This is a genomic window from Mycobacterium sp. E2989, assembly GCF_001667595.1.
GTDB lineage: Bacteria > Actinomycetota > Actinomycetes > Mycobacteriales > Mycobacteriaceae > Mycobacterium.
The window spans coordinates 1-83,496 of record NZ_LZJX01000099.1; the positions used below are offsets into that span (position 1 = coordinate 1).

At 69.7% G+C, this 83,496-nt stretch carries 71 protein-coding genes; 37 read left to right on the plus strand and 34 right to left on the minus strand.

Features of this window, described 5'->3' with window-relative positions; all coding sequences use genetic code 11:
* The first annotated feature begins 4 nt into the window (after positions 1 to 4).
* The 3 genes from A5680_RS16840 to A5680_RS16850 all read left to right on the plus strand — a co-directional run bounded on the left by A5680_RS16840 (position 5) and on the right by A5680_RS16850 (position 3,743).
* Positions 5 to 913, plus strand: coding sequence for an alpha/beta fold hydrolase (locus A5680_RS16840; protein WP_055398785.1), 909 nt, complete (start codon positions 5 to 7; stop codon positions 911 to 913).
* Positions 914 to 942: 29 nt separating this feature from the next.
* A complete protein-coding gene (locus A5680_RS16845) occupies positions 943 to 2,358 on the plus strand; it encodes an acyl-CoA synthetase (protein ID WP_067821301.1) in 1,416 nt (471 codons plus the stop codon).
* Between the two features lie 89 nt (positions 2,359 to 2,447).
* On the plus strand, positions 2,448 to 3,743 hold the full coding sequence (locus tag A5680_RS16850; protein ID WP_067821305.1) for an MFS transporter: 1,296 nt from the start codon (positions 2,448 to 2,450) through the stop codon (positions 3,741 to 3,743).
* A gap of 6 nt (positions 3,744 to 3,749) precedes the next feature.
* Here A5680_RS16850 and dapD read toward each other — a convergent pair whose 3' ends face one another.
* The gene (gene dapD / locus A5680_RS16855) at positions 3,750 to 4,703 is read right to left on the minus strand and encodes a 2,3,4,5-tetrahydropyridine-2,6-dicarboxylate N-succinyltransferase (protein WP_156675149.1); all 954 of its coding nucleotides are present in this window, start codon (positions 4,701 to 4,703) and stop codon (positions 3,750 to 3,752) included.
* Between the two features lie 36 nt (positions 4,704 to 4,739).
* Between dapD and dapE the strand changes: the two genes are divergently transcribed.
* Entirely contained in the window at positions 4,740 to 5,804 is a 1,065-nt protein-coding gene (gene dapE / locus A5680_RS16860) for a succinyl-diaminopimelate desuccinylase (RefSeq protein ID WP_067821311.1), read from the plus strand.
* Here dapE and A5680_RS16865 read toward each other — a convergent pair whose 3' ends face one another.
* Positions 5,805 to 7,919, minus strand: a complete 2,115-nt coding sequence (locus tag A5680_RS16865) for an AAA family ATPase (protein ID WP_067821315.1) — start codon at positions 7,917 to 7,919, stop codon at positions 5,805 to 5,807.
* A gap of 60 nt (positions 7,920 to 7,979) precedes the next feature.
* Here A5680_RS16865 and A5680_RS16870 point away from each other — a divergent pair, with 60 nt between their 5' ends.
* The 7 genes from A5680_RS16870 (at position 7,980) to A5680_RS16900 (ending at position 13,651) form a co-directional block, all read left to right on the plus strand.
* Entirely contained in the window at positions 7,980 to 8,522 is a 543-nt protein-coding gene (locus tag A5680_RS16870; protein WP_055398773.1) for a TIGR00730 family Rossman fold protein, read from the plus strand.
* 57 nt (positions 8,523 to 8,579) lie between these two features.
* Positions 8,580 to 10,364 carry a long-chain-acyl-CoA synthetase FadD6 gene (fadD6, locus tag A5680_RS16875; protein WP_067821318.1) on the plus strand — a complete coding sequence of 595 codons (1,785 nt, stop codon included), beginning with the start codon at positions 8,580 to 8,582 and terminating at the stop codon, positions 10,362 to 10,364.
* A gap of 97 nt (positions 10,365 to 10,461) precedes the next feature.
* The gene (gene folP / locus A5680_RS16880) at positions 10,462 to 11,337 is read left to right on the plus strand and encodes a dihydropteroate synthase (RefSeq protein ID WP_067821423.1); all 876 of its coding nucleotides are present in this window, start codon (positions 10,462 to 10,464) and stop codon (positions 11,335 to 11,337) included.
* Complete coding sequence (locus tag A5680_RS16885; protein ID WP_067821321.1) at positions 11,334 to 12,311, plus strand: glucosyl-3-phosphoglycerate synthase; 978 nt, start codon at positions 11,334 to 11,336, stop codon at positions 12,309 to 12,311. The genes folP and A5680_RS16885 overlap by 4 nt, the downstream gene beginning before the upstream one ends.
* Positions 12,312 to 12,361: 50 nt before the next feature.
* Positions 12,362 to 12,703 (plus strand): DivIVA domain-containing protein, encoded by a 342-nt coding sequence (locus tag A5680_RS16890; RefSeq protein ID WP_055398767.1) that lies wholly within the window; start codon positions 12,362 to 12,364, stop codon positions 12,701 to 12,703.
* Between the two features lie 2 nt (positions 12,704 to 12,705).
* Positions 12,706 to 13,284 (plus strand): DNA-3-methyladenine glycosylase I, encoded by a 579-nt coding sequence (locus tag A5680_RS16895; protein ID WP_067821324.1) that lies wholly within the window; start codon positions 12,706 to 12,708, stop codon positions 13,282 to 13,284.
* A 193-nt stretch (positions 13,285 to 13,477) separates the two neighbouring features.
* Complete coding sequence (locus A5680_RS16900; RefSeq protein WP_003878471.1) at positions 13,478 to 13,651, plus strand: DUF3117 domain-containing protein; 174 nt, start codon at positions 13,478 to 13,480, stop codon at positions 13,649 to 13,651.
* Between the two features lie 29 nt (positions 13,652 to 13,680).
* On the opposite strand, the gene glgA is transcribed toward A5680_RS16900, so the two are convergent.
* On the minus strand, positions 13,681 to 14,844 hold the full coding sequence (gene glgA, locus A5680_RS16905; protein ID WP_067821327.1) for a glycogen synthase: 1,164 nt from the start codon (positions 14,842 to 14,844) through the stop codon (positions 13,681 to 13,683).
* A gap of 269 nt (positions 14,845 to 15,113) precedes the next feature.
* Here glgA and glgC point away from each other — a divergent pair, with 269 nt between their 5' ends.
* A complete protein-coding gene (gene glgC, locus A5680_RS16910; RefSeq protein ID WP_055398759.1) occupies positions 15,114 to 16,328 on the plus strand; it encodes a glucose-1-phosphate adenylyltransferase in 1,215 nt (404 codons plus the stop codon).
* Positions 16,329 to 16,341: 13 nt separating this feature from the next.
* Here the strand turns inward: glgC and A5680_RS16915 are convergent, their stop codons facing one another.
* From A5680_RS16915 to A5680_RS16935, 5 genes are all read right to left on the minus strand, one after another.
* The gene (locus tag A5680_RS16915) at positions 16,342 to 17,016 is read right to left on the minus strand and encodes an isoprenylcysteine carboxylmethyltransferase family protein (RefSeq protein WP_055398756.1); all 675 of its coding nucleotides are present in this window, start codon (positions 17,014 to 17,016) and stop codon (positions 16,342 to 16,344) included.
* Positions 17,017 to 17,023: 7 nt separating this feature from the next.
* Positions 17,024 to 18,667 (minus strand): ABC transporter permease, encoded by a 1,644-nt coding sequence (locus tag A5680_RS16920; protein WP_156675147.1) that lies wholly within the window; start codon positions 18,665 to 18,667, stop codon positions 17,024 to 17,026.
* Positions 18,664 to 19,578 carry an ABC transporter ATP-binding protein gene (locus A5680_RS16925; protein ID WP_055398754.1) on the minus strand — a complete coding sequence of 305 codons (915 nt, stop codon included), beginning with the start codon at positions 19,576 to 19,578 and terminating at the stop codon, positions 18,664 to 18,666. The genes A5680_RS16920 and A5680_RS16925 overlap by 4 nt, the downstream gene beginning before the upstream one ends.
* Positions 19,568 to 20,206, minus strand: coding sequence for a TetR/AcrR family transcriptional regulator (locus A5680_RS16930; RefSeq protein WP_055398753.1), 639 nt, complete (start codon positions 20,204 to 20,206; stop codon positions 19,568 to 19,570). The genes A5680_RS16925 and A5680_RS16930 overlap by 11 nt, the downstream gene beginning before the upstream one ends.
* A gap of 105 nt (positions 20,207 to 20,311) precedes the next feature.
* The gene (locus A5680_RS16935) at positions 20,312 to 20,980 is read right to left on the minus strand and encodes an O-methyltransferase (RefSeq protein ID WP_067821426.1); all 669 of its coding nucleotides are present in this window, start codon (positions 20,978 to 20,980) and stop codon (positions 20,312 to 20,314) included.
* A 203-nt stretch (positions 20,981 to 21,183) separates the two neighbouring features.
* Here A5680_RS16935 and sigE point away from each other — a divergent pair, with 203 nt between their 5' ends.
* The 4 genes from sigE (at position 21,184) to tatB (ending at position 24,572) form a co-directional block, all read left to right on the plus strand.
* Positions 21,184 to 21,942 carry an RNA polymerase sigma factor SigE gene (gene sigE, locus A5680_RS16940; RefSeq protein ID WP_067821333.1) on the plus strand — a complete coding sequence of 253 codons (759 nt, stop codon included), beginning with the start codon at positions 21,184 to 21,186 and terminating at the stop codon, positions 21,940 to 21,942.
* 131 nt (positions 21,943 to 22,073) lie between these two features.
* The gene (gene rseA / locus A5680_RS16945) at positions 22,074 to 22,469 is read left to right on the plus strand and encodes an anti-sigma E factor RseA (protein ID WP_055398747.1); all 396 of its coding nucleotides are present in this window, start codon (positions 22,074 to 22,076) and stop codon (positions 22,467 to 22,469) included.
* 186 nt (positions 22,470 to 22,655) lie between these two features.
* Entirely contained in the window at positions 22,656 to 24,182 is a 1,527-nt protein-coding gene (locus tag A5680_RS16950) for a S1C family serine protease (protein WP_067821336.1), read from the plus strand.
* A complete protein-coding gene (gene tatB / locus A5680_RS16955) occupies positions 24,183 to 24,572 on the plus strand; it encodes a Sec-independent protein translocase protein TatB (RefSeq protein WP_055398743.1) in 390 nt (129 codons plus the stop codon).
* 19 nt (positions 24,573 to 24,591) lie between these two features.
* Here tatB and A5680_RS16960 read toward each other — a convergent pair whose 3' ends face one another.
* The 5 genes from A5680_RS16960 to A5680_RS16980 all read right to left on the minus strand — a co-directional run bounded on the left by A5680_RS16960 (position 24,592) and on the right by A5680_RS16980 (position 29,717).
* A complete protein-coding gene (locus A5680_RS16960; protein ID WP_156349380.1) occupies positions 24,592 to 25,737 on the minus strand; it encodes an Mrp/NBP35 family ATP-binding protein in 1,146 nt (381 codons plus the stop codon).
* A 44-nt stretch (positions 25,738 to 25,781) separates the two neighbouring features.
* Entirely contained in the window at positions 25,782 to 27,101 is a 1,320-nt protein-coding gene (locus A5680_RS16965; RefSeq protein ID WP_067821339.1) for a lytic transglycosylase domain-containing protein, read from the minus strand.
* 105 nt (positions 27,102 to 27,206) lie between these two features.
* Positions 27,207 to 27,752 (minus strand): DUF1003 domain-containing protein, encoded by a 546-nt coding sequence (locus tag A5680_RS16970; RefSeq protein WP_067821341.1) that lies wholly within the window; start codon positions 27,750 to 27,752, stop codon positions 27,207 to 27,209.
* The gene (locus A5680_RS16975) at positions 27,749 to 29,056 is read right to left on the minus strand and encodes a magnesium transporter MgtE N-terminal domain-containing protein (protein WP_067821344.1); all 1,308 of its coding nucleotides are present in this window, start codon (positions 29,054 to 29,056) and stop codon (positions 27,749 to 27,751) included. Before A5680_RS16975 ends, A5680_RS16970 begins: the two co-directional genes overlap by 4 nt.
* Positions 29,057 to 29,105: 49 nt before the next feature.
* A complete protein-coding gene (locus tag A5680_RS16980) occupies positions 29,106 to 29,717 on the minus strand; it encodes a DUF4190 domain-containing protein (RefSeq protein ID WP_067821347.1) in 612 nt (203 codons plus the stop codon).
* Between the two features lie 161 nt (positions 29,718 to 29,878).
* Here A5680_RS16980 and A5680_RS16985 point away from each other — a divergent pair, with 161 nt between their 5' ends.
* From A5680_RS16985 to A5680_RS17010, 6 genes are read left to right on the plus strand one after another with little or no spacing between them, the layout of a single operon-like run.
* Positions 29,879 to 30,400 carry a general stress protein gene (locus A5680_RS16985; RefSeq protein ID WP_067821350.1) on the plus strand — a complete coding sequence of 174 codons (522 nt, stop codon included), beginning with the start codon at positions 29,879 to 29,881 and terminating at the stop codon, positions 30,398 to 30,400.
* 49 nt (positions 30,401 to 30,449) lie between these two features.
* On the plus strand, positions 30,450 to 31,832 hold the full coding sequence (locus A5680_RS16990) for an extracellular solute-binding protein (RefSeq protein ID WP_156675150.1): 1,383 nt from the start codon (positions 30,450 to 30,452) through the stop codon (positions 31,830 to 31,832).
* Positions 31,833 to 31,843: 11 nt separating this feature from the next.
* Positions 31,844 to 32,761 carry a carbohydrate ABC transporter permease gene (locus tag A5680_RS16995; protein ID WP_067821429.1) on the plus strand — a complete coding sequence of 306 codons (918 nt, stop codon included), beginning with the start codon at positions 31,844 to 31,846 and terminating at the stop codon, positions 32,759 to 32,761.
* Positions 32,751 to 33,590, plus strand: a complete 840-nt coding sequence (locus tag A5680_RS17000) for a carbohydrate ABC transporter permease (protein ID WP_067821356.1) — start codon at positions 32,751 to 32,753, stop codon at positions 33,588 to 33,590. The genes A5680_RS16995 and A5680_RS17000 overlap by 11 nt, the downstream gene beginning before the upstream one ends.
* Positions 33,591 to 33,595: 5 nt before the next feature.
* Complete coding sequence (locus tag A5680_RS17005) at positions 33,596 to 34,768, plus strand: ABC transporter ATP-binding protein (RefSeq protein WP_067821359.1); 1,173 nt, start codon at positions 33,596 to 33,598, stop codon at positions 34,766 to 34,768.
* The gene (locus tag A5680_RS17010; protein ID WP_055398722.1) at positions 34,765 to 35,358 is read left to right on the plus strand and encodes a suppressor of fused domain protein; all 594 of its coding nucleotides are present in this window, start codon (positions 34,765 to 34,767) and stop codon (positions 35,356 to 35,358) included. The genes A5680_RS17005 and A5680_RS17010 overlap by 4 nt, the downstream gene beginning before the upstream one ends.
* Before the next feature lie 78 nt (positions 35,359 to 35,436).
* Here the strand turns inward: A5680_RS17010 and corA are convergent, their stop codons facing one another.
* Complete coding sequence (gene corA, locus A5680_RS17015; protein ID WP_067821431.1) at positions 35,437 to 36,540, minus strand: magnesium/cobalt transporter CorA; 1,104 nt, start codon at positions 36,538 to 36,540, stop codon at positions 35,437 to 35,439.
* 167 nt (positions 36,541 to 36,707) lie between these two features.
* On the opposite strand from corA, the gene A5680_RS17020 reads away from it, so the two are divergent.
* From A5680_RS17020 to A5680_RS17030, 3 genes are read left to right on the plus strand one after another with little or no spacing between them, the layout of a single operon-like run.
* The gene (locus A5680_RS17020; protein WP_067821362.1) at positions 36,708 to 37,697 is read left to right on the plus strand and encodes a malate dehydrogenase; all 990 of its coding nucleotides are present in this window, start codon (positions 36,708 to 36,710) and stop codon (positions 37,695 to 37,697) included.
* A gap of 41 nt (positions 37,698 to 37,738) precedes the next feature.
* Complete coding sequence (locus A5680_RS17025; protein ID WP_067821364.1) at positions 37,739 to 38,938, plus strand: NADP-dependent malic enzyme; 1,200 nt, start codon at positions 37,739 to 37,741, stop codon at positions 38,936 to 38,938.
* Positions 38,935 to 39,804, plus strand: coding sequence for a glycine betaine ABC transporter substrate-binding protein (locus tag A5680_RS17030; RefSeq protein ID WP_055398716.1), 870 nt, complete (start codon positions 38,935 to 38,937; stop codon positions 39,802 to 39,804). The genes A5680_RS17025 and A5680_RS17030 overlap by 4 nt, the downstream gene beginning before the upstream one ends.
* Position 39,805: 1 nt before the next feature.
* Here the strand turns inward: A5680_RS17030 and A5680_RS17035 are convergent, their stop codons facing one another.
* The 4 genes from A5680_RS17035 to A5680_RS17050 all read right to left on the minus strand — a co-directional run bounded on the left by A5680_RS17035 (position 39,806) and on the right by A5680_RS17050 (position 46,311).
* Positions 39,806 to 40,657 (minus strand): SDR family oxidoreductase, encoded by an 852-nt coding sequence (locus A5680_RS17035; protein WP_055398714.1) that lies wholly within the window; start codon positions 40,655 to 40,657, stop codon positions 39,806 to 39,808.
* Positions 40,658 to 40,724: 67 nt separating this feature from the next.
* Positions 40,725 to 41,552, minus strand: coding sequence for an SDR family oxidoreductase (locus A5680_RS17040; RefSeq protein ID WP_055398712.1), 828 nt, complete (start codon positions 41,550 to 41,552; stop codon positions 40,725 to 40,727).
* Positions 41,553 to 41,635: 83 nt separating this feature from the next.
* The gene (locus tag A5680_RS17045) at positions 41,636 to 45,340 is read right to left on the minus strand and encodes a multifunctional oxoglutarate decarboxylase/oxoglutarate dehydrogenase thiamine pyrophosphate-binding subunit/dihydrolipoyllysine-residue succinyltransferase subunit (RefSeq protein WP_067821367.1); all 3,705 of its coding nucleotides are present in this window, start codon (positions 45,338 to 45,340) and stop codon (positions 41,636 to 41,638) included.
* Between the two features lie 191 nt (positions 45,341 to 45,531).
* Positions 45,532 to 46,311 (minus strand): hypothetical protein, encoded by a 780-nt coding sequence (locus A5680_RS17050; RefSeq protein WP_067821370.1) that lies wholly within the window; start codon positions 46,309 to 46,311, stop codon positions 45,532 to 45,534.
* Positions 46,312 to 46,515: 204 nt separating this feature from the next.
* Here A5680_RS17050 and A5680_RS17055 point away from each other — a divergent pair, with 204 nt between their 5' ends.
* Positions 46,516 to 48,435: an MFS transporter gene (locus A5680_RS17055; RefSeq protein WP_067821373.1), complete on the plus strand. Its 1,920-nt coding sequence runs from the start codon at positions 46,516 to 46,518 to the stop codon at positions 48,433 to 48,435.
* Between the two features lie 10 nt (positions 48,436 to 48,445).
* Here A5680_RS17055 and A5680_RS17060 read toward each other — a convergent pair whose 3' ends face one another.
* The gene (locus A5680_RS17060; RefSeq protein ID WP_067821376.1) at positions 48,446 to 51,853 is read right to left on the minus strand and encodes a TM0106 family RecB-like putative nuclease; all 3,408 of its coding nucleotides are present in this window, start codon (positions 51,851 to 51,853) and stop codon (positions 48,446 to 48,448) included.
* 44 nt (positions 51,854 to 51,897) lie between these two features.
* Positions 51,898 to 52,494, minus strand: coding sequence for an LppP/LprE family lipoprotein (locus tag A5680_RS17065; RefSeq protein ID WP_055403709.1), 597 nt, complete (start codon positions 52,492 to 52,494; stop codon positions 51,898 to 51,900).
* A gap of 211 nt (positions 52,495 to 52,705) precedes the next feature.
* Here A5680_RS17065 and A5680_RS17070 point away from each other — a divergent pair, with 211 nt between their 5' ends.
* Both A5680_RS17070 and A5680_RS17075 read left to right on the plus strand, forming a co-directional pair.
* A complete protein-coding gene (locus A5680_RS17070; RefSeq protein WP_067821379.1) occupies positions 52,706 to 54,406 on the plus strand; it encodes a DEAD/DEAH box helicase in 1,701 nt (566 codons plus the stop codon).
* The gene (locus A5680_RS17075; RefSeq protein ID WP_067821382.1) at positions 54,403 to 55,542 is read left to right on the plus strand and encodes an acyltransferase; all 1,140 of its coding nucleotides are present in this window, start codon (positions 54,403 to 54,405) and stop codon (positions 55,540 to 55,542) included. The genes A5680_RS17070 and A5680_RS17075 overlap by 4 nt, the downstream gene beginning before the upstream one ends.
* A gap of 13 nt (positions 55,543 to 55,555) precedes the next feature.
* Here the strand turns inward: A5680_RS17075 and A5680_RS17080 are convergent, their stop codons facing one another.
* From A5680_RS17080 to A5680_RS17090, 3 genes are all read right to left on the minus strand, one after another.
* Positions 55,556 to 56,137 carry a TetR/AcrR family transcriptional regulator gene (locus A5680_RS17080; protein WP_156675151.1) on the minus strand — a complete coding sequence of 194 codons (582 nt, stop codon included), beginning with the start codon at positions 56,135 to 56,137 and terminating at the stop codon, positions 55,556 to 55,558.
* Positions 56,134 to 57,375: a cytochrome P450 gene (locus tag A5680_RS17085; RefSeq protein WP_197499802.1), complete on the minus strand. Its 1,242-nt coding sequence runs from the start codon at positions 57,373 to 57,375 to the stop codon at positions 56,134 to 56,136. Before A5680_RS17085 ends, A5680_RS17080 begins: the two co-directional genes overlap by 4 nt.
* Positions 57,376 to 57,460: 85 nt before the next feature.
* The gene (locus A5680_RS17090) at positions 57,461 to 58,828 is read right to left on the minus strand and encodes an FAD-binding oxidoreductase (protein ID WP_067821390.1); all 1,368 of its coding nucleotides are present in this window, start codon (positions 58,826 to 58,828) and stop codon (positions 57,461 to 57,463) included.
* A 58-nt stretch (positions 58,829 to 58,886) separates the two neighbouring features.
* Between A5680_RS17090 and A5680_RS26065 the strand changes: the two genes are divergently transcribed.
* Entirely contained in the window at positions 58,887 to 59,483 is a 597-nt protein-coding gene (locus A5680_RS26065; RefSeq protein ID WP_067821393.1) for an SHOCT domain-containing protein, read from the plus strand.
* 4 nt (positions 59,484 to 59,487) lie between these two features.
* Here A5680_RS26065 and A5680_RS17100 read toward each other — a convergent pair whose 3' ends face one another.
* Complete coding sequence (locus A5680_RS17100; protein ID WP_055403716.1) at positions 59,488 to 60,729, minus strand: MFS transporter; 1,242 nt, start codon at positions 60,727 to 60,729, stop codon at positions 59,488 to 59,490.
* Between the two features lie 62 nt (positions 60,730 to 60,791).
* On the opposite strand from A5680_RS17100, the gene A5680_RS17105 reads away from it, so the two are divergent.
* From A5680_RS17105 to A5680_RS17115, 3 genes are all read left to right on the plus strand, one after another.
* Positions 60,792 to 61,619, plus strand: a complete 828-nt coding sequence (locus tag A5680_RS17105; protein WP_055403724.1) for a uracil-DNA glycosylase — start codon at positions 60,792 to 60,794, stop codon at positions 61,617 to 61,619.
* Positions 61,616 to 62,734, plus strand: coding sequence for an FAD-binding protein (locus tag A5680_RS17110; protein WP_067821397.1), 1,119 nt, complete (start codon positions 61,616 to 61,618; stop codon positions 62,732 to 62,734). Before A5680_RS17105 ends, A5680_RS17110 begins: the two co-directional genes overlap by 4 nt.
* 118 nt (positions 62,735 to 62,852) lie before the next feature.
* Positions 62,853 to 63,884, plus strand: coding sequence for an LLM class flavin-dependent oxidoreductase (locus tag A5680_RS17115; protein WP_055403718.1), 1,032 nt, complete (start codon positions 62,853 to 62,855; stop codon positions 63,882 to 63,884).
* Here the strand turns inward: A5680_RS17115 and A5680_RS17120 are convergent.
* The 3 genes from A5680_RS17120 to A5680_RS17130 all read right to left on the minus strand — a co-directional run bounded on the left by A5680_RS17120 (position 63,881) and on the right by A5680_RS17130 (position 68,774).
* On the minus strand, positions 63,881 to 67,804 hold the full coding sequence (locus A5680_RS17120) for a bifunctional diguanylate cyclase/phosphodiesterase (RefSeq protein WP_082970401.1): 3,924 nt from the start codon (positions 67,802 to 67,804) through the stop codon (positions 63,881 to 63,883). The genes A5680_RS17115 and A5680_RS17120 overlap by 4 nt on opposite strands.
* A gap of 84 nt (positions 67,805 to 67,888) precedes the next feature.
* Entirely contained in the window at positions 67,889 to 68,335 is a 447-nt protein-coding gene (locus A5680_RS17125; RefSeq protein ID WP_067821400.1) for a nitroreductase family deazaflavin-dependent oxidoreductase, read from the minus strand.
* Between the two features lie 10 nt (positions 68,336 to 68,345).
* Positions 68,346 to 68,774 (minus strand): HIT family protein, encoded by a 429-nt coding sequence (locus tag A5680_RS17130; protein ID WP_067821438.1) that lies wholly within the window; start codon positions 68,772 to 68,774, stop codon positions 68,346 to 68,348.
* 47 nt (positions 68,775 to 68,821) lie between these two features.
* On the opposite strand from A5680_RS17130, the gene A5680_RS17135 reads away from it, so the two are divergent.
* Positions 68,822 to 70,213, plus strand: a complete 1,392-nt coding sequence (locus tag A5680_RS17135) for an amidase (protein WP_082970402.1) — start codon at positions 68,822 to 68,824, stop codon at positions 70,211 to 70,213.
* Here A5680_RS17135 and A5680_RS17140 read toward each other — a convergent pair.
* Positions 70,208 to 70,699 carry a DNA-deoxyinosine glycosylase gene (locus A5680_RS17140; RefSeq protein ID WP_067821406.1) on the minus strand — a complete coding sequence of 164 codons (492 nt, stop codon included), beginning with the start codon at positions 70,697 to 70,699 and terminating at the stop codon, positions 70,208 to 70,210. The two genes, A5680_RS17135 and A5680_RS17140, sit on opposite strands and share 6 nt — an antisense overlap.
* A 100-nt stretch (positions 70,700 to 70,799) precedes the next feature.
* On the opposite strand from A5680_RS17140, the gene A5680_RS17145 reads away from it, so the two are divergent.
* On the plus strand, positions 70,800 to 71,933 hold the full coding sequence (locus A5680_RS17145; protein WP_082459885.1) for an adenylate cyclase regulatory domain-containing protein: 1,134 nt from the start codon (positions 70,800 to 70,802) through the stop codon (positions 71,931 to 71,933).
* Positions 71,934 to 72,235: 302 nt separating this feature from the next.
* Positions 72,236 to 72,820, plus strand: a complete 585-nt coding sequence (locus tag A5680_RS17150) for a hypothetical protein (RefSeq protein ID WP_067821409.1) — start codon at positions 72,236 to 72,238, stop codon at positions 72,818 to 72,820.
* 34 nt (positions 72,821 to 72,854) lie between these two features.
* On the opposite strand, the gene A5680_RS17155 is transcribed toward A5680_RS17150, so the two are convergent.
* The 5 genes from A5680_RS17155 to A5680_RS17175 form a co-directional block, all read right to left on the minus strand.
* Positions 72,855 to 74,711, minus strand: coding sequence for a serine/threonine-protein kinase PknH/PknJ (locus tag A5680_RS17155; protein ID WP_067821412.1), 1,857 nt, complete (start codon positions 74,709 to 74,711; stop codon positions 72,855 to 72,857).
* Positions 74,712 to 74,720: 9 nt separating this feature from the next.
* Positions 74,721 to 76,511 carry a serine/threonine-protein kinase gene (locus A5680_RS17160; protein WP_067821415.1) on the minus strand — a complete coding sequence of 597 codons (1,791 nt, stop codon included), beginning with the start codon at positions 76,509 to 76,511 and terminating at the stop codon, positions 74,721 to 74,723.
* A 158-nt stretch (positions 76,512 to 76,669) separates the two neighbouring features.
* Entirely contained in the window at positions 76,670 to 77,812 is a 1,143-nt protein-coding gene (locus A5680_RS17165; RefSeq protein WP_067821418.1) for a BTAD domain-containing putative transcriptional regulator, read from the minus strand.
* An 89-nt stretch (positions 77,813 to 77,901) separates the two neighbouring features.
* Entirely contained in the window at positions 77,902 to 79,797 is a 1,896-nt protein-coding gene (locus A5680_RS17170) for an ABC transporter ATP-binding protein (RefSeq protein ID WP_067821421.1), read from the minus strand.
* Positions 79,794 to 81,551 (minus strand): ABC transporter ATP-binding protein, encoded by a 1,758-nt coding sequence (locus A5680_RS17175; RefSeq protein WP_067821440.1) that lies wholly within the window; start codon positions 81,549 to 81,551, stop codon positions 79,794 to 79,796. The genes A5680_RS17170 and A5680_RS17175 overlap by 4 nt, the downstream gene beginning before the upstream one ends.
* 183 nt (positions 81,552 to 81,734) lie before the next feature.
* On the opposite strand from A5680_RS17175, the gene A5680_RS17180 reads away from it, so the two are divergent.
* Both A5680_RS17180 and A5680_RS17185 read left to right on the plus strand, forming a co-directional pair.
* Positions 81,735 to 82,292 carry a DUF3558 domain-containing protein gene (locus A5680_RS17180; protein ID WP_055405497.1) on the plus strand — a complete coding sequence of 186 codons (558 nt, stop codon included), beginning with the start codon at positions 81,735 to 81,737 and terminating at the stop codon, positions 82,290 to 82,292.
* The gene (locus A5680_RS17185) at positions 82,289 to 82,831 is read left to right on the plus strand and encodes a DUF3558 domain-containing protein (protein ID WP_055405498.1); all 543 of its coding nucleotides are present in this window, start codon (positions 82,289 to 82,291) and stop codon (positions 82,829 to 82,831) included. Before A5680_RS17180 ends, A5680_RS17185 begins: the two co-directional genes overlap by 4 nt.
* Positions 82,832 to 82,835: 4 nt before the next feature.
* On the opposite strand, the gene A5680_RS17190 is transcribed toward A5680_RS17185, so the two are convergent.
* Positions 82,836 to 83,309 carry a histidine phosphatase family protein gene (locus tag A5680_RS17190; RefSeq protein ID WP_067821443.1) on the minus strand — a complete coding sequence of 158 codons (474 nt, stop codon included), beginning with the start codon at positions 83,307 to 83,309 and terminating at the stop codon, positions 82,836 to 82,838.
* Between the last annotated feature and the right edge of the window lie 187 nt (positions 83,310 to 83,496).

Consider the following 83,496-nt stretch of genomic DNA (forward strand, 5'->3'; position numbering starts at 1 on the left):
TGGCATGGTCATCGAGATCGCCCGCCCGAAGCTCGAAGGAAACATCGCCGTCGGCGAGGACCGCCAGATCGGCTTCGCCGAATTCGGCGACCCGCAGGGCCGCGCGATGTTCTGGCTGCACGGCACCCCCGGCGCCCGCCGCCAGATCCCGGTCGAGGCCCGCGTCTACGCCGAGAACCACCACATCCGCCTGATCGGCCTGGACCGCCCGGGTATCGGCTCGTCGACGCCGCACCGGTACCACAACATCCGCGCGTTCGGCGACGACCTGCGCACCATCGCGGACACCCTCGGCATCGACAAGATGGCCGTCATCGGCCTGTCCGGCGGCGGGCCGTACGCGCTCGCGTCCGCAGCGGTGCTGTCCGATCGGGTCGTCGCCCTCGGCGTGCTCGGCGGCGTCGCGCCCTTCCTCGGCGACGAGGGCATCACCAGCGGGCTGATGAACCTCGGCAAGCGGGTCGCACCCCTGCTGCGGCTGGGCGGCGACCCGCTGCGGATCGGCGCAAGCCTGGTGGTCCGGATGATCCGTCCGGTCGCCAATCCGGCGCTGTATCTGTATGCCGCGATATCGCCCGAGGGCGACCGTCGCCTGCTGACCCGGCCGGAGTTCGGCGCCATGTTCCTCGACGACCTGCTCAACGGCAGCCGCAAGCAACTCGCGGCCCCGTTCAACGACATCATCCTGTTCACCCAGGACTGGGGATTCCGCCTCGACGAGGTCAAGGTGCCCGTGCGCTGGTGGCACGGCGACAGCGACCACATCGTGCCGTTCGCGCACGGCGAGCACGTGGTCTCCCTGCTGCCCGACTGCGAGCTGATCGTGCTCCCCGGCGAAAGCCACCTGGGCGGGCTCGGGCGCGGCGAGGAGATCCTGTCCACCCTGACCAAGATCTGGGACGAGCAGGGCTGACCCTCCCCGCGGCCGGGTAGCCTGCTCACGTGCTGCTGGCGTCCCTGAATCCCGCGGCGGTCACCGCCACCGACATCGCTGACGCGGTACGCATCGACGGCGCGGTGTTGAGCCGCAGCGACCTGGTGGGCGACGCCACGTCGGTGGCCGAGCGGGTGGCCGGCGCGGACCGGGTCGCGATCCTGGCCACCCCCACCGCCGCGACCGTGCTCGCGGTCACCGGCTGCCTGATCGCCGGCGTGCCGTTCGTCCCGGTGCCCGCGGACGTCGGCGTCGCCGAACGCCGGCACATGCTCACCGATTCGGCGGTGCAGGCCTGGCTCGGTCCGGTGCCGGACGAGCCGGAGGGATTGCCGCACATCCCGGTGCGCTTGCACGCCCGGTCGTGGCACCGCTACCCGGAGCCGTCGCCCGACGCCACCGCGATGATCATCTACACCTCGGGCACCACCGGGCTGCCCAAGGGGGTGGTGCTGAGCCGGCGCGCGATCGCCGCCGACCTGGACGCCCTGGCGCAGGCCTGGCAGTGGACGGCCGACGACGTGCTGGTGCACGGCCTGCCGCTGTTCCACGTGCACGGGCTGGTGCTGGGCCTGCTCGGGTCGCTGCGGGTGGGAAATCGCTTCGTGCACACCGGAAAACCGACGCCGGCGGGCTACGCTGCGGCGTGTTCGGAGGCCGGGGGCACCCTCTATTTCGGCGTGCCGACCGTGTGGTCGCGGCTGGTCGCCGACGAGGCCGCCGCCCGCGCGCTGCGCCCGGCCCGGCTGCTGGTTTCGGGGAGCGCACCGCTACCCGTGCCGGTGTTCGAGCGGCTGGAGCGGCTCACCGGGCACCAGCCCGTCGAACGGTACGGCGCCTCCGAATCGCTGATCACCCTGTCCACCCGCGCGGACGGCGAGCGGCGCGCCGGCTGGGTGGGCCTGCCGCTCACCGGCGTGCAAACCCGCCTGCTCGACGACACCGGCTCCCCGGTGCCGCACGACGGGGAAACCGTTGGGCGCCTTGAGGTTCGGGGGCCGACGATGTTCGACGGGTACCTGAACCGGCCCGAGGCCACCGCCGAGGCGTTCGACGCCGACGGGTGGTACCGCACCGGTGACGTCGCGGTCGTCGACGCCGGCGGGATGCACCGCATCGTGGGCCGCGAGTCGGTCGACCTGATCAAGTCCGGCGGCTACCGCATCGGCGCCGGCGAGATCGAAACGGCGCTGCTCGGGCATCCCGGGGTGACCGAGGCCGCCGTGGTCGGGATGCCCGACGAAGACCTGGGCCAGCGCATCGTCGCGTTCGTCGTCGGCTCGGCCGACCCCGACGAGCTGACCAACTACGTCGCGCAGGAGCTGTCGGTGCACAAGCGGCCGCGCGAGGTGCGCCTCGTCGACGCGCTGCCCCGCAACGCGATGGGCAAGGTGCTCAAGAAGCAGCTGCTGTCCGACGGCTGACCCATACGCAGGAAGTTGCCAGCTTGCGCGCCGGGCAAGACCGGGCGGCTTCACCTACCGTCGTAACCGTGAATCGGCCCAGGACCCCCATGCGGCGAATAGCGGCCGCGTGCCTCGTCGGGTCGGCCATCGAGTTCTACGACTTCCTGATCTACGGGACCGCGGCGGCCCTGGTGTTTCCCACGGTGTTCTTCCCGCGCCTGGGCGCGACCCTGGCCACCGTCGCCGCCATGGCGACGTTCGCGACGGCGTTCCTGTCCCGCCCGCTGGGCGCGGCCGTCTTCGGATACTTCGGCGACCGCCTCGGACGCAAGAAAACGCTGGTCGCGACGCTGCTGATCATGGGCGTATCGACCGTGAGCGTGGGTTTGGTCCCCGGCACCGCGACGATCGGGATCGCGGCGCCGTTGATCCTGATCGTCCTGCGGTTGATGCAGGGGTTTGCCGTCGGCGGTGAATGGGCCGGGTCGGTCCTGCTGAGCGCCGAGTACGCGCCCACCGGCAAACGCGGCTGGTACGGCATGTTCACCCTGCTCGGCGGTGGCACCGCGGGCATCCTGGCCAGCCTGACCTTTCTCGCCGTCAACCTGACCATGGGCGAGAACAGCCCCGCGTTCATGGACTGGGGGTGGCGGGTGCCCTTCCTGATCAGCAGCGGGCTGATCGGCATCGCCCTCTATGTGCGGCTCAACATCGACGAAACGCCGCTGTTCGTCGAGGAGAAGGCTCGCGACCTGGTGCCCAAGGCGCCCCTGGCCGAGCTGTTGCGGTTCCAGCGGCGCGAGATCGTGCTGGTCGCGGGCGCCTTCCTGGGCGGGATGGGATTCGTCTACCTGGGCAACACCTTCCTGGTCATGTACGCCCACAACCATCTGGGCTATTCGCGCAGCTTCATCTGGGGTGTCGGCGCCCTGGGCGGGCTCACCAGCATGGGGTTCGTGGCGTTCTCGGCGTGGCTCTCGGATCGGGTGGGGCGGCGCCGGGTGATGCTGTGCGGCCTCGCGGCGTGCCTGCCCTGGGCGTTCGCGGTCATCCCGCTGCTGGACACCGGCAAGCCGGTGCTCTACGCGGTCGCCGTCATCGGCATGTTCGGCGCCGCGGCGGTGGCCAACGGGCCCACGGCGGCGTTCGTGCCCGAGCTGTTCGCCACCCGCTACCGCTACAGCGGCGCCGCGGTGGCGATGAACCTGGCCGGCATCCTCGGCGCGGCCGTGCCGCCGCTGATCGCGGGAACGTTGCTGGCGACCTACGGCGGGTGGGCGGTCGGGCTCATGATGGCCGGCCTCGTCGCGGCGAGCTTCGTGTCGGTGTATCTGCTGCCCGAAACCAGGGGAACCGCGCTGGGCGCCGCCCCGGCCGCCGACAGGGTCTCCGCCGAGGTCTAGCCGGCCTCAGTTGGCGTGCAGGTCCTCGTTGAGGGCGATGCCCTGACCGCCGCGGGCCACCACTTCGACGGCCCCGCTGACCGAATTGCGGCGGAACAACAGGTTGTTGCCGCCGGACAGCTCCAGGGCCTTGAGCACCTGGCCGTCGGGCGTGGCGACCTTGGTGCCCGCGGTCACGTACAGGCCGGCCTCGACGACACAGTCGTCGCCCAGCGAGATGCCAAGCCCCGCGTTGGCGCCGAGCAGGCAGCGCTTGCCGATCGAGATGACCTCGGTGCCGCCGCCGGACAGCGTGCCCATGATGGACGCGCCGCCGCCGACGTCCGATCCATCGCCCACCACGACGCCGGCCGAGATGCGGCCCTCCACCATCGACGCGCCCAGCGTGCCGGCGTTGTAGTTGACGAAGCCCTCGTGCATCACCGTCGTACCGGGCGCCAGGTGGGCGCCGAGGCGCACCCGGTCGGCGTCGGCGATGCGCACCCCGGTGGGCACGACGTAGTCGACCATCCGCGGGAACTTGTCGATGCCGTAGACGGTCACCGGGCCGTGCCGGCGCAGCCGGGCCCGCACGGCCTCGAATCCTTCGATCGCGCACGGGCCGTGGTTGGTCCACACCACGTTGGTCAGTACCCCGAACAGGCCGTCGGCGTTCAGCCCGTGCGGCGCCACCAACCGATGCGACAGCAGATGCAGCCGCAGGTAGGCGTCGTAGGCGTCGGCGGCCACGTCGTCGAGCGAGCCGATCACCGTGCGCACGGCGATGGTTTCGGTGTGGCGGTCGTCGTCCCGGCCGACGAGCCCGACCAGCTCCGGCGGGACGTCGGACAGCGCGAGCCGCGAGGTACCGCCGGTGCCCGACTCGGTCAGTTCCGGTGCGGGGAACCACGTGTCGAGGATCGATCCGTCGGCGGCCAGCGTCGCCAGCCCGATGCCTACAGCTGAAGTCACGGCGGTCAGGTTACTTGCCGCGCGGCAGCGGATAACCTTGGACCCGTGCTGGACTTGCGCGGGGACCCGATCGAGCTGACCGCGGCGTTGGTCGACATTCCCAGCGAATCGCGGCACGAGGCGCGCCTGGCCGACGAGGTCGAGGCCGCGCTACGCGCCCAGACGTCGGGGTTCGAGATCGTCCGCAACGGCAACGCCGTGCTGGCGCGCACTCGCAACCATCGGCCGTCGCGGGTGCTGCTGGCCGGGCATTTGGATACCGTCCCGGTCGCCGGCAACCTGCCCAGCCGCCGCGAGGACGGCGACCTGTACGGATGCGGCGCCGCGGACATGAAATCGGGTGACGCGGTCTTCCTCCATCTGGCCGCCACGGTGGCCGACCCGGTCCACGACCTGACGTTGGTGTTCTACGACTGTGAGGAAATCGACGCGGCCGCAAACGGTTTGGGCCGCATCGAGCGCGAGCTGCCGGACTGGTTGACCGCCGACGTGGCCGTGCTGGGCGAACCCACCGGCGGCTACATCGAGGCGGGCTGCCAGGGCACGCTGCGGGTGGTGATCTCGGCCGCCGGAACGCGCGCGCATTCGGCGCGATCATGGTTGGGCGACAACGCCATTCACAAGCTGGGCGCCGTGCTGGACCGGCTGGCCGCCTACCGTGCCCGCACCGTGGACATCGACGGCTGCGAGTATCGCGAGGGCCTGTCCGCGGTGCGCATCGACGGCGGCGTGGCGGGCAACGTGATTCCCGACGCGGCCGCGGTCACGGTCAACTTCCGGTTCGCCCCCGACCGGTCGGTGGCCGCGGCGCTCGAGCACGTGCACGAGGTGTTCGACGGCCTGGACGTGCACATCGAGCAGACCGACGCCGCCGCGGGTGCGCTGCCCGGGCTGTCCCAGCCCGCCGCCAAGGCCCTGGTCGAGGCCGCCGGCGGGCAGGTCCGGGCGAAGTACGGGTGGACCGACGTCGCGCGGTTCGCCCAGCTGGGCATCCCGGCGGTCAACTTCGGACCGGGTGACCCGAACCTGGCGCACAAGCGCGACGAGAGCGTGCCGGTCGCCAACATCACCGCCGCGGTGGCCATGCTGCGCGGCTACCTCGGCGGCTAGTCAGCCCCGGCAGCGCTGGGCCTGCGCGGCCGCGTCGGCGGCGGCAGCGCGCATCCCCACCGCGGCCAGGTCCTCGGACACCGCCAGCAGCGCCGCCCCGTCGCCGGCGGCCAGCGCCTGCCCGTGCGCCAGAGCGAGTTTGCCTGCGACGCAATCGATCTCGTCGCAGAGCCGGCCCAGCGGGTCGGCCGCGCGGATGTCGCCGAGCCGCACGGCGTCGTGCCAGGCGCGCAACGCGACGGCCCGCTGGCCGCCGCGTTCGGCCATCCGGGCGGCGTCGCGGGCGGCGGCCACGGCGCCGTGCGAGTCGCGCATCGAGGCCAGGCGCCACGCCCGCGCGACGCCGAGCTCCGGCGCGAACAGCGCTGATTTGGTTCCGTGCCGGGATTCCGCTTTGGCCAACGCCTTTCCCACGGCCGCCACATCGCCGCGCTGGGCCAGGGCGGTGGCCAGCAGCGTCAACGACAGCGGCCCCCACGAATAGCCGGTGCGTTGCAGCGTGCCGGCCGCCGGGCCGAGTAACGCTGCGGCCCGGTCGAATTCGCCGTCGGCGAGCAGCACATGCGCCAGCAACACCTCACCGATCGCCCGGCCCGGCTGCTGCAATTCGGCGAAATCGGTGAACTGCTGGGCTAGTTCGCGGGCCGCGTCCAGCCTGCCCGCCATCAACAACGCGGTGGTCTGCCCCAGCCCGATCGTGAAGCGCAGCAACCCTGGATGCTCGGCGGCCAGGGCGCGCTGGGCCAGCGGCTCGACATCATCGAAACGGCCTTGCCGGGCCGCGCACAGCGCCGCCGCGCTGGCCGCCCAGGCCACGGCCTGGTCGTCGGCCTCCGGGGCGGCCAGCACCTCGCCGGCGACCTTGACGGCGTGCGCGACGTTGCCGGCGTTCATCGCGAACGTGGCGCTCAGCGCGTCGAGCGTGGTGCGCGGGCCCGCGTCGGTGATGCGGCCGCGGATGGTCCGCAGGAACGCGGTCGCCCGCTCGGGCTCGCCGAGCATCCAGAACTGGTTGGCCGCGCGCAGCAGCGCCCAGTCCATCAGGGCGGCTTCGGTCAACGCGCCGGGATCCAGGCCGGCCAGCACCGCGTCCGCTTCGCGGCCGCGGCCCTGCCACCCCAGGGCGTGCGCCAACGCGAGCCGCGCCGCCAACCCGCCGGACCGCTCCAGCGCCGCGCGCGCCAGCCGTTCCCCGAGCGCGAGGTCGCCCAGCCGCAGCGCCTGCTGCGCGGCGGCGACCACCTCGGCCGTCGGCTGGGGGGCGTCGCTGTCCAGCGCCAGGCCGGCCAGCCGGAGCCGGTCGCTGAGGTGGTCCGAGGGATGCCGCGACAGCAGCCGCACCAACTCGGTGCGCCGCCGCCGCGCGCCGTCGCCGCCGAGGGCCGCGCGCGCCCGCTCGGCGAACTGCGGGTGGGCCGTGTACACCACCGGGTCGTCCGAGGCCCCGCCGCGCTCCCGCGTTTCCACCGCCCCGCAATCGGCCGCCTGCGCAACGGCTTCCGCGGAGGTGAGGGCGGTCAGGTCGGCGAGCGCCAGCGGCTCGGCGACGGCCAGGTACTCGAGCACCGACCGGGCCGCTTCGGGTATCTCGGCGAGGAACGCGTCGATCGAGGCCGGCGTGCCGGCGTCGCCGGGCGGCTCGATGTCGATGCGGGGGAGCAGGCCGTCGGTCCACAGCGCCGCGACGGCCTCGGGGGACGAATCGGCGCGGCCGGTGACGATCATCCTGGCCGCGCCGGCCCGCGCCAGCTGGTACACCAGCGTGGCCGACAGGATGTCCAGGTCGTGGGCGTCGTCGACGACGAGCAATAGGTCGGGCCCGTCCAGCGACGCCCGCGCGGCCCGCAACAGCGCGGCCGGCTTGCCCAGCTCGGCGATCTGCACCAGGTGGCTGAAGGCGCCGAAGGGAACCGCGCGCTCGGTCGGGGTGCCGGTGACCCAGCGCACGCGCGTGCCGGGGTGGCGGTCGCCGAAATCCTCGGCGGCCGTGCGGGCCAGCGTCGACTTGCCGCAGCCGTCCGGGCCGAGCACGACGCTCCCGCGGCCGGTCGCCAGCGCCGCCTCCAGCCGCTGAAGGGCCGACGCGTGCTGGGGGACGTTCCATCGAATCGGCATCGCCGGATTTTATGGCGCGCGGTGTGCCGCCCGCAGCAAGCTTGGTCTACCTTTCGTTGTATGCGCGACTGGGCGGTGTGCGTGTACTGCGCGTCCGGACCGGAACATCCCGAATTGCTCGCCGTCGCTGCCGAACTCGGCGAGGCGATCGCCGAGCGCGGCTGGACCCTGGTGTGGGGCGGCGGCCGCGTGTCGGCGATGGGCGCGGTCGCCACCGCGGCGCGCGCCCGCGGCGGCCGGACCGTGGGCGTCATCCCCCAGATCCTGATGCGCCGCGAGATCGCCGACACCGAGGCCGACGAGCTGATCGTCACCGAGACCATGCACGAGCGCAAACAGGTCATGGAGGACCGCTCCGACGCGTTCGTCGTGCTGCCCGGTGGCGTGGGCACCCTCGACGAATTGCTGGACTCGTGGACCACCGGCTACCTCGGCCTGCACCGCAAACCCATCGTCCTGCTGGATCCGATCGGGCATTACGAGGGCCTGTGGGCCTGGCTGTGCGGGCTGCTCGACAGCGGCTACGTCGGGCAGCCGGCGATGGACCGGTTGTTGCTGGTCGACAAGGTGAGCGCCGCCCTGGAGGCCTGCGCGCCCGAATGAGTGCGCGGCCCCTACTAGGCTGACCGCCGGATTGTTTACGCAGAATCGAGGGATGACGTGGCCGATCACGACGGGGGAGCGCGCACCGCGGTCAAACTGACCGATATCGCAGCTCGGGCGCCGCGCCTGCTGGCCGATTTCCCGGCGATCGTGCGGGGGGCGAGGACCGGGCTGCTGGCCCAGCCGGGCTCGAAGAAGTCGATCGGCACGGTGTTCCAGGAACGGGCCGCCCGCTACGGCGACCGGGTCTTCCTGCGGTTCGGCGACCAGCAACTGACCTACCGCGACGCCAACGCCGCCGCCAACAGGTACGCCGCGGTGTTGGCCGCGCACGGCGTCGGCCACGGCGACGTCGTCGCGATCATGCTGCGCAACTCGCCCAACGCGGTGCTGGCGATGCTGGCGGCGGTCAAGTGCGGCGCGGTCGCCGGCATGCTCAACTACCACCAGCGCGGCGAGGTGCTGGCGCACAGCCTGGGCCTGCTGAAGGCCAAGGTCCTGATCGCCGAGACCGACCTCGTCAGCGCGGTGGCCGAGTGCGGCGGCTCGGGCGACACGGAAACGATGACCGTCGAAGACCTGGAACGCCTCGCCGCCAGCGCCCCGGCCACCAACCCCGCCTCGGCGTCGGCCGTGCAGGCCAGGGACACCGCGTTCTACATCTTCACCTCGGGCACAACGGGTTTCCCGAAGGCCAGCGTGATGACCCACCTGCGGTGGCTGAAGGCGCTCGCGGCGTTCGGCGGCATCGGGCTGCGGCTGAAGAGCTCCGACACCCTGTACAGCTGCCTGCCGCTGTACCACAACAACGCGTTGACGGTCGCGCTCTCGTCGGTGATCAACTCCGGGGCGACGCTGGCGCTGGGCAAGTCGTTCTCGGCGTCGAAGTTCTGGGACGAGGTGATCGCTGCGGAAGCCACCGCGTTCATCTACATCGGCGAGATCTGCCGGTACCTGCTCAACCAGCCGCGCAAGCCCACCGACCGTGCGCATCGGGTGCGGGTGATCGCGGGCAACGGGCTGCGCCCGGAGATCTGGGACGAGTTCACCAACCGGTTCGACATCGCGCGGGTCTGCGAGTTCTACGCCTCCAGCGAGGGCAACACCGCGTTCATCAACATCTTCAACGTGCCCAGGACCACCGGGGTCTTCCCGATGCCGCTGGCCTACGTGGAGTACGACCCCGACACCGGAGCCCCGCTGCGCGACGACAACGGGCGGGTCCGGCGGGTGCCGCCGGGGGAGCCCGGCCTGCTGCTCAGCAAGGTCAACCGGCTGCAGCCGTTCGACGGCTACACCGACAAGGAGTCGAGCGAGAAGAAGCTGGTGCGCAACGCCTTCCGCGAGGGCGACGTGTGGTTCAACTCCGGCGACGTGATGAGCCCGCAGGGCATGGGTCACGCCGCGTTCGTCGACCGCCTCGGCGACACCTTCCGGTGGAAGGGGGAGAACGTCGCCACCACGCAGGTCGAGGCCGCGCTGGCCTCCGACGAATCCGTGGAGGAGTGCACGGTGTTCGGGGTCGAGATTCCCCGCACCGGCGGTCGCGCCGGGATGGCCGCGGTCAAGCTGCGCGAGGGCGCGGAGTTCGACGGCAAGTCCCTGGCCGCCGCGGTGTACGGCCAGCTGCCCGCCTACGCGTTGCCGCTGTTCGTGCGGGTGGTCAAGTCCCTCGAGCACACCACGACGTTCAAGAGCCGCAAGGTCGAGCTGCGCGAGCAGGCCTACGGTTCCGACGTTGAGGACCCGTTGTACGTGCTGGCCGGCCGTGACGAGGGCTACGTGCCCTACTACGACGAGTACCCCGACGAAGTGGCCGACGGTAAGCGCCCCAAGGGCTGAGTGTGCGGCTGGCCGCACATTCGGCGTCGAGCGTGCGGCTGGCCGCACAGTCGATCCCCGGGCCGCGCCCGGCGCGGTGACCGGGCACCATGGACGTGTGCAGTCGACGTTCTGCGGCCGCCCGGTCGCCGGTGATCGCCCGCTGATCATGGCGATCGTCAATCGCACCCCGGATTCGTTCTACGACAAGGGGGCGACCTTCAGCGACGAGGCCGCTCGCGACGCCGCGCACCGCGCCATCGCCGAGGGCGCCGACGTCGTCGACGTCGGCGGCGTCAAAGCCGGGCCGGGCCAGGACGTCGATGCGGACACCGAGATCGCCCGGTTGATCCCGTTCATCGAGTGGTTGCGCGGCGCCTATCCGGACCAGCTGATCAGCGTCGACACCTGGCGCTCCGAGGTGGCCAAGGTGGCCTGCGCGGCCGGGGCGGACCTGATCAACGACACCTGGGGCGGCATCGACCCGGCCCTGGCCGAGGTGGCCGCGGAGTTCGGCGCCGGCCTGGTGTGCGCGCACACCGGCGGCGCGCTGCCCCGCACGCGTCCGTTCCGGGTGAGCTACGGGACCACCACGCGCGGCGTCGTCGACGACGTCATCCGTCAGGTCACCGCCGCGGCCGAGCGCGCGGTAGCCCGCGGGGTGGCCCGCGACCGGGTGTTGATCGACCCGGCCCACGACTTCGGCAAGAACACCTTTCACGGGCTGCTGCTGTTGCGCCATGTGAGCGATCTTGTTAATACCGGATGGCCCGTGCTCATGGCTTTGAGTAACAAGGACTTCGTCGGGGAGACTCTGGGTGTGGAATTGACCGAGCGGCTGGAGGGAACGTTGGCGGCCACCGCGCTGGCGGCGGCCGCCGGCGCGCGGATGTTTCGGGTGCACGAGGTCGCCGCGACCCGGCGGGTGCTGGAAATGGTGGCCGCCATCCAGGGTGTGCGGGCGCCGGCGCGCACGGTGAGGGGGCTGGCATGACGGCGTCCGACCTGTTCAGCGACGCCGCCGTGCTGGCCGCCGGGCCCGGTGACGCGTGGCTGGCCGATCGCAGCTGGAATCGTCCGAGCTGGACCCTCGCCGAACTCGAGGCCGCCAAGGCGGGACGGACCATCTCGGTCGTGCTACCCGCGCTCAACGAAGAGGACACCATCGAATCGGTGGTCGACAGCATCTCGCCGCTGGTGGACGGCCTGGTCGACGAGCTGATCGTGCTGGACTCCGGCTCCACCGACGACACCGAGATCCGCGCGGTCGCCGCCGGCGCCCGCGTCGTCAGCCGGGAGCAGGCCCTACCCGAGGTGCCGGTCCGGCCCGGCAAGGGGGAGGCGCTGTGGCGCTCGCTCGCGGCCACCAGCGGCGACATCGTCGTCTTCGTCGACTCCGACCTGATCAGCCCGCACCCGATGTTCGTGCCGTGGCTGGTCGCCCCGCTGCTCACCGGCGACGGCATCCACCTGGTCAAGAGCTTCTACCGGCGGCCGCTGCAGGTCGGCGACGTCGGGGGTGCCGCGGGCACCACCGGCGGCGGACGCGTCACCGAGCTGGTGGCCCGGCCGTTGCTCGCCGCGCTGCGGCCCGAGCTTGGCTGCATCCTGCAGCCGCTCGGCGGGGAGTACGCCGCCACCCGCGAATTGCTCACGTCGGTGCCGTTCGCGCCCGGCTACGGCGTGGAGATCGGCCTGCTGCTGGACACCTTCGATCGGTTGGGCCTGGAGGCGATCGCCCAGGTCAACCTCGGGGTTCGCGCCCACCGCAACCGTCCGCTCGCCGAGCTGGGGGCAATGAGCCGCCAGGTCATCGCGACCATGCTGTCGCGTTGCGGGGTCCCCGACTCGGGGGTCGGGTTGACGCAGTTCTTCGCCGACGACCGGGAGGGTTTCGGCTACACCCAGCACACGTCGCCGGTGTCGCTGGCTGACCGCCCGCCCATGACGGTCCTGCGGCCGCGCTGAGGCCACGCTGGTTCGTCGCGGTGTCGGTGGCATAGGGCAGTATCGACGGCGTGGCGTTGGTGTTGCTGTATCTGGTCGTGCTGGTGCTGGTGGCGATCGTGCTTTTCGGTGCCGCGAGTCTGCTGTTCGGTCGCGGTGAGCAGCTGCCGCCCCTGCCGCGCGGGACCACCGCGACGGTGCTGCCCGCCTACGGGGTGACCGGCGCGGACGTCGACGCCGTCAAGTTCACCCAGGTGCTGCGCGGATACAAGACCAGCGAGGTGGACTGGGTCCTGGACCGGCTCGCCCGCGAGCTCGAGGCGCTGCGCGGCCAGCTGGCCGCGGTGCACGCCCCCGCGGCGGCGGAGGACGAACCCGGGGAACCCGAGGGCGGCGAGGAGCGTCAGGACTAGATGTGAGCGATGACGGGCTGGTTCGGTGCGGCTGGGCGGCCATTCGGCCCGGACCCGACTTCGAGATGTACCGCGACTACCACGATCAGGAGTGGGGCCGCCCGGTGCACGACGGGGTGGCGCTGTTCGAGCGGATGAGCCTGGAGGCCTTCCAGAGCGGGTTGTCGTGGCTGATCATCCTGCGCAAGCGGGAGAACTTCCGGCGCGCCTTCGCCGGGTTCGATTTCGAACGGGTCGCCGGCTATACCGACGCCGACGTGCAGCGGCTGATGGCGGATACCGGAATCGTGCGCAACCGGGCCAAGATCGACGCGACGATCGCGAACGCGCGCGCCGCCGCCGAGCTGGGCACCCCGGCGGACCTGTCCAAGCTGCTGTGGTCGTTTGCGCCGGAGCCGCGCCCCCGTCCGGCCGACGGCTCCGAAATCCCCTCGGCCACTGCGGAATCGAAGGCCATGGCCCTCGAGCTCAAGCGGCGCGGCTTCCGCTTCGTCGGCCCGACCACCGCCTATGCGTTGATGCAGGCCACCGGGATGGTCGACGACCATATTCGGGGCTGCTGGGTGCCTTCTCCCCGGTGACGGCGCGGGCCGCGAGCGGCCCGCAAACCCCCGAGAACCGGGTCTTTGTACAACTCGTGACCTGGATAGGGAACAATGGAGGCGTGATTTGGCAGTTCGATGTCGGGTATGGCTGGAAAATCGCTGGCGGGGCATGCTCGGCGCCGACCGGGTCCGCAAGGGCGGGCCGGCTCGAACCTGGAGGGAGCACTCGATGGCGGCGATGAAGCCCCGGACCGGCGACGGTCCTCTGGAAGCAACCAAGGAGGGGCGCGGCATCGTGATGCGGGTACCACTTGAGGGAGGCGGTCGACTGGTCGTTGAGCTGACGCCCGACGAAGCCGCCGCACTCGGTGACGAACTCAAGGGTGTCACGAGCTCCAGCTGACGCGCGCCCGCGCACGGCTGCCCGCGGCCCTAGGCGCACACCTTTCGGTAGATGTCCAAGGTCTGCTCCGCCACCCGGGCCCAGGAGAATTCCTCGACGCAGCGCTGACGTCCCGCCTCGCCGTAACGCTTCGCCTTCTCGGGGTCGGCGACGAGCTCGTTGACCGCCTCGGCCAGATGGACCTGGAACCCGGTCGGGTCGCCGGGGTCGTAATGCACCAGCGAACCGGTCACCCCGTCGGCCACCACCTCGGGAATTCCGCCGACGTCGGACGCCACCACCGCCGTCGCGCAGGCCATCGCCTCCAGGTTCACGATGCCGAGCGGCTCGTACACCGAGGGGCACACGAAAACTGTTGCCGCCGATAGTATTTCGCGTAGTTCGCCGATGGGCAGCATGTCCCTGATCCAAAACACGCCCTGCCGGTTGTGGGCCAGCCGCGCCACCGCGGACCGGATCTCGTCGGCTATCTCGGGGGTGTCGGGGGCGCCCGCGCAGAGCACGACCTGCACCTGCGGATCGAAGTGGTGCGCCGCCGCCACCAAGTGGGCGACGCCCTTCTGCCGGGTGATCCGGCCGACGAACGCGACGGTCGGCCGCTGCGGGTCAACCCCGAGTTCGGCCAGCACCGAACCCGTTTGCATCGGCCCCGCCGGATGCCAAACGCCGGTGTCGACGCCGTTGCGGATGACGTGCACGACGCTGGGATCAAGGGCGGGGTAGACCCGCAGGATGTCCTCGCGCATGGCGGAGCTAACCGCGATGACGGCATCGGCGGCCTGGACCGCGGTGTGCTCCACCCACGTCGACACCCGGTAGCCCCCGCCGAGCTGCTCGGCCTTCCACGGCCGCAGCGGCTCGAGCGAATGCGCCGTCAGCACGTGCGGGAGGTCGTAAAGCAGCGCGGCCAGGTGACCGGCCATGCCGGTGTACCAGGTGTGCGAATGCACCACGGTGGCCGCCGATACGGCGTTGGCCATCAGCAGGTCCGAGGACAACGTCGACAGCGCCGGGTTGGCGCCCTGCAGGCGCGGATCGGGCTGGTGCACGAAGGCGTCCGGCCGCGGCGCGCCCATGCAGTGCACGTCGACCGCGCACAGGCGGCGCAGTTGGGCGACCAGTTCCGTGACATGTACCCCGGCTCCCCCGTAGACCTCCGGTGGGTACTCCCGAGTCATCATCGCCACCCGCATACCCGCACGGTAGTTCGGCGGCGACGAGGCCCGCGAGTCGGGCCGAGAAGACGCCGAATATCGAGCCGCGCGGCGGCGACGAGGCCCGCGAGTCGGGCCGAGAAGACGCCGAATATATCGAGCCGCGCGGCGGCGACGAGGCCCGCGAGGGGGCCCGGTTCTGGGTGACCGGCCGGCGGGACCAAATACCTTGACGGACAGCCGCACAGAACACCGCCAATAGCGCGGTCCCCCTGGCAGCGTCTCCCGAGGGCCGATAGGTTTGACCCATGAGGGAAGCGCCGCACGTGCTGGGCATTGTCCTGGCCGGGGGTGAGGGCAAGCGGCTGTATCCGCTGACCGCGGATCGGGCCAAGCCCGCGGTTCCCTTCGGCGGCGCCTATCGATTGATCGACTTCGTGCTGTCCAACCTCGTGAACGCGCGCTATTTGCGCATCTGCGTTCTCACTCAGTACAAGTCGCATTCACTGGACCGTCACATTTCGCAGAACTGGCGGTTGTCCGGGCTGGCCGGTGAGTACATCACCCCGGTGCCCGCGCAGCAGCGGCTGGGCCCCCGGTGGTACACCGGCTCCGCCGACGCGATCTACCAGTCGCTCAACCTGATCTACGACGAAGATCCCGACTACATAGTCGTTTTCGGCGCCGACCACGTGTATCGGATGGACCCCGAGCAGATGGTCCAATTCCACATCGAAAGTGGGGCGGGCGCGACGGTCGCCGGCATCCGGGTGCCCCGCGGCGAGGCCACCGCATTCGGGTGCATCGACTCCGACGACTCCGGCCGCATCCGCGATTTCGTGGAGAAGCCCCTGGACCCGCCGGGAACACCCGACGACCCCGACTCGACGTACGTGTCGATGGGCAACTACATCTTCACCACCAAGGTGCTCATCGACGCGATCCGCGCGGACGCCGACGACGACCACTCCGATCACGACATGGGCGGTGACATCATCCCGCGCCTGGTGGGCGACGGGCTGGCCGCGGTGTACGACTTCAGGGACAACGAGGTGCCCGGGGCAACCGACCGCGACCGCGGCTACTGGCGGGACGTGGGGACGCTCGACGCCTTCTACGACGCGCACATGGACCTGGTGTCGGTCCACCCGGTCTTCAACCTCTACAACAAGCGCTGGCCGATTCGGGGCGAGTCCGAGAACCTGGCGCCGGCCAAGTTCGTCAACGGCGGCTCGGCGCAGGAGTCGGTCGTCGGGGCCGGCAGCATCATTTCCGCGGCGTCGGTGCGCAATTCGGTGCTGTCGTCCAACGTCGTGGTCGACGACGGCGCGATCGTGGAGGGCAGCGTGATCATGCCGGGCGCCCGGGTCGGCCGGGGCGCGGTGGTGCGCCACGCCATCCTGGACAAGAACGTCGTCGTCGGGCCCGGCGAGATGGTCGGCGTGGACCTGGAGAAGGACCGCGAACGCTTCGCCATCAGCGCCGGCGGTGTGGTCGCGGTGGGCAAGGGCGTCTGGATCTAGCCGCGCCGGGCGGCTACCACACGTTCGGCAGCAGCCGGTAGGGCACGTGCTCCGCGTACTCGCGGTAGCCGGGCAGTTCGGTGTAGAGCAGCTTCTCCTCGTCCAGGATGCGCAGCACGAGCAGCGCGACGCCCGGGATGATCAACAGCAGCGCCCAGTACGAGCCCAGCGCCAGCGGCATGCCCACCATCATGATCACGTTCCCGGCGTACATCGGGTGGCGGATGGACTTGTAGAGACCTTCGGAGGCCACCTTCTGGCCTTCCTCCACGGTGACGGTGGCGGCGGCATAGCTGTTCTCGATGATCACCCGCATCGAGAGCCCCAGCCCGGCCGCTATCAGGACCACACCGACCAGGCACAGCCATACCGGGACCGTCGACCAGCCCATCCGATGGTCGAATGCGCTGAACGCCATGATCACGAAGAGGATCCCGAACGCGCCGGCGCTGATGATCTTCTGGGCGGTTCGGCTTTCCGCCTGTGGTCCCGCGTGCATGCGGCGCTGCAGCGCGTCCGGGTGTTTCCGCGCCAAATAGATTGTCGGGATGATCGATACCACGGTGAAGATGGAGATGAACACCCATCCCTGCCAATAGCGGATGGTGCCGGCCGGCACGAATAGGACCAGGGCGTAGGCGGCGATCCCGAGGATCGAAGACACCGCTAATCGAACACCGATCTTCATGCCGCTCCTAACCGCGCAGATCGCGTCGTCGAAAAGCCACGGCTCCCAGGGCGATCAGTGTGGCATCGATGGCGAGCAACCACAACAGCGGCGCGGCCGTGAAATCTTTGCTGACGCGCGGGATGTGAGCGAACGGCTCGAAGTCGAGCACCCACTGCGGGAACCCGGCCAGGGAACCGATCAGGTACAGGGCGACGAAGCCGACGAGAACGCCCCAGGCCACGGGCGTGAATCGCGGTGCGACACCGAACAAGAGGACGGTCACCGCGCACATCAGCCAGACGGCGGGCAGTTGAACGGCCGCGCTTGCCACCACAACGGCCACCTTGCCGCCGACGTCCCCCGCGGCGGCGCCGTAGACGAGGCCGCCCGCCAACCCGCTGACCAGCATCGCCATCGTGGAGCCCAGCAACGCGGCCAGCACGTGGCTGGCGAGCCACCGATCGCGCGACACCGCGCCGGCCAGCGTCGTCTCGGCGCGTTGGGCCGACTCCTCCTGATGTAGCCGCAAGGTCAGCGAAACCGAGAACGCGGCCGCGGCCATGCCCAGCATCGTGAACGCGACGGCGATGAAGGCTTCCGCCAAGGCGTTGGTGCCGCCCATTCGGACGACGATGCCGCGGGCGGCGTTGCTGTCGCCGAGCTGCGCGCCGATGCCTTGCACCACGCTGCCCATCAGGAGGCCGTACAGGCACAGGCCCACGGTCCACAGCAACAGCGCCCCGCGGTCCAGCCGCCACGCCAGCCCGAACACGTTGCCGAGCGCGGGCGCGGCGGCGCCGGGGCCGGGGCGCTCGGCGAACAGGCCCGCGCCCACGTCCCGGCCGGCGAGGAGCCGATACGCCACCGCGGTGAGCGCGACGGTGGTTACCAGGTGCAGCATCAGCACCGGCCAGTGGTCACCCGCGTAGGGGCGGACTTGCAGCGACCAGCCCAGCGGCGAAAGCCAGGACAGCGCACCCGAACCCGCGTCGCCGAGGGCGCGCAGCGTGAAGGCGGCCGCCAGGATCGCAAACGCCGTGCCGCGCGCGACCCGCGCGCTCGGCGACAGCTGCGCGGCCACTGCGGCGACGGCGGTGAACACCAGCCCGGAGCAGGCCAGCGCCGCGCCGAAAGCGAGCGACCCGCCGGGCGCGACATCGGTGGTGAGCAGCCCCGCCGCGCCGATCGCTCCGGTGGCGATGCTGGCACCGAATGACAACAGCAGGGCGGCGCTAAGGCTGGCGTAGCGACCGACCGCGGTCGAGTCCACGAGTTCGGTGCGGCCGGCCTCCTCGTCCGCGCGGGTGTGCCGGATGACGGTCAGGATGACGGCCACCGCGATCAGCATGTGGAACATTCCGGCCTTCCAAATGCCAACGGCCCCAAGGCTGTCGTTGTAGACCTGCCCGTAGAGTGCGCGCTGTGCGGGGCTTGCCATGATGGAAGCCGCGAACCCGGCGCGGGCGGCCTGGGTGGGGTAGACCTTTTCGATGCTGCCGACGTACACCGTTGCCAACGGCACCGACAGCAGCAGCACCCACAGGGGCAGCGCGATGCGGTCGCGCCGCAAGTAGAGCCGCAGCATGCCCAGGGTTCCCGCGAAGTTCGGCCGACGTGGCGGTGCGGGGTGGGCCGGCCGGTGCGACCGATCCAGGGTTGCAGTGCTCATGATGCGGCCACCTTGTCCGCGGTGTCGTAGTGGCGCAGGAAGAGTTCCTCGAGGGTCGGCGGCTGGCTGACCAGGCTGCGCACGCCCGCGTCGCCCAGCGCCCGGATCAGTTCTCCGAGGCTCTCGCCGTCGACCTGGGCGCGCACGGTGTTGCCCTCGACGCTGACGTCCTCGACGCCCTTGATGCGCGTGAGGTCGCCGGGGTCGCCGGTCATTTCGGCCTTGATCGAGGTGCGGCTCAGATGGCGCATCGAGTCCAGTGACCCGCTCTCGACGGTCTTGCCGGCCCGGATGATGGTCACCCGTTCGCACAGCGCCTCGGTCTCGGCCAGGATGTGGCTGGACAGCAAGACCGTTGCCCCGTCGTCACGCGCCTCGGCGACGCACTGCTGAAAGACGTTCTCCATCAACGGGTCCAGGCCGCTGCTCGGCTCGTCCAAGAGCAACAGGCGGGCCCGCGAGGAGAAGGCGGAGATCAGCGAGACCTTCTGCCGGTTGCCCTTCGAGTAGGTCCGCGCCTTCTTGTGTGGGTCGAGGTCGAAACGCTCGATCAGCTCGGCGCGACGCTTGTGGTCGATGCCGCCGCGCATGCGGGCCAGCATGTCGATGGTCTCGCCGCCGGTCAGCGTCGGCCACAGCGTGACATCGCCTGGCACGTAGGCGATCTGGCGGTGCAGCGCGACCGCGTCGGTCCAGGGATCGCCGCCCAGCAGCCGCACGCTGCCGCCGTCCGCCTTGACCAAGCCCAGCAGGATGCGCATCGTCGTCGACTTCCCGGCGCCGTTGGGGCCGAGGAAGCCGTGCACTTCACCTTCGCGCACCGAGAGCTCGAGGCCATCCAGCGCGCGCACCGACCCGAAATTCTTTATCAGGCCGTGAATTTCGATGGGCGCTGCATTGTCAATCGTCATGTGATCCTCCTTGATCTTCGGCGGCCAGGAACGCGTCGTACATGGTCCGGTCGACCATCAATCCCTCGGTGTAGATCTCCAGGGCCGGCAGCACCATGTCTCGGGCATAGTCGCGTAGGACTGCCCGCAGATCCGTTGGGGTTTCGTGCATTTGCAGGTAGAGCAAGAACCCCCCGCCGCCGGTGATGCCCAGGTATTTGGCCCTCGCCTCGGGGTCGCGGCTGGGCTTGATCGTGCCGGCGCGCACGCCCTCTTCCATGTAGGCGGAGGTGTTGTCGATCATCCTGCGCCACATCATGTTCGCCAGCTCGCCGCCGGTCTGCATGCTGCGGACCACGTAGGCCATCAGCGGCGCGTACTCCTCGATCTCGGCCAACTGCGCGAACCAGGTGGCCGGGTCGTTGGAGCGAATCGCCTCGGACTTCTGGTTGTAGATCTGATCGGCGATGTAGTCCTCGCAGGCCTTGCGCAGGCCTTCCTTGGAGCCGAAGTGGTGAATCACCAGCGCCGCGCTGACGCCGGCGGCCTCCGCGATCTTGCGCAGCCCGACCCCGAAGCCGTGCTGGCCGAACTGCTCGATGGCCGCGTCGCGAATCCGGGCGGCGGCGGTCAGGTCGGCTGAACGCATGTTCAGTACGCTAAACGTCTGTTCAGTCGCGAGTCAAGCAGGTGCCGCGTCAAGAATCCGTATAGATCGTCGGGCGGTCGTCTACGCGTCGCCGCGGCGGCGCGGTCAGTCGCGGACCGCGGCCAAAATCCCGTCGCCCAGCGGCACCAGGGCCGGGGTGAGCCGCTCGTCCTCGGCGATCAGCCGCGCCGCTTCCCGCACCGCGGCCACCTCGGCGTCGCGGGCGGCGGGATCGCCGGCCCGCCCGCCGAGGGCGGCCCGGTGCACGACGATGACGCCGCCCGATCGCAACAGCCGCACGCCCTCCACGACGTATTCCGGCTGGTCGACCGGGTCGGCGTCGACGAATACGAGGTCGTAGGACTCGTCGGCGAGCCGGGTCAGCACCTCCTGGGCCCGGCCGCTGATCAACCGCGTGCGCGACGGTCCGATGCCGGCCTCGGAGAAGGCCTGCTTGGCCAGCCGCAGATACTCGGGCTCGATGTCGATGGTCGTCAGGACGCCGTCGTCGCTCATGCCCGACAACAGCCAGAGCCCGCTGACCCCCGCGCCGGTCCCCACCTCCGCGACGGCCTTGCCGCCGCTGAGCTTGGTCAGCAGGCTCAACAGGGCCCCCACCGCCGGCGTCACCGCCCCGGCGCCGATGTCCACGGCGCGCTCGCGGGCGGCCGCCAGCAGGGCGTCTTCCGAGATCGACCCCTCGGCGTGCGCGATGAGGGATTCGGCTCGACTGGGCGCCGCCTGGTCGGGGGTTTCTGCGTCCGTGCCGTCCATGCCCGCAGCGTATTCCACTCCGGTGTGCGGCCCCGACATGGCGCGCCTAACGAGGCCCGGCACGACACACCCGGCGAAGCCGATGCGTTTAACTTCACCCCGCGCCGGATATGTCCTGCACAGCGCTGGTAACGATACGGTTTCTCAGCCTGAGCTCAGACTGTTCATATATCGCACATACGCCGATACGCGACGGTGTCCCTATGGATCGCGGAGCGCGTTGGGACGGGAATACGGACTGGCGGCTACGTGTTGCCGCCGGTGACGACTTGTCGCTTTTCGGCAGGACGGATTCGGAGGATCTGATCATCACCACGCTTTTGGGCCCGGCCAGCATGTCTCACCCGCAGGACTGCCCTGCAGACGAGTGGGTGGAGCCGTCCGAGGGTTTGCAAGGCACCGCGGTTTTCGACGCGACCGGGGACAAGGCCACGATGCCCTCGTGGGACGAGCTGGTGCGTCAGCACGCCGACCGGGTCTACCGGCTGGCCTACCGCCTCTCCGGCAATCAGCACGACGCGGAGGACCTCACCCAGGAGACCTTCATCCGGGTTTTCCGGTCGGTGCAGAACTATCAGCCGGGAACGTTCGAAGGCTGGCTGCACCGCATCACCACCAACCTCTTCCTCGACATGGTGCGCCGGCGCGCGCGCATCCGGATGGAGGCGTTGCCGGAGGACTACGAGCGGGTGCCCGCCGACGAGCCCAACCCCGAAGAGATCTACCACGATTCGCGGCTGGGCCCGGATTTGCAGGCGGCCCTGGATTCGCTGCCGCCGGAGTTCCGCGCCGCGGTCGTGCTGTGTGACATCGAGGGCCTGTCCTACGAGGAGATCGGCGCGACCCTGGGCGTGAAGCTCGGCACCGTGCGCAGCCGCATCCACCGCGGCCGCCAGGCCTTGCGCGACTACCTGGCCGCGCACCCCCAACCGGGCGCCGCGGCCCACGCCGAGTCGGCGTAGCCGACCGCCCGAATCGGCACACCCGGGTTCGCCGCTTGGGGATAAGCCAGCGGATTTGCGGTATTGACACGCGATATTGCGCACCGCCTCGCGCTACATTCGAGGGGTAGGCGCAACGAAAGGACCCGGTGATGCCCGATCGAGGACATCTCTTCCGGCGCGCGTTCTCCTGGCTCCCCGCACAGTTCGCCTCTCAGAGCGATGCGCCCGTCGGCGCGCCGCGCCAGTTCGGTTCCACCGAGCACCTTTCCGTGGAGGCCATCGCGGCGTTCGTCGACGGTGAGCTGCGCATGAACGCGCACCTGCGGGCGGCGCATCACTTGTCGCTGTGCCCGCAGTGCGCGGCGGAGGTCGACGACCAAAGCCGGGCCCGCGCCGCGCTGCGCGACTCACATCCCATCCGCATCCCCAGCACGCTGCTCGGCATGCTCGCCGAGATTCCCTACGATTCGCCCGACGACGCCACCACCCGGGCATCCGACCGATTCGCTGACCGCGACGCCCGTGAGCAGCGCAAGCGCCCCTAGCTCGGCGACTTCCCGCGCAACTGCCGATGGTTGACCCCGCCGAATTTGCGCACCCCGCCCCCGCGCTCATGGGCGACCCGCCACGAACCGTGGATACTAGGGTGAACACGACCACGCCGGTGTCGTGGATATCGCCCGGTGCAGGGCCTGTCTCGAGCGCTCAAGAAGAGGATCCAAAGGGATAACGTGACCTCCGATCAAGGCTTCGACCAGAAGCAGGACAGCGGCAAGAACAGCGGCAACCGCTTAGCCCCGCGCCCCGTCTCCCGTCCGCCGGTGGACCCCGCATCGCGTCAACTCTTCAGCCGCCCCGCCGGACTGCGCGGGTCCTTCCTGGCCGACCGCGTCCGCCCGCAGAAGTACCGGGACCAGGGCGAGTTCTCCCCGCACGACGAGCCGGCCGATCCGGTCCTCCAGGAGGCGTTCAGCCGGCCGGTCGGCAGCCCCGACTCGCTGCAGCGCCACCCCGTTGACGCCGGCGCGCTGGCCGCCGAGAAGGACGGTGCCGGCCCCGACGAGCTCGATGATCCGTGGCGGGACCCGTCGGCCGGGGCCGCGTTGGGCACCCCGGCGGTCGCCCCGTCGGGGCCGCGGGGACCGCAGGGCTACGGCGGCAAGCTGGGCGTGCGCGACGTGCTGTTCGGCGGCAAGGTGTCCTACCTCGCGCTGCTGGTGCTGTTGCTGATCGCGCTGGTGATCGGCGTGATCGGCGGGGTGATCGGGCGCAAGACGGCCGAGGTCGCCGAGGCGTTCACCACCTCGAAGGTGACGCTGTCGACCAACGGCAACGGGGAGGGCCCGGCCGGCCGGTTCGCCAAGGTGGCGGCCGCAACCGCGAACGCGGTGGTGACCATCGAGTCCAAGAGCGACCAGGAGGGCATGCAGGGCTCCGGCGTGGTGATCGACGGCCGCGGCTACATCATCACGAACAACCACGTGATCTCCGAGGCGGCGAACAACCCCAGCCAGTTCAAGACGACCGTGGTGTTCAACGACGGCAAGGAAGTGCCCGCCAACCTGGTCGGGCGCGACCCCAAGACCGACCTGGCGGTGCTCAAGGTCGACAACGTCGACAACCTGAGCGTGGCCCGGTTCGGCGACTCGGACAAGGTGCGCGTCGGCGACGAGGTGCTGGCGGCGGGCGCGCCGCTCGGGCTGCGCAGCACCGTGACCCACGGCATCATCAGCGCGCTGCACCGGCCCGTCCCGTTGTCGGGGGAGGGCTCGGACACCGACACCGTCATCGACGCCCTGCAGACCGACGCGTCGATCAACCACGGCAACTCCGGTGGCCCGCTGATCGACATGGACTCGCAGGTGATCGGGATCAACACCGCGGGTAAGTCGTTGTCCGACAGCGCAAGTGGGCTGGGCTTCGCGATCCCGATCAACGAGGCCAAGCAGGTGGCCCAGACGCTGATCAAGGACGGCAAGATCGTGCACCCGACGCTGGGCATCAGCACCCGCTCGGTGAGCAACGCGATCGCCTCCGGTGCGCAGGTCGCCAACGTGAAGGCCGGCAGCCCCGCGCAAAAGGGCGGGATCCTGGAGAACGACGTCATCGTCAAGGTCGGTAACCGCACCGTCGCCGACGCCGACGAGTTCGTCGTCGCCGTCCGGCAGCTGACCATCGGCCAGGACTCCCCGATCGAGGTGGTCCGCGACGGCCGGCACGTCACGCTGACCGTCAAGCCCGACCCCGACGGCAGCTAGATGTTCGGCAGCCTGAGCTGGGAGCACATCCTGGTCCTCGTCGTGGTGGGGCTGGTGGTCCTCGGCCCCGAGCGGCTCCCCGGCGCCATCCGCTGGACGTCGACCGCGCTGCGCCAGGCGCGCGACTACCTCAGCGGGGTGACCACCCAGCTGCGCGAAGACCTCGGGCCCGAGTTCGACGAGCTCCGCGCGCCGCTGAGCGAGCTGCAGCGGCTGCGCGGGATGACGCCGCGCGCCGCGCTGACCAAGCACCTGCTGGACGGCGACGATTCGTTCTTGACGGGGAACTTCGACCGGCCGGTCAACGGCACCGCGGCCGCGCCGGCGGAGCCGTCGCCACCGCCCGTGCAGGCTCCCGGGCCGGCGCCGTTCGACGCCGACGCGACCTAGCGGGTCGCCGCCATCGGACCTAGCGCCGCGTCGGATCCAGGCCCAGCGACACGCCCGCCAGGCCGCGCCGTCGCGATGACAGGTTGTCGGCCACGCTGCGCAGCTCCTTGCCCGCCGGGGAATCCGGGGCGCTGAGCACGATGGGGGTGCCGGAATCGCCGGCGGCCACCAGCGCGGGGTCCAACGGGATCTGGCCGAGCAGAGGCACCTCGGCGCCGACGGCGCGGGACAGGCGCTCGGCCACCTGCCGGCCGCCGCCCTCGCCGAACACCTGCATCGTCGAGCCGTCCGGCAGCGTGAGGCCCGCCATGTTCTCCACGACGCCGGCGATGCGCTGCCGGGTTTGCATCGCGATGCTGCCCGCCCGCTCGGCGACCTCGGCCGCGGCCAGCTGCGGCGTCGTCACCACCATGATCTCGGCGCTGGGGATCAGCTGGGCCACCGAGATGGCGATGTCCCCGGTGCCCGGCGGCAGGTCCAGCAGGAGGACGTCCAGATCGCCCCAGTAGACGTCGGCCAGGAACTGTTGCAGCGCCCGGTGCAGCATCGGCCCGCGCCACACCACCGGGGTGTTGCCCTCGGTGAACTGGGCGATCGAGATGACCTTCACCTCGTGGGCGATGGGGGGCAGGATCATCGACTCGACCTGGGTGGGCCGGTCCGTGGTGCCCATCATCCGGGGGATGGAATGGCCGTGGATGTCGGCGTCGAGCACGCCCACCGAGAGGCCGCGGGCCGCCATGGCCGCGGCCAGGTTGACCGTGACGGTGGACTTGCCCACACCGCCCTTTCCGGACGCGACCGCGTACACCCGCGTCAGCGAATTCGGTTGGGCGAAGGGGATGACGGGCTCGCGGGCATCGCCGCGCAACTGCTTGCGCAGTTCGGTGCGCTGCTCGTCGTTCATCACGTCCAGGGTGACCTTGACGGCGCCGGTGCCCGGCACGTCGGCGACCGCGTTGGTGACCCGCTCGGTGATCTCCGTCTTCTTCGGGCACGCGGCGGTGGTCAGGTAGATCCCGACGTGCACGCCGCCGTCGGGCTGGGTGTCAATGCTCTTGACCATCCCCAGTTCGGTGATCGGGCGCCGGAGTTCGGGGTCGATCACCTTCCCCAGGGCGGTGCGGATTGCTGCGCTCAAGTCGGCAGCGTCATGACCAGACATCACCGCCGAGTGTAGGCGTGCGCGATGGGGCCGTCTGGCGGCGGTCAGCCGCCCGCGACGGGTCCCGGCGGCTTCGGCGCCGCCGCGTTCGGCGGGCCGGCGGGTTTGGGTGCCGCAGCCGCGGGGGCCGGGGCCGCCTGGGGCGCGGGAGCCTGCGCGTCCGGCGGTGGCGGCGGGGCCATCGGCGGGGCCATTGGCGGGGGTGGTGCCATCGGCGGCGGTGCCATGGGCGGCGGCGCCCACGGCTGGGCCGGCTGCGGCGGATTCTGGGGACCGACACAGATCACCGTGCAGCCGGGCATACGCGTCGGGGCCTGCTGCGGCGTGGGGCTCATCCACGGGAACATCGACTGCTGACCGGGGCTCTGCGGCCCGGAGAGGTCGATCAGCGGCATGCGCGCCAGGGGGTCGTCCAACGGCAACCCGTTGACGTTCATCGGCAGGTTGGGGCCGAGTCCCTCGGCATGCTCGAGGTGCGCGTCGGCGAGCGGCGGCGGCGGGCCCGTCATCGGAGGCAGGTCGACCGGAACCACGCCGGTGGCGTACGCCGACGCCCAGCCCAGCACGTTCTGCGCGTACGCCATCGAGTTGTTGTAGCGCAGGATCGCGGCCATCACTTGCGACGGGTCGCGGAGGTTGAGGCCGCCGCTGCACAGGTAGCGCGCCGCGGCCAGGGTGGAGTCGAACAGGTTCTGTGGATCGGCGACGCCGTCGCCCTTGCCGTCGGAGGCGTACCGCGCCCAGGTGCCGGGCAAGAACTGCATCGGCCCCATCGCGCGGGCGTAGGTGGGCCGGTTGCCGGTGCTGCTCTGCAGGATGATCTCGTTGCCCGGCAGCGTGCCGTCCAACGCGGGGCCGTAGATCGGGACGACCGCCGTGCCGCGCGCGTCGACCGCCCCGCCGCCGGCATGACCCGACTCGATGCGGCCTATCCCGGCCAGCAGGTTCCAGCTGACGCCGCAGCCGGGGGCGGCCACGGCCATCTTCTGTTCGGCGCTGCGGTAGGCCGCCAGCGCGATGCTCGGAATGCCAAGCGCCCCAGGCGCATTCACGATCATCGGTTTCGGCGGAGCCGACAGGGCGGGCTCGGCGACGTGGAAGGCGGTCGGTGAACGGTCGGCGGACACGACCGCCGGGCCCGAGAGGTCGGGAACGGTGGGGGAAACCGCGGCCACCGGGGCCACTTTCGCGTGCACCTGCGGAAGCTTTTCGGGGAGCGAGGGTGCCGCCCCGCTCACCGCCCCGGCGAAGACCAACGGGGCGATCGTGGCGACGCCGAATGCGCGCGTGCGCGTCACCTGAAGTGCTCCTTGCCGCTCCGCTGCGGCGGCCGGGCGTGCACCCCGGCGTCCCCCAATGCGCACTCGACCGTCCTAGGTATGTGAGCTGGTCAACTGCTCTTCAGCCGTGAACTAGATCACCATACATAACTCTTGTGACCAGAGTGGCGCAATGGTCTGAACTGGTTCTCAGCCCGATTTCTTAGTGACGCGGTCCACGCCGGCGCCGCCCTGTACCCCCTCGGCGCCCCCGGATTCGGGGTCCAATCGGGCCAGCAGCGCGCGCAGATCCTCCAGCTCATGACGCAGATATTCGCGGGTCACGACCTCGCCGACGGCGAGCCGCACGGCCGCGAGCTCGCGGGCCAGAAACTCGGTGTCGGCCTTGGTCTGCGCCGCGCGATGACGATCCTGTTCGAGCGCGACCCGGTCCCGGTTCTCCTGACGATTCTGGGCGAGCAAAATCAGCGGCGCCGCGTAGGCGGCCTGCGTGGAGAAGGCGAGGTTGAGCAGGATGAAGGGATAGGGGTCGAAGCGGGCCGCGGCGGCGAAGAGGTTCACGGCGATCCAAACGATCACCACGATTGTCTGCACCAGCAGGTAGCGGCCGGTGCCGAAGAACCGCGCGATGGACTCGGTGATCTGGCCGACGGCCTCGGGGTCCAGGCGCGGCGAGTATCTGCGCGACGTCCGCGGGGTGGAAAGCAGCCGGCGGGGTGCCGGGGACTTGCTCACGCGGATCCTCCCAGTTCGTCGAGCCGGCCTGCGGCGTCGAGCGCCTGCATGTCCACCCGCCAGTCGTGCGGCAGCAGGTGATCGAGCAGGTCGTCCACCGTCACCGCGCCCAGCAGGTGGTTCTGATCATCGAGCACCGGTCCGCACACCAGGTTGTAGGCCGCCAGGTAGCGGGTCACCGCCGCCAGCGGGGTCTCCGGCGTCAGGGTGAGCAGGTCGGTGTCCACGATGCCGCCGACCAGTTCCGCCGGTGCCTCGCGGAGCAGCCGTTGCAGTTGCACACAACCCAGGTACCGGCCGGTGGGCGTGGCCGTGGGCGGGCGCACCACGAACACCATGGACGACAGGGCGGGGGTGAGGTCCGGGTCGCGGACGCGGGCCAGCGCCTCGGCGACCGACGTGTCGGGCGTCAGCACCACCGGATCCGAGGTCATCAGCCCGCCCGCCGTGTCCGGCGAGTGCGCCAGCAGTCGCCGGACCGGGGCCGAATCGTCCGGGTCCATCCGGGTCAGCAGCATCTCGGCGTCCGTCGGGTTCAGCACGCCGAGCAGGTCGGCGGCGTCGTCGGGATCCATCTCCTCGAGGACGTCGGCCGAGCGTTCCGTGCCCAGCTCGGAGAGCACGTCGGCCTGGTCCAGTTCGGGCAGTTCCTGCAGCACATCCGCCAGCCGGTCGTCGTCGAGCGCCTTGAGCACTTCGTAGCGGCGCTTGGGCGGCAGGCCGCGGATGGCGTCGGCCACGTCGACCGCCTTCCAGCCCTCGAACTGATCCAGCAGCTGCGCCACGCCCTGACCCGGCAGCGCCAGCGCCGACGGGCTCAGGCCTTGCACGTGGTACCAATCCACGACGTGCACAGGGCCGCGTCGCCCCAGCCGCCGCTGGCTGCGGACCGCGACCCGGCTCACCATCCAGTCGCGGGTGCGGGTTTGTTCGATCCCGAGGTCGGTGACGACGACGTCCAGGCCGGCCAGTTCCGGCAACGCGGGATCGTTGACCTTGACCTGCGTGTCGAGCACCTGGCCGATCGCCAGCACCTCACCCGGGCGCTGTTCGAAGCGGCGCAGGGAGACGCTTCCGGTGTTGAGGGTGACGGCCTCCGGCTCGATCGCGGCGACCCGAAGCATCGGGATGAAGATGCTGCGCCGCGTCGCCAGGTCGACGACCAATCCCAGGACGCGCGGTTGTTGACGCACGATGCTGATGCTGATCACGACATCGCGGACCCGGCCGAAGGATTCGCCGAGCGGACCCAGCACCAACATCCGCGAGAGCCGGGCGATGTAGACCCTGTTGACCGATGCCATGGGGAGAGCCTAGGCAGCCGCGCTCGGTACGGCAGATGCTGGGATGCGGCTAACGCGAGTGCATCGCGAACAGGAAGACGATCGTGGTGACCACCAGGGTCGCGACGCCGATCACGATGCCGGCCACCGCCAGGCCGTAGCCGTCCTGCTGGGTCCGCCGAATCTGGTTGATCGCGACCGCGCCCAGCACGATCGCCACAATCGAGCCGACGCAGCAGCAGAACACGCCGGTGAACGACGTGACGAGCGAGGCGATCGCGAGCTTGTTCGTGCCCGGTTTGACGCCGCTCGGGGTGCCATAGCCGCCCAGGTAGTCCGGGGCGGGGTAGTAGCCGCCCGGATACGGCGGCGGACCGTAGCCGCCCGGCGGCCCCCCGAATTGTGACGGGCCCGGCTGGTAGGGCGGCGCGCCGTAGCCCGGCGGCTGGTCATAGCCGGGCGGTGGCCCGTATCCGGCTGGGGGCGGCGGGTATTGGCCCGCGTAGCCGGGTTGGTACTCGATGGGGTAGCCCGGCGGCGGATACGCCGGGGGCGGGTAGTCCGGCGCCGGCGGTTCCCACGCGGCCCCCGGCTGGTCCGGGCCCCCGCTGCCGCCGGCGGACGACGGTTTGGCCTGGTCGTCGTGGGCGGGGTCGCCGAAGCTGTCGCCGGGCGCTGTCATGGTGTTCAACCTAGCCGATGCCCGGTTGGCCGATCGGCGGCGAACCGCCGCGCGTCGCACGGCCCTCGTCGGGGCGGTGACGGCTTTGTTTGTGCAGGTCGCTGGCTAGGCTAGGAGGTCCGAGATGTGGCATCGGCCGGGGCGGAGGAGAATGAGCAGCAATGACTAGTCCTTTCCAGCCCGGTCAAGTCCCCGGCTCCACGCCCACGGGCGCGACGGGCCGCCGCGCGCCCGGACTGCCGACGCCGCCCAAGGGTTGGCCGGTCGGGTCCTATCCCACCTACGCCGAGGCGCAGCGCGCCGTCGACTACCTCTCCGAGCAGGAGTTCCCGGTCCAGCAGGTGACCATCGTCGGCGTCGACCTGATGCAGGTGGAGCGGGTCACCGGCAGGCTGACCTGGGCCAAGGTGCTCGGTGGCGGCGTGCTGAGTGGGGCCTGGCTGGGTCTGTTCATCGGATTGGTACTCGGTTTCTTCAGCCCGAATCCCTGGGCCGCGCTGGCCACCGGCCTGGTGGCCGGGGTCTTCTTCGGGTTGATCACCTCCGCCGTCCCCTACGCGATGGCCCGCGGCACAAGGGATTTCAGCTCGACCATGCAGCTGGTGGCCGGCCGCTATGACGTGCTCTGCGATCCGCAGAACGCGGAGAGGGCACGGGACCTGTTGGCGCGCTTGGCGATTTGAGGCCGCGCGCGAGAGGTGTGACCCAGTGGTGAATCGTCGTGCGCGCCGGATGGGCGTCATCGGGCTGGCGGCGGTCACCATCACGGCGGCGGCGACGGCCTGCGGGTCCGCCGGCAACGGGGTGGTAATCAGTTTCTTCACGCCGTCCACCGATTCGACCGCATTCACCGCCGTCGCCCAGGAGTGCAGCAAGCAACTGGGGGGCCGGTTCGCCATCCAGCACGTGAGCCTGCCGCGGGGACCCGGCGAGCAGCGGGTGCAGCTGGCGCGGCGCCTGAGCGCACACGACCGCGGGCTGGACGTGATGGCGCTGGACGTGGTGTGGACCGCGGAGTTCGCCGAGGCCGGATGGGCGCTGCCACTCTCGGATGACCCCGCCGGCCTTGCCGACGCCGACGCCGCCGCTGACACCCTCCCGGGCCCGTTGGCGACGGCCCGCTGGAAGCACAAGCTGTATGGCGCTCCCGTCGCCACCAACACGCAATTGCTCTGGTATCGAACGGATTTGGTGAGTCAACCGCCGCAGGACTGGGACGCGATGGTGACCGAGGCCGGCCGGTTGCACGCCGAGGGCCGGCCGGCCTGGATCGCCGTGCAGGCGAACGAGGGCGAGGGCCTGGTGGTGTGGTTCAACACGCTGCTGGTCAGCGGTGGCGGTGCGGTGCTTTCCGAGGACGGCCGCCGGGTCACCTTGACCGACACACCCGCGCACCGGGCCGCGACAGTCAACGCGCTGCGCATCCTCAAGTCGGTCGCCACCGCCCCGGGGGCCGACCCGTCGATCACCCGGACCGACGAGGGCACGGCGCGCCTGGCGGTCGAACAGGGCAAGGCCGCACTGGAAGTCAACTGGCCGTACGTGCTGGCCTCCATGCTGGAGAACGCGGTGAAGGGCGGCGTCCCCTTCCTGCCGCTGAACCGGGATCCGGCCCTGGCCGGCAGCATCAACGACGTCGGCACGTTCGTGCCCAGCGACGAGCAATACCGCATCGCCTACGACGCCAGCCGAAAGGTGTTCGGTTTCGCGCCGTATCCCGGTGTGGCGCCGGACCGGCCGGCCAAGGTGACGATCGGCGGACTGAACCTGGCCGTCGCCAGCACCACCCGCCACCGCGCGGAGGCGTTCGAAGCGGTGCGCTGCCTGCGCAGCGTGCAGAGCCAGAAGTACGTGTCGATGGAGGGTGGCCTGCCCGCCGTGCGGACATCGTTGTACTCCGACCCGCAATTCCAGGCCAAGTACCCCATGCACGCGGTCATCCGCCGGCAACTCACCGACGCCGCCGTGCGGCCGGCGACGCCGGTCTACCAGGCGTTGTCGCTGCGGCTGTCGGCGGCGCTGAGCCCCATCACCGATATCGACCCGGAGCGGACGGCCGACGAGCTCGCCACGCAGGCGCAGAAGGCCATCGACGGCAAGGGGCTGTTGCCGTGACCGCCACGGCCGTGCAGCCGCATGAGGCCGCCGTCGCCCCCGGCACCCGCAGCCGAAACCGGTTGTCGGGGCGGCGGCTTGCCTTCCTGCTCGTCGCGCCGGCGGCGACTCTCATGCTGGCGGTGACGGCCTACCCCATCGGCTACGCGGTGTGGCTGAGCCTCCAGCGCAACAATCTCGCCACCCCCGACGACACCGCGTTCGTCGGATTGACCAACTACCAAACGGTTTTGACCGACCGCTATTGGTGGACCGCGCTGGCCGTCACGCTGGGCATCGCGGCCGTCTCGGTGTCCGCCGAATTCGTGCTCGGCCTGGCGCTGGCGTTGGTGATGCACCGCACGCTGGTGGGCAAGGGCCTGGTGCGCACCGCGGTGCTGGTGCCGTACGGCATCGTCACGGTGGTCGCGTCGTACAGCTGGTATTACGCGTGGACGCCCGGAACCGGTTATCTGGCCAACCTTTTGCCGCACGGCAGCGCGCCGCTGACCCAGCAGATTCCGTCGCTGGGCATCGTGGTGCTCGCGGAGGTGTGGAAGACCACGCCGTTCATGTCGCTGCTGTTGCTGGCCGGCCTGGCGTTGGTGCCAGAGGACTTGCTCAAGGCCGCCCAGGTCGACGGGGCCGGGGCGTGGCGTCGGCTGGCGCGCATCACCCTGCCGATCATCAAGCCCGCAGTCGTGGTCGCGCTGCTGTTCCGCACGCTGGACGCGTTCCGCATCTTCGACAACATCTACGTGCTGACCGCCGGCGCCAACAACACCGACTCGGTGTCAATCCTGGGCTACAACAACCTGTTCAAGGGCTTCAACGTCGGGCTGGGGTCGGCGATCAGCGTGCTGATCTTCCTCTGCGTCGGGATCATCGCACTGGTCTACATCAAGGTGTTCGGCGCGGCGGCGCCCGGCGGTGACCTCGATGGCCGTTAACGGGGGAGGCGCCAGGCGCGCCGCGGTCTGGGCCGTCGTCGACACGGTGGTCGTCGTGTACGCACTCCTTCCGGTGGTGTGGATCCTCAGCCTCTCGCTCAAGCCGACGTCAACGGTCAAGGACGGCAAGCTCATTCCGTCGTCGGTGTCCTTCGAGAACTACCGCGGCATCTTCCGGGGTGACCTGTTCAGTTCGGCGCTGATCAACTCGATCGGGATCGGGCTGATCACGACCGCCATCGCGGTGGCGCTCGGTGCGATGGCGGCGTACGCGATTGCCCGGCTGAGCTTTCCGGGCAAGCGGGTGTTGATCGGCGCCACCCTGCTGGTTACCATGTTCCCCGCGATCTCGCTGGTCACCCCGTTGTTCAACATCGAACGCTTCGTCGGCCTGTTCGACACCTGGCCGGGCCTGATCTTGCCCTACATCACGTTCGCGCTGCCGCTTGCCATCTACACGCTGTCGGCGTTCTTCCGGGAGATTCCGTGGGACCTGGAGAAGGCGGCCAAGATGGACGGCGCCACACCGGCCCAGGCCTTCCGCAAGGTGATCGTCCCGCTGGCGGCGCCCGGGGTGGTGACCGCGGCGATCCTGGTGTTCATCTTCGCCTGGAACGACCTGCTGCTGGCGCTGTCGCTGACGGCCACCAAGGCGGCGATCACTGCGCCCGTGGCGATCGCGAACTTCGGTGGCAGTTCGCAATTCGAGGATCCCACCGGGTCGATCGCGGCCGGCGCCATCGTGATCACGGTCCCGATCATCGGTTTTGTTCTAATCTTCCAACGACGAATCATCGCCGGGTTGACCTCTGGCGCGGTGAAGGGATAGCTGCGATGGCCGAGATTGTGCTGGACCACGTCAGCAAGAGCTACCCGGACGGCGCCGTGGCAGTGAAGGATCTCAGCATCACCATCGCCGACGGCGAGTTCCTCATCCTGGTCGGGCCGTCGGGCTGCGGCAAGACCACGACGCTGAACATGATTGCCGGCCTTGAGGACATCTCGTCGGGGGAGCTGCGTATCGGCGGCGAGCGGGTCAACGAGAAGGCGCCCAAGGACCGCGACATCGCGATGGTCTTCCAGTCGTACGCGCTTTACCCGCACATGACCGTGCGGCAGAACATCGCGTTCCCGCTGACTCTGGCGAAGATGAAAAAGGCGGAGATCGCACGCAAGGTGGAGGAAACCGCCAAAACCCTTGACCTGACCGAACTCCTGGACCGCAAGCCGTCCCAATTGTCCGGTGGGCAGCGACAGCGGGTGGCGATGGGCCGGGCGATCGTGCGCCACCCCAAGGCCTTCCTGATGGACGAGCCGCTGTCCAACCTGGACGCCAAGCTGCGCGTCCAGATGCGTGGCGAGATCGCCCGGCTGCAAAAGCGCCTCGGCACCACGACGGTCTACGTCACCCACGACCAGACCGAGGCCATGACGCTGGGCGACCGGGTGGTGGTCATGCACGGTGGCGTCGCGCAGCAGATCGGCGCGCCGGACGAGCTTTACGAGCACCCGGCCAACCTGTTCGTCGCGGGCTTCATCGGCTCGCCGGCCATGAATTTCTTCCCGGCCACGTTGACGCCCGTCGGGCTGACGCTGCCCTTCGGGGAGGTGATGCTGGCCCCGGAAGTTCAGGCGGCCGTCGCGAGGCACCCGGCCCCGGAGGACGTCATCGTCGGGGTGCGGCCCGAACATCTCCAGGACGCCGCACTGATCGACGGCTACCAGCGCATCAGGGCGCTCGTGTTCGAGGTGAAGGTCGACTTGGTCGAGTCGCTGGGCGCCGACAAGTACGTCTACTTCTCCACCTCCGGTTGGGCCGCGCGATCCGCTCAGCTCGACGAGCTGGCCGCCGAGGCCGACGCGCACCAAAACCAGTTCGTAGCAAGGGTTTCCGCGGAATCCAAAGCGGCGATGGGGCAGTCGATCGAGTTGGCATTCGACACCACGAAGCTGGCCGTCTTCGACGCGCGCTCCGGCGTGAACCTGACCAACGCCGGGGAGCCGTGAGCCCCGTCCTGGATCGGGTGCGCGCCCACCTGCACCGCCACTTCGCCGACGCGGAGCCCGATTCGGCGAGCGTGACGTTCCTGGGCACCGAACCGATCGAGGTGTTGCGCTTCCGCGGCAGCGACGGGGTGGTGCGTTACGTGTCGCTGGGCTGTTCGCGCTATCCGATGACCGACCCGACGCAGATCGTCGATGACCAGACGCGCGGCCCGCGCGCCGAAGTCGTCCTCAGCCTGCGCGATCCGGGACCGGTCACCGGCGTCGCCCGCAGCCTCGCGGTCCTGGCCGCGACCCCGGCGGTCGAGGGCCTGGTGTTGACCGCCGACGCGTTGGTCGATCTCGGCTCACCGCTGTGGGCGGGGTCCGCGGGGCCGGTGCCGTTCACCGCGGTGTTGTTGGGGCCCAGCGACATCGACGACCTGCCGCTGGAACCGCCCCGCGATCCGGTGCAATTCCTCTCGGCGACCCCGATCACCGCGACGGAAGCGGCCTGGGTGCGGTTGAAGGGCGCCGAGGCCATGCGCCAGGCGTGGCAGAACGACGGGGTGGACGTGTTGAACCCGAATCGCCCCGCCGCACAACCGCGTTGAGCTCTTCCGCGAGCAGACGCAGACTCGCATGAAACATCACGAAAGCGTGCGATTTCGCGTCTGCTCGCGAGAGAAAGCCTAGAGCCAGTTGTTGCGCCGGAATTGGAAGTACAGGGCCAGGCAGGCCAGCGTCATCGCGGCCATGATCCCCGGGTAACCCCAGGTCCAGTTCAACTCGGGCATGAAATGGAAGTTCATCCCGTAGATGGCGGCGACCATGGTGGGCACCGCCAAAATACCGGCCCAGGCGGCCATCTTGCGCATGTCGTTGTTCTGCTGCATCCCGACGCGGGCCAGCGCCGCCTGGATCAGCGAGTTGAGCATGTCGTCGTAGCTGGTGATCTGGTCCGCGGCCTGGGATTGGTGGTCGGAGACGTCGCGCAGGTAGCGCCGCACCTCCTTGGAGATGAGGTCCTTGTTCTCCACCTGAATCCGATGGAACGCCACGGACAGCGGGCTGACGCACCGGCGCAGCTCGACGACCTCACGCTTGAGCAGATAGATCGGCTCGACGTCGATCTTGCTGCCCGGCGCGAACGCCACCTCCTCGATGCTGTCGATGTCGGACTCGATCAGGCTGCTCACCTCGAGGTAGTGGTCCACCACGTCGTCGGCGATCGCGTGCATCACCGCGAACGGGCCCAGCCGCAGCTGCTCGGGATCGGCGTCCATCCGCTTGCGCACCTCGGACAGGCCGCCGTGCTCGCCGTGGCGCACGGTGATCACGAAGTCCTTCCCGACGAAGACCATGATCTCGCCGGTCTCCACGATCTGGCGGGCCTTGACCACCGATTCGTGCGGGACATAGGTGACCGTCTTGAGGACAAAGAACACCGTCTCGTCGTAGCGCTCCAGCTTGGGGCGCTGGTGTGCGCACACGGCGTCTTCCACCGCCAGCGGGTGCATCCCGAAAAGGTCCGCGACTTCCTGCATCTCAGCTTGGTCGGGTTCGCGCAACCCGACCCACACGAACGCGTCCTGGCCGAGCGCCTCCATCTCGCGCACCTTGTCGCGGGCCTCGGCGTAGCTGAACTTGCCGGGCAGCCGGTGGCCGTCGGCGTAGACGGCGCAGTCGACCAACGTCTCGTGCGTCGCCTGGGGCTGGGGGTCCGGCTGCGGCGGGTGCGGCTCGTGCGCGAGGGGCCGAAGCGCTTCAGGCAATGCGTCAAAGCCCTGGAACACATCCACCTCCGATCGCAGCGCAGGTCTGGACGAGCGGTGCTCCATGCTACGCGTCCCGTCTTCCCGAAGCGTGACGATCCGGCCGGAGGTTGGCGGCCGAGAAGGGTGCGCTAGTTTCGTGCCGAGACCCGAATCTGCATGACTATCTCCACAAGGAGTATTTCGACGTGAGCGCAAGTCCTCTCAAGGTCGCCGTCACCGGCGCCGCCGGCCAGATCGGCTACAGCCTGTTGTTCCGCCTGGCGAGCGGTTCGCTGCTCGGGCCCGATCGCCCGATCGAGCTGCGCCTGCTCGAGATCGAGCCGGCGCTCAAGGCGCTCGAGGGCGTCGTGATGGAGCTCGACGACTGCGCGTTCCCGCTGCTGGCCGGGGTCGAGATCGGCGCGGACGCCAACAAGATCTTCGACGGCGTCAACCTCGCCCTGCTGGTCGGCGCCCGGCCGCGCGGCCCGGGCATGGAGCGCAGCGACCTGCTGGAGGCCAACGGCGCGATCTTCACCGCGCAAGGCAAGGCGCTGAACTCCGTCGCCGCCGACGACGTCCGCATCGGCGTGACCGGCAACCCGGCCAACACCAACGCGCTGATCGCGCTGAGCAACGCACCGGACATCCCCAAGGAGCGGTTCTCGGCGCTGACCCGCCTGGACCACAACCGCGCCATCTCGCAGCTGGCCCGCAAGACCGGCGCGCAGGTCACCGACATCAAGAAGATGACGATCTGGGGCAACCACTCCGCCACCCAGTACCCCGACATCTTCCACGCCGAGGTCGGCGGGAAGAACGCGGCCGAGGTCGTGAACGACCAGGACTGGATCGAGAACGACTTCATCCCGACCGTGGCCAAGCGCGGCGCGGCGATCATCGACGCGCGCGGCGCCTCCTCGGCCGCCTCGGCGGCATCGGCCACCGTGGACGCCGCCCGCTCCTGGTTGCTGGGCAGCCCGCAGGGTGACTGGGTGTCGATGGCGGTCTACTCCGACGGCTCCTATGGCGTGCCGGAGGGAATCGTGTCGTCGTTCCCGGTGACCACCAAGGACGGCGACTGGTCGATCGTGCAGGGGCTGGACATCGACGACTTCTCCCGCGGCCGCATCGACAAGACCACCGCGGAGCTGGTCGACGAGCGCAAAGCGGTGACCGAGCTGGGTCTCATCTGACCCATTAGGTCTACTAACCGGTAGTCAGTACCCTGAAGCGCGTGTCCGAGTTGATTGAATCGATACAGACGCGCGCCGAAGCCGGCGCGATCACCGAGACGGAGATCTTCGAGGCACACGTAGGCGGCAAGCTTTCGGTAGGCCCGACGGCCCCCCTGGACACCCAGCGCGCGCTGTCGATCGCCTACACGCCCGGCGTGGCGCAGGTCAGTCGCGCGATCGCCGCCGACCCCAGCCACGCCGCCCGGTACACGTGGGCGAACCGGTTGGTCGCCGTCGTCAGTGACGGCAGCGCCGTGCTGGGCCTCGGCGACATCGGGCCGGCCGCGTCGCTGCCGGTGATGGAGGGCAAGTGCGCCCTGTTTCAGGCGTACGGCGGCCTGAACGCGATCCCGATCGTGCTGGACACCAAGGACCCCGACGAGATCGTCGAAACCCTGGTGCGGTTGCGCCCGACCTTCGGCGCCGTCAACCTCGAGGACATCTCCGCGCCGCGTTGTTTCGACATCGAGCGTCGAGTGATCGAGGCGCTGGACTGCCCGGTGATGCACGACGACCAGCACGGCACGGCGATCGTCGCGTTGGCCGCGCTGATGGGCGCCACCAAGCTGCTCGGCCGCGACATGACGTCGCTGCGGGTGGCGGTCTCGGGCGCCGGTGCCGCGGGCGTCGCGTGCACGAATCTCCTTCTGGCCATGGGGGTTTCGGACATCACCGTGGTCGACTCGCGCGGCATCCTGCACCCCGGGCGCGCCGACATGAACAGCGTGAAGAGCGTGCTGGCGCAGCGCACGAACCCCGACGGCCTCACCGGCAGCATGGCGGAAGCGCTGCGCGGCGCCGACCTGTTCCTCGGGGTGTCGGGCGGCGTGGTGCCCGAGGAGATGATCGCCACCATGGCGCCCGACGCGATCGTGTTCGCGTTGTCCAACCCCGACCCGGAAATCCACCCGCAGGTCGCCGCCAAGTACGCCGCGGTGGTGGCCACCGGGCGCAGCGACTTCTGCAACCAGATCAACAACGTGCTGGCCTTCCCCGGCGTCTTCCGCGGGGCGCTGGACGCGGGGGCGCGCCGGATCACCGAGAAGATGATGGTGGCCGCGGCCGAGGCGATCTTCTCGGTGGTCAGCGACGACCTGGCCCCCGACCGGATCGTCCCCAGCCCGCTGGACCTGCGCGTCGGGCACGCGGTCGCCACGGCGGTGGCCCTGGCCGCCGACCCCGCAGACATCGCGGGGTGAGAACCGGCTGGCTGGCGGCGCCGCTCCTCGCCACCGTGCTCGCGGTGGCCGGCTGCGGGGCCGACGGCGGTGATCATGGCCCCCGCCCGGAATTGGTGGTCGGTTCGGCGACGGACCCCGAGTCCACGCTGCTGGCCGGCGTCTACGTCGCCGCGCTGCGGTCCTATGGTTTCGCGGCGCGCGCCGAGAGCGCTGACGATCCGATGGCGCGGCTGGACTCGGGTGCGTTCACGGTCGTGCCGGCCCTGACCGGCCGCACGCTGCAGAGCCTGCAGCCCGGCGCGACGGCCATGTCCGACGCCGAGGTCTACCGCGCGATGGTGGCCGCGCTGCCCGAGGGCGTCGCCGCGGGCGACTACACGACGGCCGCCGAGGACAAGCCCGTGCTGTTGGTGACCGGCGCCACCGCCAAGGCGTGGGGCGGCAGCGACGTCAGCGCGGACTTGAGCACGCTGCCGAAGCACTGCGGCGGCCTGAGTCTCGGCACCGTCAGCGGGCGCCGCGCCCCGTCGGCCGTGGGCAGCTGCCGGCTGCCCGACGCGCGCGAATTCCCGGACGACACAACGATGTTCGCCGCGGTGCGGGTCGGCCAGCTGACCGCGGGGTGGACGACAACCGCCGACCCGGGCCTGCCCACCGACCTGGTCACGCTCGTCGACGGCAAGCCCGCGTTGATACGCGCCGAGAACGTGGTGCCGCTGTATCGCCGCAACGCCCTGGCCGATCGGCAACTGCTGGCCATCAACGAAGTGGCCGGCGTGCTGGACACCGCGGCCCTGGTCGACATGCGCCGCCAAGTGGCCGGTGGGGCCGATCCGCAGGCGGTGGCCGGCGGCTGGCTGGCCGAACACCCGCTGGGGCGTTGAATCAGCGCTTGGGCAGCAGCCGCGCGACGGCGTGCTTCACCCGGCCCATGACCGGCCCGCTCACCAGCCGCTCGGGCCTCGAACCCGTCAACCGCGTCACCAGGTCCATGGCCTTGACGTCCGGCCCGACCAACACCCGGGCCTTGTTCTTGAGCACCCCGGCCAGGATGAGCTGAGCCGCTCGCGTCGGTGTGGTCTTGGCCTGCTGTTCCTCGAACATCGCCGCGAAGGTGTCTTGGTCGAGCCCCTCGGCGAAGATGGCGTTGCGGGCGAACCCCGTCCGCACGCCGCCGGGGTGCACCGTCGTCACCCGCACCGGGTGGCCGGCCGCCACCATTTCCAGTCGCAGCGCCTCGGTGAAGCCGCGGACGGCGAATTTTGCCGAGACATAGGCGGCCTGCCCGGGCGCCGCGAACAGCCCGAGCGCGCTCGAGATGTTGATGACGTGGCCGTCGCCGGATGCGATCAGGTGGGGCAGAAACGCTTTGGTGCCGTTGACGACGCCCCAGTAGTCGACGTCCATCACCCGTTCGATGTCCTTGAATCGGGTGTCTTCGATGGACCCGACGAACGTGATTCCGGCGTTGTTGTAGACCTGATTGACCTGGCCGAAGTGCTCTTTGACCGCGTCCGCATACGCGAGGAACTCCTCGCGTTCGGTCACGTCGAGCCGGTCGGCTTTGACCGGCACGCCGAGGGCATGCAATTGCTCCTCGGTCTCTGCCAATCCTTCGATGTCGACGTCGCTGATTGCCAGCTTCGCCCCGGCTCGGCCCAGCTCCAGCGCCAAGGCCTGACCTATCCCCGATCCCCCGCCCGTGACGACGGCAACTTTGCCGGCGAACCCTTCCATATGGACTCCTAGTGGCGGCGTGCTGGGTCAGGCTATCCGGTGACCACCGGCCGCGCCACGGCGGGTCTCACTGCTTGGGCATCAACCGGCCCATGACGGGGCCGAACAGCTGCTGATAGTAGGGGCCGGCCACCCGCACCATCACGTCCAGGAGCTTGGCGTCCGTGCCGACCAGCACCCGGGCCTTCTTCTTGCGGACCGCGTCCAAAATGACCTCGGCGGCGCGTTTCGGGCTGGTCCTGGCGAGCCGCTTGTCGAACAGCTTGGCCAGTTGTTCGGGGTCGAGTCCCTCGGCGGCGGTGGCGTTGCGGGCGATCGCGGTCTTGATGCCGCCGGGGTGCACGGTGGTCACCGCCACCGGGTGGCCGGCCGCCACCATCTCCTGTCGCAGCGCCTCGGTGAATCCCCGGACCGCGAACTTGGCCGCGTTGTACGCCGCCTGGCCGGGCACCGAGAAGAGCCCGAACACGCTGGAGACGTTGATGACGTGACCGTCGCCGGAGGCGATCAGGTGCGGCAGGAACGCCTTGGTGCCGTTGACGACGCCCCAGAAGTCGACGTCCATCACTCGCTCGATGTCCTTGAACTGGCTGATTTCGACATCGCCGGTGTAGGCGATGCCGGCGTTGTTGTAGACCTGGTTCACCTTGCCGAAGTGTTCCTTGACCTCGTCGGCGTAGGCCAAGAACGCCTCGCGCTCCGTCACGTCGAGCCGGTCCGCCTTGACCTCGGCCCCCATCGCCTTCAACTGCGCCTCGGTCTCCGCAAGGCCCTCGACGTCGACGTCGCTGATCGCGACCTTGGCGCCCGAGCGGGCCAGCTCCACGGCCAGCGCCTGCCCGATACCCGAACCCGCACCCGTCACCACGGCGACCTTGCCGGCGAACCCTTGCATGCGCACCCTTCCTTATGTTTGGTTGCGTCGAGGCTAGCCGGTACCGACGGTCCGGGGTACGGGCGGGTGGTTCGCGTACGCGATCAGCGGAACGCGGTGTCGAGGATCTCCTGCTGCTCGACGGCATGCACCTTCGACGACCCCGACGACGGGGCCGACATGGCCCGCCGCGAGATGCGCTTGAGCCCGGTCAGCTTGTCGGGCAGCAGCTCCGGCAGCTCCAGGCCGAACCGCGGCCACGCGCCCTGGTTGGCCGGCTCCTCCTGCACCCAGAAGAACTCCGTGGCGCCGGGGTAGCGGTCCAGCGTCTCGTTGAGCCGGCGCTTGGGCAGCGGGGCGAGCTGCTCGATGCGCACGATCGCGATGTCGTCGCGGTTGTCCTTGGCCTTGCGCGCCACCAGCTCGTAGTAGATCTTGCCGCTGGTCAGCAGGATGCGGGTGACCTTGCTGCGGTCGCCGACGCCGTCCTCGTACGTGGGCTCCTCGAGAACCGAGCGGAACTTGATCTCGGTGAAGTCCCTGATGTCGCTGACGGCGGCCTTGTTGCGCAGCATCGACTTCGGCGTGAACACGATCAGCGGCCGCTGAACACCGTCGAGGGCGTGCCGGCGCAGCAGGTGGAAATAGTTCGACGGCGTCGACGGCATCGCGATCGTCATCGAACCCTCCGCCCACAGCTGCAGGAAGCGTTCGATGCGGCCGGAGGTGTGGTCGGGGCCCTGCCCTTCGTGGCCGTGCGGCAGCAACAGCACCACGTTGGACAGCTGGCCCCACTTGGCCTCACCGGAGCTGATGAACTCGTCGATGATCGACTGCGCGCCGTTGACGAAGTCGCCGAACTGCGCCTCCCACAGCACCAGGGCGTCCGGATTGCCCACGGTGTAGCCGTATTCGAAGCCGACGGCCGCGTACTCCGACAGCGGTGAGTCGTAGACCAGGAACTTGCCGCCGGTGGGGGTCCCGTCGGCGTTCGTCGCCAGCAGCTGCAGCGGCGTGAACTCCTCGCCGGTGTGGCGGTCGATGATCACCGAATGCCGCTGGGAGAACGTGCCGCGGCGGGTGTCCTGGCCCGACAACCGAACCAGCTTGCCTTCGGCCACCAGCGAACCCAGCGCCAGCAGTTCGCCGAAGGCCCAGTCGATCTTGCCCTCGTAGGCCATCTCGCGGCGCTTTTCCAGCACCGGCTGCACCCGCGGGTGCGCGCTGAAGCCCTCCGGCAGGGCCAGGAACGCGTCACCGATGCGGGACAGCAGCGCCTTGTCCACCGCGGTGGCCAGGCCCGCCGGAAGCATCTGGTCGGCCTCCACGGATTCGCTGGGCTGTACGCCGTGCTTCTCCAGGTCGCGCACCTCGTTGAAGACCCGCTCCAGCTGGCCCTGGTAGTCGCGCAGCGCGTCCTCGGCCTCCTTCAGCGAGATGTCGCCGCGGCCGATCAGGGCTTCGGTGTAGCTCTTGCGGGCGCCGCGCTTGGTGTCGACGACGTCGTACATGTAGGGGTTGGTCATCGACGGGTCGTCGCCCTCGTTGTGCCCGCGCCGGCGGTAGCACAGCATGTCGATGACGACGTCCTTCTTGAACCGCTGCCGGAAGTCCACGGCCAAGCGCGCCACCCAGTCGCACGCCTCCGGGTCGTCGCCGTTGACGTGGAAGATCGGTGCGCCAATCATTTTCGCGACGTCCGTGCAGTACTCGCTGGACCGCGAGAACTCCGGCGCGGTGGTGAAGCCGATCTGGTTGTTCACGATGATGTGGATGGTGCCGCCGACGCGGTAGCCGGGCAGGTTCGCCAGGTTCAGCGTCTCGGCGACGACCCCCTGGCCGGCGAAGGCGGCGTCGCCGTGCAGCATCATCGGCATCACCGAGAAGCTCTTTCCGTCGGTGTCGTCCGCCCCCCTGTCGAGCAGGTCCTGCTTGGCCCGGACCAGCCCCTCCAGCACCGGGTCGACGGCTTCCAGGTGCGACGGATTGGCGGTCAGCGACACCGCAATGTCGTTGTCGCCGAACATCTGTAGGTACACACCGGTGGCGCCCAGGTGGTACTTGACGTCACCGGAGCCGTGGGCCTGCGATGGGTTGAGGTTGCCCTCGAACTCGGAAAAGATCTGCGAGTACGGTTTGCCGACGATGTTGGCCAGCACGTTGAGCCGGCCGCGGTGCGGCATCCCGATGACCACCTCGTCCAGGCCGTGCTCGGCGCACTGGTCGATCGCGGCATCCATCAGCGGGATGGTGCTTTCCGCGCCCTCCAGCGAGAACCGCTTCTGCCCAACGTATTTGGTTTGCAGGAACGTCTCGAAGGCCTCCGCGGCGTTGAGCTTGCTCAGGATGTATTTCTGTTGCGCCACGGTCGGTTTGACGTGCTTGGTCTCGACGCGCTCCTCCAGCCATGCCGTCTGCTCTGGGTCGAGGATGTGGGTGTATTCCACGCCGATGTGGCGGCAGTAGGCGTCGCGCAGCAGGCCCAGCACGTCGCGCAGCTTCTTGTATTCGCAACCGGCGAAGCCGTTGACCTTGAACACCCGGTCGAGGTCCCACAGCGTCAGGTCGTGGTTGAGGATTTCCAGGTCGGGGTGGCTGCGGAACCGGCTGCCGTCCAACCGCAGCGGGTCGATGTCGGCCATCAGGTGGCCGCGGTTGCGGTAGGCCGCGATCAGCTCCATCACCCGGGCGTTCTTGTCGACGATCGAGTCCGGGTTGTCGGTGCTCCAGCGCACCGGCAGGTAGGGGTTGCCCAGTTCGCGGAAGATCTCGTCCCAGAAGTCGTCCGAGAGCAGCATCTCGTGGATGGTGCGCAGGAAGTCGCCGGACTCCGCGCCCTGGATGATGCGGTGGTCGTAGGTCGAGGTCAGCGTGATCAGCTTGCCGATGCCCAGCTCGGCGATGCGCTCCTCGCTGGCGCCCTGGAATTCGGCGGGGTATTCCATGGCGCCGACGCCGATGATGGCGCCCTGGCCGCTCATCAGCCGCGGCACCGAGTGCACGGTTCCGATGGTGCCGGGGTTGGTCAGCGAAATCGTCACGCCCGCAAAGTCTTCGGCGGTCAGCTTGCCGTCGCGGGCACGCCGCACGATGTCCTCGTAGGCGGAGACGAATTCCGCGAAGCGCATGGTCTCGCACTTCTTGATGCCGGCCACCACCAGCGAGCGTTTGCCGTCCTTGCCCTGCAGGTCGATCGCCAGCCCGAGGTTGGTGTGTGCCGGCGTGACCGCGGTGGGCTTGCCGTCGATCTCGGCGTAGTGCCGGTTCATGTTGGGGAACTGCTTGATGGCCTGCACCAGCGCGTAGCCCAGCAGGTGGGTGAAGGAAATCTTGCCGCCGCGGGTGCGCTTGAGCTGATTGTTGATGACGATCCGGTTGTCGATCAGCAGCTTGGCCGGAACGGCGCGGACGCTGGTGGCGGTCGGCACGTCCAGCGAGGCGGACATGTTCTTGACGACGGCGGCCGCGGCGCCGCGCAGCGTCTGCAGCTCGTCGCCTTCGGCGGGCGGGGGAGTCGGGGCTTTCGGTCTGGCCGGCGCCGCGGCGGAGGCGCCGTTGCCGTCGCCGCCCGCCGGCGGGGCGGGCGCAGCGGTCTGGGTGGCCGGCTGGGCGGGCTTTGCGGGCGGCGGGCTCGCGGCGGCCTGGCCGTCCCCGGCGCTGGGCGCGGGTTCGCCCGTCGACTCGGGGTTGTAGTCAACCAGGAACTCATGCCAGCTCGGATCGACCGACGAGGGGTCATCGCGGAACTTGCGGTACATCTCCTCGACCAGCCATTCGTTTTGCCCGAATGGTGAACTAATGTTGCTCACGACCGCCGTTCGCCTCAATTCCTCTGTCCTGCAAGCGCTTTCGCAGCTGCTGCGTGGCGCCTGTGCGTTTTCCGACCCGGATTGTGGAGCATGTCACACCGCTGGCGATGCTCAACGTTTCCGCCCTATAAAGGCTAACCTTTCGCCGGCGATTCGCCAGGGAGACGGGGGTAGCACCCGATCGCCGTTCGCTAGCCGGCTTCGTGGAACGGCGGCACCAGGTGCAGCGCCCGCGGCCAGCGCACCGGTGGGGCGCCGAAGGCCCGGTTGGCGTTGCGGACGATCTTCCTGCCCGCGAAGTAGTTGCCGACACCGCCGACCACGATGCCGATGCCCACCGGCAGCAGTTTGCCGAACATCAGGGCGCCGCGGCGCAGCGTGTACCGCTTGACCCACGACTTGAGCAGCCGCGAGTTCAGCCGCGACATCGACGACAGCGGGACCGCGGCCACGCTCTCGGAGATCCAGCCGCCGTTGGTGCGGGCCGGGCCGAACAGCTGGGTGACCGCCTCCTTGCTGTTGTCGCCGACCAGCACCGCCAGCACCAGGGCGCGGCGCCGTTCGCGGTGGTCGGCGGGGATGTCGTGGACCACCGCGACGGCCAACACGAAGAACGCCGTGGCTTCCAGGAACGTCACCGTCTCCGCCGCGGCCGCCGACAGCGCGCTCAACGTGCCGATGCCGGGGATGGTCGCCGCGGCGCCCACCGCCATGCCGCTGGCCGTCACCATGCCCACGTAGCGCTTCTGCAGCTTGGCGAGGATGTCGGCCGGGCCGCTGTTCGGGTGCGCGTTGCGCAGCCGGGTGACATAGGCCTCGGCCGCCGGGCCCTGGATCCGCGAGCTTCGCTCGATGACCTGGGCCAATGCCCGCGAGGACATCTTGGGCCGGCCGTTGGTGGGCGCAGGCGCCTGATCCGCGTGCGACATGCTAAAAATCCGGTTCGAAGACCGCTTCCGTCGGGCCCGCATCTTGCCTCTCCTGCAAATGGCGTCCTACCAGGCTAACGTGCCCGCCGCGCAACGCCGACCGAACATCAAACCTTCCCCGGTGCGCCCCGGATGGAATCCGTGGCTGCCCCGAAGTGCCCCAGCGGCAATAATGCAGGCTGGATGTCTGTGGCGGCCCGGGCCGGTCGAAGCGGGCATCGTCGGGAGCTGAAACGAGGTGGGTAGATGACCACGGCGACGCCTTCGTCGCCCGGGGGGACCGGGCGCGCGGCGCCCAACCCAGCCCACCTCACCAAGCGCTGGAACTTCCTCACCCAGAATTCGCCGCACTCCCAGCGGCCCTGGAACGCGCTTTGGGCGATGATGATCGGCTTCTTCATGATCATGGTCGACTCGACCATCGTCGCCGTCGCAAACCCGACGATCATGACCAAGTTGCACATCGGCTACGACACGGTGATCTGGGTGACCAGCGCCTACCTGCTGGGTTATGCGGTCGTGCTGCTGGTGGCCGGGCGGCTCGGCGACCGATTCGGCACCAAGAACATGTACCTGATCGGCCTGGTGGTGTTCACCGTCGCCTCGGTGTGGTGCGGGCTGTCGGGCAGCGCCGCCATGCTGATCGCCGCCCGGGTCGTGCAGGGCGTGGGCGCGGGGGTGCTCACGCCGCAGACCCTGTCGACGATCACCCGGATCTTCCCGCCGGAGCGGCGCGGCGTGGCGGTGAGCCTGTGGGGCGCCACCGCCGGCGTCGCCAGCCTGGTCGGCCCGCTGGCCGGCGGCGTGCTGGTCGACGGGCTGGGCTGGCAGTGGATCTTCTTCGTCAACGTCCCCATCGGCGTGCTGGGGCTCGCGCTGGCCTACTGGCTGGTCCCGGTGCTGCCCACCCAGTCGCACCGGTTCGACCTGGCGGGGGTGGCGCTGTCGGGTGCGGGGATGTTCCTCATCGTGTTCGGGCTGCAGCAGGGCCAGGCCGCGCATTGGCAACCCTGGATCTGGGCGATGATCGTCGCCGGCATCGGGTTCATGACGGTGTTCGTGTTCTGGCAGTCGATGAACACCGACGAGCCGCTGATTCCCCTGGCGATCTTTCGTGACCGCGACTTCGGGCTGTGCAACGTCGGGGTGGCGATCATCTCCTTCGCCGCGACGGCGATGATGCTGCCGCTGACGTTCTACGCGCAGGCCGTGTGCGGGCTGTCGCCGACCCGCTCGGCCTTGCTGATCGCGCCGATGGCGATCGCCAACGGCGTGTTCGCGCCGTTCGTCGGCAGGATGGTCGACAAATATCATCCGCGGCCGGTCCTGGGCTTCGGCTTCTCGGTGCTGGCGATCGCCCTGACCTGGCTGGCCTTCGAGATGTCGCCGGCCACGCCGATCTGGCGGCTGGTGCTGCCGTTCTTCGCGACGGGCGTCGGCATGGCGTTCGTGTGGTCGCCGCTGACCGCCACCGCCACCCGGAATCTGCCGCCGCGCCTGGCCGGCGCGGGATCGGCCGTCTACAACTCCGTTCGCCAGCTCGGCGCGGTGCTCGGCAGCGCGGGCATGGCCGCGTTCATGACGTCGCGCATCGGTGCCGAGATGCCGGCGCAGCCGGTATCCGGGGGCGAGGAGACGCCCAGCCTGCAGCTGCCCGAGTTCCTGCGCGACCCGTTCGCGTCCGCCATGTCGCAATCGGTGCTGCTGCCGGCCTTCATCGCGCTCCTCGGCATCATCGCCGCGCTATTCCTGCTCGGCTTCGCGCGATCGGCCGTGGCCGGTGACCCGCACGGGGCCACCGACGTGGTGGACGACGACTACGACGACGACGAGTACGTCGAATTCATCCTCCTGCGCGAGCCCGAGGCGACCCCCGCGGCTGGGCGCCGAAGCGGCGCCCCGCCGCCGGCCGATCCGCGCCAGCGCCCGGCCCCCGCACGGCGGGGTCCGCGGGCGGTCCCGCTTCGGCCGAGCGAACCAATCGGGTTCGCGCACAACGGCTCTCACGCAGACGGGCGGCAGCGCTTGCGTCCCGTCACCGAGCTCTCGGCGCGCGCCTACCGGCCCGCACCGCCACCGCAACGGCCGAACGGCCTGCCGCGAGGCCCCCGTCGCGATGCCGACGACGAGCCGACCGGTTACGGTCGGCACTCGGCGGGCGGCTAGCGGCCGGTCGTCACGCCGGCTCCGTCAGCGCCAGGAATGCGCCCAGGTCGACCAGGCCCGCCGGCGTGCTGGGCAGGTACTCGGTCAGCGACGCCGACCGCACGATGACCGCCGCGTACTGGGCCCGGCTGATGGCCACGTTGAGCCGATTCCTGTTGAGCAGGAACGAGATTCCCCGCGGCACCACGTCCGCGGAGGAGGCGGTCATCGAGACGAACACCACCGGTGCCTGCCCGCCCTGGAACTTGTCCACGGTGCCGACCCGGACCCCGCCGAGGCCCGCAGCGGCCAACCGTTGGCGCAGGAGTGCCACCTGCGCGTTGTAGGGCGCCAGCACCAACACGTCGGAGGCACTCAGCGGTCGCGTGCCGTGTTCGTCGGTCCAGGGCGCGCCGAGCAGCCGCCCGACCTCGGCGGCGATCGCGTCGGCCTCCTGCGGGCTCTCCGTCGAATTGCCGTGGTGCGCAACGGTCAGCGTGCGCACGCCGGGCGGGTATCCGGCGAGGCGCCGGGCCGCGGTGCAGTCGTGGGATTGCAGCCTGCCTTCATACGACAGCGCGGAGACCGCGGCGCAGACCGCGGGATGCATGCGGTACGAACAGTGCAGGAAGTAGCCGCGCTCGTCCGGCAGGGTACGCCGACGCTCGACCAGCCAGTCGAGCGCGGAGGTGTCGACCGGGTCGGGGTGGGTGCCCTGGCTCACCTGCGGCAGCTGCTGGGGGTCGCCGAGCAGCAGCAGATTGGCCGCCGACGGCGCCACGGCGACGGTGTTGGCCAGACAGAATTGGCCGGCCTCGTCGATCACCAGCAGGTCCAGGGCGCCCGGCGGCACTCGGTTGGCGTTGGCGAAATCCCATGCCGTGCCGCCTACTACGCAGCCCGGGGTGCCGGCGATGAACGTGCCGTAGGCGTTGCCGTCGATTTCCTGCCAGCGTGGGGCGCTGTGGTCGTTGCGCTTCTTGGCGACCCGCGCCGGGTCCAGCCCGGCGTCGATCACGCAGTCCAGCAGGTTCTCCACCGTGGCGTGCGATTGCGCGACCACGCCGACGCGCCAGCCGTGATCGGTGGTCAGCCGCCCGATCACGCGCGCGGCGGTGTGCGTCTTCCCGGTCCCCGGCGGCCCGTGCACCGCCAGGTACGACGAGTCCAGGTCCAGCACCGCGGCCGTGATGTCGGTGACGGTGTCGGAGCCTCGCGGCAGGGCGGAGCCGCTTCGCGTGCGGGGCGCGCGGCGCAGCAGGATGTCGAGCACGGCGCTGTGGGGTAGCCGAGGCAGGCCGGCCGCCACGGCGGCGGCGGTCGCCTCGATCGACTCCCGCAGCGCGGTCGTCGGAATCGGCGGGCCCGGGGTGAGCGCGAACGGCAGCTGGTGAAACGTCTTGCCGTCGTTGCCCACCCGTTCGACGATGGTCACCTCGGTGGGCAGCGCCGGATCGTCGGCCTCGATCACGGTGGCGCGTCCGGCCGCCCGGCGGTCGGGATTGTCGGCCATGCCGGGCGGGGCCGGCGGGTCGTAGAGCGCGAAGACGTCGGCCGTCAGCTCGCCGCGTGCCAGCTCGCCGCGCAGCCGCACCCGCCGCTGCGGCTTGCGCGCGCGGGGCGGTGTGTTCCAGTCGACGCTGACCGACGCGTGCTCGGCGAGGAAGACGTCGGTGTCGTCCGCCCATTCCTCGATGGGGAAGTTCAGTCGGTCAAAGTGCGCCCACCAGAACGGCTTATCCTCGCGCCGGTGGTATCCGCGCGCCGCGGCCAGGAGCGCGACCGCCGTCTGTTCGGGCGTGCGCTCACCCACCGCGGCATCGCCGGTGAACGCCGACAGGGTCACCGCCAGCCGGTCGCGGTCCTCGACGCTGTTGCCGTCCCGCACGGGCTGGGCGCCGATCGGCACGACGCCGGATTCGTAGGCGCGCAACATCAACCAGTTGCGCAGTTCCTGCGTCGAGCGGCAGTCGTAGTGGTTGTAGTCCTCGATCTCCTTGAGCACGGAGGCGGCCTCGTCGCAGCGGCCGTCCGCCCGCAGTTCGCAATAGCGGGCGTAGGAGGTGATCGAACCGGTGGCCGTGGTGACGTCGCCCGCCCGCAACTGCGCGCCCATGTAGAGCGGTTCGAGCGCCTTCAGGCTGAACGACTCCGCGCCCACTCGAATGCTCTTGCGCACCAAGGGGTAGAGGTCGACCAGCGTCCCGCTGCGCAGCAGCTCGTCGACCTGATCCTCACCGACGCCGTAGCGGCCGGCGAGCCGCAACAACGCCGTCTTCTCGTACGGCGCGTAGTGGTAGATGTGCATGTTCGGCCGGCGCTTGCGCCGCTTGGCCACCATCGCCAGGAAATCGGTCAGGGCCTTGCGTTCGTCCGCCCGGTCGTGCGCCCACAACGGGCGAAAGGCGCCGGCCGGCCCCGCTTCCAAAACGCCGAACAGGTATTCCAACCCCCATTCCCGCCCGTCGACGGTCCACAGCGGGTCGCCCTCGAAGTCGAAGAACAAGTCGCCCGGATCCGGCTCGGGGAGCAGCGTCAGCGGCTGCGGATCGACGATCTCGTAGTGCGGTGTTCCGGTTTCGCGTTGGCGGACTTGAAGTTTCGCTTGGGCGGTCAATTTGCCGAGCGCGCTCGGCGCCAGGTCTCCCACGGTGCCGGTGTGCCGGGCCAGCTCGGCCACCGTGACGATTCCGGCGTCGATCAGCTTGTCGCGCTGGGCCACTCGCATGCCGGCCACCAGCAACAGGTCATCGTGGGCCTGCAACTGCTCGGTGCACAGGGGGCAACGGAAACATGCGCCCACGCGCTCGTCGTCCCAGCGCACCGCGGCGCCGCCGGCGTGGTGCTCATCGAGGAGCCGCTGCAGCCGCGCGCGCTGGGAGCGGTAGACGGGAATTAGATCGTGCACGCGGTAGCGCGCGGCCGTGCCGTCGCCCAGGTGCAGTTCGGCCTCGGGCGCCACCGGGACACCCGAGGCGGCCAGCGCGTCGGCGTAGGCGGCCAGCTGCAACAACGCGGTGACGTTGGCCGAGCGGGCCAGCTTGGTGTCGACGACCCGGTAGCGCCCGTCGTCGCGCACCAGAAAGTCGGCGAAGCCGACGAAGCGCCCGTCGAACATGGCGGCCTGGTAGACGGCGGGCGCGCCGGCGGCGATGGCCTTCCGGGTCGCCTCGGCCGCCGCCGCGAGGCCGGCGGGCGTGTAGGCCGGGCGGCCGATGATCGCGAGCCCGTCGCCGTACTGGGCACGCAGCCGGTCCAATTCGCGTCGCTCGTGCTCGTTTCCGAGCATCGCGGTGCGGGCGAGAAGGTCGTCCTCGGCGGTGGCGGCGGACCCCCGGCCGAGCTTCGCGTCGAAATCCCGCAGCAGGGCGTACTCGCACCGCGCGGCGGCGGCGAGATCCGACGCGCTGTAGACGATGCAGTCGCCGGTGACGAACACAGCAGCAACTGTAGGGGAGGGGACCGACGCAAAGGCGGCTCCGGCTAGCGTCCCGGGGCGTTGCCGATCAGCTCGACGAAATTGCCGTTCCAGTGGAACCGGACGTCGGTGGTCAACCCGTTGATGCCGCTCGGGTAGGTCAGCGCCACCGTGTCGCCGGTGGTCTGCGCCGGGTCGACGCCGTTGAACCCGTAGGTGTCGGGCACCCCTTGCGGGATGAACTGCCCGAGATGGAACAGCACCGCGCGGGTCGTCGGGTTCACGGCGTTGGTGTTGGCCTTGATGATCACCGCGGACAGCTGGGCGCACTGGTTGTAGTTGCCGGCCAGTGGTTCCGGGTTCCAGGGTTGCTGGCTGCGCGGGTCGCGCGGCAACTCGGAGACCGCCTTGGCGATGACGGGCGACGCGAGGTTGACCGCGCACGGGTCGGCCGGCGCGGCGACGCTGCCGGGCGGTGCGGCGGCGGACGGCTGGGCCGGGGCGGTGATGGACGGGGTCTCGCTGGTCGTCGTGGCCTGCGGCGTCTTCGCGACGGTGGAGTCTCCCGAACCACAGGCGGTCAACGTCATGGCGATCAACGCGACGGCGGCCGAGCCGGTCAGTGGCTCGGTACGGCAAGGTAGCGACCACACATCGGGCACCGTACCGTCATCGCGCGCCCGGGTGTGCCAGGCATGGCCGGGCCTCGCGCAACTGTGCCGATGATCACCCGAGCCTGACCACTAGACCTCGATGGTGGTGACCCGCAGCGCTCGGCTCCGCCGAGCTCGCGGTCACCACTAGACCTCGATGGTGGTGACCCGCAGCGCTCGGCTCCGCCGAGCTCGCGGTCACCACTAGACTCCATGGACGATGAACCACCCGGACAGCTCGCCTGAGGCTGCCTCTACGACCTTTGCCGACCTGCAGATCCACCCCGCCGTCCTGCGGGCGATCGGCGACGTCGGCTACGAGTCGCCCACCGGCATCCAGGCCGCGACGATTCCGGCGCTGATGGCGGGCTCCGACGTCGTCGGGCTGGCGCAGACCGGCACCGGCAAGACGGCGGCGTTCGCCATCCCGATCCTGTCCAAGATCGACGTCACCAGCACCGCGACCCAGGCGCTGGTGTTGGCGCCCACCCGGGAGCTGGCGCTGCAGGTGGCCGAGGCGTTCAGCCGCTACGGGGCGCACCTGCCGAAGATCAACGTGCTGCCGATCTACGGCGGCTCGTCGTACAGCGTGCAACTGGCCGGGCTACGGCGCGGCGCCCAAGTCGTGGTCGGCACGCCCGGCCGGGTGATCGACCACCTCGAGCGCGGGACGCTGGACCTGTCCCGGGTGGACTACCTGGTGCTCGACGAGGCCGACGAGATGCTCACCATGGGTTTCGCCGAAGACGTCGAACGCATCCTGGCCGACACCCCGGAGTACAAACAGGTCGCCCTCTTCTCGGCGACCATGCCGCCGGCGATCCGCAAGCTCACCACCAAATACCTGCACGACCCGTTCGAGGTCACCACCAAGGCCAAAACCACCACGGCCGAGAACATTTCGCAGCGCTACATCCAGGTCGCCGGGCCGCGCAAGATGGACGCGCTGACCCGGGTGCTCGAAGTGGAACCGTTCGAGGCGATGATCGTCTTCGTGCGCACCAAGCAGGCCACCGAGGAGGTCGCCGAAAGGCTGCGCGCCCGAGGGTTTTCCGCGGCCGCCATCAACGGCGACATCCCGCAGGGCCAACGGGAGCGGACCATCGCCGCGCTGCGCGACGGCGGCATCGACATCCTGGTCGCCACCGACGTGGCCGCGCGCGGGCTGGACGTCGAGCGGATATCGCACGTGCTCAACTACGACATCCCGCACGACACCGAGTCCTACGTGCATCGCATCGGCCGCACGGGCCGGGCGGGGCGGTCGGGAGCCGCGCTGTTGTTCGTCTCTCCGCGAGAACGCCACCTGCTCAAGGCGATCGAGAAGGCGACGCGGCAGACGCTCACCGAGGCCGAGCTACCCACCGTCGAGGACGTCAACGCCCAACGAATGGCCAAGTTCGCCGATTCCATCACCGCGGCGCTGGGCCGCCCGGGCATCGACCTGTTCCGCAAGCTGGTCGAGGATTACGAACGCGAGCACGACGTGCCGCTGGCCGACATCGCCGCCGCGCTGGCGTTGCAGTCCCGCGACGGCGAAGAGTTCCTGATGGCGCCCGAGCCGCCGCGCGAGCGACGCGAGCGGCACACCGAACGCCGGGAGCGTACCGAAAGGCCAAGGCAGGACCGGTCTTTCGCCACCTACCGCATCGCGGTGGGCAAGCGCCACAAGATCGGCCCTGGCGCGATCGTGGGCGCCATCGCGAACGAGGGCGGCCTGCATCGCAGCGATTTCGGCCACATCGCGATCGGGCCCGACTTCTCGCTGGTGGAATTGCCGGCCAAGCTGGGAAAGTCGACGCTGAAAAAGCTCGAGCACACCCGCATCTCGGGGGTGCTGATCAACCTCCAGCCGGACCGGTCTTCGACCAAGCCCCGCGGCCGGGACGGTGGGAAGCCGCGCAGGAAACACACCGGATGACCCTGTCCGAAGAGCAGGACGCCCAGGGCGGACTCGAGCAGACCGCACACGTCGACCGCGTCGCGGCGCTGACCGGCATCCGCGCCGTCGCGGCCCTCCTCGTCGTCGGCACCCACGCGGCCTACACCACCGGCAAGTACACGCACGGGTATTGGGGGCTGGTGGGTTCCCGGATGGAGATCGGGGTGCCGATCTTCTTCGTGCTGTCCGGCTTCCTGCTGTTCCGTCCGTGGGTGAAGTCCGCGGCCACGGGCGCGCCGGGGCCGTCGGTGAATCGCTATGCGTGGCACCGGGTTCGGCGGATCATGCCGGCCTACGTCATCACGGTGCTGTTCGCCTACGTGCTGTATCACTTCCGCGAAGCGGGACCCAACCCGGGGCACACGTGGCTGGGCCTGGCGCGCAACCTGACGCTGACGCAGATCTACTGCAACGGCTACCTGGGCAAGTATCTGCATCAGGGCCTGACCCAGATGTGGAGCCTCGCGGTGGAAGCGTCCTTCTACGTGATCCTTCCGGTGTTGGCCTACGTGCTGTTGGTGTGGGTCTGCCGGCGGCAATGGCAGCCGAGACTGCTGCTCGGCGCGCTGGCCGCGATGACGCTGATCAGCCCGGCCTGGCTGGTGCTCGTACACACCGACCACTGGTTTCCCGACGGCGCACGGCTGTGGCTGCCCACCTACCTGGCCTGGTTCCTCGCCGGGATGCTGCTGGCGGTGCTGCAGGCGATGAACGTGCGCGGGTACGCCTTCGTGGCCATACCGCTGGCCATCGTCTGCTACTTCATCGTGTCGACTCCGATCGCCGGCGCGCCCACCACATCGCCGGCCACGCTGAGCGAGGCCTTGTTCAAAACCTGCTTCTACGCGGTGATCGCCGCGCTCGCGGTGGCGCCGCTGGCGTTGGGCGATCAGGGCTGGTACTACCGGCTGCTGGCCACCCGGCCGATGGTGTGGCTGGGGGAGATCTCCTACGAGATCTTCCTGATCCACCTGATCACCATGGAATTCGCGATGGTCTACATCGTGCGCGCGCACGTCTACACCGGCCCGATGCTGAACCTGTTCCTCGCGACGCTGGTGCTGACCATCCCGCTGGCCTGGCTGCTGCACCGCTTCACCCGCGTGCGGACCTGAGCCGACGCGGCGCCTACCGACGGGCGGAAACCGGCGTCACGATCGGGACGACGAACTCCTCGATCATCGCCCGCTCGTCGGCCTCGTCACGGCCCGGGAACTGCAGCAGCGAGGTGATCACGCGCACCACCCAGCGCGCCCGGCGCTCCACGGCGGCCGGGTCTTCGGGCCCGAGCGAGCCGACGAACGCGGCCGCCAGGGCGGTGATCACCTCGGACTGCCCGGCCACCTCGGCGCCGATCGGCGGCCGGGTGACGGCGAACCACGCCGCCAGCGCGCGGCTGTCGCGCACCATCCGCAGCGTGGCGGTGATGCTGGCGACCAGCCGCTCGCGCGGATCGTCGACGCCGTCGATCTGCTCCTTGATCGCGCGGCTGAGCCGACGCGTTTCCCGGTGCACGTAGGCGGTCCGCAGCGCCTCGCGGTTCTCGAAGTACCGGTACAGCGTCGCGCGGGAACACCCTGCCGCCCTGGCGATTTCGTTCATGCCGATCGAGGCCTGGTCGCGCTCGGTGTAGAGCCGCTCGGCCGCGTCGAGTATCCGGTCGGCGGCCGCTTCGCTGCGGTGCGCGCCCAGCCAGTCGGTGGGCATCAGGACCGCACCCGGATCGGCACCGACAGCGGGCGCCGCACATAGCTTCCGCCCGACCAGACGATCGCGGACTCGTCGACCTCGTAATCCGGGCAGCGGGTGAGCAGTTCGGTCAGCGCGACCCGGGATTGCATCCGCGCCGCCGCGGCGCCCAGGCAATGGTGCGCGCCGTGGCTGAAGGTCAGGATGTTGCGGGGGCGGCGGGTGACGTCGAGTTCGCCGGCGTCCGGTCCATATTGGCGCTCGTCCCGGTTGGCCGACCCATACAGCAGCAGCACCTTGCGGCCGGCGGGGATGGTGGTGTCGCCGATCGTCACGTCGCGGGTGGTCGTGCGGGCCAGCCCCTGCACCGGCGAGGTCAGCCGCAGCAGTTCCTCCACCGCGTCGGGGATCAGTCGCAGGTCGTCGGCAAGCAGCCGCCGCTGATCGGGGCGCTGGTGCAGCAAAGGCATTGAGCCGCCGAGCATTCCGGTGGTGGTGTCGTTACCGCCGGTCACCATGGTGAACGTGAACGCCAGCACAGACAGCGTGCCGGCGATGTCTCCGTCGGCGCCCACCCCGGCGGCGACCAGGTGCGAAATGGTGTCGTCCTCGGGCTCGGACCGACGGCGCTCGATCAGGCCGGTGAAGTAGGCCATCATCGACCCGACCGCGTCACCGACCGTTTCCAGCGCCCCGGCCAGGCCGCTGTCGCTGGTGTTCGCCGCGACGATCACGTCCGTCCACCAGTCGAATTGCGCCCGGTCGGCTTCGGGGACGCCGAGGTAGTGCGCCACCACCATCGAGGGCAGCGGCTTGAACAGCTCGGCGACGATGTCGCCCCCGCCGTTCGCGCGCAACCCCTCGATGCGCTCGACGACGAAGTCTCGGACCTTGGGCTCGACCGCCTCCACCTGTCGTGGCGTGAAGCCGCGTGAGACGAGTTTGCGAAATTCGGTGTGTACCGGGGGATCCTGCATCACAAACGGTGGGTTGTCTTGCAGGCCAATCATTTCCAGGTCGCCGTAGTTGACCGTCAGCCCCTGCGCGGAGGAGAAGGTCTCATGGTCGCGCGCCGCGGCCCACACGTCGGCGTGCCGGGACAGCACGTAGTAGTCGTGGCCGGGCCGGTTGGCCGGCACGACATGGTGCACCGGATCGTGGTCGCGCAGCGCGCGGTACATCGGCCAGGGGTTCGGCCACGTGTCGGCGGTGGCCAGCTCGAACGCGACGGGCGCGTGGTGAGACATAACCGCAGCCATGTCTCATTCGTACGACAACTTGCGCTGGATGTCAAACGGCCGGTCGCCAAGAGCCCGGCCCGCGGGCCTTCCAGCGCACCGGGAACTAGATGCCAGACCCCGGGTTGAGGATGCCCTGCGGGTCGAGGGCCTGCTTGATGCGCCGGTTGAGATCCATCACCTCGAGCCCGAGGTAGCCGGCCAGCCACGGCCGCTTGAGCCGGCCGACGCCGTGCTCGCCGGTGATCGTCCCGCCGAGCCCGACGGCGAGGTCCATGATCTCGCCGAAGGCGAGGTGGGCCCGCTCGGTCATCGCGGCATCCGCGGGGTCGTACACGATCAACGGGTGCGTGTTGCCGTCGCCGGCGTGCGCGATCACCGAGATCGTCAGGTCCCGCTCGGCGGCGATGCGAGCGATGCCGGTGACCAGCGCGCCCAGCGCCGGCAGCGGCACCCCGACATCCTCGAGGAGCAGCGACCCCTTCGCCTCCACCGCGGGGATGCAGAACCGGCGGGCGGCGACGAACGCCTCGCCCTCGTCGGGATCGTCGGTCGAAAACACCTCCGTCGCACCGCTTTCCGCGAACACCGCGGCCATGATGGCGGCATCCTCGCTGCCGGCCCGGCCGCGCTCGTCCGACCCGGCGACCAGCATGGCGGCCGCCCCGCGGTCCAGGTCCATGCGCAGGGTGTCCTCGACGGCGTTGATCGCCACCGAATCCATGAACTCCAGCATCGAGGGGCGCAGCCGCGCGGTGACCCCGAGCACCGCCTCGACCGCCGCCTCGACCGTGGCGAAGCCGGCCACCACGATGCTCGACGCGTTCTGCTTGGGCACCAGCCGCAGCGTGACCTCGGTGACAACGCCCAGCGTGCCCTCGCTGCCGACGAACAGCTTCGTGAGGCTAAGGCCTGCAACGTCTTTCAAGCGCGGGCCGCCCAGGCGCACCGCCGTGCCGTCGGCCAGCACCACCTGCATGCCCAGTACGTAGTCGGTGGTGACGCCGTACTTGACGCAACACAGGCCGCCGGCGTTGGTGGCGATGTTGCCGCCGATGCTGCAGATCTCGAACGACGACGGATCGGGCGGATACCACAGGCCGTGCTCGGCGACCGCCTGCTTCACCTCCGCGTTGAACAGCCCGGGCTGGCACACCGCGGTGCGGGTCACCGGGTCGACGGTGATGTCGCGCATCTTCTCCGTCGACAGCACGATGCCGTTGTCCAGCGCGGTGGCCCCGCCGGACAGGCCGCTGCCGGCGCCCCGGGTCACCACCGGGACCCCGTGCGCGGACGCCCAGCGCAACACGGTCTGCACGTCCTCGGTGCGCCGCGGCCGCACCACCGCCAGCGGTTTGCCGGCCGACGGATCGAAGGCGCGGTCCTGGCGGTAGCCCTCGGTCACGGCCGGGTCGGTGACGACCATCCCGTCGGGCAGGCCGGCGATCAGCTCGGCCAGGACGTCAGCACTCACGACCCGATCCTACGGGCCCGTCCGCGCTGTACAGTTGACCGATCCTGGAAGGGGCACGGTGTTCGGACGCAAAGATCTCAGCAAAGTCGGCACCCGTGCGTTCGCGGACGTCCTGGCCGCCGAGCAGTCGGCGATCTCGGTCACCGTGGGCAACCCGAACCTGGTCAACAACACCGAGGTTCGCTGGAAGCTGCTGCTGCGGGTCACGCCCGAGGGCGAAGCGCCGTTCGAGGCCAGCGTCACCGCGCTGCTACCTCAGCTGAGCCCGCCGCGGCCGGGTCTGAGGCTGGCGGTGTTGTTCGACCCGAAGGACCACAGCCGCGTGCAGCTCGACCACCGGCCGGTCGCCACGGCCGACGCGGCCATCGACGCCGTGACGGCGGCCCGCCCCGACCTGGCGGGCGCCCAGGTCATGGGCATGCCGATGACCGACGTCATCCGCCGAGCCATCGCCGACCCCACCGCCTTCCGCGACGAGATGATGCGCCGCGGCGCCGAGATGCAACAGCAGGCGCTCGGCGCGATGCAGGCGGCGCAGGCCCACCAGAGTGCGGACCCGGTCGATCGGCTCGAGAGGCTGGCCGCGCTGAAGGACCGCGGACTGCTCACCGACGAGGAATTCGAGCAGCAGAAGCGCAAGATCCTCGGCGAGTGACGGATCACCGCGGGGAATCCGCGGCGACTTCCGGCGCGCGGTCCAGCTCCCGCAGCGACGGCAGGCCGCAGGCGATGAGGCCGACCAGCAGGATCGGCACCGCCAACGCCAGGAACGTGGCCCGCAGCCCGGCGGCGTCGGCCAGCGGACCCGCCACCAGCAACCCCAGCGGCCCGGCGGCGTACATCAGGCCGGTCATCACGCCCACCACCCGGCCGCGCAGATGCTGCGGGGCCCGGGTCTGCATGACGTAGTTGTAGATGGGCTGGATCGGCCCGTAGACCAGGCCAGTGACCCCGCAGAGCACCAGGATGACCGGCAACGGCGGCAGGAACGCGATGCCGACCGTCGCCGCGCCGAAGGTCAGCGTCGCGGTCAGCACCGCCGTGCGTCGCCGGGTGTGTTTCGACAGTGCCGCGTAGCCGAGCGCGCCCGCCACGCCGCCGACCCCGAGCGCCATCAGCGCCCACCCCAGCTGCGCCGGTTGGTGGTGGTCGGAAAAGTACTTGGGAAACAGCACGCTTTCCATCGGCAGGTACAGCGCGGTCACGACCAGGTCGATCAGGCCCAGTGTGCGCAGCACTCGCAGGTTCCAGACGAATCGCAGGCCCTCGGCGATGCCGGACACCAACCCCTCGGGTCGGGTCGCGTGGTGTGGCCTGCCGGCGCCCTCGAGCCGCAGCACCGCGACCGCCAGGAAGGACAGCCCGAACAGCCCGGCGGTCACCCACATCGTGTTGATGCCGCCCACCGTGGCGATCATCAGACCGCCGATGCCCGGGCCGACGATGTACGCGAGGTTGAGAATCGCCTCGTAGATGCTGTTGGTGCGGTCCAGTGACCAGCCGGCGCGGGCGGCGGCCTCCGGCAGCATCGACTGGCGCGCCGTCGTGCCGGCCGGGTCGAAAGCGGCGGCGAGAAACGCCAGCACGGCCAGCTCGACCAGGTTGATCGCGGCCGACCCGAAAAACCAGGCGGTCAGCGGCACGGCGGCCACCGCCGCGCAGGACAGCGCATCGGAGACCAGCGAGACCCGGCGGCGCCCGAAGTAGTCCACCGCGGTCCCGGCGACCAGCGTGGCGACCACCAGCGGGAGCGTCATGCAGGCGGCCACGATCGACGCGTCCTTGGCGCTGTCGTGGTGCTGCAGCGCCAGCCACGGGAACGCGACGATCGAGATGCCGGTACCCGCAGTCGCCGTCAACGTGGCGAACAGGATGAGGAACGTCGGGCCGCCGCTTTTCATGGGATATCGCGGCTGAATCTAGCGCCAAGGCGGTATTGGCGGCGACCGATTTTTTCCGGCTACTGCAGGATGTTCATGTGCTCGCCCACCCTCGTACCGGTCAGGCCTTCGATTCCCCGGTGGTTCCCGGCAGCGGATGGCCGGGGGATCCGGCCACCCCGCGGACCCCGGTGGCGGCCGACGCGGCACAGGTCGCCGCGCTGGCGCCGCACGTGGCGTCGATCGCCGAACTCGACGCCCTGATCAGCGTGTGCCGGGCCTGCCCGCGGCTGGTCGACTGGCGCGAGGACGTGGCCGTGCTGAAACGCCGCGCCTTCGCCGACCAGCCGTATTGGGGCCGGCCGGTGCCCGGCTGGGGGTCCGAGCGGCCCCGGCTGCTGATCGTGGGGCTGGCGCCCGCCGCGCACGGCGCCAACCGCACCGGGCGCATGTTCACCGGCGACCGGTCCGGCGACCAGCTCTACGCGGCGCTGTACCGGGCCGGGCTGGTGAACCAACCGACCAGCGTGGACGCTGCGGATGGGTTGCGGGCCAACGGGGTTCGCATCGCGGCGCCGGTGCGGTGCGCGCCCCCGGCCAACGCCCCGACGCCGGCGGAGCGGGACACCTGCTGGCCCTGGCTGGAGGCCGAATGGCGGCTGGTGGCCGAGCACGTGCGGACGATCGTCGCGTTGGGCGGCTTCGCCTGGCAAATCGCGCTGCGGCTGCCGGGCGCGACCGCGATGCGCAAGCCGCGGTTCGGCCACGGGGTGGTGGCGCAATTCGCGCCCGGTGTGCGGCTCCTCGGCTGCTACCACCCCAGCCAGCAAAACATGTTTACCGGTAGGTTGACACCAGCAATGCTCGACGACGTGTTCCGCGACGCAAAGAGGCTGGCAGGTATCAAGTGACCGACGTTCTGATTTCCGGCGCCAGTGTGGCCGGTGCGACGGCGGCTTATTGGCTTGGACGGCATGGCTATTCGGTCACCGTGGTGGAGCGCCACGCCGGGCCGCGGCCGGGCGGTCAGGCGATCGACGTGCGCGGGCCCGCGCTGGGGGTGCTGGAACGCATGGGCCTGCTGGCCGCCGCCCAGAAGCGCAAGACGCAAATTCGGGGCGCTTCCGTCGTCGACCGCGACGGCAACGAACTGTCCCGCGACACGGAGTCCACCCCTACCGGAGGGCTCATCGACAACCCCGATATCGAGCTGCTGCGGGATGATCTGGTCGAATTGCTTTACGGCGCAAGCCAATGGACGGCCGAATACATCTTCGACGACACCATCACGGGTTTGGACGACGACGGCGAGGCCGTCAACGTCACCTTCGAACGCGCCCCCGCGCGCAGCTTCGGCTTGGTCATCGGCGCCGACGGATTGCACTCCAACGTGCGCCGGTTGGTGTTCGGCCCCGAGGAGCAGTTCATCGAGCGGCTGGGCACTCACGCGGCGATCTTCACGGTGCCCAATTTCCTCGACCTGGACCACTGGCAAACCTGGCACTACGGAGACGCCACCATGGCCGGGATCTACAGCGCCCGCAACAACACCGAGGCGCGGGCCATGCTCGGCTTCATGGACGCCGACCTGCGGATCGACTACCGCGACACCGCGGCGCAGTTCGCCGAGCTGGAACGGCGGATGGCCGACGACGGGTGGGTGCGTCCCCAGCTGCTGGAATACATGCGCAGCGCCCTCGATTTCTACTTCGACGAGATGTCGCAGATCAAAATGGATCGCTGGTCCAAGGGCAGGGTCGCGCTGGTCGGCGACGCCGGATACTGCTGCTCGCCGTTGTCGGGCCAGGGCACCAGCGTCGCCCTGCTGGGCGCCTACATTCTCGCCGGCGAGCTGGCGGCCGCGGGTGACGACTACGAACTCGGGTTCGCCAACTACCACAAGGAGTTCAACGACTACGTCAAGCGCAACCAGTGGCTGGTGGTCGACAACATCCCGGGCGGGGCGCCGATACCGCAGGAGGTCTTCGACCGCATCGTCAGCTCGATAACCCTCAAGGACTACTGACCGCCCTTCGGCCGAGCAGACGCAAAATCACCCGCCACGCCGCGCGGGCGTGCGATTTTGTGTCTGCTCGCGCCACCGAGCCGGGAACGTTCGCGAGCCGAAGGGCGTTGACGCCAACGTGCGACTTTCCGTCCTTGATCTGGTCCCGGTGCGCACGGACCAGACGACCGCCGACGCGCTCGCGGCGACCGTGCAGCTGGCGCAGGCCGCGGATCGGCTGGGTTTCACGCGGTACTGGGTCGCCGAGCACCACAACATGCCGTCCGTCGGCGCCACCAGCCCGCCGGTGCTGATCGCCTACCTGGCCGCGCAGACCACGCAGCTGCGGCTCGGGTCCGGCGGTGTGATGCTGCCCAATCACGCGCCGCTGGCGGTGGCCGAGCAGTTCGCGCTGCTGGAAGCCGCCGCCCCCGGCCGCATCGACCTGGGCATCGGCCGGGCGCCCGGCTCCGACCCCGTCACGTCATACGCCTTGCGGGGGAGTCGCGGCGACGAAGACATCGAGCGCTTCCCCGATTACCTCGACGACGTCGCGGCGCTGATGAGCGCGCGCGGCGTGGTGGTGCCGCTGCGCTCGGGGGACTATCGGCTCAAGGCCACCCCAGCGGCGGCCGGCGAGCCGCGGCTGTGGCTGCTGGGCTCGTCGATGTACTCGGCGCACCTGGCCGCCGCCAAGGGGCTGCCGTATGTGTTCGCACATCACTTCTCCGGCAACGGAACCGAGGAAGCCCTCGAGGTCTACCGGTCCCGTTTCAAGCCGAGCGCCGTCGCGGCCGAGCCGGTGACATTCCTTACCGTCAACGCCGCCGTGGCCGAAACCCGGGACGAGGCAACGGCTTTGATGTTGCCGAACCTGCAGATCATGGCGAAGCTGCGCACCGGCCAGCCCCTCGGGCCGGTGCCGCTGGTCGAGGAGGCGCAAGGCGCGGAGCTGACGCCGCAGCAACAGCACATCGTGGAAAGCGGGCTGCGACGCGCGGTCCTGGGCACGCCGGCCGAGGCCGCCGAACAGCTGCGGGCCCTTGCGCAGAGGTTCGACGTCGACGAGGTGATGGTCAACCCGGTCGCCTCGGCTCGCCGCGGCACCGACCCGGCCACCGGGCCGGCGCGGGTGGCGACCCTGGAACTGCTGGCCAAGGAACTGTTCTAGTCCGTCACGGCGGACCGGTCGGGATCGACATCCTCGGCGGCCGCCATCCGGCCGGTGATCCAGCGCCGCAGCTCGTCCGGCGGCAGCGGCGGACTGTGCACGAAGCCCTGGGTGATGATGCGGCCGTAACGTCGCAGCGCGCGCAGCGTGGCCTCGTCCTCGACCCCCTCGGCGACCAGATCGGCGCCCAGGTTCTGCGCCAGGTCCACGGTGGACTCGACGATGGCGACCGATCGGGGGTCCTGCGCCAGCCGCGCCACGAATCGCCGGTCCAGCTTGAGCTCGTCGACCGACACGTCCTGCAGGCGGGCCAGCGACGACCATCCGGTGCCGTAGTCGTCCACCGAAATGCGAACCCCGAGAACCTGCAGGGCGGCGACGGTGTTGCGGGAGCGATCCGAGTCGACCAGGGCGCTCTCGGTGATCTCGATGATCAGTGCGTCGGCCGGCAAACCGTGAGTGCGCAGCAGCCGTTCGATGGTGACCGCGAGGTCGAGGTCGAGCAGGTTGGTCGTCGACAGGTTGACCGCGACCGCCAGCGGGATCCCCCCGTCGCGCCAGGAGCGAATCTGCTCGAGCGTGAGGTTGATGGTGCGGTTGGCGACCGTGCGCATCAGGCCGGCGCGTTCGGCGGTCGGCAGGAATTCCTCGGGCAACAGCAGGCCGCGGGTCGGGTGTTGCCAGCGCAGCAGCGCCTCGACGCTGTGAACGCTCCCGTCGGCCGCGTTGACCTTGGGCTGGTAATGCACCGTCAGTTGGTCGCCGTCGATCAGCGCGGCGCGCAGCTCGCGAACCAGGTTGGGATCGTGGTCGCGATCCATCTCGAAGGAGGACTCGTACACCGCGATCTTGCTGATCGCGGACTTGGCGTGCGGGATCGCCGCCTCGGCGCGATTCAACAGCTCCTGCGGATGGTCGCAATGGTCGGGGTACAGCGCGATCGCGATGCAGGCTTCGATCTGCACACTGATCGCGTCCAGCTCGAACGGGATGCTCATGCCTTCGAGCAGCCGGCCCGCCTGGCCGCGCGCGGCGGCCAGGTCCGACCCCTCGCCCAGCAGGATCGCGAATTCTTCGTCGCTCACCCGCGCGAGCAGATCGTCGCGACGGGCGTTGTGCGTGAGTCGGTTTGCGATGTGCCACAGCAGCTCGTCACCGAAGTGGCGGCCGACGGAGTCGTTGATCTCCCGGAGCCGGTGCAGGTTCAGCAACAGCAGCGCGCGGCGCGACGACGCCTTGCCCGGCGACGCCGACGCCGACAGCGCGGTCAGGGCGGTCGCCAGCGAGCGACGATTGGGCAGGGCGGTCAACTGGTCCGTCATGGCCTGCTTGTGGCTTTCGGCCAGCAGGCTGACGTCCCGGAAAGTCACCGAGAACCGCGCGGCGACCGCGACGAGGCTCAGCGCGGCCAGGGTCGAGGCGAGCCGCGAATTGTGCCCCAGGACCGCGACGCCTAGCGCGACGACGGTGCACGTCACCGGCACCGCGTAGGAGGCGAGGCCACGCCGTGGCGTCGGCGCCGCCGACGACCAGCGCGCCCAGCTGGCGATCGCCACCAGCAGCGACGACGCCGGCCAGAGCGCGTCCAGCGTGGTGCCCACCCGGTACGAGCCCGCCGAAGTCTCGAAGAGGTAGGCGGTGTCCGCGATCGCGAAACCCACCAGCCCGGCGACGAGGAAGGCCCAGCGAAATTCGTTGCGCCAGCCCAAAAGTGGCAGCATGCCGACGGCCAGGGCCAGCAGCACCAGATCACCCCACGGATAGACCAGACCCACCAGCACGGTCGCCGGCACCCGGGCCGCGTCGGCGTGCATGGGTCCGGCCCGCAGCGCCGCCCCCACGGCCGCCACGGCCAACGCGCAGACCAGGGAATCGAGGCGGATGGGCATCGGCACCCGTCGCAGGTGCGATCGCATCAGCAGCAAGATGCCGGCGAAGACGAACGGATAGAACGCCAGGTACTCCGGGTCCGCGACCGATGGGGATTTGCCGTTGGGCACCCACACCGCGTAGACGACGTCACCGAGCGCCGAAACTGCCATGCCGGCCGCGATCAGCGACCACGCGAGCCGGTCGGCCCTGAGTCGGTACGCGCGGACGGCGATCAGCGCGGCCGCCAGCAGGTTCAACGCCGAATACAGGGATTTGGCGAAGAAGACGCTGTGGCTGGCGTTCGGGAAGAGGAGGCTGGTCACGGTGAACGAGACGACACCAATTGCCAAGACGGCCAAGGCAATCCGGATCGGCGTCGGTGGCCACCGAATGCCGTCGATACCGTCGGGCGGTTGCGCCGGTCTTGGCGTCGCCACCTCGACGACCCGCCTGAGCGCCGGCTCGGTCCCGGCCTCCGCGAGCCCGGCCGCCCCCTCAGCCGGTTCGGTGTTCTGGGCCGTCGCGAACGAGTACGCGAGCGGAAGGTCGGGCACGAAGCTGCGAACGCATTGCCCGCCTTCGCGTTTCGCCGTGTACATGGCCAGGTCCGCGTGGCGCAGCAGTTGTTCGACGTTGCAGTCCGTCCCGGCGGCGGCCACCGTGAAGCCGACGCTGGGTCGCACCGGGATCGGGACGCCGTCGATCACGATCGGGCTGTCGAACGCCTTGAGCACTCGTTCCGCCGCGGCCTGCGACTCCTCGACGGAACCCTCCAACAGCGCGGCGAATTCGTCGCCGCCGAGGCGAGCGGTGACGCACTCGCCGTCCAGGACGGCGGTGAGCCGCCCGGCGACCTGAACCAGCAATTCGTCGCCGGCCGGATGGCCGAGGGCGTCGTTGACCGATTTGAAGTCGTCAAGGTCCAGGCTCAACACCCCGATGGGCGCGGGCTCCCGACTCCGGCGGGCGACGGCCTCTTCCAGCCGCTGCAGGAAATAGGCGCGATTGGCCAGACCCGTCAGGCTGTCGCGAAACGCCTCCCGCGCGACCTCGGCCAACAGGCTCTGGTTCTCCCTCAACACCACCAGCTGCCGCGCGAGCACCGCCGCCACCAGCACCCCGAGCGCGAACAGCAACGGCCCGTGCGCCATGTAGCCCACCGCGCGGCCCAAGCCGACCCCGGAGGCCAGCAGCAGGGGCAGGTAGGGCAACCACAGGCGGGTTCGCGACCGGATCTCCTCGGCGCGCGACGTCGGCAGCGGCGACTCATTGACGCTGGCCAGCGCGGCCATCGCGATCATTCCCAACCCGACGACCCGGCCCAGGTCGACCAGGTCGCTGACCTGATAGCTACCGATGCCCGTCTTGAAGACCATGGCGATGTCGGAGACGCTGATCGTCGCGACGCCGCCGGCCAGCAGGTTCCGGCTCGGGATGTCGCCGGAAACGCCCCGCGCCAGCAGCAGGATCGCCATGGTCAGCAGGACGACGTCGTTGAACACCTCGGCGACCGTCGTCACCCGCGACCCGGTGTCCTCGCTGAGCTGCTTGTCGAGCACGAACACCCACGAGACCACGAACAGTGACGTCGCCACGATCAGCCCGTCCAGCACCAGTCGCCGCGGGCTGTTGCGGGACACGCGCGACAACAGCACCAGAGCCGCGATGGCGCCGAACGGCCACAGCAGCAGCACGATCTCGGCGGCGGCGGGGTCCGTGGCGTGCGCGACCCTCGGCCGCACGTCGTAGACCGCCCAGATGACCTCCCCGACCGCCCAGCCCAGCAGGGCCGTCACCATCGCCAGCCAGCCGTACCGCTGCCGCCCGGTCGCGGCGCGCGCCGCGTAACCGGAGCACGCCGCCCCGAACAGCAAACAAATCGCGAGGGCGATTTCGTCGACCGGCCGGGTCGCGTACGCCCCCTCCCAGCCGGCGACGGAGGAGGCGACAACCAGCGCGGCCGCGAAACTGTACGTAGCGGCGTGCAGCCATCCGAGGCGCGCGGAAACCCCGAGCCGCCGCCAGGGATTTCCCGCCCAGGGTTTCATGCCCGCTCCAGCCGATCCCGCCGTGCGGTGAGCTAACTGTTCACCGCGTGCTAGTGGAGAATAAACCTCCACGCTGGCGTCGGGTCAGCGCCGCGTCAGGACCACGACCGGAATCGGCCGCGAGGTCTTGCTCTGGTAGGCCTTGTACCGGTCGCCGTTGTTCTTGTTGACGATCTGCCACAGCCGCGCGTAGTCGGGGTCGTCCGGCAGCACCGGCCGGGCCGTCACGGCGAAACGCTTGGGGCCGACGTTGATCTCGACGTCCGGATTCTTGCGCAGGTTGTGATACCAGCCGGGTGCGCGCGGGTCGCCCCCCTTGGACGCGACGATCAGGTAGTCGTCGCCGTCGCGGGCGTAGGTGAGCGCCGCCGTTCGGGCCTGGCCCGTCTTGGCGCCGACGGTGTGCAGCAGCAGGCTCGGTATCAACAGCATGCGGTGACCGATCCAACCGTTCGTCTTGCGATAAACGTTGTCGTGCAAACGCAGAATCTGGGGCAGTAACCCTTGCTCGACCCAGGACGGAAGCGCCATTCGCCCAGTATTACTGGCTGGCGTCGATGCGGGCCAGTGCCTCCCGCAGGATGCGCCCGGTGGCTTCGCGGTCGGGGTCGCGCCGCAGCAGCATCCCCTTGGCGACCGAGAGCTTGTCGCCGTTGCGGCGGGGCAGGACGTGCAGGTGGATGTGGAACACCGTCTGGAAGGCGGCGCTGCCGTCGTTGATGGCGATGTTGGTCGCGTCGGCCAGTTCGGTCGCGCGGGCGGCGCGGGCGATCCGTTGGCCGATGGTGACCATGCCGGCCAGCGTCTCCGGCGGCGTATCGGTCAGATCCACGCTGTGCCGTTTGGGGATCACCAGCGTGTGTCCGCGGGTGAAGGGGCGGATGTCGAGGATCGCCAGGAAGTCGTCGTCCTCGAAGATCCGGATGGCCGGGGCCTCCCCGGCGACGACCGCACAGAACACGCAGGACATGTCGCCCACGGTACTGGCTGGCCCGAAGCGGGGGATACGCTGCCGCAGTGGACGCTCGCGACGTTGCCTTCGCAGGCGCGGCCGCCCAGGCGCGGATGCTGGCCGACGGTGAACTGACGGCGCCCGAGCTGCTCGAGATCTACCTGGACCGGATCGCGCGGCTGGACAGCCAGCTGCGCTGCTACCGCGTCGTTCTCCCCGACAGCGCGCGCTACGAGGCGGCCGCCGCGCAGGACCGGCTGGACGCGGGCGAGCGGCTGCCGCTGCTCGGGGTTCCGATCGCGATCAAGGACGATGTGGACGTCGCCGGCGAGGTGACGACGTACGGCAGCGGCGGGCACGGGCCGGCGGCGGCCTCCGACGCGGAGGTGGTGCACCGGCTCCGCGCCGCGGGTGCCGTCATCATCGGCAAAACCAACGTGCCCGAGCTGATGATGTTCCCCTACACCGAGTCGCTGACCTTCGGTGCCACCCGCAACCCGTGGAACCTCAAGCGCACGCCGGGCGGCAGCAGCGGCGGAAGCGCCGCCGCGGTGGCCGCCGGGCTGGCTCCGCTGGCGCTGGGCTCCGATGGCGGCGGCTCCATTCGCATTCCGGCGATCTGGTGCGGCCTGTTCGGCGTCAAACCGCAACGCGACCGGGTCTCGTTGGAGCCGCACGACGACGCCTGGCACGGCCTGAGCGTCAACGGTCCGCTGGCCCGGTCGGTGCTGGACGCCGCGCTGTTCCTCGATGCGACGTCGACGGTGCCGGGACCCGAGGGGGAGTTCGTCGCCGCGGCGACGCGCGAGCCCGGAAAACTGCGAATTGCCTTGAGCACCAAGTCGCCAACGCCGCTGCCGGTCCGGGTAGGCAAGCCGCAGCTGACGGCGGTCGAACAGGCCGGCGCGTTGCTGCGCGATCTGGGCCACGAGGTGATCGCCGCCGACCCCGACTATCCGCCGTCGGCGATCATGACCAATTACCTGCCCCGGTATCTGCGCGGCATCAGCGACGACGCCGATTCGCTGGCCCACCCCGAGCGTCTCGAAGCGCGTACCCGCAACGTGGCGCGCGCCGGTTCCTTCTTCTCCGACCGGCGGATGACCGCCCTCCGCGACGCGGAGCCCGCGGTGAACGCCCGGATTCAGTCGATCTTCGACGACGTCGACGTCGTCCTCACGCCGGGCAATGCGACGGGCCCCTCCCGCATCGGTGCCTACCAGCGCCACGGTGCGGTGTGGACCCTGCTGGCGGTGGCGCAACGCGTTCCCTACCAGCAGGTCTGGAACCTGACGGGGCAGCCGTCGGCGGCGGTGCCGTGGGACTTCGACGGGGACGGCTTGCCGATCGCCGTGCAGCTGGTGGGCCGGCCGTACGACGAAGCCACGCTGTTGTCGCTGGCCGCGCAGATCGAATCCGCCCGGCCGTGGGCCCACCGGCGACCGCCGGTGTCATAGGGTGATCGTTTTCCACGCCGCCAGCTTGGTTGCCGGCGCCACCGCGTGCGCCGGGCTGGTCGACGGCAACCTCCGATAGTCGACCCGCTCGTTGGGCTCGGCCAGCCGCCGGTACAGCTCGGCGGCCTTGGCGCCGTTGAAGTACACCCGCGCGATAGCGGGGTACCGCGCGAACAGTCCGCGGAAGTCGTTGACCGCCAAGCTTTTCGGCTCGATCGCCGAGTCCGCGCTGCCGCGTCGGCGGCAGGCGCGCAGCACATCCCACAGGGCGACCCCGGCCGACTGGAGCGCGGCCAGCCGAGTCTCGTAGGCCGCCGCCGCGTCGAACCCGAACAGCGCACCGGTGATCGCCCAGAACGCATTTCGCGGATTGGCGTAGTACTGACCCACCGCCAGGGATTGGGCGCTGGGAAACGAGCCCAGGATCAGCACCGTGGCGTGTTCGTCGACGACCGGCGGGAATCCTCGCAACAGCGGCGTGCTCACGAGTCGATATTCTGCCGCCGACCCGCTTCGCCCGGCTGCGCCGCGCTCGCGATCGACTCGGCATTCTGTCGAACCGCGGTGCCCGTTGTACGTTGGCCGGGTGGAGGACGGGGCCGAGGCCAACATCGACGATCTGCTCGACGGGCTCGAGGGCAGCGCCCGCGCCGAGCGGGCGGAATTGGTGCGGTGGCTGCTCGAGCAGGGCATCAGCCGCGAAGAGATCCGGGCAACCAATCCACCCCTGCTGCTGGCCACCCGCCACCTCATCGGCGGCGACGGAACCTACGTCTCCACCCGTGAGATCAGCGAGACGTACGGCGTCGACCTGGCGCTGTTGCAGCAGGTGCAGCGCGCCATCGGCCTGGTGCGGGTCGACGACCCCGACGCGGTGGTGCACATGCGCGCCGACGGCGAGGCCGCCGCCTTCGCCCAGCGGTTCGTCGACTTGGGCCTCGACCCCGAGCAATTGGTGCTGGTGGTCCGGGTGCTCGCCGAGGGCCTGTCCCGCGCCGCCGAGGTCATGCGGTACGCCGCCCTGTCGACGATCATGCGGCCGGGCGCCACGGAGCTCGAAATCGCCCAAGCGTCAAAGGCTTTGGTCAGTCAGATCGCGCCGATGCTCGGCCCGATGATCCAGCACATGCTGTTCATGCAGCTGCGCCACATGATGGAGACCGAGGCGGTCAACGCCGCGGAGCGCGCCGCCGGCCAGCCGCTGCCGGGGGCCCGCCAGATCACCGTGGCTTTCGCGGACCTCGTCGGCTTCACCCGGATCGGCGAGGCGGTGTCGGCCGAGGAGCTGGGGCACCTGGCCAACCGGCTGGCCGTCCTCGCGCGAGACATCACCGTGCCGCCCGTGCGGTTCGTCAAGACCATCGGTGACGCGGCGATGTTCGTCTGCCCCGACCCGCTGCCCATGCTCGACGTGGTGGTGAAGCTCGTCGAGGCCGTCGACAGCGACAACGATTTCCCGCGGCTGCGAGCGGGCGTGGCTTCCGGCATGGCGGTGAGCCGGGCGGGCGACTGGTTCGGCAGCCCGGTCAACGTCGCGAGCCGGGTCACCAATGTGGCGCGCCCGGGCACCGTCCTCGCGGCGGATTCGGTCTGGGAGACGATCGGCGACACCGGCGAGTTTCACGGGTCGTTCGCCGGCGCGCGCCGCCTCAAGGGCATCAAGAACGAGGTGAAGCTGTTCAGGGTTCGCCGGGGCGACGGGTCCAACGGCGGCGATTGAGCCGGGGACCCCGTACACATGGGCAGGCCCGGACGACTCTGGGGGCGTGTGACTCCGTCATGCGCGGGTCCTACGCGGCCGGTTTTCTACCCTGACTTCCGGCGCTTGGAATTGGTCGTTTCCGGGCCTGCTTCGCTACCAAAAATACAACTTCCCACAGCCCATATCAACGGGTTCTCCGCACCTGAAAGCGCCTTTTTGCGCGCCGTCGAGCCGGCGCGCGGACGCCACGACGCACGGGGCGGCGTTCGCCCGGGGTGAACGCCATTCCATTGCATCTGTAAGGGTGTAATCATGTAATCATGAAATCGCATCACACCCACGGGCGGCGCTACGGCCGCCCCGGCGGCTGGCAGCAAGCCCAGCAACCCGACGCCAGTGGCGCCGCCGAATGGTTCGCCGGGCGGCTGCCCGAAAGCTGGTTCGACGGCGACCCGACGGTCATCGTCGACCGCGAAGAGATCACCGTCATCGGACGGCTGCCCGACCCCCAGGGCTCGGATAAAGAGGAAACCGAGGCCCGCTCGGAAGGGCGCGCGTCGCGGTTCCGCGAGGAGACCCGTTCGGAGCGCATGCGCATCGCCGACGAGGCGCAGGACCGCTACGGCCGCAAGGTGTCCTGGGGCGTCGAAGTCGGTTCCAAGGCCGGCGCGGAGCGAATCCTGTTCACCCACATCGCGGTTCCGGTGATGACCCGATTGAAGCAGCCGGAGCGGCAGGTGCTCGACACGCTGGTCGACGCGGGCGTCGCCCGCTCCCGCGCCGACGCGCTCGCATGGTCGGTCAAGCTGGTCGGCGAGCACGCCGAGGAATGGCTGGCCAAGTTGCGCAGCGCCATGTCGGCGGTCGACGATTTGCGCGCGGAGGGACCCGACCTGCAGTCGTAACCCGAAGCGCCAGCGGGGCTTTGAATTCGCCGCGCTAGCCGTTGTCGATCTTGGCGACGATCTTGTCGACGATCTGGGTGCCCTGATCGCTGATGTGATACCCGCAGGCGTTGATGTCGACGATGACGTTGTTCGCCGTGCCCATCGCGCGCTGGCACTCCCAGCCGTCGGCGCCCTCTTGGGTGTCCAGCACGGCGATCTTCGGCGGCGCGCCCTGCAGCTGCGCGAACGTCCACCGATAGGTCTTGCCCTTGTTGGTCACCGTCACCGTCTTGCCCGCGCAGCCCTTCCACTTCTCCGCCGAATTCTGCAGGAAGGCCTTGGCTTTGTCGGCGGACGGGAACAGGACGACGGCCTGGTTGACCCAATGGTCGTAGTTGTCGCCGGGCTCGGACGACACCAGCCCGCTCACCGCCGAGTAACCGGTGCCCGCATACACCGGGCTCTGGGTGGTGTAGAGCGCTCCCTGGCAGTCGGGCTGTGACACCGTCAGTGCCGAAGTGTCCATCGCCTGAATGGGTTTGCCGGGCTCCATGGTCGAGGAGCTCATGACGGAGTTGATGTCGGAAGCGCCGAGCAACAGCGCGCTGAGGCGCTCGGCGGGTATCGGGTCGGGTGGCGGCACCGGCTTGGGCCGCACGAGAAGCCAGATGCCCACGGCGCCGGCGACCAAGACGAGCACCCCCGCGAGAGCGGCGACGATGGGCCAGGGGCTGCGGCGTTTGGGTGGGGGTTGGTTCCAGGCGGGTGCGCCGGTGAACGGTTGCGGGGTCTGCGGCGGCGGTGTGCCCCAATTGGCGTTGGGGGCTTGGTAATAGGGCGGCGGGGTGTGGCTGGCCGCCGGAATCGGACCGCTCTCGGGCCGCCACTGCGGCGCCCCCTGACCGGGCACCGGGGTCGAGCCCGGTGGCGCCGGCGGTGGGGTGTTTGCCGTCGGTACCGGGGGACGCGCCATGGCCGTGTCGGCCGGCGTGGCTGGGGGACCCATCGTGACGGTGCCGGGCAGGGTGGCTTCCTGGCTGCGGCGCAGGATGGTGTCGGCGTGGTCTTGGTCGGGGTTGCTCAGCGCCTCGTGGGCGGCCAGGGCCAGGTCCCCGGCGCTGGCGTAACGCTCCTCGGGTTTTTTGGCCATCCCGCGGGTGATCACCGCATCGAAAGCCTTGGGAATGCCCGGCCGAAGGGCCGTCGGTTGGGGTATCGGATCCATCATGTGCGCTGACACCAGGACACTGGCGCTATCGGCCCGATACGGCGGTGTGCCGGTGAGGCATTCGTACAGCACGCAGGCCAGGGCGTAGATGTCGGCGCGGTAGGTGACCTCGCCGTTGGAAAACCGTTCGGGCGCCATGTATTTCCACGTCCCCACCGCGGTGCCCAACTGGGTCAACTTCTCATCGGTGGTGGCACTGGCGATGCCGAAGTCGACCAGATAGGCGAAATCATCGCGAGTGACCAGAATGTTTTGCGGCTTGACGTCGCGGTGCATCACCCCGGCGGCGTGGGCGGCGTCGAGCGCCGAGGCGATCTGGGTGATGATGGCCACCGCACGCGGCGGGGCCAGCGGCCCAAAGCGTTTGAGCACGCTGTCCAAGTCGGTGCCCTCGACCAGGCGCATCTCGACAAACATCTGCCCGTCGATTTCGCCGTAATCGTGGATGGGCACCACGTGCGGCTCCTGCAAACGACCGGCGGTGCGGGCTTCGCGTTTCATCCGCTCCCGAAACACCGGGTCCTTGCTGAAGGTCTCCGAGAGCAGCTTGACCGCCACGGTCCACTCCTTGACGGTGTGCTCGGCCTCGTAGACCTCGCCCATCCCACCCCGGCCCAGCAGCCGCTTTAGGTGATACGGCCCAAACTGCGTGCCCACCCGCGAGACCTGCTCATCACTCATCGCCGATCCTCAGCCACCGTAATTGGTCCACCAGGTATGCAGGTCCTCCATGTTGGGCGGATCCCCGTACACGTCGCAAAGCAGGAGTTTGGCCTCGTTCGTCCATATCACGTTCGGGTGGTTCTTGTAAGTGCCGCAGGCGATCATGCCGGCGGTCACCGTCGGGGTGCTGTCGTGATGCCAGCCGTCCGGCGATGCGCCGGCTCCCGGGCAGTTCATCAGCTGTACGGCCGCGACGTCGTCGTCGAACGCCTTCTTCAGCACATCCGCGCTGGCGAACAGCCCGTAGACCGCGCGGGACGGGCCGCCCTGGTTGGTGTTCTGGTCGCAGTCGACCATGGCCAGCGCGTTCACCCAGATGCTGTTCGACTTCGGGGTCGCGGCCGTGCACGCGCCACTGGGATACCCGGCGGGCAGCGCGTTGAGCAGTTTGCTTTGCGCATTGCCGCCCCGGGTGGTGGTCGTCGTGGTCGCGGTCCTGGTGGTCGTGGTCGTCGTGGTGGTCGACGTGCGGTTCGCCTGGGGATTGCTGTCGTCGCCTCCCATGACCAGCGAGATGCCCACGGCGGCGACGACGAGGACCACCACCAGCGCGGCGACGCCGGCGATGATGGGCCAGGGGTTGCGGCGTTTGGGTGGGGGTTGGTTCCAGGCGGGTGCGCCGGTGAACGGTTGCGGGGTCTGCGGTGGCGGTGTGCCCCAATTGGCGTTGGGGGCTTGGTAATAGGGCGGCGGGGTGTGGCTGGCCGCCGGAATCGGACCGCTCTCGGGCCGCCACTGCGGCGCCCCCTGACCGGGCACCGGGGTCGAGCCCGGTGGCGCCGGCGGTGGGGTGTTTGCCGTCGGTACCGGGGGACGCGCCATGGCCGTGTCGGCCGGCGTGGCTGGGGGACCCATCGTGACGGTGCCGGGCAGGGTGGCTTCCTGGCTGCGGCGCAGGATGGTGTCGGCGTGGTCTTGGTCGGGGTTGCTCAGCGCCTCGTGGGCGGCCAGGGCCAGGTCCCCGGCGCTGGCGTAACGCTCCTCGGGTTTTTTGGCCATCCCGCGGGTGATCACCGCATCGAAAGCCTTGGGAATGCCCGGCCGAAGGGCCGTCGGTTGGGGTATCGGATCCATCATGTGCGCTGACACCAGGACACTGGCGCTATCGGCCCGATACGGCGGTGTGCCGGTGAGGCATTCGTACAGCACGCAGGCCAGGGCGTAGATGTCGGCGCGGTAGGTGACCTCGCCGTTGGAAAACCGTTCGGGCGCCATGTATTTCCAGGTCCCCACCGCGGTGCCCAACTGGGTCAGCTTCTCATCGGTGGTGGCACTGGCGATGCCGAAGTCGACCAGATAGGCGAAATCATCGCGAGTGACCAGAATGTTTTGCGGCTTGACGTCGCGGTGCATCACCCCGGCGGCGTGGGCGGCGTCGAGCGCCGAGGCGATCTGGGTGATGATGGCCACCGCACGCGGCGGGGCCAGCGGCCCAAAGCGTTTGAGCACGCTGTCCAAGTCGGTGCCCTCGACCAGGCGCATCTCGACAAACATCTGCCCGTCGATTTCGCCGTAATCGTGGATGGGCACCACGTGCGGCTCCTGCAAACGACCGGCGGTGCGGGCTTCGCGTTTCATCCGCTCCCGAAACACCGGGTCCTTGCTGAAGGTCTCCGAGAGCAGCTTGACCGCCACGGTCCACTCCTTGACGGTGTGCTCGGCCTCGTAGACCTCGCCCATCCCACCCCGGCCCAGCAGCCGCTTTAGGTGATACGGCCCAAACTGCGTGCCCACCCGCGAGACCTGCTCATCACTCATCGCCGATCCTTCACACCCGTCCACCACGCCACCGACACCCAACAATCGCCGGGCACACCGGTCAGCCGCAACCCCCTGACCTAGCAACCCTGACCGTAAGCCCCCGCCCACCGGAACGCACCACGAATCGCGCGATTAGCCCCGCGCCGACGGGTGGCTTACGCGTCGCTGTCGGCGGCGATCTGGAAAGTGAATTCGTAGTCGCAGATGCGGACGTGGTCGCCGTCGCGCAGGGTGGCGGCGGAGCGGATCCGCTCGTGCTGCACATGGACGCCGTTGGACGACCGCAGGTCGTTGATGATGAAGCTGGTGCCCGTGTCGACGATGACGGCATGGTGGCGGCTGACTTTGGGGCTGTCGAGGATGATGTCGTTGTCGCCCAGCCGCCCGATCCGGGTCGCCGCCGCCCGCAGCGGATAGCTGCGCCCCGACGCCTCGTGCAGGTAAGCGATGGCCTGCTGCCCGGACACCATGGTGTGCTGCTCGAGCACCGTCACCGTGTCGACGGCGGCGGTCTTGGCGGTGCGCTTCACGTCCAGCGGCTCTTGGCGCAGGATCTGCTCGTTGAGCGAGCGCAGCGTGGGCCCGGGGTCGATGCCCAGGTCGTCGGCGAGCGTCGCCTTGACGCGGCGGTAGGCGGCCAGCGCGTCGGACTGGCGATCGGTGAGGTAGTAGGCCGTGATCAACTGCGCCCAAAGCGGTTCGCGGTAGGGGTGTTCGGTGGTCAGCGCCTCGAGTTCGGTGATCACGGCGGACGCACGCCCGCAGGCGATTTCGGCCTCCGCCCTGGCGCCATGGACCAGAATCTTCTCCTCGACAAGGGAAGTGGCGAAGGTGTCGACGAATCCGAACTCGCGCAGGTCTTCGAGTACGGGCCCGCGCCATTCCGCCAAGGCGGCCGTCAGGTGCCGGCTGGCGTCTTCGAATTTGCCGGACGCGGCGGCGTGCACGCCCGCGGTCTTTTCGGCGATGAACCGTCCGAGGTCGTAAGCGTTTTCGTCGATGTTGAGCCGGTATCCCGGCGGCGCCGCGGCCAACACCATGCGCGGCTCGATGCCCGCGCCGCCGAGCAGCTTGCGGAGATTGGACACGTAGGAGTGAATGCTGGCCCGCGCCCCCGACGGCGGCTGGTCATCCCACAGGGCCGTGATGAGCCGGTCGACGGCGACCGGGCTGTTGCGGTTCATCAGCAGCAGGGCCAGTACCGCCCGCTGTTTCGGGGTGCCCAAGGCCACCAGGGTGCCGTCAACGCTCATCTCCAGCGGTCCGAGCAGACCGAGTTCGAGACGTTTGTCCACCATCGCGTGTTGGTCCTTCCGTCACTACCTAGCCATTGTGATGGCAATCCCGGCCGATTCGGCGCCAACCCGCGAATACGCGGCCCCGCGGCTTACGCGCGGGTCATGGCGTAGTAGGCGCCCCGGCGCGCCAGCAGCTCGGCGTGACTGCCCTGCTCGACGATCCGGCCGTCGTCGATCACCACGATGCGGTCCGCGTCGCGGATCGTCGAAAGCCGATGCGCGATAATGAAACTCGTGCGATCCCGGCGCAGCTCTGACATGGCGTGGGCGATGAGTGCCTCGGTGCGGGTGTCCACCGAGCTGGTCGCCTCGTCCAGGATCAACAGTTGCGGCCGGGCAAGGAACGCGCGCGCGATCGTGATGAGCTGCTTCTCCCCGGCGCTGATGTTGCCGCCGCCGCCACTGACCCGTGTCTGGTACCCGGCCGGCAGGGTGTGCACGAACCGGTCGACGTATGCCGCCGTGGCGGCTTGCACCACCTCATCGGCAGTGGCCTCCGGTCGCCCGTAGGCGATGTTTTCCTCGATCGTCCCGTCGAAGAGCCAGGTGTCCTGCAGGACCATGCCGATTCGCGACCGCAGCGACTGGCGGCTCATGGTGCTGATGTCGACGCCGTCCACCAAAATCCGCCCGGAGTCGACGTCATAGAACCGCATGAGCAGGTTCACCAACGTGGTCTTGCCGGCCCCGGTCGGCCCGACGATCGCCACCGTGCTCCCAGGCTCCGCGATCATCGACACGTCATGGATCACCGGGACATTCGGGTGGTAGCCGAAGCTCACGTGCTGGAACTCGACCCGTGCGGCACCGGCGTCGGGCGCCGCCGCGGCGGGCACTGGATCCGGTGTTTCCTCGGGCTCGTCGAGCAGGTCGAACACCCGCTCGGCGCTGGCCACCCCCGACTGCAGGGTGTTGTACATGCCGGCCACCTGGCTCAGCGGGGCGTTGAACTGCCGGACGTACTGGATGAAGGCCTGGATGCCGCCGAGGCTGATGCGGCCCGTGGCCACCTGCAGGCCGCCCACCACGGCGACGGCCACGTAGCCGAGGTTGCCGATGAACGCGGTCGCCGGTGCCACCAGGCCCGAGAAGAACTGGGCGCCGAAACTGGCCCGGTACACGTCGTCGTTGCAATCACGGAACTGCTCGCGCGCCGCGGCCTGGTGACCGAAGGTCTTGACCACCGTGAAACCGCTGTAGGTCTCCTCGATGTGAGCGTTGAGGCGACCGATGCTCGTCCATTGCGCCACGAACAGGCGCTGCGCGCGCCGCGCGATCGTGCGCGTCGCCACCAGCGACAGCGGCACCGTGGCGACGGTGATCAGCACCAACAGCGGCGAGATGGACGCCATCATCGCCAGCACCGCGACCACGGTGAGCATCGACGTCACCAGCTGGCTGATGGTCATCGAAAGCGAAGACTGCACGTTGTCGATGTCGTTGGTCACCCGGCTCAGCAGCTCGCCGCGCTGGCGTCCGTCGAAGTAGGACAGCGGAAGCCGGTGGATCTTGTCCTCGACATCGGACCGCAGCGCCACCATGGTGCGCTGCACGGTGACGTTGAGCAGGCGCGCTTGCGCCCAAATCAGCAGCGCGGAAACGAGATACAAGCACAACGCCAGCGCCAGCGTGCGCGCCACCGCGCCGAAGTCGACACCCCGGCCGGGCACCACACCCATCCCGGACAGCAGGTCGGCGAAGGTGTTGTCACCGCGGGTGCGGGCCGCGGCGACGGCTTGCGCCTTGGTGATGCCCGCGGGGAGCTGCCGGCCGATCACGCCGTTGAACAGCAGATCGGTGGCATGGCCAAGGATTCGCGGGACGACGACCCCGATCACCGTCCCGGTGATGCCCAGGCCGATCACCGCAATGCTCAGCCGGCGTTGGGGCGCAAGCCGTTTGGTCAGCCGGGTGGCCGTGCCCCAGAAGTCGCGCGACCGCCCGGCGGGGGCCGGGGTCAACCCCCGGGTGGCGACCGCGGTCATGGCCCGCCCCCGACCTGACCGGACCGCAACGCGCTCACCGACTGTGAGTCGGCGAACTCCGCGTAGGTGGCGCAGTCGGTGAGCAGCGATTCGTGCGTGCCGGTGCCCACCAGCCTCCCGCCGTCGAGGACGACTATCTGGTCGGCCTGCGCGGCGGTCGAAACCCGTTGCGTGACAACGATGACGGTGGCGGCGCCGGCCATCCGCTTGAGCGATGCGCGCACTCGCGCGTCGGTGTGCACGTCGAGCGCGCCGAACGAGTCGTCGAAGAGATAGATGGTGGGACGGCGGATGACCGCCCGCGCGATCGCCAGCCGTTGCCGCTGACCGCCGGAGAAGTTGATGCCGCCCTGGGCCACCCGCATCCGCAGCCCGTCATCGTGGGCGCGCACGAATCCCTCGGCGTCGGCCACTCGCAGCGCTTCCCACATCTCGACGTCGCTCGCGTCGGACTTGCCGTACCGCAGGTTGTCGGCCACGTTCCCGGAGAACAGGTAGCCGCGCTGCGGAACCAGCCCGATCGCGGACCAGAGCCGCTCGGTCTGGTAGTCGCGGACGTCGACGTCGTCGACGAGGACGGCGCCGCCGGTCACGTCGTAGAGCCGGCAGATGAGCGACACCAGCGTCGACTTGCCCGACCCGGTGCTGCCGACGATGGCCGTGGTGGTTCCGGGCCGCGCCGTGAACGAAATGTCTTGCAGCACTGGGCGGTCGGCGCCCGGGTAGCTGAACGTCACGCCGGCCAAGCGCACCATGCCGGTGATGCCGCCGAGCGGGAAGGCCGGCGCGTGCGGGTCGTTGACCGCGGCCTCGGTGGCGAGCACCTCGGTGATGCGTTCGGCGCACACGGACGCTCGCGGCAGCACCACCAGCGTCATGGTCGCCATCAACACCGCCATCAGGATCTGGGTGAAGTAGGCCAGGAAGGCGGTCAGCGAGCCGACCTGCATCTGGCCGCGATCGATGCGCAACCCGCCGAACCAGATCAGCGCGACGCTGGACACGTTGACGGTCAGCGTGGTCACCGGCAGCATCACCGCCTGCCAATTGCCGGCCGTCAGCGCGGTGTTCGACAACGCGGCGTTGGCGCGGGCGAACCGGTCGCGCTCGTAGCCTTCGCGCGCGAAGGCCCGGACCACCCGGACGCCGGACAGCTGGTCGCGCATCACCCGGTTGATGCCGTCGATCAGGAACTGCATCCGGCGGAACAGGGGCAGCATGTGCGACATCACCCAGTAGTTGGCCACGGCCATGACGGGGACGCTGACCAGCAGCAGCCACGTCAGCGCGGCCTCTTGGTGGATGGCCATCAGGATTCCGCCGATGCACATGATCGGCGCGGTGACCAACACGGTGCTCGATATCTGAACCAGGTATTGGATCTGGCGGACGTCGTTGGTGCTGCGCGTCAGCAATGTGGGCGCACCGAAGCGGGCGGTCTCGTGCTCGGAGAAGGTGGTGATGTGGTTGAACATGGCCGCGCGCAGGTCCCGGCCGAACCCCATCCCGGTCCGCGAGCCGAAGTAGACCGCCCCGATCGCGCACAGCGCCTGCAGCCCGGTGACCGAGAGCATGACCATGCCGAGCCGCACGATGGTCGCCGTGTCACCCTTGGCGACGCCCTCGTCGATGATCGCGGCGTTGACGGTGGGCAGGTACAGCGACGCCAGCGTGCTGATCAGCTGGAGCACCATCAGCACCGCGACCGGCCGCCGGTACGGCCGGATGTACTGGCGCAGCAGTGCCAGGAGCATTTCGTAAGCGTCGCACACGGGACGCCCGCCGGTGGCCAGCCACCGCCGGACGGCCCAATCCGCGCACCGCATCCGCCGGCGCGGCTGAAACGCCTGCTCAGGCGCGTCGGTGGTTGACCCGCTGAGCTGCCGCTACAGTGCATCGTGTGGACCGGCAGCAGGCTGAGCAGAAGCAGGGTAGCGGTGCGGCGTAACTCGAGGGCGCTGGCCGTTGCGGCGTCGGCCCTGGCGATTTTGGTCCCGGCGGTTGCCGCGTGCTCCGATTCCGGCGGCAACAAACCGGGGGCGACGTCCTCGTCCTCGCCCGGTAACTCCGAGGGTCATCACGGGCCGATGTTCCCGCAGTGCGGCGGCATCAGCGATCAGACGGTGGCGGAGCTGACCAAGGTAACCGGCCTGATCAACACCGCCAGGAACTCCGTCGGATGCCAGTGGCTGGCGGGCGGCGGCATCCTCGGCCCGCACTTCTCCTTCTCCTGGTATCGCGGAAGCCCGATCGGGCGCGAGCGCAAGACCGAGGAGCTGTCGCGCGCCAGCGTCGACGACATCAACATCAACGGCCACAGCGGGTTCATCGCCATCGGCAACGAGCCCAACCTCGGTGACTCGCTGTGCGAGGTGGGCATCCAGTTCCAGGATGACTTCTTCGAATGGTCGATCAGCTTCAGCCAGAAGCCGTTTCCGCCGCCCTGCGACATCGCCAAGGAACTGGCGCGCCAGTCGATTGCGAACTCGAAATGACCAGAAGAAGCGTCCGCGCCGCCGTAGCCGTCTTGATCACCTCGCTGGTGGTGATGACGGGGTGTTCGAGGTCGGTCGGCGGCACCGCCGTCAAGGCGGGGGGCCCGACCCGCAACAACAACTCCCAGCAGCAGTACCCGAACCTGCTCAAGGAGTGTGAGGTGCTCACCAGCGACATCCTGGCCAAGACGGTGGGCGCCGACCCGCTCGACATTCAGAGCACGTTCGTGGGCGCCATCTGCCGATGGCAGGCGGCCAACCCGGCGGGGCTGATCGACATCACCCGGTTCTGGTTCGAGCAGGGCAGCCTCAGCAACGAACGCAAGGTCGCCGACTTCTTGAAGTACAAAGTCGAGACGCGGAACATCGCCGGAATCGATTCGATCGTGATGCGCCCGGACGACCCGAACGGCGCGTGCGGGGTCGCCAGCGACGCCGCCGGGGTGGTCGGCTGGTGGGTCAATCCCCAGGCGCCCGGCATCGACGCGTGCGGTCAGGCCCTCAAGCTGATGGAGCTGACGCTGGCCACCAACTCGTAGCGGGCTAGCGCGGCACCTCGAACCCGATCAGTGCGGCGCGCCCGAGTTCGAGACCCTTCCAGCCGGACGGCACGGTCAGCACGGCGATCGCCGACGTCGGATACTTGACCGAAATCCGTTCGGCCGCAGCGGCATCGGTGCCCTCGCCGGCCAGTCCGAGGGCCAGGTCGGACATCGTCGGCTCGTGACCCACGACCAGCAGCGTCTGCACGTCGTCGCCGACCGCGTTGATCTCCTCGATCATGGTGCCGGCCGTGGCCCCGTACAGCCGCTCGCTATAGCGCACCGGCGCGTCGACGTGCGTGTTGGCCAACGTCTCTCGTGCGCGTGTCGCGGTCGAGCACAGCACGGCATCGACGGCAGGGACGTTGGCGCGCAGCCAATCACCGGCGAGCCCGGCTTCTCGGATCCCGCGCGGCGCCAACGGCCGCTCGTGATCGGCTACGCCGGGCGGGTAATCGGATTTCGCGTGACGCATCAACAGCAGCGTGCGGTCATCTCCCACGGCAGACACGCTAATCCTTACGCCGCGTCGTCGTCATCATCGTCATCCCGGAGGAGTTGGGTGGCAGCCTGCCGCACGCGATCGCCGAGGCGACGCTGATCAGCCGGGCCGCGGCGTCGAGGCGGGTGAAAGAGGCCGTCGAGTTGGGGCGCGGCCGGTG

Excerpts from the sequence above, each read along its gene's own strand:
- A5680_RS17055 (WP_067821373.1), top strand. The coding sequence starts at position 46,516 with ATGACCACGGCGACGCCTTCGTCGCCCGGGGGGACCGGGCGCGCGGCG.
- A5680_RS17170 (WP_067821421.1), bottom strand. The coding sequence starts at position 79,797 with ATGACCGCGGTCGCCACCCGGGGGTTGACCCCGGCCCCCGCCGGGCGG.
- glgC (WP_055398759.1), top strand. The coding sequence starts at position 15,114 with ATGAGGGAAGCGCCGCACGTGCTGGGCATTGTCCTGGCCGGGGGTGAG.
- A5680_RS16900 (WP_003878471.1), top strand. The coding sequence starts at position 13,478 with ATGGCGGCGATGAAGCCCCGGACCGGCGACGGTCCTCTGGAAGCAACC.
- A5680_RS17120 (WP_082970401.1), bottom strand. The coding sequence starts at position 67,804 with ATGAAACCCTGGGCGGGAAATCCCTGGCGGCGGCTCGGGGTTTCCGCG.
- A5680_RS17005 (WP_067821359.1), top strand. The coding sequence starts at position 33,596 with ATGGCCGAGATTGTGCTGGACCACGTCAGCAAGAGCTACCCGGACGGC.
- A5680_RS17070 (WP_067821379.1), top strand. The coding sequence starts at position 52,706 with ATGAACCACCCGGACAGCTCGCCTGAGGCTGCCTCTACGACCTTTGCC.
- A5680_RS17155 (WP_067821412.1), bottom strand. The coding sequence starts at position 74,711 with ATGAGTGATGAGCAGGTCTCGCGGGTGGGCACGCAGTTTGGGCCGTAT.
- A5680_RS16925 (WP_055398754.1), bottom strand. The coding sequence starts at position 19,578 with ATGACGATTGACAATGCAGCGCCCATCGAAATTCACGGCCTGATAAAG.
- A5680_RS17000 (WP_067821356.1), top strand. The coding sequence starts at position 32,751 with ATGGCCGTTAACGGGGGAGGCGCCAGGCGCGCCGCGGTCTGGGCCGTC.
- A5680_RS17035 (WP_055398714.1), bottom strand. The coding sequence starts at position 40,657 with ATGGAAGGGTTCGCCGGCAAAGTTGCCGTCGTCACGGGCGGGGGATCG.
- A5680_RS17150 (WP_067821409.1), top strand. The coding sequence starts at position 72,236 with ATGAAATCGCATCACACCCACGGGCGGCGCTACGGCCGCCCCGGCGGC.
- A5680_RS17100 (WP_055403716.1), bottom strand. The coding sequence starts at position 60,729 with ATGAAAAGCGGCGGCCCGACGTTCCTCATCCTGTTCGCCACGTTGACG.
- A5680_RS16990 (WP_156675150.1), top strand. The coding sequence starts at position 30,450 with ATGGGCGTCATCGGGCTGGCGGCGGTCACCATCACGGCGGCGGCGACG.
- A5680_RS16840 (WP_055398785.1), top strand. The coding sequence starts at position 5 with ATGGTCATCGAGATCGCCCGCCCGAAGCTCGAAGGAAACATCGCCGTC.
- A5680_RS16885 (WP_067821321.1), top strand. The coding sequence starts at position 11,334 with ATGACGGCGTCCGACCTGTTCAGCGACGCCGCCGTGCTGGCCGCCGGG.
- A5680_RS16980 (WP_067821347.1), bottom strand. The coding sequence starts at position 29,717 with ATGACAGCGCCCGGCGACAGCTTCGGCGACCCCGCCCACGACGACCAG.
- A5680_RS16865 (WP_067821315.1), bottom strand. The coding sequence starts at position 7,919 with ATGCCGATTCGATGGAACGTCCCCCAGCACGCGTCGGCCCTTCAGCGG.
- A5680_RS17075 (WP_067821382.1), top strand. The coding sequence starts at position 54,403 with ATGACCCTGTCCGAAGAGCAGGACGCCCAGGGCGGACTCGAGCAGACC.
- A5680_RS16985 (WP_067821350.1), top strand. The coding sequence starts at position 29,879 with ATGACTAGTCCTTTCCAGCCCGGTCAAGTCCCCGGCTCCACGCCCACG.
- A5680_RS17130 (WP_067821438.1), bottom strand. The coding sequence starts at position 68,774 with ATGTCCTGCGTGTTCTGTGCGGTCGTCGCCGGGGAGGCCCCGGCCATC.
- A5680_RS17125 (WP_067821400.1), bottom strand. The coding sequence starts at position 68,335 with ATGGCGCTTCCGTCCTGGGTCGAGCAAGGGTTACTGCCCCAGATTCTG.
- A5680_RS17040 (WP_055398712.1), bottom strand. The coding sequence starts at position 41,552 with ATGCAAGGGTTCGCCGGCAAGGTCGCCGTGGTGACGGGTGCGGGTTCG.
- A5680_RS16930 (WP_055398753.1), bottom strand. The coding sequence starts at position 20,206 with ATGCGTTCAGCCGACCTGACCGCCGCCGCCCGGATTCGCGACGCGGCC.
- A5680_RS17190 (WP_067821443.1), bottom strand. The coding sequence starts at position 83,309 with ATGCGTCACGCGAAATCCGATTACCCGCCCGGCGTAGCCGATCACGAG.
- sigE (WP_067821333.1), top strand. The coding sequence starts at position 21,184 with ATGGATCGCGGAGCGCGTTGGGACGGGAATACGGACTGGCGGCTACGT.
- A5680_RS16915 (WP_055398756.1), bottom strand. The coding sequence starts at position 17,016 with ATGAAGATCGGTGTTCGATTAGCGGTGTCTTCGATCCTCGGGATCGCC.
- A5680_RS16870 (WP_055398773.1), top strand. The coding sequence starts at position 7,980 with ATGCGCGACTGGGCGGTGTGCGTGTACTGCGCGTCCGGACCGGAACAT.
- A5680_RS16975 (WP_067821344.1), bottom strand. The coding sequence starts at position 29,056 with ATGGCATCGGTCAACAGGGTCTACATCGCCCGGCTCTCGCGGATGTTG.
- A5680_RS16920 (WP_156675147.1), bottom strand. The coding sequence starts at position 18,667 with ATGAGCACTGCAACCCTGGATCGGTCGCACCGGCCGGCCCACCCCGCA.
- A5680_RS17185 (WP_055405498.1), top strand. The coding sequence starts at position 82,289 with ATGACCAGAAGAAGCGTCCGCGCCGCCGTAGCCGTCTTGATCACCTCG.
- A5680_RS16960 (WP_156349380.1), bottom strand. The coding sequence starts at position 25,737 with ATGTCTGGTCATGACGCTGCCGACTTGAGCGCAGCAATCCGCACCGCC.
- glgA (WP_067821327.1), bottom strand. The coding sequence starts at position 14,844 with ATGCGGGTGGCGATGATGACTCGGGAGTACCCACCGGAGGTCTACGGG.
- A5680_RS17165 (WP_067821418.1), bottom strand. The coding sequence starts at position 77,812 with ATGGTGGACAAACGTCTCGAACTCGGTCTGCTCGGACCGCTGGAGATG.
- A5680_RS17050 (WP_067821370.1), bottom strand. The coding sequence starts at position 46,311 with ATGCGGGCCCGACGGAAGCGGTCTTCGAACCGGATTTTTAGCATGTCG.
- A5680_RS17175 (WP_067821440.1), bottom strand. The coding sequence starts at position 81,551 with ATGCTCCTGGCACTGCTGCGCCAGTACATCCGGCCGTACCGGCGGCCG.
- A5680_RS16935 (WP_067821426.1), bottom strand. The coding sequence starts at position 20,980 with ATGGACGGCACGGACGCAGAAACCCCCGACCAGGCGGCGCCCAGTCGA.
- rseA (WP_055398747.1), top strand. The coding sequence starts at position 22,074 with ATGCCCGATCGAGGACATCTCTTCCGGCGCGCGTTCTCCTGGCTCCCC.
- A5680_RS17160 (WP_067821415.1), bottom strand. The coding sequence starts at position 76,511 with ATGAGTGATGAGCAGGTCTCGCGGGTGGGCACGCAGTTTGGGCCGTAT.
- A5680_RS17085 (WP_197499802.1), bottom strand. The coding sequence starts at position 57,375 with ATGGCTGCGGTTATGTCTCACCACGCGCCCGTCGCGTTCGAGCTGGCC.
- tatB (WP_055398743.1), top strand. The coding sequence starts at position 24,183 with ATGTTCGGCAGCCTGAGCTGGGAGCACATCCTGGTCCTCGTCGTGGTG.
- A5680_RS16850 (WP_067821305.1), top strand. The coding sequence starts at position 2,448 with ATGCGGCGAATAGCGGCCGCGTGCCTCGTCGGGTCGGCCATCGAGTTC.